Raw genomic sequence first — 115343 nt, 5'->3', positions numbered from 1 at the left:
CCAGCGCGTAAATAAGGCCTTTCGGCGGGTATTCGAATGATCGGCTCCCGCCGACCAGCCATCTTTAGCGGCTGGTGAACGGCAGGAGTGCCATCTCGCGGGCGTTCTTCACAGCGGTAGCGACCTGGCGCTGCTGCTGCGGAGTCAGACCGGTGACGCGGCGAGAACGAATCTTGCCACGGTCAGAGATGAACTGGCGGAGCAGGTTAATGTCCTTGTAATCAACCTTCTCAACGCCTGCGGCCTTGAGTGGGTTCTTCTTCGGGCGGCGGGACTGCTCCATCCGCGCCTTCTTGTTAGAGTGATTGCGCTTCATTGGTGCTCCTCGACTTACCAGCTGGACTTACGGACGCCCGGGAGTTCGCCACGGTGGGCCATCTCACGAACGCGGACACGGGACAGGCCGAACTTGCGGAGGTAGCCACGCGGGCGACCATCTGCAGCGTCACGGTTGCGAACGCGAATCGGGGACGCGTCACGCGGCTGACGGTTCAGCTCGTACTGTGCGTCCATGCGCTCTTCGTCAGTGGAGTGCGGGGACTTGATGATGCGCTTCAGTTCAGCGCGACGTTCTGCATAACGAGCGACGATTTCCTTGCGCTGCTCGTTCTTGGCAATCTTGGACTTCTTAGCCATGAATTAGCGCTCCTCGCGGAATTCGACGTGCTTGCGGACAACCGGATCGTACTTCTTAATGGTGATACGGTCCGGGGTATTGCGCTTGTTCTTACGGGTCACGTAGGTGTAACCGGTGCCCGCAGTGGACTTCAGCTTGATGATTGGACGAATGTCATTACGTGCCATTTTTAGATCTTCTCCCCACGTGCACGAATCTGAGCAACAACAGCTTCGATACCGTACTTGTCGATGGTCTTCAGACCCTTCGGGGACACATTCAGAGTGATGTGACGCCCCTCAGAGGCGAGGTAGAACTTCTTACGCTGCACGTTGGGGTTCCAACGGCGCGACGTGCGCCGGTGGGAGTGGGACACGGTCTTGCCGAAAGACGGCTTGCGTCCCGTAACCTGGCAAATCGCCGACATAGGGATTCCTTTGCTTCCTTGCCGCCCAATGCCGACATCACTGGTGCGCCACGCCGGATTATTGAGTAACCGAGGATTCCACCTGGCCTTTTCCGGGGCGCTGCCCATTGACACTCGACGCTGAGCGCGTAAACGAATAACTAGACAACAGCGAGAGAACAGTTTACACACGAGTTGCGGGATAACCTAATCGCTGTTCCACTGTGGTTTTCTTGGCGCAACTCTCTAATGTCGTCATAAAGTTCGTGCTTGTTGACGGGCGCCCGCCTGTCGACGGGCGTTAGCGCAGAGTCCTTTTTTAATTTTTGGGCTCGAGCCTGTAATATTCCATCGAGTGTCACATGCCGGTTTGTAGAAATATTGACCTGGTGCGTGTCATTGTAAGTCGTGTTCGTACCCAACTCAGGCACGATTCTCCCGCTGTTAGCTGGGTGAAAGCGACCTGAAGTTCAATCCTGAGGGAAACGAGAATTAATGAAGAAGGACATCCATCCTGATTACCACCCGGTGGTTTTCAAGGACGCAGGCACGGGTCACTCTTTCCTTACCCGTTCCACCGCCACCTCCGACCGCACTGTCGAGTGGGAAGACGGTAACGAGTACCCGCTGATCGTCGTTGACGTCACCAGCGAGTCGCACCCGTTCTGGACCGGTGCTCAGCGTGTCATGGACACCGCTGGTCGCGTCGAGAAGTTCCAGCGTCGTTACGGTAACCGCATTCGCCGCGCGAAGAAGAACTAAGAATAGGAGGGGAATAAGAAAATGGCAGTACCAAAGCGTCGCATGTCGCGAGCTAACACCCGCGCCCGCCGTTCCCAGTGGAAGAGCAACAACGTCGCTCTCCAGGAAGTCAAGGTAAACGGCCGCGTCTACAACGTTCCTCGTCGCATCGCCAAGGCTGTTCAGCTCGGCCTGGTTGACGTCGAGAAGTTCTAACGCGCATCTTTAAGGATGCTGACATCGTTCCTCGCTGAATCCCAGAGCGCTTTGAGCGTGCAGAGTGCGTTCAGTGCGTAAGGAACGGTTGATAAAGAGCTTTTAACCTCACCCCATCGCTTGTACTTGGCGATGGGGTGAGGTTTTTCAGTTGTATGGCCCAGTTTTTGCGAGCTCTCTCACGAAGAATCTGTGTCACATTTACACTCACCTTATATTTTCAAGGCACAATGGGCAGTATGAAGATTTTGGTAGTTGATGACGATCAAGCGGTACGCGAAGCGTTGCGGCGATCGTTGACTTTTAATGGCTACACGGTCGAGCTCGCTGAGGATGGCGCAGAGGCCTTGGAAAAGATCGCCAAGGATCGTCCGGATTTAGCCATTCTGGATGTCATGATGCCGAAGCTCGACGGCCTCGATGTTTGCCGTCGGCTTCGCAGCGAAGGCGATGATTTGCCGGTCATGATGTTGACTGCACGTGATTCGGTCTCCGAGCGCGTAGCTGGTCTTGATGCCGGCGCAGACGACTACCTGCCCAAGCCTTTCGCATTGGAAGAGCTGCTCGCTCGTGTGCGTTCACTCCTTCGTCGTTCTGCTCTGGAAGTGCCTGCGATGGAGGATGCCGCAACTCTGCAGTTTGAGGATCTCTCCTTGGACCCGGAAACTCGTGAGGTTTTCCGCGGTGAACGCCGCATTAGTCTCACTCGGACCGAGTTTGCACTGCTGGAGTTGCTGATGAGCAACCCGCGGCGTGTACTCTCCCGTACCGCCATTTTGGAGGACGTCTGGGGGTATGACTTCCCGACGTCCGGAAATGCGCTTGAGGTCTACATTGGCTACCTGCGTCGCAAGACTGAGGCAGAGGGAGAGCCGCGTCTGATTCACACTGTGCGTGGTGTCGGTTATGTGATGCGGGAGACCGCACCGTGATGTTGCGCCGTCGTCGTTTGACCGGCGGTGGCGTGCAATCAGATCAGCGTTCCGCCACCGAGGTCACCCCGGGACAAGGTGCCGGTGAAAAGCAAGAGAAGTCCGCGGATGCTGAGAGGACGGTAGGGGAGTCCCTCGTTGATCTGCCCCGGAGTTCGCGTATCCCTTCACTGCGTTGGCGGCTGACCATTTTGACGGCGCTCATTGTGGCGATGTCTGTGGGGCTGATGACGTTGGCTGCGTTTTTTACTGTGCAGGCAACGCTGTACCGCGAAGTGGATAGTAACCTCCGTAGCCAGGCGGAAAAACTGCTTATGTCCCCGTATGCGTCGGAGTTTGCCATTGGTCCCTCTTTTGAGGCGGACTCAAACAGGATTCTGAACCCCGATTTGGATGCGGTGTACTTTGCCCACGGCAGTGTGGCGGGTAAGGGCGGTGGCTCAATCTCTATTGGTGGTCCGGAACTCGCAGTGTTGCGAGGGAATCGCCAGGAATCGATTCGTACCGATGAGTACAACGGCCGTCGTGTATATGCCGTCCGCGCCGAAGATGGTGCGACGCTGATTCTCTCGCAGGACTTGAACTCGACGCAGTCGGTCTTGAAATCGCTCGGTGCAGTGCTGCTGAGTATTTCTGCAATCGGAATTCTCTTCGCCATCGGATCAGGTATTACGGTGGCAACAACGGGTCTGCGTCCGGTCACTCGGTTGCGCATTGCCGCGGAGCGAGTAACGGAGACCGATGAGCTGCGCCCAATCCCTGTGGAGGGCGACGATGAGCTTGCGCGCTTTACCCGCAGCTTCAATGAGATGTTGGCTGCACTTCAAGCGTCGCGCATTAAGCAGGCGGAGCTGGTTGCAGATGCTGGTCATGAGTTGAAGACCCCGCTGACGTCGTTACGCACAAATATTGAACTGCTGATGATGGCCTCCCGCTCGGGAGCGGCAATCTCGGATGCGGATCGCGCGGATCTGGAAGCTGACGTCATCGCACAGCTGGAAGAGTTGTCGACATTGGTTGGTGACCTCGTCGATTTGGCACGCGAAGATGGGCCGCAACAGGTTATTGAACATGTCGATGTCGATGAAATCATTTCCACGTCGTTAGCGCGTGTTGAACGTCGTCGGCCGGATATCACTTTCGACGTGCAGACCACTCCGTGGTATGTCTACGGGGATCCGGCGGGGCTTGGCCGGGCAGTTTTGAACTTGATGGACAACGCTGCAAAGTGGTCGCCAGAAAATGGCACCGTGCGGGTTCGTCTGACGCCACTCAGCGAGGTTGTCGCTGAATTCACGGTGGCGGACTCGGGGCCGGGTATCCCGAAGGAAGATCGTCACAAGGTCTTCGAGCGGTTCTACCGTTCCATTCAGTCACGGTCTATGCCTGGATCCGGCCTGGGGTTGGCCATTGTGAAGTCAGTCATCGTCCGCCACGGGGGCACGATTACTGCCGATGAATCCGACGATGGCGGTGCTTTGATGCGGGTGACGCTGCCGGGCAGCCCGTACAGCGGGAGAGATGAAGACTCCGATTCAGCTCAAGAGCCTAGCTAGAAACGCATATCCCCACGTCAAAGTCGATGTAATCCCCGCTGCGTGCGGCCTTTTAAGGAAGTGCGTGGCGGGGATTCGGTGTTTCATTCGGGGAATTTTCGGCGAGACTGCAGACTGCTCTCAGCCAATTGTTAGACAGACAGTGCAAGGTATTACGTATGAGCAACTCTTTCAACGATTCCTCGCGAGGAGATGAGCGGGGACACTACTCCTCGCAGTCTCACAACTTCAGCGAGAACCGTGCCATGGGGGATGCTGGTGAGACAAGCCAGTTTTCTGTCAATGAGCGCGGCTGGGAGAATTCCCACTACAACACCATCTCGTCTCAGCCGAACGGCGCTTACGGAGGCGGTTCAGAGTGGGACGTTCCGGCCAATCAGCAGAAGACCAAGGGTGCCCAGGGGGCTAAGGGCATGGGGGCGCTGGCAGTCGCTGCCCTGATGCTGTGCTCGGCCGGTATTGGTGGCGGTGTCGGCGCATGGGTAGTTCACAACTCGCAGTCGTCGGTCCCCGCGGACAACGCGCTGGATAAGCCTGCGGAAACCCGCCAGGTAGCAGCAGCTGAGGGGTCCGTGGAGAAGGTCGCGCAGAAGGTCCTTCCCAGTGTCGTCTCCATCACCACTGCCTCGGAGCGGGGCACGGCGTCGGGGTCAGGCTCCATTCTGTCGTCCGACGGTCTGGTCCTGACGAATAATCACGTCGTCGCAGGCGCGGGCCCGGACGCACAAATGGAAGTCTTGCTGGCCGACGGCACGACGCACCCGGCAACTCTGGTTGCAGGGGATGCAGCTACTGATATCGCCGTTATTCGAATTGAAGGTGTCAACGGGCTGCGCCCAATTTCACTGGGCAATTCCTCGCAGGTCCAGGTTGGCCAGGAAGTGGTGGCCGTTGGCTCGCCACTGGGACTGACCTCCACCGTTACGCAGGGCATTGTCTCCGCTAAGAATCGTCCGGTCACCGCCGCGGGTGAAGACGGTCAGTCCTCGGTCATTGATGCAATCCAGACCGACGCGGCGATTAATCCGGGTAACTCCGGTGGAGCGCTAGTGGATATGGAAGGCAACCTTATCGGTGTGCCCAGCGTGATTGCCTCTAACAGTGCGGGATCGGAGCAAGCGGGCAGCATTGGCCTTGGTTTCGCTATTCCGGTTAATCAGGCTCGTCGCATAGCGGAAGACCTGATTGATTCCGGTAAGGCCCGGATGCCTGTCATTGGTGCCCAGATTGATTCGCGTCCGATTGCACGTGGTGCACTGGTGCGGGAGGTAACGCCAGGCGGCCCAGCTGACAAAGCGGGACTGAAAGACGGTGACCTGATTACCAAGGTTGATGACCGCACACTTGACAATGGCGTTGCACTAATTGCGGCTATCCGCTCGCATCGGATCGGGGATTCTGTCACACTTACAGTTACAGATGAGCGAGGCGGCAACGAGCGAACAGTCGATGTCACCTTGGCAGAAGCCCAGGATTGATAAGCAGCGTGGTGGAGTAGTAGCTCACCATCTGTAAAAGATTTTCGAGTGAAACTTCGAGTGTAGAGCTGTGGGAGAAAGCGAGTTAGAGCAGATGAGTGAAACTGTGAGTACTGAGCCAAGTGACGTTAACCTCGCTGAGATGGAGCGTCTTATCAACGACGACGGCCAGGTCCGAAATGCGTTTGTAGTCCTCGTGGGCGATCATTTCGAGAACCCGGATGCTGCGGCTTCGCTCATGGTTGAGCTGTTGGAAGAAGACGGCTACTCGGTCGATGCTGTGGTCAGTACGGGTGCAGTGAAGCGTGAGATCCGGAAGGCGCTCGATACCGCTGTTGTTGGTGGCGCGGATTTGGTCGTCACGGTGGGAGGCGTTGGCGTTGGGCCTCGTGCGAAGACCCCGGATGCCACTCGCAAAGTTCTCGATGTACGACTGCAGGGCATTGAGCAGGCTATTCGTAACTCCGGTATGGGAGCCGGCGCCTTGGATGCGGGGCTGTCACGCGGGTTGGCTGGTGTGTCCGGTCAGACGGTGATTATCAATCTCGCGGAGTCGCGCGCTGCAGTGCGCGATGGCATGGCGACAATTCTCCCGCTGGTCTCTCATGTGCTTGATGATCTCTGCCGCTGGAGCGTCTAGGAATGGGCGACGCCAATCAGCCCAATCAGCCCGAGCAAGCTGCGCCGCGCAGTGGCAGTCGTAGGCAACGTCGTCGCGCAGGTGCACCGGCGAAAAACTTTGCCCAGTCGCGCAGTGCGAAAACCGCGCGCACAGTGCGCTATCACGATGAATCTCCGGAGGATGCTCGTGGTTTTGATGCGGACTACTGGACAAAACAGCGCCCACCCCATTGGGGATGAGCGCTGTGCAAAGGCGTTAGTTGGCTTCTTGTCGGAAGGTCTCAACTAACAGCTAGAGGCTAGTTCAGTTCCGACTTCGGCTTACCGTTCTGTTCTGCCAGCAGGTCACGAATCTCGGTCAGCAGGTCAGCCTCGGTGACCTCCGGCTCAGCGGAGGTCTCCAGGCGAGCCTCACGCATCGAGTTGAACTTGTTCATCGGAGCAACGATGACGAAGTAGACAACCGCTGCGACCAGCAGGAAGTTGATTACTGCGGTGATGACAGCTGCAAAGTCAAGGTAGGTCGACGGGTTGCCGCTGATGATCTCGAAGCCAAGGCCAGTAACCTCAGCGCCACCGATGGTGTTCAGCAGCGGCTCGAGCAGGCTTTCGGTGAAAGCGGTGACGATTGCGGTGAACGCAGCACCGATGACAACACCGACCGCCAGGTCGATGACGTTGCCGCGCATGATGAACTCTTTAAAGCCCTTAAGCATAGGAAATTTCCTTCTGTAGAAACGGAACAAACCAAACGAGACCTGTGAGTCATCGCGTTGCTCAATGCAGGCCCATACGATTTCAGAAACAGGGCAGTGCGCTGTCCGGCAGTGTCACTCTTCTTAGTTCTAATCGTAATTTTGAATTGCCGAGCCATTGTATCCCGACACCAAGTTATGGGACAAGTCAACTTTCTACGGAAAACGCTGTTCAGGGCCATGAAATCTTGTAATCAGTGAGACTTTGGTCACTAGCCCGAGAGTAACAGTGTGAGCGGGGACGTTAGCGATGTCGCTGCCACCACCTCCGCGGCACCAGTGGGCAGTGCAACCAAAACCACCTCTTCGTCGACGATGTTGACCACCTTTGCCCCGTGTGCAAGCGGCGCTGCCATCCCGCGCTCATCCGCGGTCGACACAATATCCACGCTGTCACCAGTGCGAAGAGCGGACACGATGCCCACATCAGTCAACGTGATGGCAATAATTTTGCTTTCCGACATCCCAGTCAACGACTTGGCTAGTGATGGGCCGACCATTCGCTGCTCTGTAAGTATCTCTCCTGGTGACATGCCGGTGGCCAGGGTGCGTCCCCGCACAGCAGCGATGTCCGTTACGGCCCCGCCAGGAACGAGATCCCGGGGAATGTCCTTGAAAGCCACATCTTGTTCTGCCACCGATGCGCCACCGGCAATGGATTTGGCGCTAATCATGACCCGGATATGGCCGCTGCGAGGTGTCAATGACTCCACCGCCGCCAGTCCGACGGCACATAGGAAAACTGTGACTGCAACTATTCGCCGAATAGTTGCGGGGCGGGGCTTTCGGAATGGACGCGGAAACCGGGACGAGTGTTTTGGGTTCATATTAAGTTAGGCGCGAAAAACCCGGAATCGGTTCCATTAAACCTGTGAAATCCCCGCTGGCGTGATCACATAATCGGCGGGAACGTCGTGCTCATCGTAGGCAAGCTCCGTGCGCAACTCGGTGTCGAAAACCGCAACAGCGATGACAGCAGCTCTCGCCCCATCCGTATCGCCGTCGCGTCGAGCGAAAACCAAGCTGCGATCGTAATAACCAGCGCCACGCCCTAACCGCATCCCAGTTTGGGGGTCGGCCGCAACTGCCGGCAGAATAATGGCGTCGGCAACACCTAGCTCCTTCGGGCCGGCGGCGCTTTCCATCGAAACAGGTTCCAAGAGTCCAAATCGCCCTTTGCTGAAGCCGTCGGTGTAGTAACCCCAGTGCAGCGGCTGTGGCGGACCGGGCGGGCAGACGGGAAGCAGAATTCGTGCTCCGGGAACCGCGTTGGCCAAAGCCTCCACAAAGCCCTGGCCGGGCTCACCATCAGTCGAACTAGAAACGCTTGCACCGGGCTCGTCGCCAGCGGGGACATAAGCGGCGATGACGGGTTTTGTGAGGTCACCGACGGTATTGGATAACCATTCTTGCAACCGCTGTACCAGTGCTTCGTCGTCAAGCATGCGCTCACGCTGCCCCTTGGCGGCGCGTGCGGCGAGTACCTCGTGCCGTGTGCGGGTTTTGAAATCGGACGTGGTTTCGGGAAGCGGAGCCATACCTGCAAACCTACTCTGTCAGGTAGGGGAGCGGCCTCGGTCGTCAGCGCAGGAGAAAATTTCTGATTAACGCGTTGAAAAAAGCGGGGTCAGCCTCCGAGCAAATGGAAGTTATATAGGTATCGTTGCCATTATGGTCTCATCGTCTAAAGAGTCTGGTTCGGACATGACTACTCCGGTTCGAACTGTCATCGTTCCTGCCGCGGGCATGGGTACGCGATTCTTGCCTGCCACCAAGACAGTGCCGAAAGAATTGCTGCCCGTGGTTGATACGCCGGGCATCGAGATGATTGCTGAAGAGGCCGCCGCCACTGGTGCGCAACGCCTGGCTATTGTCACGGCGCCGAGTAAGGATGGCGTGCTGGGACACTTCGACCCACGCCCGGATCTTGAGCAGACTCTCGCCGAGCGTGGCAAGGACAAAATTGCAGCGAAGGTACGCCGCGCCACCGAGGTCATTCGCGTGGAATCCGTTGTCCAAGATCGACCGCTGGGCCTGGGGCATGCGGTGTTGGTCGCAGAGCCGCTGCTCGAAGACGATGAGGACAGCGTTGCTGTCATGCTTCCCGACGATCTCGTGCTCCCAGTGGGCGTGATGGATCGCATGACGGAAGTGCGCGAGCGCTTTGGTGGCTCGGTGCTATGTGCGCTGGAAATTCCTCACGAAGAGGTCTACAACTACGGTGTCTTCGATATTGAGGACGCCACCCCGGCGGAGTCGGGTGAGCTCGGTGAGAACGCGGCTGATGCTGATGCTTGGGACGATGTGAAGCGAGTCAAGGGCATGGTGGAAAAGCCGGACCCTGCGGATGCTCCATCCAACTTCGTGGCAGTCGGACGTTACTTGCTCGATCGTGCCATCTTCGATGCGCTGCGCCGCATCCCGCGCGGTAAGGGCGGCGAATACCAGCTCACCGATGCAATTGAGCTGCTGATTCAAGAGGGGCATCCGGTTCATGTGGTCGTCCACAAGGGGTTCCGCCATGACCTGGGAAATCCTGGTGGCTTCATTCGCGCTTGCGTAGACTTTGGACTCAGGCATCCGGACTACGGCGAGGGGCTGCGCGAGTATATGCAGCAGCGTCTGGCGCAGGATGAACAGGCTTAAAGCCTTTTTATAGAGGCTGTACTTATCTAGAGGCTTGTACTGAGAAGCTGAATAGCCATAAAGCGCACCGCGGGTTGGTGCCGAGGAAGGTAAAACATGCGTTCTGTGGAAGAACAGTTGGCGGCAATCACCGCGCACGCTGTGATGCCTGATCCTGTGCGCGTTGCTATTTCGGAATCCCTCGGCATGCTGTGCGCTGAAGATGTCATCGCAGAGCAGCCGTTGCCGGGATTCGTGCAGTCAGCAATCGATGGTTATGCAGTGCGCGCTGTCGATATCGTCGGCGAATCTGGTTCTTTACCTCCGGATGCGCGTCAGAGTGATGTTGATTTTCGCGAGGTCGAGCTGCCTGTTGTCGGTGAGGTGACAGCCGGCTCTCACCACCCGATGCGTCTCCAGCCGAAGCAGGCCGTGCGCGTACAAACTGGTGCGCCGCTGCCATCGCTTGCCGACGCTGTTGTGCCCCTAAACTGGACCGACCGCGGTGGCCGTCGAGTTAATGTTCTCCATCCGGTCTACTCCGGTGACTTTGTGCGGAAGGTCGGCGACGACGTGCAGCCGGGTGACGTGGCGGTGTCTTTGGACTCGGTAATTTCGCCGTCGCAGGTTGGATTGTTGGCAGCAGTGGGGCGTTCGAAGGTTTTGGTGCACCCCAAGCCGCGTATGTCCGTGATTTCCATTGGTAATGAGTTGGTCGATGTTGACCGCACGCCAGGCCTCGGTCAGGTCTACGACGTCAACTCCTACGCGTTGGCAGCAGCCGGCCGCGATGCTGGGGCCGAGGTGCACCGAGTGGGTATTGCCACCGGTGAGCCCCGTCGCATCCGGGAAATCATCGAGGGCCAGCTCATTCGCAGTGAGCTCTTGGTCATCACGGGGGCTGTCGGCGGTGCCGCGGGTGAGCAGATTCGCCGTGTGCTGGCTGAATTGGGCGAGGTTGATGTTTCCCGCATCGCTATGCATCCTGGTTCGGTCCAGGGCTTTGGTCTGCTGGGAGATGACAAGATTCCAACGTTCCTGCTGCCGTCGAACCCGGTCGGCGCATTGGTCGTTTTTGAGGTTATGGTTCGTCCCCTCATTCGACTGGCCCTGGGTAAGCGCAATCCTCGCCGCCGCGCTGTCACAGCTCGTGCTGTCGGCCCGATCGAGTCGGCGGAGAAGCGTCGCGGGTATATCCGTGGTCAGCTCATGCGTGACCGTGAGACCGGCGAATACATGGTGCAGCCGCTGGGAGGTTCCGGCGGTGCGCAAGCCCACCTTCTGGCCGGCATGTCGGAAGCCAACAGTCTCATCGTGATTCCGGAAGACGTGCTACACGTGCGTCCTGGAGATGTCGTTGACGTGCTGTTCATGGCGCGCCAAGCCTAACCACACCCCACTACCGCGAGTATCGTTGCTGTGCGTACTTCCCGTCTAATAACCAGTGGCGGCCGAGTCCGCCTGCGTGTGCCAGAGCGAACTGATGCCTCTACATGGCGGGCACTGCGGCTGCGTGATGAGCCCATTTTGCGGCCTGTGGAGCCAACCCTCGACGACGACTGGGATAACGCCCACAAGGTTTCCGTTTTCCGCCGTAACCTTCGCAGTTGGCGTCGTTCAGAGGCGGCGGGGGAAATGTTTGTTTCCACCATTGAGGTAGACGGCCAGTTCGCCGGCATGCTCACGCTCGGAGGCATTACGCCTTTCCCCGTCGCTCACGCCTGGATTGGCTATTGGGTCGGCAGCAGCTTTACATGTGGAGGAGTCGCCACTGCTGCAGTGGCGTTGGCGTCGGATTATGCCAAGAAAGTTGGCGTCCACCGAATTGAAGCGACTGTGTTGGACAGCAATGTCCCGTCGATACGCGTGCTGGAAAACTGTGGGTTCGAGTATGAGGGCGTGGCGCGGGAAGCCTTCCATATGGATGGTGCGTGGCGCGATCATCTGACCTATGCGCGGGTGGGGGAGGACAGTGCAGTGGACCTCATCGTGGCGAGTGGTCGTGCGCAATATGAAGAGGCGGAGAAATACCCACCGCAACGGCGCGCCTGAGTAGTCTGAGCAGCGCACGCCGATAGGGTGATGACAACTCTACTATTGGGCGAGTTCGCTCTAGATACGCTGGCTGCCTTCGTAAATGCCTCTGTGGAAGGGCATGTGGGCGGTGTATTTGGGCCGGGGAGAGACGGCGAAACCCCGGGCGAAGTCGCAAGGAGACGCAGAATATGTCAACTTCTCTGTTGCTGATACTCATCGTTGTACTGTGGCTGTTTGTGCTGGCCCCGCTGGTGGTCAATACGCGCAAGCCGATTCGTCGTACATCCGATGCGCTAGGTAAGACCCGCGTGCTGCATCGTGGTGGCGAGGAGCTGGCCACGACGCGCCGCCGTCCGTCTTTTAAGGAGTCGGACGTGCGCGTGGCCGAAGAAGTCGACGATTCTCTCGAAACCGTTGACGCGCAGGTCGACGATGACTTCGATGTCAGCGACGTGCTTATCGACGACACCGTGGACGAGGCGGCCGACCCGGCCGTCGTCGACGGCGATATCGTCTACGAGCTGGAAGCAGCAGATGCAGAGGAGGAGGCCCCGCAGGCGGATGATTCCGCTACCGAGGAAGCCACTGCTGAGTCTTCTGACCGCTCTGACATGGACGTATCCGATGATGAATCTGCAGACCAGTCGCTACAGGCTGTCGTTGATGACGAGGATGCTGAATCTGACTCCGCCGTCGCCTCCGCCGAAGGTGACGTGGTTCGTGCAGATGAGTCTTCTTCCGATGTGAGCGTTGACGTTCGCCGTCAATTCGTCGACGCCGATGACTTGATGTTCGAAGATGCTGTTGAATCTGACGCTGATTCCGGTGCCGCGGCTGACGCTGAGCACGTTGACGCTGAGGCTCTCTCTGAGACTGAAGAGGAAGTAGACACCGTAGACGAGCAGGCAGAACTCGATGCGACCGTCGAGAACGACAGTGACCACGCTGTCGAGTCCAACGATGACGCAGTCGCTGTCGATGACACCTTGACCGAAGATGATTACGCGTTCGCTGAGAAGCGCCGTGGTCGCGGTGGGTTCGATCCGATTTCGGATGCCCAGTACGCTGAGACTCGCTTTGCTCGCCGCCGCCGTTCTGTTGCTGGGCTGGCAGCGTTTATCGCAGTCACGGTCATCATCGCTGCTTTCGCCGGTGGTTGGACCTGGTGGATTCCACTGGTCGGCGTCGGCTTGATGACCCTGTACCTGGTCAACCTGCGCCGCACCGTGCGTGCAGAGCAGGAACTGCGGGCTCGCCGAATTCGCCGTATGAAGATGGCCCGCCTCGGTGTGCGTAACCGCGAGGATGATGAGCTGGGAATTCCACAGCGACTGCGCCGTCCCGGCGCGGTAGTAGTCGAGCTTGATGATGAGGACCCGGATTTCGCAGATCTGGCCTACACTGACTACCGCTTTGATGACGACGATTACGACGAAATGCCGCAGGCTCGCGTGAGCTAGTCCTGTGAGCTGAGCCGTAGAACAACCTTAAAGTTGTCTGAGCACGTCAGCGCGATTTTTTGTTAGAAACTCGGCCTGTTACGATGTCACTACCTAAGACATGACACACCGGGTGTGTTTGGCGGAAGGCTTCTCCCGAGGGGTTGGGAGAAGCCTTTTTGCATGTTAAAGTCGCTGGCCTTTCGCTGCCGCAGTGCTACCGTGCTTTGACCGTGCCGTCGGGTAGCATGTCCCTCATGGATCGACCGGTAATGCGCGATATCGCGCTCGTGATTCTCCGCCTAATACTCGGAATTATCTTCATCTGCCATGGCTGGGACAAGATTTTTATCACCGGTATTGACAAGACGACCGGTTACTTTGTCGCTGCGAATATCCCGCAGGCGCACTTGACGGTCTGGGTTGTCGCTCTAGTCGAACTGGTCGGAGGCGCGTTGCTGATTCTGGGACTCTTGGCCCCGACGGTGGCGATGGTCTTCATCATTGAAATGATTGGTGCCTGGTGGTCGATGCACCTGGGCAATGGTCTGTTTATCCGTGACAACGGTGCGGAGCTCGTGATGTCACTCATCGGTGGGCTGGTGATGATTTTCGTTTTCGGAGCCGGCCGTTTCAGCTTGGACAGGCAATTCATCAGATAAGACCTCATTAGGTACAACCCCCTTAAGAGTTAAAAGCGGAGGAGATTCCCCGTGGAGTGCGAGGAAATTCGCGCAGCATTGTCAGCTCGCCTCGATGGCGAGCAGGCAAGTATTGCCGATGAAGTCATCGATGCCCATCTTGGGGCCTGCGAGGAGTGCCGAGCTTGGTACGAGCGAGCGGTGCGGCTGAACCGCGCCCTTACGGTTGGGCCTGCCGATGGTATGCCGGAGGTTTCCACGGATGATCTCTCGGAGCGCATTTTGGTCTCCATCGAACCGGAGCGCCGCCGGCGTGAGCGCGCATGGCTGCTCATAGCCGGCACCGCCCGCGGGGTGCTCATTGCGTTGGGACTTTGCTGGGCGGTCTGGGGGATTGCGACGCTGGTAGACGCCTCCGACATGATGACGCTTGGACTTTCCTCGACACAGCCGCAGGACGGTGCAGGAATCGCAACAAGCACGGGAGCGCCTATCGACGGTTCCACTGCCACCGTTGACCCAATGGAGCTCGGAGCACGCCTTGCCATTCAACTCGCGGCAATTCGGCTTGCATTGGCAGTGGGATTGTTCTGGGCTGCTTGGCGGCCGCGCGCTGCCATGGGCATGGCGCCGGTCTACGGTGCCGTCGCCACGTTCAGCATCGGTTTTGGTATTCGTGACATTCTCATCGGTGCCCAGGGAGCATCAGAGATCGCTGGCCTGGCATTGATGTTTGTCTCCGCTTTGACGCTGGCCGTTGTGTGGCTGGGCGGCTATACGCCGACGGCAATCGCACAGGCATGGCGGGCCGCCTCGGGGTTGCCGGTCACAGGCGTGCCACCACAGCGGGACTAGCTCCAAGATGGCAACCAGAACCGCCATTCAAAGTGGTTGAGAGGCAGCGGGTAGCCGGTCAAAATTGGCAGCCAGAACACAAACGCGGTCACCACTAGTGCGGCGTGCGTGCCAACGATTACCAACCCCACCGGCTTACCGCCGGGCCGCCAGTGTGAGAGATCGTCGGCAAGCAGAGCAAAGGCGATGAGTACGAATGGAATCAGCGCGGTGGCGTAGAAAAAGTACATCTGCCGGTCGTAGCCGATGACCCACGGCAGCCACGAGGCGAGGAAACCGATGACGGGCAGCGCGTAGCGGCCGTCGCGGCGGCCGAGCCAACGCCATGTGGCCCACAGGACCACGGGGACCAGCAACCACCAGATGGGCGGGGTGCCAAAGAGCATCATCCAGCCCTTGCACTCCTGGCCGCCACTGCAGGTGGTTTCGGTGGAGTAGTAGAGCATTGGCCGCCAACTGACCAGCCACTCCCAAGGCTTGGACTCCCAAGGGTGTTTGTGGCCATTAGAGGTGGTCAGCTCGGCGTGGAACTTCAGCACGCTGTTTTGGTAGTGCAGGTAGTTCTGCAGGGCCTCGGGAAGCCAGTCGGTGCCGGGGAGTCCCGTATCGCGGTCTTCGGGTGAGACATGGCGATAGACCGACGTTTCTTCGGCGAACCAGGAACGCCAACTTAAGAAGTAAACGCCCAGCGGGACTACCACCAGATCACGCAACGCCGGGGCGGTATCACGGGAGAGTGCGCCGAGCACGGGTTTGTGCGCACCGGCATTCTTGCGGGAGACCAGATCCGTGAAGACGGACCACAGACCGAATGCGGCCATGTAATACAGGCCAGACCACTTCACCCCGGTGGCAAGCCCCAGCATGATGCCGGCGAGCAGTCGCCACCAGCGATAACTGAGATAGGGGCCGAAACTACCTAGCTCCGTGGCGGATTCCAGGCGCTTGCGGGCATCGGCCTGGTCGATGAGAAGTGCCCACGCGGCCGCAGTGATGAAGAAGGTCTGAATCATGTCCAGCATGCCGACCCGGGAGGAGACAAACAGCACTCCGTCGGCAAGCGCATAGAGACCAGCGATACCCACTGCCAACCGCGAGCCGCGAGAGATGCGTCGGACGATGTCCATGAGCAGCAGTATGACCAGCGTGCCACACACCGCCGACATAAACCGCCAGCCCATTGGTGAGTAACCGAAGATCCATTCGCCCAAGGCGATGACCTGCTTGGCCACTGGCGGATGCACAATCAGACCGTAGCCGGGATTGTCCTCAATGCCAGACGAGATGGGGTCGCGGGTGGACTCCAGAATCTGCCATGCTTGCGGCACATAGTGCTTTTCATCGAAGAGCGGGGTGCCATTGTCGGTCTTGGCAGCAAGCCCGATGAAACGGGTTAGCGCTGCGACGATTCCGAGAACCACAAAAGTGGCGGTATCCCATTTGTCCCACCGCCGCAGTGGCGGCAGCGAGGGCACCGGGGGAATCGGGCGCAGGAAACGCTTTTTCGCGCGGCGCTCGGTTTCCGGTGGTGGGGTTAAAGCGGCATCGGTCACGAATGTCAGTTTAAGCTATGGAATCATGACGCATTCGGCATCGAACTTCCAACCGCACGAGAACGCGCCTCTTAGCGAGGCAATGACGCTGGCTCCTGGCATCACTCTGGTGGCAACGCCGCTGGGCAATATCGCCGATGCCTCCGACCGCTTGCGCGGTGCGCTTATCGACGCCGATATCATCGCCGCGGAAGACACCAGGCGGGCACGCAACCTGGCCACAGCGCTGGGCATTTCCCCCAAGGGGAAGTTTGTTTCGAACTTCGATCACAACGAAGAGAGCCGCACTGAGTCGCTGATTCAGGCGGCGAAGGCGGGACAGAAAGTCATTGTGGTGACCGATGCGGGGATGCCGGTGGTGTCGGATCCTGGCCTGGCTGTGGTGGCGGCTGCACATGATGCGGGCGTGCCGGTGTCCTGTGTACCAGGACCGAGCGCGGTGACTACCGCATTGGCTCTCAGTGGTTTGGGTGTCGGCCACTTTTGCTTCGATGGTTTTGCACCTCGTAAACAGGGGGCGCGCCGGGCATGGTTGGAATCACTGAAGACAGAGAAGCGGGCCTGTTGTTTCTTTGAGTCGCCGCATCGGTTGGCTGTTACGTTGGCCGATGCTGCGGAGATTTTGGGTGAGGAGCGGCGCGCGTCGGTAAGCCGTGAGTTGACCAAGCGTTTTGAAGAGACTCGCCGTGCGACGCTGGGGGAGTTGGCGGCGTGGGCGGAGGAAGGTGTCCGCGGCGAAATTACGGTGGTGATTGAAGGCGCGGGGCAGCAGGCAACGGAGGTATCCACGGAGGGCTTGGTTGACCGCGTGGAGGAGCTCGTGGCTGATGGCATGCGACTGAAGGATGCCGCGAAGCAGGTTGCAGCAGAGGCGGGAATGACGAAGCATCGAGATCTCTACCAGGCCGTTTTAGCAGCTCGGGACGAAAATCGTTAACTGATTGTTACTTTGTGGCGGAAAATGTTCAAGCGCACGCCAGTGAACAGGGTAAACTCCGTTATTGGAAGTTTTTTGCAACCCATAAAAAATGAGGAAAACCTGAGAGAATCCACATCCTGAGTTGAAATCCCAGGTCAATGGTGGACATGGTGGAGGAATGACGAATCCACCAGAGCATGAAATACAACAAGAAGTAGGGGAGTCAGTCGTCGGCGAAGTCAGGGCCGACGATTCTCACGCTCCCGTGAACCTCGGGGTTACCATCCCCGCCGTTGTCGCAATTCTGGCAATCATCGTCTGGGGCCTGGCGTGGCCGGATAGTTTCTCTACGTTCGCATCTAGCTCTCTGAACTGGGTCGTGGAGAACATCGGCTGGCTGTTTATCTTGGCCAGTACCGTCTTTGTCTTCTTCATTGTGTCCATCGCGATTTCCAAGTTCGGTCACATCCGCTTGGGCAAGGACAACGAGAAACCCGAGTTTTCCACGCCTAGCTGGATTGCCATGATGTTCGCCGCCGGTATGGGCATCGGTCTGATGTTCTACGGTGTCGCTGAGCCGCTGACCTTCTATCGCGATGGCGTGCCGGGCCACGAGCCGAAGGAAGTCGGTACCGCCATGGCTTCGACGATGTTCCACTGGACTCTGCACCCGTGGTCGCTCTACGCCATCGTCGGTCTCGCAATTGCTTACTCGACCTACCGCCTCGGCCGAAAGCAGCTGATTTCGGCGGCGTTCATCCCGCTCATCGGCGCACGTCGCGCTGAGGGATGGTTGGGCAAGCTTATCGACGCGCTTGCGATTTTTGCCACCGTCTTCGGTACGGCAGCTTCTCTCGGTGTTGGCGTACTTCAGATTTCCGCCGGTTTGGAAATCAACGGGTTCAACGCCATCAAGGGCGCACCTTTGTGGATTGGTCTTATTCTCGTTCTGGGCTGTGCCTTCTTGGCCTCTGCACTGTCGGGCGTGGGCAAGGGCATCCAGTACATCTCGAACTTCAACATGGTTGCCGCAGGTCTGCTGGCTCTGCTGGTGTTGGTCCTCGGCCCTACCGTGGTGATTCTGAACCTGATTCCGACCTCCATTGGCAGCTACCTGGATTCCTTCTTTGAGATGGCCTCCCGCTCCAGTGCTTCCGCTGACGGCACCGCCGGTGAATGGCTCTCTTCCTGGACAATCTTCTACTGGGCCTGGTGGATTTCCTGGTCGCCGTTTGTCGGTATGTTCATCGCACGTATTTCTCGCGGCCGTACTATCCGTGAGTTCGTCTTCACCGTCGTCGCAGTTCCGTCGATTGTCTCTGCAGTGTGGTTCTCCATCTTTGGTGGCACCGCCATTACCCACGAGCAGCAGGGTGCGTCCATCTACGGTGACGGTTCGGCCGAGAGTCAGCTGTTCAATCTGCTGGAATCCTTGCCGGGTGGCGCGATTACCTCGGCTATTGCAATGATTCTGCTGGCTACCTTCTTCATTACCTCGGCGGACTCCGCCTCCACCGTGATGGGCACCATGAGCCAGTTCGGTCGACTCACAGCGTCGCGCACGGTCACTGCTATGTGGGGTATCTTCACCGCTCTGATTGCCATCGTCCTATTGGTCACCGGTGGCAGCGATGCCCTGTCGAACCTGCAGAACATCACTATTTTGGCGGCAAGCCCGTTCGTCATTGTTATCTTGGCGCTGATGGTTGCGCTGGTTAAGGGGCTTTCCGACGATCCGATGTACCTCGATGACAAGGAACAGCGTCAGTTTGCCCTGCGCATGGCTCGTGAGCGCCGCTTGGCGGAAGCGGCCGAACAGCGCGAGCGCCGCCGTGCTCGTAAATTGCGCAATTAGCTTTCCAACAGCAGCGGTGCGGCCTTGGCCTCAATCTCGGCCCATTCGCCCTCGGGTGTAGACCCGATGGTGATGCCACCGCCGATGCCAGCTTCGACCCGAACTCTCCCCGAGTTCGGGTCTTTTGTGTACTCAGCGGTACGAATACCGACATTGAGCTCAAGTGCATCCCCATGGGCCGCACCAATCGCGCCGCAGTGAGCGCCACGGGGTTCGGGTTCCCATTCGCGCAGAAGCTCAATCGCTCGCAGCTTCGGTGTACCGGTGACTGAGGCCGGTGGGAAGCAGGCTTCGATGAGCTCAGCGTGGCTGAGCTGATCGGGAAGTTCCGCGGAAACTGTGGAAAAGAGGTGCCACACGCCCGGTGCCGGACGCACACTGAGCAGGTCTGTGACCTTCACGGTGCCGGTCTTGGCAACTTGACCGAGGTCATGGCGCACCAGGTCGACAATCATGATGTTCTCGGCGACATCCTTGTCGCTGCGCAATAACTCGTTCGGGGACCGGTCAGCGGGAATCGTGCCTTTGATGGGAGTTTCAGTCACGCTTGTGCCTGCGCGGATGAGGAACTCCTCAGGGCTCAGCGAGGCCAGGATTGGAATTCCAACGTCGAGATTGCCGGGCAAGAATGCTGCTCGAGCCGGTTGATACCGCGCCACGCGGGAGGAAAACCACGCGCCGGCGTGGGCTAGTGCAGAGTCGCTCGCTGCCAGCTCCGCGTGAAAGCGTGTGGAAATGCAGGTTTGATACACCTCGCCTGCGGCAATTGCCTCCTTACAGTTTGTCACCGCAAGCTGGTGGTGTTCTCGGTCGCCTTGATCCCACTCCAGTGGTGTGGCCGCGGGGAGCGCGTCGGCACGCGTGTCTTCGTGCGAGTAGTTGATGGCCTCCTGAAGGGCTTGGAAATCCGGATTGAAGGGGTCACCGGTGCCGGGGCCGTCGAAATGCCACGTGCCGTCGTCGGCAAGCAACGCGACGCAGGTAGCGACCCCGTGCGCGCTGGTGCCGGAGTAGGGGCGGAACCCAAAGATCCACGCATCGGGGTCGGGGCTGGTGAAAAGCGCTGCCGACTCGCAGGCAGTGAGCTCGACGTTGGCGGCGAGAACCGCGCGATAACCGAACCAGGAGCCGATGAGTGCGGCGGGACGATGACCGGCAGCGATAAGACGCGCCAGCGCAGTGGTCGCACGCGAAGTGAAGTCAGCAGCCGAGCCGGAGGAGGTAGACCGAGTGGACATAGAACATAAGCGTAGTGACTGCGCATGCGTGCGATGATGGTAGGGGACAGTTCATGTGGACTTCATGAGGACTCCGTAAGGGACACAGTTCATCGCGATGGCAGGTCATCTATTACCCTGTTAGATATGTCTCGCATTTTCACAGCAGTTGCGTGGCCGTACGCTAACGGTCCGCGACATATCGGCCATGTTGCAGGTTTCGGAGTCCCCTCGGACGTTTTCGCTCGCTACCAGCGAATGATTGGCAATGACGTGCTGATGGTCTCCGGTACTGATGAGCATGGCACGCCGCTGCTTGTGCAAGCAGAGAAGGAAGGCGTTTCTGTCCAGGAATTGGCCGACCGTTACAACCGCCAGATTGTGCAGGACCTCGCGGGTCTGGGGCTTTCCTACGACCTGTTTACGCGCACTACCACGCGCAACCACTACGCGATTGTCCAGGAGCTCTTCCGCGGGCTCTACGAAAACGGCTACATGGTCAAGCAGACCACGATGGGGGCGATTTCCCCGTCGACCGGGCGCACGCTGCCGGACCGTTACATCGAAGGTACCTGCCCAATTTGTGGCGCTTCCGGTGCCCGTGGCGACCAGTGTGACAACTGCGGTAACCAGCTTGACCCGGCCGATCTGATTGATCCGGTGTCGAAAATCAACGGCGAGACCCCGAAGTTCGTTGAAACTGAGCACTTCTTGCTCGACCTGCCAGCGCTGGCAGAGGCCTTGACCGAATGGCTTCAAGAGCGCAAGGACTGGCGCCCAAATGTGCTGAAATTCTCCCTGAACATCCTGAAGGACATCCGTCCGCGCGCAATGAGCCGCGACATTGACTGGGGTGTTCCGATTCCGCTGGAGGGCTGGTCGGAAAACGGAACCAAGAAACTCTACGTTTGGTTCGACGCTGTCGTCGGTTACCTATCCGCTTCCATCGAGTGGGCCTGGCGCATCGGTGACCCGGAAGCGTGGCGCAAGTGGTGGAATGACCCGGAGGCGCTGTCCTACTACTTCATGGGCAAGGACAACATCACCTTCCACTCCCAGATTTGGCCGGCTGAGCTGCTGGGCTACCGTGGCGAAGGTTCCCGCGGAGGCAAAGTCGGGGAGCTCGGTGAGTTGAACCTGCCGACGGAGGTCGTCTCCTCGGAGTACCTGACCATGTCGGGCTCGAAGTTCTCCTCTTCCAAGGGCGTTGTCATCTATGTGAAGGATTTCCTGGCGGAGTTCGGTCCGGATCCGCTGCGCTACTTCATCGCCATGGCTGGTCCGGAAAACCAGGACACCGACTTCACCTGGGATGAGTTTGTCCGCCGCGTGAATAACGAGCTGGCCAACTCCTGGGGAAACCTGGTCAACCGCACCGTGTCCATGGCTTTCAAGAACTTCGGTGAGGTGCCAACTCCGGGCGAGCTCACCGACGCTGACCGTGAACTGCTCGACCTGGCTGAGCGCTCCTTCGCCGAGGTGGGTGACGCACTTGCGCTATCCCGTTTCCGCGCTGGTATCACTGCCGCAATGCACCTGGTCGGGGAGGCGAACGCCTACATTGCTGCGCAGGAGCCGTGGAAGCTGGCGAAGGACGAGTCCCAGCGTGAGCGTCTCGCCACTGTGTTGTGGACAGCGCTGCAGGTAGTCAGCGACGCCAATGTCCTGCTGACCCCGTACCTGCCGGAAAGCGCGCAGAAGGTCTTCGAGACCCTGGGTGGCGAGGGCATCTGGGCCGCAATGCCAGAAGTCCAGGAAGTCCAGGACGACATGCCGGTCGAACCGGTCGGCGCAGACTTGCCGGCAGAGGGCAGGAGCTACCCAATCATCACTGGTGATTACGTCAATCAGAAGGCCGCCTGGCATCGCTTCGACATTGAGCCGGGTACGCAGCTTGCAAAGCCGAAGCCGATTTTCTCCAAGCTCGACTCGGAGTTGGCTGAGCACGGCCCTGAGTGGGCACAGGTGAAGTAGGGGCGCAGTAGAGGAATGGGAAAGCGCAAACGCAAAATTGCAGAACCCGCGGAGTATCTCACTCCGCTGTTTGACGCCCACACGCATCTCGCGTCCTGCGGGGCGCAAACTCCGGAGGAGATTGCGGCTCTCATGGACCGTGCCGCCGCAGCGGGCGTCGTCGGAGTTTGCACGGTCGGCGATGGCATGCCGGAAACCGAACTGGCCTTTACCGCCGCACACGCGCACCCCAACGTCTGGGCCGCCGCTGCCATCCATCCGACGCGCGCACACGAGCTTGACGACGACGCCAAGGCCCGTCTGACCGAAATGGCTGCCGACCCCAGGGTTGTGGCCGTGGGCGAGACGGGATTGGATTGGTACTGGTTGGATTCTCTCGACGGCTGCGCGTCGAAGAGCGAACAGCTGGCTGCGTTGCAGTGGCATATGGAGCTCGCAGCAACCGTCGGCAAGCCGTTGATGATTCATAACCGCGACGCCGATGAAGATCTGATGGCGGCGTTGGACGGCTATGAGAACACGGTCATCTTGCACTGCTTCTCCTCGCCCATTGAGGTTGCCCGCGAGGCCATTGCGCGCGGTTACCTGCTGAGTTTTACCGGAAACGTGACCTTCAAACGCAATGATTACCTGCGGCAGGCTGTGGCTGAGGCGCCGGCGGAGCAGCTGCTGGTGGAAACCGATGCCCCCTACATGACCGCGGAGCCGTTCCGAGGTGCGCGCAATGAGTCAACTTTTATCGGTCATCAGGCGCGTGCGATGGCTGCGGCCCGAGAAATCGGGGCGGAGGAGATGGCGCAGATTTTGACGGATAACGCACGTCGGGTGTACGGCATTTAAGCACGTGTCGGCGTATTGTCGCCCTGAGCTGTGGAAATGCAGCCGGGGCGGTTTGTTGTATTTCCCGTCACTTTTATCGATATATTTTAGACAACACTGAATCTTTACCGTACTGTTACAAACTGTATTTCTTTCATCTGATAGCTGCCCATCCTCCGAAAGGCTGTGACGAACCCCGTGAGTGCTGCGAAGAAGCGTCATCTCAATCGTGCTAACGACGGAGTCTCCACTTCGTCCAAGATCGCTGCTGGCGGTCTGGTCGCTGCTGTTGCTCTGGGTGGCACTGTCGCAGCATCCAACTACGACACCATCACCGTCGAAATTGACGGCAAGGTCGAGCAAATTGCAACCTGGTCCAAGGATGACAAGGCCATTTTGGAGAAGGCTGGTGTCGAAACCACCGGCGGAGACCTGGTTCAGCGTCAGGGCGACCTCACGGACGGCGGCAAGCTGGTCTACCGCTCTGCCAAGCCGGTCACGATGATTGTCGATGGCAAGCCGCAGGAGCACAAGACCAATGCCATCACTACCGATGAGCTGATTGAAGGTCTGAAGAAGCAGGGGCTCATCTCCGATAAGGACAAGGTCGAGGTCGAAAAGGGCGAGATTTCCGCTAAGGGGGTCGAACTCGACGTCGTTCGTGCCAAGAATATTGTGCTTCACGACGATGCCAAGGACATCGACCTGACCGTCCCGGCTATGACCGTCGGTGATGTACTGGCACAGCGTGGCATTGAGCTGCGTGAAGACGACACCGTTGAGCCGGGTCTGGATGCGCCGGTCACTGAAGGCATGCGCATCGCGCTGTCTCGTCTGATTGATAAGACCATCACCGAGACTGAGGAAATTCCAGCTCACGAGAACATCATTGAAGATGATTCGATGTTCGAAGACGAGCGCATCGTTGAGCAGGAGGGTGAGCCGGGCCAGGTAGAACGTCAGGTCAAGGTCACCTCTCGCGACGGCGAAGAGCTCGGACGCGAGGTCCTGGAAGAAAAGGAGCTAAAGGCTCCGGGTATCTCCACTATCCGCCAGGGCACTAAGTCTCGCATCGCAGCTCCGGCCGCTGGCTACGGTGTGTGGGATCAGCTGGCCCAGTGTGAGTCCGGCGGTGACTGGGCTATCGATACCGGTAACGGTTTCTCCGGTGGTCTACAGTTCACCGATTCCACCTGGGCAGCTTACGGCGGTACTGAGTACGCACCGCGCGCATCGCAGGCTTCCCGCGAGCAGCAGATTGCTGTCGCTGAGCGCGTCCAGGCTGGTCAGGGTTGGGGTGCATGGCCCGCTTGTACCGCTTCCATGGGGCTTCGTTAAAGCTAGTTCAGACTAGCCAAACGAGCTAAACCTATTTTTTCTTTTGACCCCGTAGTATCTAACTGTGACTAAAGCAGAAGTTTCTTTCCTGGGGCCGGTCGAAGTACGTGACCTGGCGGCGCAGTTGGATATTGTCCCGACGAAGAAATTGGGGCAGAACTTCGTCCACGACGCCAACACCGTGCGTCGAATTGTCGCTGCGGCGGACTTGCCGGAGGATTCCTACCCTGTTGAGGTCGGTCCCGGCTTGGGCTCGCTGACCCTGGGATTGCTCGAACACTGCGGCCGTGCCGCGGCTGTCGAAATCGATCCGCGGTTGGCGGAGCGTTTGCCCCAGACAGTCGCCGAGCGCGCCGAGGGCTGTGAACTCGAGCTCATTGAGAAAGATGCGCTGAAGGTCAGCCGCGAGGACTTTCAGACCTCGCCGGATGCACTGGTGGCTAACTTTCCGTACAACGTTTCGGTACCGGTACTGCTGCACATGCTTGCCGAGCTCCCCACCATCCGCCGCGTGCTCGTGATGGTGCAGTCTGAGGTCGCTGACCGGCTGGCGGCTCAGCCGGGCTCCAAGATTTACGGCGTCCCCAGCGTCAAGGCCGCCTACTACGGCACAGTGCGTCGCGCCGGTGCCATTGGTCCGCACGTCTTTTGGCCGGTCCCGAAGGTTGATTCCGGGCTCGTTCGCATTGACTGCTACGCCCGCTCCGACGCTCCTGAGAACTCCAATGCCGCCGATGCCCCCGAGGCTCCGTGGGAGATTTCGCCGCAATTTCGCGCGCGCCTTTTCCCGCTTATCGACGCTGCTTTTGCGCAACGCCGCAAGACCCTCCGTGCGGCCCTATCGGGGATTTACGGATCTGGTGCCGCAGCCGAAGAAGCGCTTATGGCAGCGGGGATTGACCCCAAGCAGCGAGGAGAGAAGCTCGAAATTGCCGATTTCGTTCGCCTCGCTGAGGTCTCACGAGACTAGCGCTTTTAATAAAGGACAGGCGATCTTTCCCCATGCACCGTGATGACACCCCCAGTAGGGCCGAGATCGGCCGGCGCGAACCGCGCAGCCTGGCTTGGACTAAGTTCTGGCCTGACGACGACGGCTGGGTGTGCAACTGCATAGTTTTCCGAGGTGACCGCTTGCTGCTTCTGCTGCGTGAATACGAGGGCTTCCTCGGGGGCCAGTGGGATTTGCCCGGTGGCAAGCTAGACGCGGGGGAGGAGCCCGTGGAGGCCGCTGTGCGCGAACTGCGTGAAGAGGCCGGCTTGCGCGCAGCGGAGGTCAGCGAATTTGCCCATTATTCCAATCCGGACTTGGGCGGGGAGAATTTCCGCTTCCACACGGTGACCTTTCTAGTACGCGAGGCCGACGACACGCAGAATGTCCAGCTCAGCGGCGAGCATCCGGAATTTAAATGGGTAACCCGAGAGCAGTTCGAGGAGCTGCCGGTGGCTTGGTATGTTCGGCGTGTGCTTGGCAACGTCGAATGGGGCACAATAAATACTCATCATGGCAAATCTGATTAATTGCGAGAATATTTCTAAGTCCTTCGGGCTCAAGACTCTGCTCGACGGCGTCAGCCTCGGCGTTCAAGAGGGCGACCGCATCGGCGTTGTCGGTTTGAACGGTGGCGGCAAGTCCACACTGCTGAAGATTCTGGCAGGCGTGGAGCCGGCGGACTCCGGACGTATCTCGCGAGCCAACGACATGGCCATGGCGCATGTCACCCAGGGCGCCGAGCTCGACCCGAATTCCACCGTGTTTGAGTGCGTCATTGCACCGCTGGGACTCGCTGAACACGAGTGGGCGGGTAACGCTTCCATCCGCGAGGTCCTCGATGGCATCGGTATCAATGACCTCGGTATGGATACCAAGGTCGCTAACCTCTCCGGTGGTGAGCGCCGTCGCGTTAACCTGGCGGCCGCACTGGTCCGAGATCTGGATCTGCTCATTCTCGATGAGCCAACGAACCACCTCGATATTGAGGGTGTGCAGTGGTTGGCCGATCATGTCCTTTCGCGCCGGGCAGCCCTGGTCGTCGTCACGCACGATCGTTGGTTCCTGGATACCGTTGCCACGAAGACGTGGGAAGTCCACGACGGCACCGTCGATTTTTACGATGGCGGTTACAACGACTGGACGTTCGCGCGTGCCGAGCGTGCGCGCCAAGCCGATGCCGCCGAGCAGCGTCGCCAGAACCTTGCGCGTAAGGAACTCGCGTGGTTGCGCCGGGGTGCGCCGGCCCGCACCTCGAAGCCTCGCTACCGCATCGAAGCAGCTGAGGCTCTCATCGCCGATGTCCCGGCGCCGCGTGATTCCGTGGAGTTGATGGCGTTTTCGCAGCGTCGACAGGGCAAGGTGGTCGTGGAGCTGGAGCATGCGTCCCTGGAAACGCCCGATGGTAGGGAATTGCTTAACGACGTCACGTGGCGTCTGGCCCCCGGCGAGCGCATTGGCCTGGTCGGTGTCAACGGCTCGGGTAAGACGACTTTGTTGCGCGCATTGGCGGGAGACTACCCCTTAAGCGATGGCAAGCGGATTGAGGGCAAGACGGTGCGCCTGGGTTGGCTGCGACAAGAGCTCGATGATTTGCCGCTGGATATGCGTGTGCTCGACGCTGTGGAGGACGTGGCGACCTACATTGACCTGGGCAAGAAGCAGATTAGCGCCTCGCAACTGGCGGAGCGACTGGGTTTTTCCCCGAAGCGGCAGCGCACCCCAATCGCAGACCTCTCCGGCGGTGAGCGCCGTCGCTTGCAACTCACACGCGTGTTGATGAGTGAGCCGAACTTCCTGCTGCTCGACGAGCCGACGAATGACCTGGATATTGACACGCTGCAGGAATTGGAAGACCTGCTGGACAATTGGCCGGGCACGTTGGTGGTCATCTCGCACGACCGCTACCTGATTGAGCGTATTGCCGACTCGACCTGGGCCCTCTTCGGCGATGGCGAGCTGACGAACTTGCCAGGCGGGATTAGTCAGTACCTCCAGCGTCGCGCACAGCTGGCTGACTCGGCCGCTAGTGGTGGTGCCTCTCAAGCAAATGCCGGTAGTCCGCAGACCCGTGGCGCAGCTTCAGAGGAGGATACCTCGAAGCTCTCGGCTGCGGAAGCTCATGCTGTCCAGAAGAAGATGAGTGCCCTGGAGCGGAAGATGGCGAAGCTCAGCCAGCAAGAAAGTGAACTGCATGCGCAGATGGCGGAAGCGAGTGCTGATGTAGCCAACTTGGACACACAAAAGCTGGCGGACCTCGATCGCCGTGCTGCGGAGGTGGCTGAGCAGAAGGCAGAGCTGGAGATGGAGTGGCTGGAGCTAGGCGAGCAGCTCGAGGGCTAGCACCTTACTTCAGCTACTAGCCGAACAAACTAGGTATGAGCCGGGTACTCGTGGTCAGCGTGCCCGGTTCTTTCAATCTGCACCGTGGCGTGTTCAATCCCGTGGACGTCGTGAAGCAGTGCCTGCGCGCGGTCGAGCAATGCGTGCTCGTCGCCGTTGGGGAGCGTGTCGCAGCGCACGAGATGGACAGAAGCCAACAGGTCATTGCCGTTGAGGGACCAGACGTGGAGATCGTGGACATCGACCACTCCGTCCAAGTCAGACAGGTCAGCAGTAATTTTCTCGGTGTCGACGCCCTTCGGGGTGTACTCCAGCAACACGTGGAGACAGTCGCGCACCAGAACGGCGGCTCGGGGGACGATGAAGAGCGCAATCACGATGGAGACCACCGAGTCGATGGCAGTCCAACCGGTGTATGCAATAGCGATAGCGGAGATAATGACGGCGACCGAACCAGCGGCGTCGACAAGCACATGGAGATATGCGCCGCGGACGTTGACGCTTTCCTTGGCAGCACCCGCGAGCAGAAACGCCGCAATAACGTTGGTCAGCAGGCCTATGACCGCGATGATGAGCATCGACATGGTCTGAATTTCAGATTGTTCCACTGACCCGAATCGCCGGATTGCGCCCCAGAGAATCACGGCGGCAATGATGAAAACTGTCAGACCGTTGACGAGAGCAGTCAGAACCTCAACACGACGGTACCCGTACGTCGCGCGGTGATTGGCTCCGCGCTGGGCGATAGCCAAACCGGCAACTGCCATAAGCAGGCCTGCGGAGTCCGTCACCATATGGCCGGCATCTGCCAGCAGCGCCAGTGAACCCGAGACCAAGCCGCCGATGAGCTCGGCGAGAAATACGACAAGAGTTAGACCCGCAGCTGCGAGCAGGCGACGGGCAGGAGTATTCGCGGGGTCAATATGAGCGTGGTCATGGCCGTGTGAATGACCGTGGCCGTGTGAGTGGCCAGAGTGTTCAGTTGTGTCCATAACCCCTAATGATAACAGGGCTATTCAGCCTCCGGAAGATAGCTATCCGCCCACGCATAAATCAGGTCAGCAGCGCGCGCGGCGGACTTAGCGCGAGTGAGCAAGTGGTCCGCGCGATCCAAACTCATCAGGGATTTTGGATAGCGAGAGACCTGGAAAATCTTCTGGGCGCTATCGATACCAACAGTCTGGTCGGTCGGGGAATGCAGAATAAGCAGCGGCTTGCGCAGCTGGCTGAGATAGACCTCCGGGTTGTAGTCCGCCAACACTTCCAGGAACTCACGGGAAATCGGAATGCCACGACCTTCAATCTGCAGAACCTGCGTGCCGTGCTCATCGACCGTCGAAATGTCACCGGCGATGCGCACAATCGAGTGTGCCGGATCGAAGGGTGCACCGATTGTCGCAACCGCCTTGACCTTCGGCATATCGTGGCCGGCGTTCAGCGCCGCTGCGCCACCGAGCGAGTGCCCAATCAGTAGCGAGGGGGCCTCGAATTCTGCCTCCATGAACTCGTAGGCGGCCTTAAGGTCATCAATGTTGGTCTGGAACGTCGTCTCGCCGAAATCGCCAGTGGACTGCCCAAGGCCAGTGAAGTCGAACCGGAACGCTGCAATGCCCTTCTTCGCCAGCGCCTTACAGGTGCGTGACGCGCCGGGCACCATCCGATTACACGTGAAGCAATGACCAAATAGCGCCCACGCGCGTGGCTTACCGTCCGGCAGATCAATCGATGCAGCTAGAGTCTCGCCTGTCGATCCCGTGAATTTTAGGTGCTTTGTTGGCATAGGTTATATCCGCGTCTCAGTGTGTGCTCAATGTGTGTACGTTTTCGCTTTACGACGCCCGTTGTGGTGGCGACCGTACGCAATATTAAGCCCGGGTGCCACAAATAAGTGAGGGATTGGGCGAAAAATTCGACCAATCCCTCAATCTCCTAGTGGCTGTGAGTTAACGCACCGGAACCCCTGGCCCCAGCGGAATGCCCGCGAGGTACCACACGACAAAGAATAGGAACCAGCCCACCATCATGCACAGCGAGTACGGGATAGCCAGCGACATCAGCGTGCCGACCCCCGCAGGCTTGTAGTACTTCTGCAGGAAGGTCAGTGCCAGCGCAAAGTACGGCGACATCGGTGTAATGATGTTGGTCGGGGAGTCACCAATACGGAATAGCTGCTGGGAGACCTCCGGGGAGACGTTGACGTACATCAGCATCGGCACTACGACCGGCGCCATCAACGCCCACTGTGCGGAGCCCGAGGTAATCAGCAGGTTGAGAACAGCCACCATCAGGACGAAGGCAGCAAAGAGCAACAGCGGCGGCAGATCCGCCTTGGTCAGGAATTCGGAGCCCTTGATAGCGGTCCACTGGCCGATATTGGACCACTTGAAGTAGGCCGTGAACTGCGAAACAGCGAAGAAGAGCACCATCATTGTGGTCAGTGTGCCCAGGCCACGTTCCATGAAGGCGGGCACATCTGCAGAGGAGGTGATGGTCTTGGCGCCGATGCCGTACGCAATACCGACCACGGCGAAGAAGAGGGCAATGGACACCACGACGTCGGTAAGCAGCACGGAATTCAAGATGCCGTCGCCTTCGCCGCGCAGAGGCGAACCCGGGATGAACAGAGCGGCGAACCACAGCGCAAGGAAGATAACAGCGGCGATGTTGCCGTAGCGCAGGCCATGGCGTTCGGAGTCGTTTAGAACGAGCTTATCGCGGCCGCTGTTGGAGCTGCTAGACGCGGTGTCCTGCTCCTTTTTCTTAGCGTTTTCCTCAGCAGCCTCCTCCGAAGCGCCCGGCTTAGTGAACTCGGCAGCTTCGTGGTCAATATGATCGTCGTGGATGGTCTTTGCCACGTGCTTGGTGATGAACAGCTCAGTAACAGCCGTAATAATCAGAGCCAGCACAATGGACGAAGCCATGGTGAAGAAGTAGTTGGCCAGAGGTGAAACCACGTATTCCGGATCCACGAAGTGCGCCGCATGCGTGGAGATACCCGCCAGCAGCACATCGGTGATGTTGAGCACCAGCGACGAATTGAACCCGGCTGACGAGGCGGCAAAGGCGACCATCGCACCGACAATGGGGTTACGACCAACTGCGGCGAATGAGGCGGCACCCAGCGGAATGAGAATCACGTAGACGGCATCAGAAGCGATCGAACCAGTCACGCCGGCCAGTGCGACAATGAATGTCAGCAGGACAGGGGAGTGCACCTTGGAAATTGCCGCGCGGATTGCCGAGCCGATGTAACCGGAGTACTCCGCAATTGCGACACCGAGCATGCACACCAGAATCAGGCCAACTGGTGCGAAGTCCGTGAAGTTCGTTACCGCCTCAGAAACCATCTTTTGCAGGTACTCTGCGGTAGCAAGGCTTTCCACCTCGATGATGTCACCCGACGCGGGATCCTTGGCCTGCATACCCGCAGCCTCACCGAGCCACGAAGAAACGATGACTACACCGGCAAGAATCACGAATAGCCAAAATGGATTTGGCAGTGCGTTGCCGATACGTTCCAGTGTTGCTAGGAACCCCTTTGGCTTCGGTGGCGCTTTGTCCGGTTCCAACGTTTTTGACTGTCCCATATATATAAAGATCCCTCTGTGTTAGACGTTGGTAAAAGGTTAGGGGAAAGTAAGTTGCGTCACAACGTAAAAGGCCAGAGGCATATGTATGTCGGGTGCGAGCAGGCGCATAAGGGAAAGTTAAGGGAATAGCTAGGGAATAGCTGTCGTGCACCTTCTTCGACTAGAGTTAAGCAGGTTATGGGCAAGAAGAAGTCGAAGAAAGAAAAGGTCAGCGCCAACAACGCGGTGGTGGCCACCAATCGTCGTGCCCGCCATGACTACAACATTCTGGACACCTACGAATGCGGTGTCGTTCTCGTGGGCACTGAGGTCAAGGCGCTGCGCGAGGGCAAAGCATCGCTTAACGACGCCTTCGCGACCATCGACGACGGCGAAGTGTGGCTCCGCGGGCTGCATATCCCGGAGTACTCCTACGGTTCGTGGACTAATCACTCACCGCGTCGCTCGCGCAAGCTGTTGTTGCACCGCAAGGAGATTGACACCCTGTGGGGCAAGGTCCGCGATGGCAACAACACGCTTGTGCCCCTGAAGCTGTATTTCACCGACGGCCGCTTGAAGGTCGAGCTCGCACTCGCCCGCGGTAAGCAGGACTATGACAAGCGCCAGGACATCAAGCGCCGCACGGAGGAGCGCGAAGCTACTCGTGCGCTGGGCCGCCGTGTAAAGGGCATCAAGGGGTAGAAGAGGCCTCTATTAGAAGGGGAACTCAGTCGCATCGACTGGGAGGATGAGCAGGCCAATGACATTTTCGTGACGGTCAAAGGCAACTCGAGCCATCCACTCGCCGGCCTCATGCTTGAGGGTGGTTATGACGAGGCTAGTGCCGAGAATCTTCGACAGTAGTTTCTGCGAGGTCGGTGCCTTAGTTCTGGTTCCCCCGAGGCTGGTGACTTGGGTGTCGTCGAAAGATTCGAACGCGCCAGTCTCGGTGAGAACATCTGTCCATGCAGAGTAGATGGTGGACCAGGGGAGGTCCTTTCGGAGCTTTGGCGAGATCATGTTGACGGTTTCTGTTTCTTCACCGTTGATGATGTGGCGAAGGAATTTTTCGCCGAGCTCGGCGATATGAGTAGTTTTTGTGGCAGTCATTAATTCTCCTGATACGGGGTCTGGGACACTTCCGAACCGCTTGAATGCCGCCTGCCGGGAGATATTGAGTGCATTTCCAATCTCTGCCCATGAGTGGCCCGCTGCGCGAGCCTGCGCCACGGCATCCTCAAGTTCTTGTTCGGCAATGTTCTTTGCTTGCAGTCGGTGACGGATTGTCGTCAATGGATCCATGACTACAGTCAACCATAGGTTGACGCCAGTGTCAACCCGGAGTTGACGACCGTATTGGGTTGCTGGCTTTTATGACGAGGTTTGTTGACTTTTCTCGTCGTAAAGCGTTATTCTTGAACATCCTTTGAGTGCTACGCACATTCCCGCGCTCGAAGGCGTTGTATGGGGCTGACATGGTTTCGACACCGTACAGTGAGCCAGGGGAAGCGTGCCGGTGCAGGCTAGAGACCACCGTTAAGCGTCGTAGCAACTGATTAAGCGCCGAGAACACTCAGCGCGACTACGCTCTCGCTGCCTAATTAAGCGACTAGCGTGTCTGTCAGGCCGGGCTTGCCCTTTGGCCCGGACCCTGGCATCGACTTAAAAGGGCTCGCCCGATGGGTGTGCCGTAAGGCTCATCGGGGATCTTCTTACTTGCGGCTGGGCCCGTCATTCGGACATGTTTGCCTGAGCCGAAGGGTCGAGTAGAGGCGATCGTGCGAACTGCGCACGGAGAAGCCCTGGCGAGTTGGCGGTGGACCCGAGTTCAATTCTCGGCAGCTCCACAGATTAAAATCCCCGGTCATTACGGCCGGGGATTTTGCTTTTATATTTTTTATATCGTGTAGTCGCTTTTCCCATCATCCGTCAATGGAACGCAGACAATTCGGATCCAAGCCTCCAAGTCGGCGGCAGATTCGCAGTACCAGAAGATTATTGCACTACTGCAGGAGGTTATCGACCTAGCAACAATTCTCTACGCCCTCCGCGCGCTGAAGGGAAGAGAACGCGTTAAGGTCACTGCAGAAGCGGACGTGGCGGAAGCGAAAGTGTAAAAACTGGAGCCCGCAGCGCAAGGGATAGCAAAACCCTCGACCACACTTTTCAAAGCGGGACCGAGGGTTTTTACATTCCAAAACGCCTGAGCGGCGTCGGGCAACCTTAGAAGGTGCTCTTGTAGACGTTGGCGATGGTGGTGCCAGTAACTGCCGAACCGTGGAAGGTCGGGTGGTTGGTCATGTTGTAGGAAGCAACGTCAGTATCCAGAATTGCCGAGACTTGACGCTCACCGTCCGGGCCGCACATTGCGACATCGATGTTGGCAATGTTCTTCATGTTGACGAAACCGATGCCGGACTCATTTGCAGCGCGCTCCTGACGGTTCTGCAGAGCCATCTCAAACTGGTGCATGCCGGCAGCCGGAATGTGCGGTGCAAAACCTGCGGCGTTGACCGGGCAGGCGTAGTGAGTCGGGTCATTCGAGGTGAAAGCTGGGTAGCCAATCAGCATGACGCGAGCAGTTGGGTTAGCGGCCTTGATTTTCTGCACCGCGGCAACAACGTTGGTGGTGTACAGGTCATCCTGAACCGGCATTGGCAGCACAGCGCCCTGCATTGCGTCATTGGCGCCAACGTAGATGGTCACCAGCTGGGTAGCCGGGCCGAGGGAGCCCTGAGCGATAGCGTTGTCAACCTGGCCCATCAGGGACTTCTGCGGCTGAGTCGGCATGAAAGCGGTAGTGCCGTTGCAGGAGTAGTCGTGCAGTTCAAGGCCAGTCTCGCGAGCAACGTGAGAGCCGATGTTCGAAACCGAAATTGGGCAGCCACCACGGCCCGGCACGGCCGGATCGGACTGGCCCGGGTTAGCAGCGAAGGAATCGCCGAAGGCAACGTAGTTACCAGTAGGAAGAGCGTTGGCAACACCACCAGTCAGGAGGGAGGCTGCCAGCGCAGAAGCTGCAGCTGCCGAGGCTGCTGCACGGCGAACAACGTTGTTCTTCATAATTAAAAACCTCTTAGTTGAAAACCAATAGAAGGAAAAACTCGCGCTACACTCGCGATTTCTTCGCCACATTCGCCCGTCCCTGGAAGAATCCGAGTCCAACAGAACCCAGTCCGACAGAACCCTGAGCGGATACTTAGAGACGCGCCTTTATCACTTTGTTATACAACTAGGTTCTAGTCCTGATGTCAACCGGAATCAGCTAGTTATAAGGATATTCGGCGCTCTTAATGTCTCTTGTCTGTCTCTTATCGCTGGTAGGTGGATTTATGAGTTACTTCCGAACGTGGAATACAGCGCAGCGATGACACCATCGGCTACCCCAGAACCATCCTTTAGTTCAATCTCATCTTCAGCGAAGGGACCACGCTCATCCAGCTCCGCTTCCGTGGGGCGTGGCTGAATCAGCGTTAGGTGTGGCCCCTCACTGATAACGCCACTGAAAAGACGTGCCTGACGAGCCGCCTCGCCATCCGCCTGTGCCCGCACCTCGTCTACGGATGCTCCCTCAAAACTGTCCGCCTGCTCCGGGGAAAGGACTATAATTTCCTGCGCTAACACGGCACCGACGACACCTGCCGGCCACGATGTTCGAGCGATAAAGTCCGCCAACTCAGGGCTACCACCTTCAATTCCCTCGGGGAGAGGCTCCTGCGCAACGACAGTCAGCGGGGCGCTGTCAATCAGCTCGTCGGCAAGCACGTCGGCAAGCGCGGCGGTGGGGACGAGGGCGAAGAGACTCGGAGCACGGTCCCAACCTTCGGCGTGGACGTATTCGACAGCCTCGCGCACGGCGCGATTGAGTGCCTGCTGGCTGAGATGAGTCTGTGTGCCGTTGTTTTCGCTCATGACGCTTGACGACGCCCCTTTCCTGGCAACGCTGTTTAAACAGCATCCTTAGTCAATTGTTAGGAACTTTATTTAGAGTAGATGACAGATAAGCGTACGTTCGACTTGCCAGCTCGCTGGTAAGTCAAGCTCAACTTGAACAGGAGAGACGTTGTCTCTAAACCAGACTCGACCGAGACGATCGGCGGGTGGCCGCCCGGGGTGGCTGGCAATTACCGTGTTGGTGATTGCCGCGCTGACCTTTGTTATTCCCATCGCCGTCAATTTTTATACGGACTTTCAGTGGTTCGGTGAAGTGGGCTATCGAGGGGTATTCGCCACCACGTGGCTCACTCGTATTGTCCTGTTTATCACCGTAGGCCTAATAACGGGTGCACTGACATTTCTATCTATGTGGTTGGCGTGGCGCTCGCGTCCCGTCGACCTCGGGCTGACGGATCCACGCAGCCCGCAGGCAGTGTACCGACGGATGGCTGAATCTGGTTCGAAGTCGATGTTCACCACGCTGCCCGTTGTATTCGGCGTACTCGGTGGCCTTGTGGGGCAGGGCAATTGGCAGACGGTGCAGCTGTTCTTAAACCGGCAGTCCTTCGGTGAGACTGACCCGCAGTACGGCAAGGACTTGGGCTTCTATGCATTCCAGTTGCCGCTGTGGTCGTACATCGTTTCGACGCTGGTTGTCCTGGTAGTTATTGCGTTCCTGCTGTCGCTGGTGACACATTACTTCCTTGGTGGCATCCGCCCAGGTAACCCGACTACAGGGGAGAAGACCCGCGTTTCCAATGCGGCTCGTGCGCAGTTGGCGTGCTGGGCCGGTGTTTTCATGCTGCTCAAGGCTGTGTCTTACTGGCTGGACCGCTATGAGCTGCTGAATAACAAGCAGAACACCTTCACCGGTGGTTCCTACACCGATATCAATGCGCTGCTGCCGGCAAAGATTACGCTGCTGGTCATCGCAATTGTCGTGGCCGCTGCATTCTTCGCTTCTATCTTCCTGCGCAACCTCTCCATTCCGGCGTTTGCCACAGTGCTGATGCTGGTCTCCGCGGGGCTGATCGGCGTGGCCTGGCCGATGGCAGTTGAGCAGTTCTCGGTTAACCCGAACCGCGCTTCCAAGGAACGTGAATACATTGCGCGCAACATTGAATCGACGCGCTACCACTACGGGCTTACCGACGACAAGGTGAAGGTCGAGCGCGACTGGGGCGTTCCGGCTGAAAAGGAAGGCGATAAGGAGGCGGCAAAGGAAGGTGCGGATTCGATTTCGCGCGATGCCGCGACATTGGCCAATATCCGAATCCTGGATCCGGAGGTCCTGCCGCGTACTTTCACTCAGCAACGTCAGCTGAAGAACTTCTACGGTTTCTCCGATCCGCTTGCCATTGACCGCTACCAGATTGATGGGGAGTCCCGTGACTTCATTGTCGCTGCTCGTGAGCTGAACCCGCAGACTCTGCAGGGCAACCAGACTGACTGGATTAACCGTCACACGGTCTACACTCACGGCAATGGTTTCGTTGCTGCGCCGGCTAATAAGGTTGACGAGGTTGCCTCCGAGTCCGGTTCCGCCCGCGGTGGTTACCCGCTGTACACCGTGGCTGACCTGTTCGAGTCCGAGGACCCGAACGGCATGAACCTGAACCTGAAGCAGCCGCGTATCTACTACGGTCCGGTTATCGCCAACAGCGATGCCGACTACGCGATTGTCGGTGGCAATGGTGACGGCAAGGACTACGAGTACGATGCTGACGGCCGAAACTTCACCTACGACGGTGAGGGCGGTGTTGGCGTTGGCGGACTTGCCAGCCGCATGATTTTCGCCACCCGTTACCAGGAACTCAACATCCTGCTGTCCGACCGCATTGGGTCGGACTCCAAGATTATCTACAACCGCGATCCGCGTGACCGTGTTCAGAAGGTCGCCCCATGGCTGACTACCGACACCAAGACGTACCCGGCTGTAGTCGATGGCCGTATGAAGTGGATCGTCGACGGCTACACCACGCTGGCCAAGATGCCGTACTCCCAGCGCATGAGCCTCCAGGAAACCACGCAGGACTCCATTAACCCGGATGGCACTCCACGCCCGCTGCCGAACAGCGAGGTCAGCTACATCCGCAACTCGGTCAAGGCAACCGTTGACGCCTACGATGGCACCGTTGAGCTCTACGAGTTCGATGAGAAGGATCCGGTGCTCAAGGCCTGGGAAGGCGTCTTCCCAGGTGTGGTGAAGCCGAAGTCGGAGATTTCCGAGGAACTGCAGGAGCACCTGCGTTACCCGGAGGACTTGTTTAAGGTTCAGCGCGAGCTGATGGCCAAGTACCACGTCAGCGATCCGGGCGTGTTCTTCGCCAATGACTCCTTCTGGTCTGTCCCGTCCGACCCGACCGCACCGGAAGACAAGAACCTCTCTCAGCCGCCGTACTATGTTGTCGCTTCCGATCCGGAGAGCGGCAAGCCGAGCTTCCAGCTGATCTCTGCATTCCGTGGACTGGAGCGTGAGTTCCTCTCCGCTCAGATGAGTGCTTCCTCCGAGCCGGAGACCTACGGCCAAATCACTATTCGTGCTCTGCCGACCAACACCCAGACCATGGGTCCGCGTCAGGCGCAGGACACGATGATGTCCGCAGATGAGGTCGCCCAGGACCGTACCCTGCTCGAGGGTACGAACGTGGTCACCAACGGTAACCTGCTGACGCTGCCGGTCGGCGATGGCGAGATTCTCTATGTCGAACCGGTCTACACCCAACGCAAGGGGCAGGAGACCGCATTCCCGAAGCTGTTGCGTATTCTCGTCGCTTACCGCGGTCAGGTGGGCTACGGCGCTACGGTCACTGAGGCTCTGAGCCAGGTTGGTATCGATGCTTCCGCCGTGACCAAGGTCCGCGGTGAGGAAGAGGCTGAGGAGCAGCCGTCGGATAAGGACAAGGACGCCGCCGACGCTGAGTCCGACGACGAGGCACCGAAGGAAGAGCGCAAGGTTGATGTCGCCGCGCGTGACGACGCCGCTCGCCGTATCTCCGACGCGCTAAAGAAGCTTAACGACGCCCAGAAGAACGGTGACTACGCAGCCCAGGGCCAGGCACTTGCCGAGCTCGACCGCGCTGCCGCTGACTACCAGAAGGCCAATGGTCAGTAACTAACCTAGAAGCATGGGTTCTAATAGTCCCCAGGTTGTAGCGAAACTGGCTATGACCTGGGGATTGGTCTTTGTTGGGGGTGCCGTGCTACAGTTACATCTCGTTGGCCGGAGAGGTCAGCACCCGCTGTGAGTGCTTGTAAAAGCCAGGACAGTTGACGCGGGGTGGAGCAGCTCGGTAGCTCGCTGGGCTCATAACCCAGAGGTCGTTGGTTCGAATCCAGCCCCCGCCACTAAGAAGAGACCCCTACCGGTGTAAACGCTGGTAGGGGTCTTCGTTATTCGGGGGTCAAATCACCGCTTGGGGCTTAAGCCGTTGGGCAGTCGTTGGGTCTGACGAACTCGCGCACTTCACAACCGGGCATTGAAGGACGGTCGTCAAAATGCAGCGTGAGGCGCTGCTCGATTAGTCGGCCTGAAGGTACTTAGCTTGAGGAGTTGCTGGGTTGATTCTGGCCGATTTGCCTCAGCTCATGTACGCGCTGCTAGCTTTCGGTTTCACATATCGATGAGTTATTCACTTATGGATACGCTGGAGCGCATCGATGGGTGAATCATGCATCGATAAGTGAGCGCAATACTGGCAAAACGGTGGGCAGACAGCTGACAGACAGCTGCCAGACAGGCTTGGACTCCCACGGTGGGCTCGAAATGTGGGCGGATGTGGAGTGACTCGTTCCTTTTTTTCGCCCCTTCATAAAGAATTCTACGAAGTCTTGGCTTTCGATTTCTTCAGCCAGATCATTGGCGGAATCAACAGAGCCAGGCCACCGATAAGTGCGACCTCACCGAATCGTCGATTCTTAGAAAAATTGGAATAAAACCATAGGATTATCTCACGATTGTACGTCAGTTACCGAGAGATTTTGTGGCTTCGGTCACTATTAAGTTCCTCGCATGCACGATAAAAGCCGCCTACCCAGTACTTTCCGGGGAGGCGGCTTGTGGTTGTGGTTAGACGGTTCTACTGTCGGCCATTCCTAATGCGCGACCAGGCTGCTGCGACAACCAGGCCAACGCACGCGATGGCGAGGTAACCCCACATGTGATCGGCGCTGGTCTGAATGGTCTTTGGCGGAGCAGGAGTGTTCTCCGCGGTCAGCACGCTTTCTGTGTCTCGGCCAGAGGTGATGTCATCGATCCAGTCAGCCGTGCCAGCGAGGGTAGTAATCGCTGCGCTGGGGGAGGGTAGGTCAGGGTCGCCATTGGAGGTTCCGGCGGTAGCGAGACCAGCGAGCTCTCCGTCAACGAAGAACGGGCCGCCGGAGTCGCCGCCCTGCATACCTGCGCCAGATACGGAATGTGCGTCCAGGATGGCGCTTTGAATCATTGGCATCATGGCAGCGTCGGCTGGGATGCTTTCCGTTCCTGCGGGGATCGACTCGGTTTTGGAGTCATCTGGCTTTACTGCATCCGGCTTAACTGCACCCGGCATTGCTCCGCCTGGCTGCATCTCCATTGATTCCATGGCATCGCCCGGAACAGCTTCGCCCGGAACAGATTCACCTGGAGTAGCTCCACCAGGCGCGACCTCACCTGGAGTTCCTTCAGTGGGGCCTCCGCCCAGCAGCTCATTGACAACCATCTTGGTCATCGGGAGCTGTCCAGATCGTGCCATGGACGAGCTGCTGCTCCAGCCGTAGAGAGTTCCCGTCTGCCCAGGTGTGGGGATATCGCGGGAGACCTTCGCAGGGGTTGCATCAGTGACCTTTTGGGTCAGGTGAAGCAATCCTGCATCAGACATTGGAGACAGCGCCCAGGAATCGGCATCGTAGACCTTCCCGCCGATACGGGCCTGGGTCCCTTCGTTGTTCACAGACTCCAGGCAGTGGCGTGCAGTGAGCACCCACTGCTCGGCAACCAGCGTTCCGGTGCAGTCACCGAAATTGCCAACTTTGCCAATCTTCAGCGCGGCCACAGAACTGCTTTCAGCATTTGCGGGTGCGGGTTCGCCGTTTTCCAATGCAAGAGCTGGAGTCGCAGATAGAAGCAGGGTGCTGCTAACAATTGCTGCGATGGAAAAAGATGTTTTCTTCACGGTTATTTCCCTTTCCCAGAAGGAACAATGGCCTTGATTGTGGTGGCAACGAGCTTTTCAGCAGGGCCCTGTCCCACAAACTTCTTCCAGAGACTTGCGATGACGAGGAAGAATACGATGAAACCTGCTGCGGACAACGTGGAATGCAATGCCACATTCTGCTGCCAATAAAACGCGGTGAGAACGTGCAGGATGTAGATAGTCAGTGACATTGTTCCCATAGCCGCGAATGGGTAAAACGCGGTCGGGAAGCGGTCGCCTACGAACAGGCACAAATGCAGCACAATGGCGGCGACGGCGACGGAGAGAATGATTTCTCCGAAAACGCCAGTGTGTCCGGTAAAGCGGAGCCAGCCAGCAATCTCAGGATCAAACCGGTAGTACATGCCGACGGCCGTGATGACAACACTGACAGCGGTGACGACCCAACTCAACCGAGCATTAGCGCTGGTCTCGGAGGTGGAAGTGCTTTGCAGGCGACCGCGTAAGTAGACGTCGTAAAGCAGCATGCCGCCGATGAAATATGCGATCCACGCCAGTAGCGGGTAAATCTGCGGCAGTGTCATGGGTGCGTACTTGATTGTGGCGGCGATGGTTGCGGCGGCGAAGAAGCCGGCCCGCCACCAGGTTCCGAGCGCTGGCATCCAGGAAACCAGCATCATGACCAGGCCCATGATGACGAGGACCACCTGAATTTCTCCACCGACCGGCAATAGTGCCAGGCCGATGAGAATAATCAGGGCGCCGCGAGTGATCAGACGCAAGAAAGTAGTGCTGCTGTAGTTACGGCCGATGATCATCATTGTGGCGCCGGCGATGATGGCGAACAGCGATGACGGTAGGCCAGAGAGCACAACCTTTGTACTCCAAAGTAGTGAGGCCATATGGACAATAATCATGCCGATGATGGCGAGTGAGCGCGCTATGTCTAGCCCCACAATTCGTGAAGGTTTATTCACCCCAGATTTCTCCTTTACTACTACTTATAGAGAAGCGCTCTTTGGTAAAAGCATTCTCTACAAACGGCGTATTGAAAACGACTTTCTAGTTGTAGCAGCTGAATCTGGCAATACATTAAGTGAGCATGTGTAAAACGCAGTGTTTCGTCTGTGTTTTTACTGGGAAACTAGCGCGCTCAAAAGCTAAGAGGCAGGCGTAGCCTGGTGGCATGACATCGATGCTGACGAGTTTCACCTGGGCTGAGGTGCCAGGAGTCTTCCTCGCGTACCTGTTGATTATTGCCATCCCCACCGCTCTCGCGTGGGTGGGTACCGCGTGGCTGGCCAAAAAGTCCGGCGAGCGCATCGCATATGGGCACACGGTTTTCGTCTTTGTCGCCGCATTCTTAATCTGCTTTTGTACGCTCGCATGGACGCTCGAGGGCGAATACGACTACTCGCCGTGGCAGGTCTTCTGCAGCGGCTTCGCGATGGTAGTCCTCACCGTCTCTGTCATGATGCGCGTACCCGCCCCAACTCTGAATCTATTACCCATCTGGTGGGCAGCTGTCGCTGGCTATGCCCTGTGCTGGAGCATCATCGCCGGCACTGACGACATCACCGGGCTTTGGGGAGTCGGTCTGATATTCCTGCTCCTCGGTCTCATCGCAGGCGTCGGCGCAGTCGTGTGGCTTACGCTGGCGATAAGGAGGCTTTTGTTGGATTCTGCCGCTTAGGAATTCTTAGTGGAACGGAGTTCGACAGCTAACTTGTCGATACGGCGCTCGAGGTCATCGCGAATCAGATTCATGCGCACTTCTCCTTCGATGCCTCGTTTTGAAGGCTCGTCAGTAAGCCAACGCTCGAGTGAGCCATGAGCGTCCGAGGGGAGCTCTACATGAGCGGCATCGCCGATGATGACAATACGATCTGCAGTTCGGAGAATCGTGGGGTCAATGGGTTTTGGTGATACACCGTCCATAGAGGCGCCGATTTTTGCAACTGATTTGGCTGCAAGCGCATTGGTAGTAGTTTTGGGGTTCGTTCCTGCTGAAAGGGCGATGAACTGCGTGGCATATTTTGCACGCGCAATGGCCTCGGCCATCTGGGATTTACCGGCATTTGCCACGCAGATGAAAAGTACCTTCGGGATTTTCTTCACTTCAGAGCCCTTTTTTCTATAGTCTGTCCGGTACGGAGAGGTCATTGGGGAAAAGGCGTGGACCAAGCCAGCGGGTGACGTAGACAAGTGCGACGAGCACGGGTACTTCAATGAGTGGTCCAATCGTTCCCGCAAGTGCCTGCTGGGATAATGGGCCGAAGGTGCCAATTGCAACCGCAATTGCCAACTCGAAGTTATTTCCGGCAGCCGTAAAGGCAATCGATGCGGAGGTTGCGTAGTTCATGCCCGCGGTCTTGGCCGAAGTGAGAGCGATTGCGAACATGGCGAGGAAGTAGATCACTAGTGGTAGCGCCACTTTTGCAACGGTCCAGGGATTCTCAAGAATCTGCTGTGACTGAAGCGCAAAGAGCAACACGATTGTGTATAGAAGGCCGGCAAGCGCCAATGGTGAGATTTTGGGCAAGTACTCATTTTCATACCAGTCGCGACCACGGGTGCGTTCACCAATTATGCGTGATGCTGCGCCAGCTAGAAGCGGAATACCGAGGAATACCACTACGGATAGTGCGATTGCCCAAAAAGAAAAGGTGGCGGAAGTGGTTTCCAGTCCCAACCAGGAGGGCAGAATCTGCAGGTAGAACCACCCTAGAGCGCCGAACATGAGAATTTGAAATAGCGAGTTTACGGCCACCAGTACGGCAGCGACTTCAGTATCGCCGCAAGATAGGTCGTTCCAGACCAAAACCATTGCAATGCAGCGGGCGAGACCGACGATGATCACGCCAGTGCGCAGTTCTGGACTATCACTGAGGAATATCCAGGCAAGGGTGAACATCAGTGCGGGGCCGAGAATCCAATTGAGGAAGACTGTGATGCCCATCAGCTTCCTGGATGTCAAAATTTTGCCCGTTTTGTCGTATCGAACCTTTGCGAGCGGTGGGTACATCATGACCAGCAAGCCGATGGCGATTGGTACGGAAATTGTCGCAATTTTTGCCTCTGCCAGCCAGTTCACAAGTGACGGTGCAATTTTGCCCAGAATGAGGCCAATTGCCATTGCAGCTGCAATCCATAGCGGCAAGAAGCGATCTAGGAAGCTGAGTGACTTTGTAGTCTGTGTCATAGTTTCCTGTGTAACCAATATATCGATGATTGTCAATATATTTAGAGGGGAGGCCGTGTAGCCTCAACAGGTATGGACGAAATCTCAGAATGCTGTGCACTTGGCGGTCGGCCTCTCGACGCGGCGGAAGCGCAGGCTGCGGCAACGCTCTTCAAAGCGCTGGCGCAACCGGCGCGCCTGCAAATTTTGTCTCAGCTCGCTGCCGCTGGCTGTAGCCCGATGACCGTGGGGGAGCTGGCCGCTGTTTCTGGGCTTAGTCAGCCTACGGTGTCGCATCATTTAAAGACCATGGCGGATGCCGGGCTGCTAACTAGATCTAAGAGTGGACGGGTAGTAACCCATGAGGTACGCCCTGAGGTATTTGCTGAGCTGCGACGTATCCTGGATATCGGTCACGCGGACGGGAGATAGTGAGCCGCTCGTCGCAAATTGCGATAGGTTGGAAAACCCTGCTTACCTATTCAGGCGCTTGACGACGGCGTCGTGAAGCAACCCATTCGTCGCAACCGCGTCCCCGCCGTGCGGCCCGTTGACACCCGCTAGAGAAGTGAAGCGGCCGCCAGCTTCCTCCACCAGAATCGCAAGAGCTGCCAGGTCCCACAGGGAAACTTCCGGCTCGGCGGCGACATCGACCGCACCCTCCGCTACCAGGCAGTAGGAGAAGAAGTCGCCATAGCCACGCAGGCGCCAGGCGTCATCGGTGAGACCGATGAAGTTGTCGCGCAAATCGCGCTCGGCCCAACCTGTGAGCGAAGAATTGGAGATTGAGCAGTCCGCGACATCTGCTACCTTCGAGACTTCAATGCAGCGCTCGGTGGCCTCCCGGCCGCCGACCTGCACGCGCTTGAATGCGCCGTCGCCCTTGGACGCCCACCAGCGACGTCCCAGCGCAGGGGCGGAAACCACGCCGACAACCGGCTTGCCGTCTTCCAACAGGGCAATCAAGGTGGCCCAGACCGGGACATTGCGCACGAAGTTCTTCGTGCCGTCGATGGGGTCGATGACCCACTGACGGCCCTCAAACACAGCTTCGCCACCGAATTCTTCGCCGAGGACCTCATCGCTCGGGCGCTTGTCCGACAGAATCTCGCGGAGCAGCTTTTCGCACGCGATGTCGGCATCGGAGACCGGTGTGAGGTCGGGCTTGGACTCGACGACTAGATTGGCCGCCTCGAAGCGGGACATCGTTAGGTCATCGGCTGCGTCGGCAAGCGAGAGTGCGAGGGCGAGATCTTCGGAGTAAGAGGTGGTCATGGCCGAAATTCTAGCGCAGAACCTCACGTAACTCTGCGACCTGGCCGCTTGAGCCCGCGAGCTTCCAGCGCCCCACCGACGTGCCTTCGCCGCCTGCGCCCGTAATAAGTGCATATCCAGGCAGCCAGTCCCAAGCCGCGACGTCGCGCTGGAACCATACGCCGATGCGACCGTCGGCCACGCCGGCCATATCTACTGACGCTGAGCCCAGAATGCGCCAGGTAGCGCTGCGGGACACTGCATCCAGCCAGGACTTTGTGGCTGTGACCTCGGATTCCCCGCTCGAGCTCACCACTGTGGTGTGGAGGTAGGTCGCTGCGCAGACTTCCGAAAGCGGGTGGTCAGTGACCCGGAGATCGTCAACAGTGCCGTCAATGTTGATACGAGTGGTCGGGAGACTGGGGCCACCAATCCAGCTTTCGCCCGTCGCCGGGCGGTGCACCGCGCCGAGGATGACCTCGTCCGGATCGTTCGCATCGCCCATAACCAGCGCCAATGCGCTGCACCAGTAGTCCGAACCAGTGGTGAAGTTGTAGGTGCCATCGACGGGATCAATCACCCACGTGCGACCCGATTGGGATTCCTTCGCCGACCCTTCCTCGCCAAGAATGCCGTCCTCCGGGCGGAGCGCGGCCAAGGCCTCGACGACGAACTTCTCCGCTGCGCGGTCGGCCGCGGTGACGACGTCGGAAATCGATGTCTTGTACTCCGTGACCAGGCCTTCGTCGCGCATGCGAGCAGCAATGGCAGCGGCACGCTTCACGATGGCAACCGCAACACTGGTATCCGATGCCACAATCGACTCGGAAACTTGGGAGAGAAAGAGTTCTAGGTCTTGGCTGGAATCTTGGTGCGGGTCTTGGCTGGAATCTTGGCTGGCGGTGGATTCAGACATACGTCCTATTGTGCACCGAAACAGGCGGTATAGCTAAGGTAGTACCCGTGAACCCGGATCTGAATGCTGACCTCAAAGAACTCGACGCGACGCTGACCACCATTGAGAAGGTGGTCGATGTCGACGAGCTTTCCGACCGGATCAGGGAGTTGGAAGCCCAGGCCGCGGACCCGTCGCTGTGGGACGACCCCGACCACGCGCAGCAGGTAACCAGCGCACTGTCGCAGGCACAGGCGAAGAAAAAAAAGATTGACTCCCTGCGTGGGCGACTCGATGATCTCTCCGTGATGTACGAACTCGCGGAAGAGGAGGGTGACCCTGATGCCGTTGAAATGGCCGATGCCGAACGCGCTGAGCTGCGTGCCGACATCGAGTCGCTCGAGGTCACGACCATGCTTTCGGGGCCTTACGACGAGCGCGAGGCGGTCATCAACATCCGCTCCGGTGCCGGTGGCGTAGATGCCGCCGACTGGGCCGAGATGCTCATGCGCATGTACCTGCGCTGGGCCGACAAGCATGGGCATAAGGTCGAGGTTTACGACATGTCCTACGCTGAAGAGGCCGGTATAAAGTCTGCTACTTTCGTCGTTCATGGCGAGTACATGTACGGCACCCTCTCGGTCGAGCAGGGCGCACACCGTCTGGTTCGCATCAGTCCTTTTGATAACCAGGGGCGCCGCCAGACTTCCTTCGCCGAGGTAGAGGTGCTGCCGGTCGTCGAGGAAACAGATCACATCGACATCCCCGAGTCAGATTTGCGTATCGACGTCTACCGCTCCTCCGGCCCAGGCGGACAGTCGGTGAACACCACGGACTCCGCGGTCCGGCTTACACACGTCCCAACCGGCATAGTGGTGACCTGTCAGAACGAGAAGTCGCAGCACCAAAACAAGGCATCTGCCATGCGCGTTCTGCAAGCGAAGTTGCTGGAGAAGAAGCGCCAGGAAGAGCGCGCGGAGCTGGACGCCCTTGGCGCCGGTGGTAATGCCTCGTGGGGTAACCAGATGCGCTCTTATGTGCTGCACCCGTACCAGATGGTGAAGGATCTGCGTACCGAATACGAAGTCAACAACCCACAGTCGGTCCTCGACGGGGACCTCGACGGGTTCATCGAGGCCGGTATTCGCTGGCGCATGGCCCAGCAGTCCGAAGGGGAGTAGTGCTAGAAGGGCGGTTCGTCTTCGGGCGCTTCCGGTGCCTTGGGTGTTTCCGGTGTGGTGGGCTCGTCGGCTTCTCCGTTTCTCTCGTTTTTGTTCATTCCCAGTTCTTCGCGAGCCTGATTTGTCAGCTCCTGTGATTCGCGGAGGTGTTCCAACCTCTGCTCGTTGTATTCCTTGAGTGTCTGTGCTTTCTTTGTCTTGCGCAGGTCGAAAGAGTAGCGACCGTGGCCGGAGAGCGGTCCTGTTTCTGTACTGATAAGCGCAGCTTTTTCGGTGCTTTGATCAGTGGCGGAGGTCCAGTACTCCACGCCGTCGATATCGCGCACGACATTCCAAAGACCGGCCGTTTTTAGATTGTGGTGCCGGCGGCATAGGCAATGGAGGTTGGGCGTTTCGGTTTGGCCACCTTCTTCGGGATTCTCGTGGTTATACGGCTGAATGTGGTCGATGTCGCACTTCGTTGCATCGACATCGCATCCGGGAAAGCGGCAGGTGCCGTCTCTACCTTGGACGTAAGTACGCTGTCGCTCTGTTGGCGAGTACTTTTCCGTTTTCTCGTCCGCTAGTAGCCGGATGCTAGTGACTCGATCGATCCAGGATTCAGTGGCGATTTTGTTGATCCACCCCAGACCGCCGATCCATGCCTCCTGTGGCTTGTCTTGAGTAAGTGGGCAGTACAGATTCAACGTGGCGGTGACCTGAGCAGTCCCGTGCAGAAGGTGTGAAAAAGCCTCGACGAAGTCGCAGTCCTGATCAGCGGTAATTTCTTCCAAGACCTTCTGAAACTCAATTGCCCGCTCAGGCATCAGTTCCATGGTGACTTCAGTGAGGTTGTCCTTTAACTCGAACTTTATAGATTCGCCAGCTTTTTGCTCGATGCCTTTTTGAAACGAAGTAATCGGCGGGTCGTACTCATTTTTAGGGCGCAATAGCGGGCTGACTTCATTAATAAATCGCTGAATATTCTGTTGAAGACTCCGAACCCCGCGAAGAACTTCACCATCGACTCGCGGCGTGATCAGTTCGAGGAGATGGTCTTCGAAATATTTCACAGTAGAGGCGTCATCCAAGGGGAGGAGGGCTGTGGCAATGACCCGCATGTGGGGAAGCGGTAGCTGTGCGCGTTTGAGCAGAAGCTCTTTCAACCGCGGGAGCCGCTCTAGCTGCATCCCGATATCGATGTACTGGAGTGTTCTCCCGCGCGACATGCCAAGAGCTGGAGCGATTTTGGCGATGTAATCTTCGACATCTTTTGTTGAAGAAGACGGAACACAAGCAAGGGCAAGCTGCAGATCAGCTCGATTACGGCCAATTCCAAGACGTGCTGGTGCTGTTTGAGAAATCTCATGGTGAAAGCGTGGCGCTGTTGCTTCCATCGCCGCAGCGTAAGTGCGTTTCCGTGGTATATGTTCCCCGCTGGCCATTGTTGAATCCCCCTGAAAGATAAGGCCTGGATGTTGAAATGTTGAAATAAGGAAGAGGTAGGGAAAATATTTTCGACTAACTCTGAGTGTCAGTTTTCCGAGCTTTAAGCAGCTCGGCGACGTTATTTGGTGTTTTTAATCCTCGCGTTTAATCTTTCATCGCTCATTTTAATCGAACATGTAGGCGAAGTAAAGGGGGGTAGAGATTCTTGAGAAAATTCTTTCGAATACTGTCGTAGCGTGCACTTCTGTGTGGTCGCGCGCTCTGGGGGGGGGCAATGTCACCTAGCTCCGCAGCCTCGCTATTCCGGCGCCCAATTCCACGCATTCCAGAGTGACTTGAGTGGCTTAAGTGATTAGAGTGTCTATCTATGATCACTTTCGACGGGGTTACCAAGTCCTACTCGACTTCTAGCCGACCAGCTCTCGACGATGTTTCAGTCCACATAGATAAAGGTGAGTTTGTCTTTCTTATTGGACCGTCGGGCTCTGGTAAGTCGACATTCCTGCGCCTTATGGTGCGTGAAGAGAAAGTGGATTCAGGAAAACTGACGGTTGCAGACCAGGATTTGACTAAGATCTCTCGCCGCAACATCCCGAAATTGCGTCAAAAGGTGGGGTACGTCTTCCAGGACTTCCGCCTGCTGCAAAAGAAGACCGTGTACGAAAATGTCGCGTTCGCATTGCAGGTTATTGGCAAGCCGAAGGCGAAAATCGACAAAGCTGTTCCGGAAACGCTTGAAATGGTCGGGCTCTCGGGCAAGGAAAATCGCTACCCGCACGAGTTGTCGGGTGGTGAGCAGCAGCGCGTTGCCATTGCTCGCGCCTTCGTCAACCGCCCGCTCATCTTGCTTGCCGACGAGCCCACCGGCAACCTCGACCCAAGCACTTCCGGTGACATCATGCTCTTGCTTGACCGCATCAATCGCATGGGGACGACCGTTATCGTGTCGACTCACGACAACGATGCCGTCGACTCCATGCGTCGCCGCGTGTTGGAGCTGGAGCTGGGGCGTCTCGTGCGTGACGACGCCACGGGTGTTTACGGCCTGAACAATTAACAGACAGTCCATCGGTAGAAGAACTCATTCGAAAGGTATTACTGACCTATGAAGACTCGCTTTGTCCTCGGTGAGGCTTTCTCCTCCTTGGGCCGAAACATCACGATGACCATCGCGATGATTATTACGACCGCGGTGTCGTTGGCGCTGCTTGCGACCGGCATCCTGGTTACTGAGCAGACCAGCCGCACGAAGGATCTCTATCTCGATCGCGTAGAAGTGCAGATCGAACTGAATGAACAAATCTCCGCCGAGGACCAAACTTGCTCCTCGCCGGAGTGTGCTGAGGTCGTCGGCAAGCTTGAAGAGACTGACGGCGTTGATTCGGTGACCTTCCGAAATCGTCAGCAAAACTTTGACCACTTCGTGGAGATGTTTAAGGATAGCGACCCCGTGCTCGTAGAAAATGCGACGCCGGAGTCGCTGCCTGCTGTCGTGATGGTGCGTCTGAGCGACCCGACCGATGTCAGCCCGCTGGATCCGATTCGGGAGCTGCCACAGGTCGACCACGTTACTGACCAGCATGAAGAGATCGGTACTGCAGCTCAGAACCTGGACTCGGTGCGAAATGCGACCTTCCTGCTGGCGGCGGTGCAGGCCGTTGCCGCTGTGTTCCTGATTGCGAACATGGTCCAGATTGCGGCGTTCTCGCGTCGTAAGGAAGTTGAGATTATGCGCATGGTCGGTGCCAGCCGCTGGTTCACACAGGCGCCGTTCGTCCTCGAGGCGGTGATTGCGTCGCTGATTGGTGGTCTGCTGGCCATCGGTGCGCTGTTCCTGGGTAAGGCGACGGTCATCGATCCGGCGCTGAGTAACCTGTACAAGGCACAGCTTCTGGCGCCGCTGACCAACGGCGATATTGGTGTGGTGGCGCCAATCGTGGTCATTATCGGCATGGTCTTTGCTGGGCTTGTTGCGCAGGTCACGCTGCGTTTTTACTCGCGTGACTAGGGCTCCAATTAGGTTTGCGATTAGACCCCTCGGTTAAACCCGGTGAATAGGGTCAGGGCAGGGTGCCAGGTAAGCTGAGGACTATGAATAATGACGACGTCCAGCGCCCACCGAAGCTCGACAAGAAGGCTTATGAGGCCGAGCTCAAAAAGCTCCAGGCAGAGCTCGTCGAAATGCAGCAGTGGGTGGTAGAAACCGGTGCCCGAATTGTCATCGTGATGGAGGGTCGTGACGCCGCCGGCAAGGGGTCGGCCATTAAGCGCATCACGCAGTACCTGAATCCCCGTACCTGTCGCATTGAGGCTCTGCCGGCTCCGACGAGCCGTGAGCAGGGTCAGTGGTACTTCCAGCGTTATGTCGAAAAGCTGCCGACTGCCGGCGAAATCGTGATTTTCGACCGCTCCTGGTACAACCGCGCCGGCGTTGAGCGCGTCATGGGCTTCTGTACCTCGCAGGAGTACCGTCGCTTCCTGCACCAGGCTCCAATCTTCGAGCGTCTGCTGGTTGAAGACGGCATTATCCTGCGCAAATACTGGTTCTCCGTGTCGGACGAGGAGCAGGTTGCTCGCTTCAAGTCCCGTCGTGAAGATCCGCTGCGCCGCTGGAAGCTCTCGCCGATGGACCTGGAGTCCATCACTCGCTGGGAGGACTACTCCCGCGCTAAGGATGAGATGTTCATCCACACTGATATCCCGTCCGCACCGTGGTTCACGGTTGAGTCCGAGGACAAGAAGCGCTCGCGTATCAATGTCATCAACCACCTGCTGACCACCATTCCGTACGAGCACATTCAGCGGGATGTTCCGGAAATTCCGGAGCGTCCGGAGTCTGAGGGGAGCTACGAGCGTCCGCCGCGTACTGAATTCCGCTATGTGCCGGACGTTGCCGCGAAGCTCGAAGCTGACCGTGTGAAGGGTGCAGGCAAGTCCGATAAGAAGGGCAAGAAGCACAAGAAGGGCAAGAAGAGCAAGAAGAAGTAGCTTCTTTGTTTAGGCAGTTCTCGCGGCCGTCAGTCGTTCCATCAAGCCAGAGCCTTTCCATAGATAGTTATCTGTGTCACACTGGGTGGCATGACTGCTACTGATAACGGTTCTGGCACGGCACGCACCGAGGTTGATGAGCCAAAGGTGCTGCGAGAAGTCCACGGGCGATCTGGTCACCTTCGGTTGAACAGGCCGAAGGCACTTAATTCACTCGATTTAGATATGGTCACCGAGGTCGTCGAGGGGCTCCGCGCATGGCGTGACGACGACTCGGTGGATCACATTGTTGTTTCATCCGGTCACCCCAAGGCGTTTTGTGCCGGTGGTGACGTGCGCGCAGTTCGGCAGGCTGTGCTCGATGGTGTTCCGGAGCAGGGGGAGAAGTTCTTCCGGGACGAGTACGAGATGAACGCGATGATTGCGGAATTTGCGCAGTCCAAACCATATATCGCGATTATTGATGGCATCGCTATGGGGGGTGGCCTGGGAGTTTCCATGCACGGCTCCCACCGAATCGTGACTGAGCGAGCCAGCGCCTCCATGCCAGAAATGGCAATCGGCTTTGTTCCCGATGTGGGCATTACCTATTTTTCGCAGCATGTGAACACTCAGTTGGGCGGACCCTCGCCCGCGATTGCTCGGTTTGCAGGACTGACCGGTTACCGCCTAACTGCGGCGGACATGCTGTGGGCTGGATGGGCAACGCATGCGGTGCCATCCGCGCAACTGGACGAGTTCGTCGCGGCACTGGACCGAGACGGAATTGATTCGGCGCTTGCGGAGTATGCGCTCGATGTGGACTCGGCTGAGGCTCGTGAGCTGCTCGGTGAGCCGCAGCTGGCCGAGTGGAGCGATTGCATCGAGGCCTGCTTCGGCGCTGATAGCTGGTTGGAGATTGAGCGTGCTCTCAACGAAGCCGCTGAGGCTGGCTCCTGTGCGTCGTCAACAGTGGAGACCTTCCGCGATCTGCTGGCACCCGCCAACCCGGAGAGTCTCGTGGCGGCAGCGGAGCTCTATGCAGCGAACGCGGGTCCGGGGGTTACGCTGCAGGAGGCTCTGAACCGGGAGATGAAGCTCGGCGCTTACATGCGTCAGCACCCCAATTTTGCCGAAGGCGTGCGGGCGGTTTTGGTGGACAAGGACCGCGACGCCACCTTCAAGCCCGCCTCCGTTCAGGAGGTCGATGTCGAGGGGATTCGTCAGCACCTGAGCTAAACAAAACTGTGACGGCCCGTAGTCGGCGCGAAGTCATCGGCAATCATGGCCGCCAATTCGAGATAGCTCTGGGTAGTGGCGGGCTGGAGATTGTCCAGCTCGATATTCGCGCCATTCGCAATGTGCGGGTCATAGGGGATGACCTGCACTGCGCGGCAGCGCTGGGCAAATAGTTCGTGCACGGTCTCTGTGGACAGCCCCTGTTTATTTAGCTCGTTGACCACCACGACAGTGGTAGAAACCAGCCGTTCGAAGCCGTGCGCTGAAAGCCAATCCAACGTCGTCCAGGCGCTTTTCACGCCGTCCAGTGCGGGCGTGGTGACCAGCACCAGGCAATTGGCCGCAGAAAGAATCGAAGCGGCGATGGGCTGCGTCAGGCCGGTACCACAATCAGTCAGGCTCACATTGTAATGACGCCGAAGGATGTCGAGGGCTGCGCAGTATTCACCGTCGGAAAGCGCGATCGTCGATGTCGGGTTTTGGTCGCTGCCGACAACCTCCAGGCGCGATGGAGTGTGAGATGTGTACGCGCGGACCTGCGCATATTTGTCCGTATCCGGGGCTCGGAGCAGATCGCGAATTGATGCGGGATTGGCCGCGGTGACGCGTGCGCCGAGGGTGCCAAAGTCCGGATTCGCGTCGATTGCGACGATTCGGTCACTGCGCAGGCTTGCAAGCGTGGCGCCCAGGCACATGGTTGTCGACGTCTTGCCGACGCCACCTTTCACGCTGACAACAGCGATGTTGTAGTCACCGTAGATAGGCTGTCGCACCCGCTCTATCAGCTCGCGTTGCTTGCGTGCCGACGATGATTCCCGCGGCGAAATTGCGCCCCAGGTAGCCTTATGAACCCAGCTGCGCCAGCCCGACTGTGGTGCCTGCCGCGAGTTCAGGCTAACCGCCAAGTCTGAGACGGAAACTGCGTGAGTGACTGCGTGTTTGGTGGAAGTCATAGACTTCGTCCCCTCCCCAAAATTCCCCAAAGTTTATCCCCGCCGTTGTTTTTACCATGCGGCCAGGACCACGGCGAGCCCAAAGACAGCATCGAGAATTCCGACCTGTTTGGGTGTCCACGGCTTAGCGCGGCGAGCACCGGAGATTGGCATGGCAAAAGACCTGATGAGAAGCCCAATGGTGACAATGGGCACACCGATGCTGATGAGATTCCGGTCGCGGAGCAGGATCCACCCGATGATGGCCGCAGCGGTAATGAGGGCGTGGTAGGTGACCGAGCCAATGAGCCACTGTCGGCTGCCGCGTTTGCGAATCATTGTTTTCACATAGGGCACGGTGCCGACGAAATATCCAGCGTAGATAGCCGCAATTGCCCAGGCTTTCGGGGTTGGCCCGGCGATAATGGGCACCATGAGGCTGGCGGCTAGAACAGTGGAGACACCAGAGAGAAGTGAGCGCGGTCGGCGCTGGTAGGTCTCCCAAATAGCGATAGCGGCAAGAGGGGCGATGAGGGCGACCCAGGTGAGAAGGGAAACGTCGGCAAGCAGAGTGATGCAGCCAGCGACGGCGGTGAGCGCGGTGTATGTGGCGGCGGGTGCCAGATGGCGGCGTTGGCGACGAGAGCGGAGCCAGACGCTGACGGCGAAAAATGCGAAGTAGCCGAGCAGCCACGTCGCGGTTACGGCAAGGCCTGTCCATGTGGGGTTGAGCGCGAGTGCAGTCAGCGGGGGAATGGTGACCATGAACCAAGCGCCGTGCTGGTCCGGAACCCAGCCAGCGGAGCGCTTGTGGTGGGAGCAGCGGGCGGGGCGGGAAGGACGTGGCTGGCGGGGCTTTTGGCTCATACTACGCATTATAGATTCGTAAATATGTCGGGACTGTATTAGATCCTCATTGAATAAAATGCACATGCGCACAAGGCGACAGTGCTAACGTTGAACTCGCATTCTCAGGGCGAGGTGAAATTCCTCACCGGTGGTGAAGCTGCGGCTGACGCAGACAAGTCCACGAGCGCCCTACCTGTGGCCAGAAGGGTCATCAGGTAGGGGACAAGCAGATTTCGGTTGGAATCCGAAACCGACGGTCATAGTCCGGATGAAAGAGAAGGAGTTGAATAATTCGTGGAATACGTGTCGGATTTTTTGGTGGGTTTCCTCACTGCACAGCTCAGTGTGGCGGGAGCACCAATCTTAATTCGAGAAATTGTTGGTAACCTCTTTGGCCTCGCGTGTGCCTTCCTAGGTATGAAACGCAAGGTATGGGCCTGGCCGGTCGGCATTATCGGAAATGCCTTGCTGTTTACCGTCTTCCTCGGCGGAGTTTTCCACACGCCGCAAAATCTTGATCTCTATGGCCAGGCTGGGCGTCAGGTCATGTTTATCGTCGTCAGTCTCTACGGGTGGTTCAGCTGGGTCAAGAGCCGCAATCAGAGCGGTGATGAGGTCGCAATTGAGCCGCGGTGGGCGACGGCAACGGAACGCATTGGGATGATTGCCGTGGCTATCTTCGCCACAGTGATCTGTGCCAATGTCTTTGAGATGCTGGGCTCGTGGGGGCCATGGGCCGATGCCTGGATTTTCGTCGGTTCGATGCTAGCGACCTGGGGCATGGCCCGCGGCTGGAACGAATTCTGGCTGATCTGGATTGCCGTTGACGCCGTGGGAGTGCCGTTGCTGCTCAAGGGTGGCTACTACCCGTCAGCAGCGCTGTACCTCTTCTACGGATGCTTCGTTATTTGGGGCTTTGTCTCCTGGGTTCGACTCGAGCACCAGCACGACAATAACCAGCAGAAGAGCTCCGAGACCGACCAAGTACCGGCTTTGGCAGCAGCCGAGCGGTAGGATAGTCCAGGTGAGCTTCCGACCAGATAACTCCCGTACCAACCGCGCCCATCAAGCCGAAGAGCGTGCCCGCAGTCTCGTGCAGGACGTCCTCGACCGCGAGGAGCGGGTACGCAACAATCTGGCCAGCGCTGATGTCGACCCGTGGACGATGCGTTTCGTCGTCGATGAGTCGATTTCTGAGGGCGCAATCATCACCTGGCGCAATGAGGCCACTCGTGCCCGCCGCATCATGCGCCGCTACGACATTCAACGGGGCTACCGCGAGAAGTTGCGCGAAGTTGAAAAGCGCATCGATGCCATGTTGCACCTCGCGGAGTCGCTGGAGGAATCGTGGGACGCCGCGGCACACGCTTCAAAGAGGCTTTCCGACGCGGAGGCCCGCGATGTCGCCGCCTTTGAGCGTGAGCGCGAGCGGCAAAATGACGCGGCAGAGACTAAGCGTCAGCGTGAGGAGAAGGTCCGCAAGTTCCGTCGGAAAGCGGAAAACATTGCTACCGACGCGTGGGACGCGGGCCGTGACGCGCTGGAGAAGCTGCCGCCACTGTCGTCTTCGTTGAAGGACATCGCGGCCAAGTTCCGTTCGCGGGGCTCGGAGGAGGAACCGCGCGAGGTACGCCGGGCAACCGCCCGCGACCTACGCAAGGAGCCTCCGCTGCCGGAGGACTAGTATTCCTCGGACTTAGCTGCCTGAACCACTTCGGCGAGCTTGGAAATCTCTTCGTGAGAAGGCCTAATATCTGGATGCGTACGGCAGTAGTCCAACAGCAAGTAACCGGCCGTGCGAATGCGACGATGCCCATCCCAGTGCGGAGCGGCGATTTTGGGGTCGTTGGTGGCCAGAGACGAGATGGCCTGGCGCTCGCTGAGCAGCTCGTACTGGAGATCGCGACGAATATCGAGTGCCTGATTCGGAGTGCCGGTTAGCAGCGCGCCGAGAAGAGCACCCATCTGTCGATAGCAGCGCGGAATATGACGCAGGTAGTGCTTCTCAATGCTCTCGGTCGGCCAGAAGTGCAGGACAGCGAGAGCCAGCGCGCAGGCGATACCGACTTCCAAAACACGATCGGTCACAATCGGTGCGAGCTCGCCAGCGACATTTCCGCCCAGCAGCAGCGCCAGCGGAGTGGTGACGATCGTCGTCAGCGCATAGTTCTTCACCACGAGAATCTCCGCGCCGAATTGGCAGGCTGCAAGCGCGATAAGTAGCGTCCAGCTGTCCAGGCCAAAGGAAAAGAGCAGCGCATAGAGGAAAATGCCGATAATCGAGCCCACCATGCGGTGAATTCCTCGAATCGAACCGGCGGTGCGGTCGGGGCCCCACTGTAGAGTCATCAATGCGCTGACCACCGCCCAGTCAGGCCGGTCAAGACCGACTAGCACGCTGATGAGACCAGCTAAGCCGCCAGTAATAGCCACCTTTGTCGCAGTCATCGACGCGTGAGAATAGCGCTCGAAAGAGCGGAAGACTCGGTAGCTTACGCTTGGCCGAGCGAGTGGAATGGTTGTCTGTGTCTCGTCGATAAGGTTAGGTGTGTCCACGATGTCCACAGCGCTGCCGTGCACGCCCAAGCGGCCGCGGATAGCAATCAGTCGCTGATGAGCAGCGATGACACGGTTGACCAGTTCCGTATGGGAGGGCTTGACGATTTTGCTGCCACGGATGATGCCTGCGTCGGCAAGCGATTCCCATGCGTCGGTGAGTGCAGTTTGCGCCTGGTGATGAACGGCGAACGATGTCGAGTCTGATTTTTCCATCGCCTCGATGGCTGATTCAAGGGATTGGACGGCCGCCATCTCGGGGCCGTGCGGATTCCACAACCGTGGTGCCATGCCGATGACTATCGCCGAAAGCACACCAACGGTAGCCCACATGGCGGTTTCAACCGGGTTGAAGCCAAGGCGGGCGACCATTGTGGTACCGCCTGAGACCATCACAATGAAGAATGAACCTGGTGGTGGCAGGCGCAGTGCGTTTTGGATAAAGGCGCCGGCGGTAGCCAGCGTCGTGGTAAAAAGCGCGATGAGCAGCAGCCATAGATTACTGTCGCCGGAAGCGATCTCACTGTGGACCACTGAGCCAACAAAACTGCCGGACATAACGCCGGCGACCAGGCATAGTCCGGCGATGGCCATCACGCGCAGGCGACTGCGGTAGGGGTGGCCTTCGCCATAGATGACCACGCAACCACCAGCGGCGATAAGGAGCATCTCCGAGCCATGGCCGGTGAGAAGTGCCACGGCACCCGGCAGGAATAGCGCGAGTGCTGCGCGGAGGGCACCTGGCCATCTCTGCGCACGGGAGTGGAAGGCAGTAAAAAGCTGCCATGCACTTGGTTGCGGAGGAAGCTCAACCGTTTGGCTCAATGTTGGTGAAATCTCCTTATCTCTATTGGGTTGTTATTGGCGCTGCCGCTGTGTGCAACCGAGAACTTTAGTCAGCGACCAGCGTCTCGAGCGTGAACTCCGGGTGCTCCTTCTCAATGAATGACAGCTTCCACTTGTCGCCGAAGAGGGCGATGAGGGCGCCGTCGGAACGCGTGAAGATCTCCACGCCGCGTTGCTTTGCAAGCTCCGGCGCGGTCTCTTCGTCCGTGCGGCGGGCGACGGAGTAGGGGATGGGATCTGCGATGGTCTCGACGTTGTACTCGTTTTCCATGCGCGCCATCATCACCTCGAACTGCATCGGTCCGACCGCGGCCATGACCGGGGCGGCATCGCCGCGGGCATCGTTGCGCAGAATCTGCACCACGCCCTCGGCATCGAGCTGGTCGACAGCCTTGCGGAACTGCTTGTACTTGCCCAGGCTCTTGGCGCGCAGGGTGCGGAAGTGCTCCGGCGCGAATTGAGGCATTGGCTTGAATTGAACCTTGCGGCCCTCGTAAATGGTGTCACCCGGCGCCAGCGAACCCGCATTGACCAGGCCGACAATGTCGCCCGGGTAGGCCGTCTCCACGGTCGAACGCGTCCGACCGAACACTGTCAGGGCGTACTTTGTAGAAAAACTGCGTCCCGACTGCGCATGCGTGACCTGCATGCCGCGGTCAAACTCACCAGAGACAACGCGCATGAACGCCAGCTTGTCGCGGTGGTGCGTATCCATACCCGCCTGCACCTTGAACACGACGCCCGAAAAATCATCCGTCGGTTCGCGCTTTTCGACGATAGCTCCCTGGCCGCCAGCCGCAGCAGCGGCAACGGCAGCCGGGTCGGACTCGCGGGCGCCAGGTGCCGGAGCCAGTTCGCAGAGAGTGTCCAGGATCTGGTGGACACCCCAATTCAGCATGGCCGAGGCGAAAATCACCGGAGAGGTGTCACCAGCGAGGTACATCTCCTGGTCGTGGTCAGCGCTATCGGCGGAGAGCAGTTCGGACTCCTCGGCTGCCGTCTCCCAGGCATCGCCCTGTTCCGCGGCGGCCTCATCTGGGGTGAGGTGCCGCTCGGCGGCAATGGTGGCACCACCGGCAGTGCGCTCGAAGCCGATGAACTGCTTGGCCTCACCGTCCTCGCCACGCTCCAGTAGACCGCGGAAGTCACCCGCCTCGCCGACTGGCCAGTACAGCGGTGTCGGCTGCAGGCCAATCTCCGCAACAATCTCATCCATCAATTCCAGGGGAGCCTTACCCGGGCGGTCCCACTTGTTGATGACCGTGACGATGGGAATTCCGTTGGACTTACAAACCCGGAACAGCTTCAACGTCTGAGGCTCGAGACCCTTGGCGCCGTCGACAAGCATGACAGCGGCGTCGACAGCCGTGAGCACACGGTAGGTGTCTTCGGAGAAGTCGGCGTGACCAGGTGTATCGACGAGATTGATCATGTATGGTTCGCCGTCGTGCCCCTCTGGTTGGTACTCGAACTGCAGCGCGGAAGAGGCAATCGAGATGCCGCGATCTTTCTCCATGTCCATCCAGTCGGACACAGTCGACTTGCGGCCGGCCTTGCCGTGGACAGCACCGGCTTCGTTAATGACATGAGCATGCAGTGCCAGCGCCTCGGTGAGCGTGGACTTACCGGCATCCGGGTGTGCGATGACGGCAAATGTGCGGCGGCGTGCTGCTTCTTCGGCGAGAGTTGTCACAGGGAGACTACGCTTTCCTTAAAAAGAAAATCGGAATAAGGGAATCGGGTTCAACCTTTCTAACTTACCGCTCCAGTGGGGTAAGGGGTCAATTACGTTGGGGCGACGTTAGAGGTTGAACAGTTCGCGCAGCGTCGTGATGACGCCTTCCTCCGCGTTCGACGGTGCGATGTCGGTGGCGCGGCGTTTGATTTCCGGGTGACCGTTGGACATGGCAAACGAACGGCTTGCGTGGTCGATGAGCTCGAGGTCATTCAGGTAGTCAACAAAGCAGACAGTTTCGGCAGGAGAGACACCGAGGGCCTCCTGCAGGGCGGCGAGTGCCGTGCCCTTGTTGGTGTTGGCGTCGATGAGGTCGACCCAATGTGCACCGGAGACTACCGCGCGCAGGTGCGGGCTCTGGGAACGCAAGTAATCGGCGGATTCGTCTTCGACGGAGTAAGGATCAAAGGCGGCAATTTTGACGATGCCGTCCTCGGCGGCGGCGACGATGACATCATCGACCTTCTGCAGCTTCAAGTAGTACTTGGCGGCCTCGTTGAATTGCAGCTGCTGAACTTCCTCCGAAATATTGAAATGCGGCGGGAAAAACTCCACGTATGCGCTGGCAGCGCCGCAGATGATAACCGATAGAGGAGTGCGCCCCGCTGCCACACGGTTGTCGTTGAACTGGCGGATCGCGTGTACCAACTGGGTGACGATGTCGTGGTCGATACTGGTAACCGAGACCACCTCGCCCGCATCCGCGACATAGTTGCCGTTTTCCGCAATGATTGGGATGCGGTGTGCAATGGGGGCGAACTGGTCGGCCAGAGTGGCGTACTGGCGGCCCGATGCGGGAGCGAAGTGGACACCGCAGTCGAGCAGTTCAGTGACTACCGGCCAAAAGGAATCCGGGATTTCCTTGTCTTCATTTAATAGAGTCCCGTCCATATCCGTGACTACAAGGCGGTATGGCGGCTGGGCGGGAGATTGCTGCTGGATATCCAGGGGTTCCGTCATGGCTTTAATTCTAACGGGTAAGTAGGGTTCACTTTTCTTCCTCAGGTCGCCTCCCAATGCCTCCCCCGATTGGGTGAAAGCTGGGCCACAATACGGGGTACCCAGTTGAGGGCGATAGCCGGTGAACGGCGTGTGCGGGGTATTTTGAGGGGGAACTCATATTCATTTAAGCCAGGAGGATTTATGTCGGATTCGGCCCCCATCAAGCGCAATGACTGGAATGAGCGCATCAGCCTTGCAGAGCAGATGATCCCCCTCCTGGGACAGCTGCGGCGCAACAACGATGTCGTGACTTCAATCTTCGGCCGCCGACTGGAAAACGTCACCGAGACCGGCATCATTAAGTCGCACCGCTACGCCCGTCGCATTACCTCGCAGGAGCTGCCTCTGAGCCAGACTCTGCCGATTCTGCAGGAACTGGTGAAGATGGATCTCGGCACCGCCTCCATCGACCTGGGCGCCCTGGCTACCAGCTTCGAAGAGGAAGGCGGCGACCTGCGCGCATTCCTCGAGCGGGAGCTTGCCGAGGTTATCGGTGCCGGGACTCACACCCCGAAGACCGACATTGTCCTCTACGGTTTCGGACGCATCGGTCGTCTGCTGGCCCGCATTCTGCTTGCTCGTGAGGCACTGTTCAACGGCCCGCGCCTGCGCGCGATTGTGGTTCGCCAGAATGGTGAGGACGACATCGTCAAGCGTGCTTCGCTGCTGCGCCGTGACTCCGTCCACGGTGCATTCGACGGCACCATCTCGGTTGACCGCGAAAACAACATTATTTGGGCAAACGGCACCCCGATCCAGGTCATTTACTCCAACGACCCGGCAACTGTTGACTACACCGCCTACGACATTAACGATGCGATTGTCATTGACAACACCGGTCGTTGGCGTGACCGTGAGGGACTGTCGCAGCACCTTCAGTCCAAGGGGGTTTCCAAGGTTCTGCTCACCGCGCCGGGCAAGGGCGATGTAAAGAACATCGTCTACGGAATTAACCACAGCATCATCGAGGACTCTGACAACATTTTGTCGGCAGCCTCCTGTACTACCAACGGCATCACCCCGGTGCTGAAGGTCGTCAATGACAAGTGGGGCGTCGAGTTCGGTCACGTCGAGACCGTCCACTCCTTCACCAATGACCAGAACCTGATTGACAACTTCCACAAGGGTTCCCGCCGTGGTCGCGCAGCCACCCTGAACATGGTTCTCACTGAGACTGGTGCCGCAAAGGCCGTCGCCAAGGCTCTGCCGGAGTTTGAGGGCAAGCTGACCGGTAACGCGATCCGCGTTCCCACCCCGGACGTTTCCATGGCGGTGCTGAACCTGACTCTGGACACTGAGGTCGACCGCGACGAGGTTAACAACTACCTGCGCGAAGTTTCCCTGAAGTCCGTCCTGCGCCAGCAGATTGACTACATCCACTCACCAGAAGTGGTCTCCACCGACTTCGTTGGTTCCACCCACGCTGGCATCGTCGATGGTCTGGCTACCATCGCCAACGGTAAGCACCTAGTGCTCTACGTCTGGTACGACAACGAGTTCGGTTACTCCAACCAGGTCGTTCGCATCGCTGAGGAGATTGCCGGTGCTCGCCCGCGCGTCTACCCGAAGCGCAAGCACATCGACGAGCTGTAAGTCGGCGGTCCTGGGCTTGAGCTGTTGAGCCCTCGAACGCCCTCTTCCCCCTCCTAAACCATGGGGTTTGAGGCGATGGGGAGGGCAGGGGAGGGGACGGAGCTTTCGGTGCGGGAGGCCGCTATCGCCTACCGCTGGTGGACGTGGTTCTGCGCGGCTTCGGCGCGGATGCATGGGCCGAGTCAACAGGGCATAGATGACGTTGCAGCGGCTCCGGACAAGCCACATCACCGCGGCATTGTGCTTCTGTCCTTCAGCCCGTTTACGCAGGTAGTAGTCGCACGATGCGGGATGGCAGTTCGACGCGATCCACGCCGATCGAAACATCGCGTTTTTTCAACTGCTTATTGCCGGCCCTGGTAGGAAACTCGCCGCGGACCGACGTACCCGACTGCCGGGTGGTCGGCGCGATGCCGGCGTAAGCGGCCAAGTGCGCGGCGCCGGCGAAGTCCTGGCAATCGCCGATGGACCACAAGATGTTAGAGGCGGTCTTGATACCTACGCCGGGCATCGACATCAAGACCTGGGCAAGAGGAAAACGATTCGCACATCTCCTCGACTTGTCCGGCGATCGTGTCGCGCTGTGCTTGAAGCGCTTTGATGTTCGCCGCCAGCTGCGGGATGACCAATTCTGCTGCTGCAGTGCCGGATACCGTGACAGTTTGCTCGGCAAGGGCGGCGAAAATTGCGTCAACCAGGGCAGCAGGGTCCTTCTTGGCGCGGTTGCGCATCCACTTCAGGACCCGGCCTCGACCTGCGGCGGTCAGTTTTGTCGGACCTTCGTAGTGGATGAGCGAGTCCAGCACCAGCGTGCGCGAGAGAATCTCGCCTGCAAAGACGCGCTCGAGTGCGGGGTGAATCTGTGTGAGCACGCTGCGAAGGCGGTTTTTCGTTCGGGTGGCGTCTTTGGCGATCTCGTCGTCGAATCCGGCGAGCATCTTCAGCGCTGCTAGTGCCTCGTCGTCGCGGTCGACTGCCCGCAGTGTGTGCGGCATGGTGCGGGCGGTGTCGGCGATGATGAATGCATCCCGGCGAACGGTTTTTGATCGTCCAGGGTAGAAATCGGCTGCTTATCGCATGGCTAGGTCGGGGAGGTCTCCGACCGTGCAACCACAGTCGCGGGCCACGGCGATGGGCAGGGTGCCAATCGTGTTGGGTTGATCGACAACCATGACAACGCTGCCGTGGGCCTGCATGGACGCGAAGATTTCGCGCCGTGCGGCTTCGTCTTGGGGCAGTGGTTTGTCGTAAATTCTCTCGCCGGTGTTGGTCAGCGCGCAGGCATGGTGGCCAGTTTTGCCGACGTCGAGGCCGATGATGATTTCGGGTGTTGTGGACGGTTCCATGGTGGTGTCCTTCTGTTGCGGCTGGTCACAGGTGTCTTGGACATCCGTTGCAGGCACCCACGTTACGACGAGACCTCTGTTTGGTCCGTGTCCCTATTAGCTGTCAGCGGTTGTCCCCGGTGCCCGGTGGCAACACCCCCGGATTATGGAAATATCCACGCAGATAAGTCATGCCGGGCCTGGTGGCCGCGCCCCGTGAGGGGGGTGGCACCATCACGGTAACGGGGGGGGGGAGCGGGGGTAAGGTAAGTAAATTGAGCCTGGCGTAATGCGATAAGCATTGCCTAACCTGAGACTGTTTCAGGTGGTGTTCCCGATCGGGAACCGGCAACGGAAGCGAGGCGGCGACGATGAACGGAAAACGTGGATCGACCGGAGAGCCCCTCTCCGGAGGGGGAGCCGGGGACGCGGTGGCGTCGCAGACGGATGACGGGCGGTTGGTGCACGTCGCACCGGTCGCAGCGGGTGGCCGACCATCCACCCGCGACATGCTCGTCGCCGCCGCAATCGGCGTCGCGGGGTCTCTCATCATCGTGCCCCTGACCTACCTGCAGGTGTTCGCCGGCATCGCCCACGTTTATCTCGTCGCGGCGACGCTCGGGTTGTGGTTCCTGCAGTGCGTTGTTCCCCTCATCGTCGTCCGCAAGCTTGGCGCGAGCCTCATCGCGTGCCTTGCCATGGGCGTCGTGTCCGCGGCGACCACCCCGTTCGGCATCGCCGCAATCGGGGCGCTGATTATGGAAGGATTGCTCATCGAGCTTCCGTTCATGGTCACCCTGTACCGGCGGTGGACGCGTCCCCAGTTCGTGGCGTCGGCGATGTTGTTCTCCGCGCTGATGGGACCGATGGCCCCGCGCGCAGTCGGCGTCGACTCGCCGACCACTCCCATGACCCTGATCAGCTTCGCCGTAGCCTTGGCATCGAGCTTGGTGTTTTTGGTCCTGGGCTTTGCCGTCGCAAAGGGGCTTCGCAGCCGCGGGGTCACCCGGTGACCGGCGGAGCACCCGCGTGCGCCGGTGCGACACGCGGGACGGCCCCGGCCCGGTTACGGGTTAGGGGCGCGGGCGTGCGGCACGCCGATGGGCGATGGGCACCCGACATGGTGGATCTCTCCTTCGATTTCGGCACGATCAACGCCATCACGGGACCCGTGGGATGCGGAAAGACGAGCCTGGCCCACCTCATCGCTGGACTGATTCCCTCGCACATCCCCATCGACCATGCCGGATTCGTGCACATCGTCGATGCCGACGGCACCGAACGCCCCGTGGACGGGGACCTGGTCACCTTCGTCGGGCAAGACCCGGCGACGCAGGTGCTCACGCTCCGAGTCGTCGATGACGTGGCCATGGCCCTCGAGTTTTCCCTCGTGGAAGCCGGTATCGTCGCCAAGCGATCAGCCGAGGCTCTATCGGAGCTCGGCCTGTCAGAGCTCGCGGAGAAGGATCCGTGGGCTTTGTCGGGCGGGCAACGCCAGCGGATGGCCATCGCCGGTGCGGTGGCCAGGGCGCCGGAGGTCATGATCTTCGACGAGCCCGCGGCCCACGTCGACGAGGACGGTCGCCGGTCGCTGTTCGCCGCCATCCGTGATTTGCGGGCCCCGGGGCGCGTCATCCTGCTCATCGAGCACGACCTCCGCCCGTTCGACGGGTGGGTCGACACGGTGACGATCCTCGATGCGGACGGGAGCGTCGCCGCCCACGGAGCGCCGGATGGCATCGCGGTGAAGGGCATTGCGACGACGGCCGCGACCGCCGGAACGCCGGACGCCAGTACGCCGGGCACGGGGGTGCCGGACCGTCCCAATCCGGAATCGGAGGCGGATGCCGTTCCACTGCTGGCCTTGACCGGAACCCACGTGACCCGAGGCGGGGAGAGGATCCTGAACGGGGCCGATCTGACACTGGAACGGGGCGAGATTCATGCCCTAGTCGGTGCCAACGGAGCCGGTAAGTCCACCTTGCTGGCGGTGCTGTCGGGCCAGATGAAGGCGGGAGTGGACCTCCGGATTGACGGCGCGTCTGCCCGGCGCGTCCCCGACGCCTTCGCGTCGTTGGCGTTCCAGAACCCCGAGCACCAGTTCACCCGCGCGACCGTCGCCGCGGAAATCGACTCCGCGCTGGCCGGCACGGACCCGCACGGGCCACTCGGCGCCGATGAGCTGCGGAAACTGCGGGAAGCCCTGTGCCCCCGGGCACTTGACCCCGTCTCGCCGTTCGTCCTGTCGGGCGGACAGAAAAGACGGTTGGGCATCTTCCTGGCGGTGGCGGCCAATCGCCGTTTGCTGCTTCTCGACGAACCGTTGGCGCACCTGGATTCGCCGAGCTCGCGCATCGTACTGGATGCCCTAGCGGAATACGCCGGGGCCGGCGGAACCGTTGTGTTCACGTGCCACGACCGCCGTGCCGCGCGAACGTGGGCGGATCGGGCGAGCATCGTCACCGAAGGGAAGGTCGCCTGGTCCGGTCCCGCGGCCGACGTGCCGGCTGCCCCGGAGTCGTCCCGGCGGGATCGCGCACTGCCCGCGGCCGGCGTACGGACGTCCGGGGACGAAAGCCCCTGGACCGGTGAATCCGCCGCTCGGAGGCGCGCGGGGTTGAACACCATCACGATTGTCGCGGCGGTGATGCTCGTCCTCGTCGCCGGGCTGCTCTCCGGCGAAGATGCCGTTCTCGCGCTGACGGGGGTCGCGTTCCTCGCACTCGCTGCGATCGCGGAACGCGACGTTCGGGCGACGGCGGGGAAGGTCCTCCTCGTCCTGTTGATCGGGGTGTTCTTCGGCCTGCTTGGGTGGCGCTCCGAGTTCTACGGCGGTGGGGATCCGGCGGAGGCCGTCCGCCACGGCATCCATCACGGACTGCTGCTGACGGCCGTGTTCGCGGGGACGGTCCTGGTCTCCGCGTGCATGCGCGTCGAGGAGCTTTTCGACGCCATGGTGCAACGCCTCCGGGTGCCCTACACATGGTGCACCATAGCGATTTCCGGGGTGAGCATCGCGGCGTTCCTGCGCAGCGAAATCCCCCATCTGACATGGGCGATTAGATTGCGCTCGATGCGACCGGGGCAGTCTTTCCGCTCCGGCTTCATTCGCGCGACGACGCCCGCGTGCATCGCCTTTCCCTTGTTCGTCAGCGCCGTGCGCTGCGCCGAAAAGCTGTCCCTGACCCTGGCGATGCGCAACTTCGGCCGCCATCCGCGGCGCACCTTCCGCACCGATCACCCCTGGCGAGTGCGTGACGGGTTCGTGGCCGCAGCGTCCGCCGCGGCCTTCGTCGTCGCCCTGGTGTCCGCAGTGACTTGACGGGCACCCGGAACCGGCGGGTCCCGGGCCCGCGAGCGTTTCCGAGCTTGTGCGGAGACGCGCCCCACCCAGTTGCTTCACCCTTTCAACCCTTCAGACACATCCTCCGGGTCACGCCATGCGGGCCCGGTCCGCCCGGCACCAGCATGGCGCCGACAACCGAAAGAGGTACCAATGAACACGATCCGGACCATCAGCGACGTGCTTCGGGACAAGGCCGATGAGACGAAAAAGGGGATCACCTTCGTCGAGAATCGGCGGGACGTCTTCGTCCCGTATGGCCGGGTCCATGCGGAGGCGGTGGCGGCTGCGACTCGGTTGGCCGAAGCCGGCATCGGCCCCGGCGATCGCGTGATCTTCCAGGTTTCGGAGAACCGCGGGCTCATCCGGGCGTTCTGGGGCTGCGTCTACGCCGGCGCGGTTCCGGCGCTTGCGCCGCCGGTGTCGGGCCCGGTTGACGTCGACAGGGTGCGGACGCTCTCGGACATGATGCCCGGGGCCCCGATCCTGGTCGACGAACGCAGTCACACGCTGCTCACCGGCGCAAACGGCGCCGTGGTCGTGGGCGAGGACCGGCTGCTCGACGTGTCCATCGTCAATGACGCTGCCGCGGAACCGGGTGCGGCGATGCCGGGTGATGCTGAATCGGACTTCTCTCAGGCGGGGGACGTGGATTCCGGGGATGGCGCCGGGGCGGTCCCCGCGTTCCCGGTGCGAGGTGGGACGGCCGGCGAAGCCCTCATCCAGTTTTCGTCCGGCTCCACGGGATCGCCAAAAGGCGTCATCGTAACCAACGAGTCCGTGCTGAACGGTCTGCGCGCGACGATCCCACGCCACGCGCACCGGTACGAGAACAAGATGCTCACGTGGCTACCTTTGACCCACAACCTTTCGCTGATCGGCTTCCACGTCTACGCCCTTTTTCGTGGGTACGACCAGGTGTTGCTGCCGGTTTCCGAGGTGGTCGCCGATCCCCCGAGGTGGTTCGAGGCCGTGACCAGGCACCGGCCGACGGTGACAGTGTGCCCGAACTTCGCGTTCAAGCATTTCCTGCGCTATCTCGAGCGCCGGCCCCTCGGGGATGACCACGGTTACGACTTCTCCAACGTCCAGAAGCTGATGAGCGGTTCTGAACCCATCGACGCTCCATTGGCCCGGAAGTTCCTCGCGGCGATGTCCGCCATGGGCCTCCGGGAGGATGCCCTGACCTCCGCCTACGGAATGTCCGAAGCTTGCCTCCTGGTTACGACCCGGGACATCTACTCGGGTCTGTCCACGGTGCGACTTGACCGGACGGGCATCGCCACGGGGCAGCGTTTCGAGGACATCGAGAGCGAGTCCGGAGCTGAGTTCGTCGCCTTGGGCAAGGCCGTCCCGGGGATCTCGTTGACCATCCGCGATGACGGGGGCGGGGTCCTCGGCGACGGCACCGTCGGTGAAATCCACATCGCCGGCGCTCCGATGACCCGCGCCGCGATCACAGCAGAGGGGATCGTGGAGCACGAGCTCACCGATGACGGGGCGTTCGCAACGGGGGACATGGGCATTCTCCGCGACGGCGAGTTGTTCGTCCTCGGCCGGAAGAAGGACATCATCTTCGTCAACGGCCGGAATTACTATTCGGCTGATTTGGAAGCCGTGCTGGAGAATGTGCTTGACCGCGATGTTGCCGTTCTCGGCCGGAGCAACCCAGCCACGGGCGAAGAGGAGATCGCCGTGTTCTTGGCCAGGCGGACCCCGACCGATCGTAAGGCCGACGATGCGACCGGTGCCGGGCAATCGGACGGGGATGAACCTCCGATTGATGAACAGGCGGTGACCCGGTCCGCGACGACCGAGCTGATGCGCGTCGCCGGGGTGCCCGTCTCCCGGGTTCTGTGGGTCGACGAGCTGCCCGTCGCGTCGAACGGCAAGAAGCTCCGCCGCAAGCTCGAGGCTCTGCTCTGAGGCGATGACGATGACCAATGAAACGATCGCGCCGGCCGTCGCATCTACCGCCGTGGGAGAAGCCCGCACCGGGGCCCGAGTCGCCCCCGAAAGGCTGTCGGAGTCCATCGCCGACGCCATCGGCGTGCACCTGGATTCGGCGGACGTGAAACTCCGCGACCACATCCCGAACTCCCTGACTTTCCTCCAGATGCTGCTGGCGCTGGAGGACGAGTACGGGGTCACCATCGATTACGGGGCGATGGACCCCGGGGTCACGGTCGCTGATTTGGCGGCCGTCATCGACGCCGCCCGGGGTGGCGCTGATGCCGGATCTGCCGCAGGCGCCGCTGCCGGGGCCGACCCCGCTGTAGCGACGGGTGAGTCGGATGACGGCTGTGCCGGCAAAAATGGGGCCGGTCCCGCGGATGCGGTCCCGCTCAATCCAATCCAGACCGCCTACCTGCTCGGCGCGGACGAGGACATCGAGCTTGGCGGCCAAGCGACGTACATTTACGCGGAATCCCGGCACGACTATTCGTTGCCGCAGGTGGAGGAGGCCGTGCGGACGGTCTTCGGGCGTCACGACGTGCTGTTCCATCGGCTCGATGTCGATGCCGGGGTCTTGAGCCCGACCGGCGCGTGCCTCGCCACCGTCGAGGTAGTCGGGTCCGGCGACGATGTCGACGCGGCGGTGGGGGAGATCCGTCGGGACATGCGAACCGCGGCGCGATCGTCGAACGAGGACGGTCCCATGGTCGCCGCGAGGCTGCTCGCAGATGCGGGCGGGTGCAGGATGTTCATCTACTTCAACATGATCGTCATGGATGCGGGTTCGGTGTACCTGTTCTTCGACGAGCTCGAATCCCTGCTGGCCGGGGAGCCGCCGGCTCCGGCTTCCAGATATGGGGATGCCCTGGCGGCAATCTCTGCGCGCCGGCGCGACGGGAAACGAGCCGAGGACCTCGCCTATTGGGAGAAGAAGGCCGCAGATCTGCCGCGGCGCCCGGAGTTCCCGGCGGCCGTGAGGGGTGACGACGATTGGTCGACCCGGCGCTTGGGCACGGTGCTCGACGCGGAGATCACCGCCAAGCTCGGCGAACGGGCCCGCCGCATTGGAGTTACCCTGTCGTCGCTGGTAATGGCCGTCAACGCCGCCGTCGTCTGCAGGTGGCTGCCCGAATCGGCGTTGACGGTCAACGTGACTGTCAGCGAACGCAGCGGCCTCGCCGCGGGCACGAGGGTGATGGGAGATTTCACTTCATCGATGCTCGTCGGCGTCGACGCCGGGAGAGCCGCGACCATCGACGGGTTGGCGGAGGCGATCGACCTGGACATTCGCGAAGGGCTGTCCCACCGCGGCGTTTCCGGTGTGGAGGTGCTACAGCGATTCCTCCGGGACGCGGCCAATCAGACCCAGGCCACTGCTCCGGTGGTGTTCACCAGCTACCTCGGCGGCGAGCGGGGCAGCGGGCGCAGCCCAGTCATCGAACGCATCTACACGCAAACCGCGCAGGTGTGCCTCGACATCCAAGTGATGCCGGCATCGGGCGGGATGACGTTGTCGTGGGACGTGGTCGACGATTACTTCCCCGCGGTAGATGCGATGTTCGGGGCCGTTGCGGAGGCCCTGGACGTGGTGGCGGAGGGGGGAGAGGCTCTGCCCATCCGTCATGCGGAGACGGAGGGGGCCGTCGCCCGCTACAACGACGCTGCGGGCCCGATCCACGATGACACCCTGGTTTCGCTTGTCGAAGCCGCATACGCGGCGACTCCGGACGCGCCGGCCGTGCGCCTCGCCGCCCGGGGCATCTCGTACACCTACGCCGAGGTCTGGGCCCGGGCCGGACGCATCGCCCGCCATCTCTCAGATTCCGGCGTCGGGGCGGGGGACGCGGTGATCGTGCGCTACACCAAGCATCCCGACGACATCGTCAACATGGTCGGCGCATTGCGTGCGGGAGCCGCATTCGTGCCCGTCGACGCGGGCATGCCGGCCCAGCGACAGGAATACGTCGTGGAAGCCTCAGGTGCGTCGGGCCCGATTCTGGACACCGGCGTGATCGATGAACTGGACCAAAGCGGAGTGGCGGGCGTCGGCAAGCCCGCAGCCGCGGAAGTCTGCGACCGCGCGGGCAGCGCGGGTGCGCACCCTTCGCTTGGCACTGCCCCTGACGACCTTGCCTACGTCATCTTCACCTCGGGGACGACGGGCCGGCCAAAGGGTGTGCGGATCAGTCACCGCAACTGCATCAACACCATCCTCGACGTGAACCGGCGGTATGGGGTCACCTCCGCCGATTGCATCATCGGATTGTCGTCGCTGGGATTCGACCTGTCGGTCTACGACGTGTTCGGGGCGTTTGCGGCAGGCGCGACGGTGACGATGGTCGGAGACGAGCGCGACGCCGATGAAATCCTCGACGTCTTGCGGGAAGAGCGGGTCACGCTGTGGAACTCCGCGCCCGCCCTTTTGGAGCTCGCCCTGGTCCGGGCGTCGGACGACGACGTGTTCCCGGATGTGCGCACCGTATTGCTTAGCGGCGATCGCATCGCAGCGGGGCTTCCGGCGCGCGCCATGGACATGTTCCCGAACGCGTCGATCAATAGCCTCGGCGGTGCGACCGAAGGAAGCATTTGGTCCATCTACTGCCCGCTGCAACGCGACAGCCTGGAAAACCGCATTCCCTACGGGTACCCGCTGGCGAACCAGGGCATTCACGTGCTCGCGCCCGACGGGGTGCATTGCCCCGTCGGCGTGCCGGGGGAAATCCACATCAGCGGTCTCGGCGTCGCGCAGGGGTATGCGGCCGATCCAGAGCGGACCGCTGCCGCCTTCGTGGATGTCCCAGGCATCGGGCGCTGCTACCGGACCGGAGACGTGGGCATCTTCAACGCGGAGGGTTTCGTGGAATTTCTCGGCCGCCGCGATCGTCAGGTGAAAATCGCGGGCTTCCGCGTCGAACTCGGAGAAATCGAATCGGTCCTCGAGCGGTCCGGCCTGGTGACCGCGTCGATGGCGGCGGTCGTCGAATCGGGCGGTCGGGGACTCCTGGCGTGCCTTTACGTTCCGGCGGACGACATGACCGGCTCGCGGGATGTCGTCCGGGCCGAGCTCGCCCGCTGCTTGCCAGCGTACATGGTACCGACGGTCCTGCTGCCCGTGGCGCACCTGCCCGTCACCGTCAACGGGAAACTGGATCAGGAGGAAATTCGTAGGCACGTCGGCGCCGCGGGCGGCGGGGCAACGGCCGATGGCGAGGTCGCCGGGGCGGAGGCCGGAGCCGCGGGCGCGGATGGTTCCGTCGCCGTCCCCGGGGCGATCGAGTTGGTGTCCGGAGTCTTCGACGAGATCCTCGGGGAAGCCCCGTCGACGAGTGCGGCGGATCCGGCGTGCGGCGCGGGAGAGTCCTTCTTCCGCCGCGGCGGCGATTCCCTGCAATTCCAGGTTATGATGCGCGCGATCCGGCAGAAGACGGGCGTCCGGCTCCGTTTCCGCGACGTCATCGCCGACCCGACCATCGCGCACATCGCCGGCCTTGTCTCGGAGGCCATGCGGGAGTCCGGTGCCGAGTCTGAAGCCGTCGCCGAGGCAGTGTCTTCCCTCGATTGTGCCGGCGGTGCCGGTTCAGTCGCAGGAGGCGTCCGAGAATCCTCCGCGAGTGCCCACGGGAAGGATCCGGTGGAACAATTCGGGGACGACCCCCACGCGCCGTTCCCCCTGACCGACATGCAGAAGGCCTACTACGTCGGCCGGAACTCCGGGTTCGAGCTGGGCGGCGTCACCGAGCACTACTACATCGAATCCGTCACCGAACCCGGTACCGACATCGACCGCCTGGAGGACGCCCTCGACAACCTCATCCGCAGGCATCCGATGCTGCGCGTCGTGTTCACCGCACAAGCCACGCAGCGGATCCTGCCGGAGGTTCCGCGCTACCGCATTGCCGTCGCCGACTACCGGGCCGCCGATGAGGCGACCGTGGTCGAGGCGGTGCGGCGCAAGCGCGATGAGTTGAGCCACCAGGTATTCGATTTGGGCAGCTGGCCCTTGTTCCATCTGTCGGCGTTCGCGCTCCCGGACGGGCGGCACCGCCTGTTCTTCAGCGTGGACATGATCATCGGAGACGGGGCGAGCCAACGGATTTTCATCGACGACCTGGACAAGCTGTACCGGGGAACGGAGCTTCCGCCCGTCACCGGCGACTACCGCACGTACGTCTTGGAGATGAAGCGCCGGGAGGCTTCGGCGGTCGGGCGTGGCGATGAGACGTTGACTCGGACAGTGGTCGAGGACTTCCCGCCCGGCAACACCCTTCCATCAATCGGTGCGGCCGTGGACGTGGATGTGCCGCGGATGCGTCGCCTGTCGCACACGTTCACCGCTGAGGAAACCGCACTGTTGCGGGAACAGGCCAGCGCCGCCGACGGCAGCGTGTCCGCACTGCTTCTCGCCTGCTATGCGACGAGCCTGTCGCTGTGGTCGAGGGGGGATTCGGTCGGCATCAACATCACCACGTACAACCGTGATCCCGAAATCGCCGACTTCGCCGGCGTCTTCGGTGATTTCACCGGCGTCATTCTGATGCCGGTGAAAGCGGCCGCCGACTATGACCTCCGTTGGTGGACGGCGGAACTGCGCGACCGGCTGCTCGGGCACATGGCGGCCGGGTACTCCGGGGTGTCGTTGCTCGGCGCCATCGCGCGCCACCGGGGTCTGCCCGTCGGACAGGCCATCGCGCCGTTCGTGTACACCTCGTTGCTGTTCGGCGAGGGTTCCGCGGCAGGCGATGGCTCGGGCAGGGGCGCCCACGTCCTGGGTGACGTCGATTACGCCATCTCCCAGACCCCGCAGGTGCTGTTGGACAACCAAGTGATGGAAGTTGGCGGGCGTATCAACGTCGCCTGGGATTTCGTCGAGCAGATCCTGGAACCGGAACTGGTGGAGGACATCTTCGACCACTACATCAGGTCGGTGTCGGGCTTCGCCGGGGGCTGCCCCGAAGCGGCGCCGCTGAGCGTCGGCCAGGTTCGGCGCCTGCGTCTGGCGGTCGGGGGCACTTCTTCCAGCGGTGGGGCGATCGGCGACGGCGTCGCGGGCGCGTCATCGGCGGAGCGCGACAGGTCGGGCGCGATCTCGAGGATCGCATCCGGGGACCTGATGGGCCGAGTTCGCGAATACCTGACGGTCATCACCGGGATGGTCCGGGCCGACCTAGGCGGCGCCGAAGCCGGCGCGGACGACGACCTGTTCCTCCTCGGCTACGACTCCCTGGGATTCGTGAATCTGATGCAGCGGATCCAGGACATCACCGGGGCATCGGTGCCGCTCGCGGAAGCGCTGGCCAAGCCGACGCCACGTGGCGTGGCCGAGCTCGTCGGCCAGTCGACGGCCACGCCGACCGACCGGCGGGACGCGGATGATCCCGGCGCGTCGGCCGCGGACCGTTCGCTGGTCCTATTGCGCAGCGGCGATGAGGCGCACCCGATCTTCCTCGTCCACGGCGGATTCGGCACCGTCGACATCTACCGAGACCTGGCCCTCGCGATCCCCGGTGGCGGGCAGGTGTGGGGCGTCGGCTTCGCGGAGTTCGAGAGACCATTCCCCCACGCCATCGGCATCGGCGACATCGCGGCCCACTACTCGGGCCGGGTCCGCGAGGTGCTCGTCGACGGTGCCGCCCCGGCGATCGTCGGATGGAGCCTCGGCGGCACCATCGCGGCCGAGATGGTGCTCCGTTTGGCCGATCTTGATCCCGCGCTGGTGTTTCTCGACAGCCTGGCTCCGGGGATCGCGGTCGACGTCGGGGATTTCGGCGCGGAATCCGAAAAGGGGCTGCTGTCCCGGGTGGTGCCCTCGATCGCCGATCTCCCGCACGGAACGCCGGTTGCCCGCCTCTGGGCGGAGTTCGGCGGGGTCGATGAGACCGACGAGGAACGGGGGGCCCGTCTGCGTGCCCTGGCCGCAGCAGTCGCACCGACGCTCCTGGAGGACCTTGGGCTTTCCGGCGACCGGGTGACGGCGACGGAGTTCAACTCGCTGCGCTCGCTCATCGATGCCCGCACCCGGTACCGGCCCGAGGGTCGGGTGAGGGAGGCGCTGTTCGTTCTCCCCGATGACGGCGAGGCTCACAACCACGACCAGTGGCGGGACCACCTCGTCGATGACCTCTGCGTCGCCAGCGTCGCGGGAAACCACTATTCGTTCGTCCTCGGAGAGGATGCCGCGCTGACCGGGGCCCTCATCGGGGAGTACATCGAACGCCGGCGCCGAGCGCCGGAAACGGACGACAGGGCAGCGGACCCGTCGTCCGAAGGAATCGACCGGTCGCGGGACCGGGGAAACGAGATGGAAAATGACTGACCGACGAAACGGCGGGGAAGCACGGGACCGCGACGCGGGCGAACCCGTGAAAGTGCTGGTGGCCGGAGGTACCGGCGTCACCGGACGGCTCGTCCGGGGGATGCTCGGCGTCGTCGACGGGATTGAGCTGGCCTACACTTCCCGGCAGAAGCCAGACGATGGCCCGGGGCGGCACTTCCCGCTGAGGATCGCCGCCGGCCACAACGAGATCTGCAGGGTCTTCCGCAAACACGATTGGGTGGTCAACTGCACCGGCCCGTTCGAGGTGCACGCAGACTCACTCGCCCGTGCTTGCATCGACTCAGGCACCGGGTACATCGACGTCAACGATTCGATCGACGCCCGCCGCGCGATCATGGCCCTCGACGGGGATGCCCGGCGGGAGGGGGTTCCCGTGCTCACCGGGTTCGGTCTGTGCCCGGGCTTGTCGACGGCCCTGTTGGTGCTCGGGGCCCGCGCCGCGGGCGCCGAAGAGGTCCGCGATGTGCGGGTCGATCTGCGAATCGGCGCCGACCAGGAATCCGGGGCCGCGGCGGTCGAGTCAATGTTCCGGACTATCCGCGGCGGATACCGCACGATGCTCGGCGGCACCATCGTCGAGGTGCGGCGCAACCCGGTGTCGTCGCAAAGCGGAATCAGCTACGAATGCCCGGACATCGACGTCGTACGCGAGGTGTGCCCCTCGATCCGTGGATATTCCTACCACGTCGCCTTCGATGCCCTCCCCGATGAGTCGGTGGAGAAAATCCGCACGTCGAGACTGTACTCGATGCCCGTTGTCTCCGGTCTGCTCGCCCGTCTCGGGGCGGCCGTGACATCGCGGAAGGCGCGGGCGAAGGGCACTCCGCAACCCGCCGAGCTGGTCGTCGCACTGTCGTCCGCCGGCGCGGGCGATGCGGGCCCGGCGGCCGAGACGACCGTCGTCCGGGCGACCGGCCCGGGTTCCTACAAAATGACCGCGGCGATTGCTGCCGCCACCGTTGTGGCGGTCGCGGGGAAGCCGGTCGCGCCGGGGTGCCGGGATCTCGTCGGCCACCCCCGGCTCCTCGAACCGGTCCTCGCCTTCGCCCGCGATGCGGGCATCCATATCGAGGTGCCGCATGACAACCCGACCACGGGGCCGCTGCCGACAGCGGCCCACTGCGATACCAAAGAAAAGGGGAAACGATGACGGATCAAGCTGAACGAGGTGCGGCGATCGTCGTACGCGACCTCACGAAGAGCTACCCGATTGCGGGCAAAGCGGGCACCCCGCCCGAAGGCGGGCGCAAGGGAAAGCGCGGTGCCCGGATGCGCAAGCATGTGCTCGACGGCGTGAGTTTCACCGTGCCCGCCGGGGCGATCGTGTCGTTCCTCGGTCACAACGGCGCAGGCAAGACCACCCTCATCCGAATCCTGTCGACGCTCATCACCGCCGACTCCGGCGAGGTGAGCATCTTCTCGCGCGATGTGAAAGAGAACCCGGCGGGCGTGCGCGCTGACATTGCCACCACCGGCCAATTCGCGGCGATCGACGAGAACCTCACCGGCCGGGAGAACCTGGAGTTCTTCGGGCGGCTGCGCGGACTCGACCGCGCCGCCGCGGCCGCCCGCGCGACGGAACTGCTCGCGCAATTCTCGCTCGCAGACAGTGCCTCGACGCTGGCGTCGGCCTATTCGGGTGGCATGCGGCGCCGCCTCGACATCGCCGCGTCGCTGTGCGTCGTGCCCAGGCTGCTGTTCCTCGACGAACCCACGACGGGGCTGGATCCGGTCAGCCGCGAAGAGCTGTGGGGCTTCATCCGGCAGCTGCGAGACGACGGAATGACCCTGGTGCTGACCACCCAGTACCTGGAAGAGGCGGAGGCGCTGGCCGACCACGTCCATCTGCTCAAGGATCGCCGCATCGTCGCCAGCGGAACGCCGGAGGAATTGCGCCGCGACTTCGGGTCGCACGTGCTCCGCGTGTCCTTTGCCACCACCGCCGAGGCGGAGGCGTTCGCCCGCTGCCTCGGAGGAACGTGCCTGGACGGCGCCCGCGTCGCGGGGAAGTCGGTGTCCCTCGACGTCGACCCCGGACCGCGGGTCCTCGAGGCGGTGGCGCAGGCGATGGAGGCCTCGGAAGCGTTGCCGGATTCGCTGAGCGTGTCGCCGCCCACCCTCAACGAGGTATTCATATCGATGAACGCAGGGGGTGCGGCGCGATGAGTGCGACGTCGGTCGCGGCGTTTCTCCGTCGGGATCTGCTACTGTTGCGACGCAACACCGCGTCGCTGATTTCCATGTTCGTAGTTCCGCCCCTCTTTCTGCTGTGCCTGTACGCGGTGTTTGGGTACTCGGCGGGGCAATCCGGCTTCGGGTACCTGCGTTTCGTGCTCGGCGGCTGCCTGTTCCAGGCGGCGATGTTCACCGCCGCGGCGTCGGCGATGGCGGTGGGACAGGACGTCGAATCCGGGCTCGTTGACCGCGTGCGCGTGTTGCCCGGGGCCACAGGCGGCTATGTCGCCGGCAGGCTCGTCACCGATGTGCTGCGGATGTCCGCGTCGATCGCGGCGCTGCTGGTCGTCGCGTGGGCCTGCGGCCTCGACATGGCTGTCGGTGACGTCGCGTGGACTGTCCTGTGGTCGCTGTTCGCCGCGGCGGTCCTGTCCCTGGTCACGGACGGGGTGATCCTGATGGTGCCCGCCCCGGTGTCGACGGCCTCATCGATCCAGGCGCTGGAAATGCTGCTGCTCATGTTCTCCACTGCGTTCATTCCGGCGACCGCTTTGGACGGCTCCCTGCGCGACGTCGTACGTCACATGCCGTTTTCGCCGATCATCGAGGTGATCAGGGCGGCGTCCCCGGATGCCTTCCCGGATAGTGCCGGGGAAGAGGCAGCCCTGTGGCTCGGTGTCGCGGCGGTCGCCGGAATCGTCCTGTTCATCCGCCGGTTCACCTCGAGGAGCGAATCATGATCGGCCCCATCTTCGTGCATCTGCGGCGCATTGCCCACATTTGGCTGCGGCGCCCCGACTTCTGGTTCATGACGTTCATTGCTCCGCTCGTGTACCTGTTCATCGTCAACCGCATGTTCGGTGGCCTGGTCAGGCAGCTCACCGGAGAGTTCGAACTCCCGAACGCGGTCATCCTGGTCGTGACGACGTGGGCGTTCATCTTGGCCATCACGGGATCGTCCACTGTGTTCGTTGAACGCAGCAATGGCCTCCACGAGCGGTTGATCACCATGCCGGCGCCGTACGCGGCCGTGCCGGCCGCACGGATCATCGCCGAGTTCATCCGGATCATGGCGATGTCGGTCGTCGTCGTGGCGGTGGCCGCCTTGCTTTCCGACAGCCCCCCTGAGGCGTCCTGGTGGTGGAGGATCGCGGTGACCGGCGCGATGGTTGCCGCGGCGGCCGCATGCACCGGCACGTACATCGCGTTCTCCATCACCAGCCCCCAGGGCTCCGTGGCCCTCATCCCGTTAATCATCGTTGCGATGTTCGTCAACACGGTGCTCATGCCCGCCGACCACTTCCGTCCTCTCCTGCGCGGAATCGCCGGGCACACCCCCGTATCCGCGGCCGGCGAGGCCGTCAACGGCAACGGGGCTGCGGGTCTGGTGGTCTGCGCGGCCTGGTTCTTAGGCATCGCCGTGCTTGCGGCGTGGGGCATCGCCGTGAAAACGAGGCCGGGGGAGTCTGCATGACGGGCACGTCCACGGGGGCATCGCCGCCGACGATGGCCCGCGAACCCGAGCACCTAACCCGAAACCGCCGCGTGGACGCGGCCCACACACCCCGGAGACAGAACCAGATGAAGTCGATTGCCCAGATCGTCCAGAACAACCGCAGACTCCTCGCGGCCTACGAGGACAAGGTCCAGCCGAGGTTCCTCAGCCGCTATGCGCGTGAACCGATGGACGCCGCCGCCGTGTATCGGAAGCTCCGTGCGCTGGATCCCGGGCCGGATGCACCGGCCCGGGTTCTCGACCTCGGTTGCGGAACCGGGTGGCTCGCCCGCATGCTCGCCGCCGAGCCTCGCTATCGCAGGGCGAACATCGTCGGCTACGACCTGTCGCCCAATGCGATTCGCATCGCCCGCGAACGCGCCGCCGTCGAAGGGCTCGGAGCCCGGACGGAATTCCACGTCGCCGACGTCCTTGCGCCGCTCGCGGGAGAGCCCGGCAGGACCGATGAAATCTGGGTGTGCGGCGCGCTCCACCAAATGAAGGATGCGGGTGCCGCGCTCGGCAGGGTCGCCGGGCTGCTCGCCGACGGCGGCATCGCTTACGTGCAGACGTTCGCCGAGGATCCCGACGTGAACGAGCGGGTCGACATGGCCGTCATGGCGAAGATGGGCCACCGGGTGTTCCGGGGCAGCGAGCTCGAGGACCTCGCCGAAGCCAACGGGCTGAAGCTGGGCGGAGCCTCACACGCCGGCATGGTGTACTTCTGCACTCTCACGAAGAAAAGCGCGATCGGGGAGGCGGGCAAGTGAGCGCCGTGGACGGGACCGTAGGCCCGTGGTCGCTGCTCGCCCCGATCCGGACTCGGATGCGTGCGGTGGTCGCGTTATCCGTCCTGTCGTCGGTGGCTACCGTTGCTTCGCTGGTCGGCATCATCGACATCGCGATGACGTACCCGGAGGCCCCGGAGCATCGGACGTGGTTGGCCGTGGCTGTCATCGTCGTCGCCGCAACGGTGCGCATGGCCGCGGACGGCGCCGCCGGCATGCTCTCGCACCGGGCGGATAACGACCTGCAGCTCCACCTCCGGCGCCGGCTGGTCGCCCAAATCCGGAAGTTGCCGCTGGGCTGGCTGGACGCCCGGCGCTCGTCGGGAATCATCGGGTCGGTTGAGAAGGACGTCGCGGCTGTCCACCAGCTCATGGGCCACACCGTCGGTGAGACCGTGGTGGCGGTGCTGGTTCCCCTGCTTTCCCTCATCGCGCTCGTCGCGGTGGATTGGCGGATTGCGGCGGTGGCGGTCGTCCCGGTGCTGGTCACCTTCGCCCTGATGGGCGTAATGATGTCGCGTGGCGCCGGCCTTCAGCGCGACTACGAGCGAGCCTCCGAAGGAGTGACGGCCGCGGTCATCGAGTTGGTGCGCGGCATCCCGGTGATGAAGTCCTTCGGACGCGCCAACCAGGGCTCGGGCCGCTACGATGCCGCGGCGTCGTCGTTCGTCCGCGCGTGGTCCGCCTGGTCTCGGCAGTCGAACGTCTATCTTGGGCTCATCGACGTGGTGACGTCTCCGATCACGGTCCTCGCAGTGGTGTGCGGCGCCGGCCTCGCTCTGAGGGACGCCGCGGGCGGCACACCGGAGGGCCTCGTCGCCGGGCTGGTTCTCGGCCTTGGATTCTCCGCGGCGATCGTGCGGGTGGCCATGAACTCCGAACCCATCATCGCGGGGATCGCGGCCCTGAAATCCATCGCGGAGGTGCTGGGCACGCCGCCGATCGCCGAGCCCGCCGATCCGGTGCCCGTGCGCGGGGGCGCGCTCGAGGTCCGGAACCTGGTCTTCTCCTACGGGGATGGGCCGCGGGTCCTCGATGGGATGTCCGCGACGTTCGAACCGGGGACCCTCACGGCGTTGGTGGGGTCCTCCGGTTCCGGAAAGTCCACCGTCGCCCGGTTGTTGGCGCGTTTCCACGACCCCGTCGAAGGCTCGGTGCTGCTGGGCGGCGTCGATCTCCGCGACATCGCCGTGCGCGACGTGCACCGCTCGGTGTCGGTGGTGTTCCAAGATCCGCAGTTGCTCACGCTGCCGTTGCGGGAGAACATCCGGCTGGCCAAGAGAGACGCCACCGACGGCGACATCATGGCGGCCGCGAAGCTCGCGAACCTCGATGCGATCATCGAGGCGCTGCCGAAGCGCCTGGATTCGGTGGTCAACGTCGACGTGACCTTTTCCGGTGGCGAGGCGCAGCGCGTGGCCATCGCGAGGTCGATCGTCACGGACGCGCCGGTGCTCATCTTCGACGAGGCAACCGCTTACGCGGATCCGGCTTCCGAGGCCCTCATCCAGTCCGCAATCGAGCGTTTGGCCCGTTCGCGGACGGTGATTGTGATCGCGCACAGGTTGAGCACGATCCGCAACGCCGACCGCATCCTCGTTCTCGATGGGGGAGCGGTCGCGGAGGCGGGTACCCACGACGAGTTGCTTGCGCGCGGTGGCCGCTACCGGGATTTGTGGCGCGCGTTCGCGCTCGACGACGAACCATCCGCCCCGCGGGGCATTGAATCAGACGATGAAAAGGCGGGGAACCGATGATTCGGGACTTGTGGTCGATGACGGATCGGCGCTCGAGAATGACGCTGGCGTGGCTCATTGCGTTGGCCGCGCTTGCCGCGCTGGCCCAGGGAGCGGCGTTCGTCGCGCTGCTGCCGCTGCTGTCGGCTCTGGCCGAGGGAGATGATGCGACGGCGTGGCGTTTCACCGGCGTCATCGCCGGCCTCGCGGCCGCCCATGCGGTGCTGTCTCTCGCCGCGGGGACGGTCGGCAGGGCGAATTCCGCAGCGGTGCTGTCGTCCCTGCTGCGTTCCCTGGGCGAACGCGTGCTGACGTTGCCACTCGGGTACGTCACCAAGTCCACGGCCGGCCGCTTTTCGGAGATGGCGTCGTCGGGTATCGCGTTTGCGGCGTCCGTGCCGCACGTGATCCTGCGGCCCGTCATCGCCGCGGTGGTTGCGCCGACCGTCATCGCCTTCGGAATTCTGGCGGTGGATTGGCGCGTCGGTTTGGTTCTCGTCGCGTCGGCGCCGGTGATCTTCTTCGCCTACCGGGCCATTGGCCGGGTCGGCGGGGAGTCGGACGAAGCGCATGCTGACGCCGTCGCTGCCGTCTCCGGCAGGCTGATCGAGTTCACCCGCTGCCAGCAGGCGATTCGCGCCGCGAGCGACGGTTCGGCGGCGGACGCGATGGTGGATGAGGCGATCCGGGCCCAACACGATGCGTTCGCGAAGGCGACGTCGACGCAGGGGGCGGCCATCGGACGGTTGAGTTCGGTCGTCCATGCGGTGTTCACGGCGGCGGTAATCGTCGCCGTGGCAGTCGCCGCGACGGGCGGGATGGCGCCGGCGCATTTGGCGCCAATGCTCATCGTGGTCGTCCAGTTCACCGGACCGATCACCACGGCGGGAGCGTTGTCCGGCGGTTTCGGTGCGGGCCGCAACACGTTGGCTGCGTTGCGTGATCTGCGGGCAATCCCCGCCCTTCCCGAACCTGCCGCACCGGAGCCGCCCGACGGGCATGACGTGGAGTTCCGCGGCGTGAGCTTCGGGTACGGGGATAAGAAGGTTCTCGACGGCGTCAGCTTCCGTGCACCTCAGGGAGCGCTGGTTGCCGTAGTGGGACCGTCGGGGGCGGGCAAGACGACGGTCATGCGGCTGCTGTCGCGTTTTCATGATCCGGACTCGGGGGAGATCCTCATCGGCGGGGTGCCCTTGCCTCGAATCGGCACCGACGGCGTGAACTCGCTGGTGACCCCGGTGTTCCAGGAGACGTTCCTTTTCGACGCGTCCGTGCGGGACAACGTGGTCTTCGCCGACCCCGAATTCGGTTCCGGGCCCGGTGACGGGGACCGCTTGCGCGAGGCCGCCCGGCGTTCCGGGGTGGACCGCATCGTGGAGCTGCTGCCTTCCGGGTGGGATACCCCGGTGGGGGAGGAGGGGACGCTGCTGTCGGGAGGCGAGCGGCAGCGCCTCGCCATCGCCCGGGCGCTTCTGAAGGATTCCCCGGTGGTGCTTCTCGACGAGCCGACGTCCTCGCTGGATGCGGCCACTGAGCGGGCGATCGTCGGCACGATGGAGGCGTTGCGCGGCGATCACACCGTGATCGTCGTCGCCCATCGCCTGCACACCGTCCGCGATGCCGACCTCATCGTCGTGCTTTCAGAGGACGGGACGGTCGCAGAACGGGGTACGCACGATGAATTGCTGGCGAAGGGCGGTCGCTACGCCGAGTCGTGGGCGTGCCGGACGGGGAGCTCCCCGGGCGCCTGATCCTCATCACCTGGTCGATGCCCTCACGGGCGCCCTGCCGCAGCTTCCCGAATCCCACCGCCAGACGCTCGGTGGACAGAGCGAAACCGCCGACGAAAACGCCGAGCAGCACGAACACCGACGAGCTGTAAAGACTGAAGCTCCCGGGAACGCGAAAATAGCCCCCTTTTCTCATCCCAGTGAAAGTTGGGAGGGAAGGGGGGCTCGTTGCTGCCATTTGCCTCTATCTGCTACCGCCCGTGCACCTGGTTCTGAGCAATTTCCAGCCCGTGGCTGGCGATTAGCTCCACTGCCTCCGCCGCGGTGGGCAGGGTGAAAGCGAGTTCCTCGCGCTCCTTGGCATTGAAGTTGTGCAGCACATAATCAGCTGGATCCTGGCGGCCCGAAGGACGACCAATGCCAATGCGCACGCGCATGTAGTCCTTCGTGCCCAATGACTTCGAGGTCGAACGCAGCCCATTGTGGCCATTCTCGCCACCGCCACGTTTGAGGCGGACCACGCCCGGGTCCAGATCTAGCTCATCGTGGACCACCACGACGTCGGTAGGTGCGATGCTGAAGAACTTCGCCAGCGCCGCGACCGGCCCGCCCGACAGATTCATGTACGTCCGGGGTTTAGCCAGAATCACCTGTCGCTCGCCACCATCGGAGGTTTTAAACCGAGTCTGCACAATCTCAGCGTTGGACTTCTTGTGCACGCTAAACGACGACGGCATCGGAGAAGTGCGGCTAGCTAGTTCATCTAGCACCAGATGTCCGACGTTATGGCGGGTGAGTTCATATTTGGGCCCAGGGTTGCCGAGGCCCACGACAAGTAGAGGCGTGGTGGAGGCGTTCATGAGTTCAATCTTGGCACACGGTAAGCAATCTTTTGGTTTTGGGGAGTGCAAAAAAGGGACGGACAAGAGCGTCCGTCCCTTTTTTGTTAGCTAAGCGTGAAAGCCTGTATTGGCTCAGTCAGCTAGAGCTATTCAGCGCTTAAATTACTCAGCGGATTCCTCAGCTGGCTCATCCGGGGTCTCAGCCTCGCCCATGCCCTCGATGTCGGCATCGACGTCACCAGCCGGCTCCTCCTCCGGCTCGACGATGTTGAAGATGAGCAGGTCAGCGTCGTCGGTGAGGACCAGGCCCTCTGGCAGGGTAACGTCGCCGGCGTGAACCATGGTGCCGACCTCTGCACCCTCGACGGAGACCTCAATCTCTTCCGGAATAGCCAGAACCGGTGCGTTGACCAGAATGGTCTCGGCATCCTGCATGAGCAGGGCACCCGGAGCGAGCTCGCCAGTCGGAACGACCGGAACCTCAACCTCAACCTTCTCGTCACGGTGAATGGCGAGCAGGTCAGCGTGGTCGATGTCGAGAGTCAGCGGGTTCTGGTCAACAGCCTTAACCATGGACAGCTGGGACTCGCCCTCGATGTTGACGTCCAGAACAGCGTTGACACCGTGGTTACGGATGACAGCGTGGAAATCCAGAGTGTCAACGAGGATGTGCTTCGGAGCATCCAGGTCAGCGCCGTAGATGACAACCGGGATGTCGCCAGCAACGCGGGCACGGCGAGCGGCACCCTTGCCGAACTCGGTGCGGTTACGAGCATCAATCTTGATGATGTTGGGCTTTGCCATGAAAATGGACTCCTAAACGATTCGATACTGAGTCGTCGAGTCGAGCACGTGCCGCATCCATGCCTCTGTGGGGCGCAAAAGTTGGGCTGCGAGCGTCGCGTCGATAACGGCAACCAGCTACTGTGGTCGCCCTCGCCGAGACTTACCGGAAAAATTGTAGTGGACTAACAGGTCAAACAGCAAACCCCGCCACCACCAGCAAAACTAGGTTGCTGGTCGCAGCGGGGTGCCCGTCGGCAAGCGGAAAGAGCTTATGCCTGGCCCTCGAAGAGAGTGGTGACGGAACCGTTTTCGAAGATCTCGTGGATCGTCTTAGCCAGCAGCGGCGCAATTGGCAGGACGGTCAGGTTGTCCCAGCCCTCGGTGGACTGCGGCAGAGTATCGGTGGTGATGACCTCGCGGGCACCGCACTTCGACAGGCGCTCGCGAGCTGGGTCAGAGAAGACACCGTGCGTGGTAGCGATGATGACATCCTCAGCGCCAGCCTCACGCAGCACCTTGACAGCGCCGGCGATGGTGCCGCCGGTGTCAATCATGTCGTCGATGAGCAGACAGGTCTTACCGGAGACCTCGCCGACCACGCGGTTGGCGACAACCTGGTTTGCGACATCGACGGAACGGGTCTTGTGAATGAAGGCCAGCGGGGCGTCGCCCAGGGTGTTGGCCCACTTCTCGGAAACCTTCACACGGCCGGCGTCAGGGGAGACCACGACCAGGTTGTCCAGGGAGTAGTTCTTCTTGATGTACTCCGACAGAATCGGCATGGCGTGCATGTGATCGACCGGGCCGTCGAAGAAGCCCTGAATCTGGTCGGTGTGGAGATCCACGGAGACGATGCGGTCAGCGCCTGCGGTCTTGAGCAGATCAGCGACCAGGCGAGCGGAAATCGGCTCACGGCCACGGTGCTTCTTGTCCTGGCGGGCGTATGGGAAGAACGGCAGGATAGCGGTGATGCGCTTGGCCGAACCGCGCTTGAGCGCGTCAATCATAATCAGCTGCTCGATGAGCCACTTGTTCAGCGGTGCCGGGTGCGCCTGCAGTACGAAGGCATCGGAACCGCGGACGGATTCCTCGTAGCGCACGAAGATTTCACCGTTGGCAAAATCACGAGCGGTCATCGGAGTCAGCTCTGTGCCGAGCTCCTTGGCAACTGCCTCGCCCAATTCCGGGTGTGCCCTTCCGGAGAAGAGCATGAGGTTCTTTTGGTTATCGATCCACTGGCCGGTCATCTGCCGTCTAGCCTTCCTGGTCTTCCTTGTTGTTGTCAGCGTTGTCAGCTACCTGCGCCGCCTGCGCTGCCTCAGCAGCAGCGGTACCTGGACGCTTCCGCTCGACCCATCCCTCGATGTTGCGCTGACGGCCACCACTGACCGCCAATGCTCCCGGAGGAACGTCGTCCTTAATAACAGTACCTGCACCTGAGTACGCACCATCACCCACGGTCACCGGAGCGATGAACATGGTGTCGGAGCCGGTGCGAACATGCGAGCCGATAACAGTGCGGTGCTTGTTGACACCGTCGTAGTTCACGAACACGCTGGAGGCACCAATGTTGGAGTGCTCGCCAATCTCCGCATCGCCGACGTAGGTCAGGTGCGGAACCTTCGAACCGTTTCCGATCTGCGCGTTCTTCGCTTCTACGAAGCCGCCGAGCTTCGCGCCGACACCGAGTTTGGTGTTCGGGCGAATGTAGGTGAACGGTCCGACCGTCGCATCCTCGCCGATCTCCGAATCGGAACCGTGTGTACGTACGACGCTGGCGCGCTTGCCGACGACCATGTTGGTCAGTGTCGTGTCCGGTCCCACGGTGGCCCCGTCGCCAATCACGGTCTTGCCGTGCAGCTGCGTGCCCGGCAGAATCGTGACGTCGCGGCCGACTTCCACCTCAACGTCAATCCACGTGGTGTCCGGGTCGACGATAGTGGCGCCCCCGCGCATAGCTGCCTCGCAGGTGCGACGGTTGAGTTCGCGGCCAAGGGTAGCCAGCTGGACGCGGTCATTGACACCGGCGACGACGGTGGCATCGGCGAGGCGGTGACCGCGTACTGAGCGGTCGGCCTCACGGGCGATGCCGATGACATCGGTGAGGTAGAGCTCGCCCTGGGCATTGTTGGTGTCCAGCTGCTTGAGAGCGTTTGCCAGGGTCTCGGCATCAAATGCGTAGACACCGGAGTTGACCTCGGTAATCTCGCGTTCCTCGTCGGAGGCATCCTTTTCCTCCACGATGCGCAGAACTTCGCCGTCGGCGTTGCGAACGATGCGGCCGTAGCCGTGCGGGTTGTCAGCAGTGGAGGTCAGCACAGTCACGGCAGCGCGTGGCTTGCGGTTGTGCTCTTCGAGCAGTGCCTGGAGCGCTTCGGAATCCAGCAGCGGAACATCGGAAGTGGTTACCAGGATGGTGCCATCGAAGTTCTGCAGCTCGGGGTGCTCCAGCGCGCACTGAACAGCGTGGCCTGTACCGTTTTGCTCGTCCTGGTGGGCAATGACGACACCGTTGGAGTGCTCGGTATCCGAAGCCCAAGTCCCGATGGCGTCGATTACCTTTTCGCGCTGGTGGCCAACGACAACAGCAATCTCATCCGGATTAATGCCCTTGGCGGCATAGAGCGCGTGCTCCAACATGGTACGACCGCCGATAGCGTGCAGCATTTTCGGCGTATCGGATTTCATTCGGGTGCCTTGACCCGCGGCGAGAATGACCACAGCGGTGGCCGAACCGTTTGACATGAAACTTGCTACTCCTCGGTCAGGGTGCATCACGGTCACGGCGGGGCGAAAAGTCACTTCTTAATTAAGGGGCCGGCCCCCCGCTTGCTCTCCCACCAGGACTCGAACCTAGAATGCCGGTACCAAAAACCGGAGTGTTGCCATTACACCATGGGAGAATGGGGCAAACGCGAAAAATTGCATGGCTGATTCGACGCTGATTCGACTCAGCCAACTCGCTTGCGCCTGCGATATACGATAGCAAGACTTTAGCCACTAATCTAAAAGCATGGCCTCCAATTCTCCGAGACGACGTATGACCGGTCCACAGCGCAAAGCTCAGCTGACAGAAGTCAGCCGTGGAATCTTTGCCGCCAAGGGGCTTGATGCCGCCTCAATGGAGGAGATCGCTGCCGCAGCTGGGGTATCAAAGCCGGTTGTCTACGAGCATTTCGGTACCAAAGAGCGGCTCTACCAGGCAGTCGTCGACCAGGAGATGAAGACCCTGGAGGCCACGATTAGGGAAGCGTTGTCCCTGGGACGCTCGCGTTACCGCATCGAACAGGCGGTGTTGGCACTGCTGACTTATGTGGAGGAAAACCCGGAGGGATTCTCCATTATTTCTCGCGACCCCGGCGTGGCGGGTGGCTATGAGACGCTGCTGAATAATGCCACTGAGTCGATTACGCCTATCCTTGCCGAGGCTTTCAAACGCGCCGGCTTCGACCCGGCCATGTCGGTGCTCTACGGAAACTGCATGGTCGGTATGGTTTCGCAGACCGCTCGCTGGTGGATGGAGAAGCGCAGTCCGGATAAGGAGACAGTGGCGGCGCACATCGTGAACCTGTGTTGGAACGGGCTGGCCGGCATGGAGGGTTCTCCGACTCTGCATGGCTCCGCTGATGTGCCAGCGGCCGCTGAGGGCGCGAAGTTCGGCGCAGGTGCCGCAGCAGACCCGATGCAGGTGGCGGAGAACGGCTAACCAGCACGCAGGGTGGATCCGGGGTGCATGGTTATATTGGGGCTATGCCAACTTCTGCGTCTTCCTCGGCGAAAGCCACACCCAGCATTCTGCCGAACCCGCTGTCGGGGCTGGAAAGCCTCGTTGTCACGGATCCTCAATTTGTCGGCGTGCTCGGGCGCATCGGCGAAGACGAGCTGGCGCTCACGGGTGCGGACGCGGTGCGTTCGCACCTTATTTACGCCATGTCTACGAAGGTGCCGGTGCTGGTCATCACGGCTACCGGCCGTGAGGCGGAGGACCTGACTGCCGAGGTCAAGTCGATGATCGGCGACCGTGTAGCTATGTTCCCCTCGTGGGAGACGCTCCCGCATGAGAAGCTTTCGCCAGCGGTGGATACCGTGGCGCAGCGTCGTAAGGCGCTTTACGACGTTCGCCGGGGCAAAGTCGACGTTCTGATTGCGGCGGCGCGCTCGTTGGTGCAGCCGATTGTGGACGACCTCGAGGCTGAAGCCAGCGCCCCCATTCACGTCCAACTGGACCGGGACTGCGAGAACCTGGTTGAGCGGCTGGTGCATCACGGCTATTCGCATGTGGACATGGTCGGCAGGCGTGGCCAGTTTGCCGTGCGTGGCGGCATCGTCGATGTTTTCCCTGCGACCGAAGAGCTGCCGGTACGTATCGAGCTCTGGGGTGATGAGGTCACCGACCTGCGCGCCTTTTCCGTCGCTGACCAGCGCACGATCTCTGAGGTAGAGGTCGACCAGCTGGATATCTTCCCGTGTCGTGCACTGCTTATCGACGACGACGTTAAGGCCGCCGCGGAGAAACTCGCCACCACGCGCTCGGGTCAGGTCCAAGAAATGCTCACCCGCATCGGCGACGGCCAGTGGGTGGAGGGCATGGAATCGCTGATTCCACTGATTAGTCAGCATCCGATGAAGATGCTCACCGAGGTCATGCCGGAGAAAACTCATGTGCTCATGTGCGGGCCGGAGCGCATTCGCTCTCGCGCACAGGACCTTATCAGTGCAGGCGAGGAGTTTATGGCCGCAGCGTGGGAAACTGCTGCGATGGGTGGCTCGGCGCCAATCGCCACGGATGGGCTGGAGCCCAGCGCGTACCGCAGCTTGGCCTCTATCCCGATGCCCACTTCGTGGCATATTTCCCCGCCCGGCATGTTGGAGGCGGGAGTCACCGAAGATGATGTGCTGCCGCTGACCTTTGAGCCTGGGCCCGCGCCACGCGGCGACTTAAAGGAAATTGGTCACCTGATGAAGCAGCTGCGCGATGCCACGGTCGCGGGGGAGCGAGTGGCGTACGTGGCGGCGACGCCCGCGGGGGCGCGTCGGCAAGCGGAAAAGTTTAGGGAAGCCGGAATTGCGACGCGCATGGCGGCGGGCCCGGAGTATCCCGAGTCCGGAAGAATTACCGTCTACCAGGGTGTTTTGCACGGTGGCCTGGTGTTCCCGCGAATCCCCGGTGGCGCGCTGACTCTGATTACCGAGCAGGACATCACAGGTAACCGCATCGCGGAAGGCGCGCTTGGTGGGCGCCGCAAGCCGGCGAAGCGCCGTGGTCGGGTGGACCCGCTGGCGCTGAAGGCCGGTGACTATGTCGTGCACGACACGCATGGCATTGGTCGGTTTGTGAAGCTCACTGAGCGCACCATCGGCACGGGCGAGGATCAGGCACGCCGCGAGTACGTGGTGCTCGAGTACGCACCGAGCAAGCGCGGAGGTCCCTCGGACCAGCTCTACGTGCCGATGGAGAGCTTGGATTTGCTGTCGCGCTATGTCGGCGGCGAAAAGCCCACCCTGTCGAAGATGGGCGGGTCGGACTGGAAGTCCACCAAGCGCAAGGCCCGTGGTGCCGTCCGCGAGATTGCGGAAGAGCTGGTCAAGCTCTACGCCGAGCGCCAAGCCGCGCCGGGCCACGCGTTCGCGCCGGATACGCCATGGCAGCAGGAGATGGAGGATAACTTCCCCTTCACCGAGACCGAAGATCAACTGCAGGCCATCGACGAAATTAAGTCCGACATGGAAAAGCCGGTGCCGATGGATCGCGTGCTCATCGGCGATGTCGGCTACGGCAAGACCGAGGTGGCACTGCGTGCTGCCTTCAAGGCTGTTCAAGATGGCCGTCAGGTGGCAGTGTTGGTGCCGACCACACTTCTGGCGCAGCAGCACTTGACCACTTTCACCCAACGTATGGAGGGCTTCCCGGTCACCATCCGTGGACTGTCCCGCTTCACCTCGCCGAAGGACTCCAAGGAGGTCCTCGAAGGGTTGAAGAACGGGACGGTCGACATTGTTATCGGCACGCATCGTCTCCTGCAGACCGGCGTGCAGTGGAAAGAACTCGGCCTGGTCATCGTTGACGAGGAGCAGCGTTTCGGCGTCGAACACAAGGAACACATCAAGGCGCTACGGCACCACGTCGACGTACTCACCATGTCCGCAACGCCAATTCCGCGCACGCTCGAAATGTCGATTGCTGGCATCCGCGAGATGAGCCAGATTCTCACCCCGCCGCAGGACCGTCACCCGGTGCTGACATACGTCGGCGCGCAGTCCGACAAGCAGGTCGCCGCTGCTATCAGGCGAGAGCTGCTTCGCGACGGCCAGGTGTTCTACCTGCATAATAAGGTGGAAACCATTGACAAAGTCGCCCAGACTATCCGCAATTTGGTGCCCGAGGCCCGCGTGGTAGTGGCCCACGGTCAGATGGGGGAGGAGCAGCTGGAGCGCACGGTCGATGGCTTCTGGCAGCGCGAGTACGACGTGCTGGTGTGTACCACCATCGTGGAGACCGGCCTGGATATTGCCAACGCCAATACGTTGATTGTGGAAAACGCGCACCATATGGGCCTTTCCCAGCTGCACCAGCTGCGTGGTCGTGTGGGCCGTTCCCGTGAGCGCGCCTATGCCTACTTCCTCTACCCGGAAAATCAGACGCTGACGGAGACTTCCTACGACCGTCTGTCCACGATCGCGCAGAACAATGACTTGGGTGCCGGTATGGCTGTGGCCATGAAGGACCTGGAAATGCGCGGTGCCGGAAATATCCTCGGTGCGGAGCAGTCCGGTCACATTGCCGGTGTCGGCTTCGATATGTACGTCCGACTGGTTGGCGAGGCCGTGGCCGCGCTGAAGGCAGTGGCCGATGGTGAAACTCCGGATGCTTCCGATAACGAACCGAAGGAAGTGCGGATCGATTTGCCGGTCGATGCGAATATTCCGGCCGAATATGTGTCGTCGGAACGCCTACGTCTAGAGGCGTACCGCAAATTTGCTGCCGCCAGTGCGCTGGACGATATCAACGTAGTGCTCGAAGAGCTTGTTGACCGTTACGGAACCCCACCCATTGAGGTGGAGAGACTGGCGGTTATTTCACGACTTCGAATTATTTGCCGGGAATTCGGCGTGCATGAAGTTCAAGCCATGGGTGCGCACATTAGAATAACCCCTATGGAGCTTGCTGACTCCAAGCAGGTGCGTCTCAAGCGCCTGTATCCACAGGCGACCTATCGTGCGGCAACGCGCACGGTTTCCGTCGGAATGCCGAAGGAAGGGCGAGGGTTGCGGGCAAAACCTGTCCGCGATATTGCATTGGTGCAGTGGGTAGCAGACTTCTTGACATCGATGGCGGGAATTCCACGTATGGATATCTCGCACATGGGAAAGGACTAGAAACCGTATGACTATCATCAAGCTCGATAGCCGCTTTCCAACAGCGATTCCGCTGGAAGCCGCTAGCCTGCTGACCGGTGAAGTCAGCTACACCGAAGAAGTCCCGATCCGTGTGCGCTGGGCAATCGCCGACGCCGGTGGGCACTCGGTGTCCCAGGCGGAGATTCTGGTCACCACCGATATGGAAAACGACGAGGTACTCGATCGCCTCGATGCGGGCGAGAAGGTCTACTCGGTCGAGCTGGATGATGCGCAGGACCCAGCAGCTCCGGCAGCTCAGGTTGCGGCGGCTCCCCAGCAGGACTCGGTGAAAGAACCTGAGTCAGAACCGGTTGCAGAGCCAGGGGCAGAGCCTGTTGCAGAACCGCTGACTCCGCAGGAACAGCTTGCCGCAGCTCGTCTGCCCCACGTCGTCGAGGCCGTGGACATCATGGCGGCAGCACGGCGCACGGGGCAGTGGGAAGCTCGCCAGACGCACAAGAGCCTGCTGCCGTATCTCATTGAAGAGACCTACGAGTTTGTCGACGCAGTCAACGAGGGCGGTGACATTCGTAGCGAGCTGTCAGATCTGCTGCTGCAGATCCTCTTCCACGCTGAAATCGCGGAGGACTTCGACTTCGACGATGTGGCGACCGACTTTATTTTGAAGATGCGCGCTCGTCAGCCGTACCTCTTCGACGGCACTGTGGCCGAGGGAGAGATGGTGTCGGAGGAAGAACAGGAGCGACTGTGGGCTTACGGCCGCGGACGTCCGCGCTCGAACCCGGCCACACAGCTGCCAGCTCTGACTTTGGCTGAGGAAGCCATCCGCCGCGCACGTGCACTGGGACTGTCCGATGCAGACATTCCAGTGGAGATTCTGGTCCCGACCCCGGGGCTGGAGACTGAGTCCGGTGCGGAAGAACGGACCCGACAGGCTTCACGCGCATTCCTGACTGAGCTGGCCCAGATGGAGAATCAGCAGGCCGGCAGTGCTGAGCAGTGGGCAGCGGGCAGCGAAGATAACGAAGAGGCTGAGGACTTCGGCCCGTCGGAAAGCGACAGCTAGTTTCCAGCAAAAGTGATTTCTGTCCTCGAGTTTGAGTGATTTTTACGGTCTACCCCGTAGAGTAATTCCCCATGCCTTCTAATTCTCCCTTTGATGAATACGCGCACCCCGCACCCCGCGGGGCGAAGCCGCGTGGCCGCAGTAAGGGGAAAAAGAAGTCCTCGAGAGGCTGTGGCTGCCTCGGTCTAACCTCCCTGGCGGTGCTGATCATCATTGGCACGGTTGGGGCGTTGGCTATGTTCACTGGACCCGTAATCCCGTCGTTGACCAAGAAGCCGATTCCGGATAATGTGCCGCCTGCTGCGGCTGAGCCACCGCCGATGATTGATGTCAACGCGCCCGGGCGCACCTCGGAACAGCTCCGACAGTGGGCGCAGCAGATTTCCCCGAAGACGGGTATTTCTGAGGACGCTCTCCGCGCCTACGGCAACGCATATGTGATTGCGGCAGAACAGTTCCCGAACTGCCACCTGGAGTGGAACACGCTTGCAGGACTGGGCAAAGTGGAGACTAATCACGGCACGTACTCGGGCAATTGGCTCAAGCCGGCTCATATCGGCGCCGATGGGGTAGTCAGTCCGACGATTATCGGTCCGCCGCTGGACGGCACGAGTGGGTTTGCTGAGGTTCTCGATACTGACAACGGCGAACTCGACGGTGACACAGAGTATGACCGCGCTGTGGGGCCGATGCAGTTTATTCCCGAGACCTGGCATCGTTTTGCGATGGATGCTTCTGGTGATGGCGTCGCCGACCCCAACAACATCGACGACGCAACTGCGACCACCGCACGGATGCTCTGCAGTGGGGAACGCGACCTCGCCACCCCGGAAGGGTGGGCATCTGCAATTCGCTCATATAACCAGTCTGAGCAGTATCTTCGCGATGTTCGGGACGCTGCGGCGAACTATGCGCTGAATCAGCCCGCATAGGGTGAAAAGGATTTAAGGCGAAGGTCGGCAAACCGTGCCACAATTGGAGTCATGTGCCGGAACGGTTCCGGCGGAAAGGTGACCTATGGCTGCAATCATCGAGTTGAACGCACGCGAAATTCTGGACTCCCGTGGTAACCCGACCGTTGAGGTCGAGGTGCTGTTGGAAGACGGCGCTGTGGGCCGCGCTGCGGTTCCGTCCGGTGCCTCCACCGGCGTTCATGAGGCACACGAGCTCCGCGATGGCGGAGACCGTTACCTGGGCAAGGGGGTCGAGAAGGCTGTCCGCGCTGTGCTCGAGGAGATTGAGGACGCAATTATTGGCCTCGAGGCTGAGGACCAGCGTCTGGTTGACAAGACCATGATTGAGCTGGACGGCACCGACAACAAGTCCCGCCTGGGTGCTAACGCAATCCTGGGTGTTTCCATGGCTGTTGCCAAGGCTGCTGCTGAGTCCGCTGGCCTGGATCTGTTCCGCTACGTCGGCGGCCCGAACGGTCACGTTCTGCCGGTTCCGATGATGAACATCCTCAACGGTGGCGCACACGCTGACTCCGGCGTTGACGTCCAGGAGTTCATGATTGCTCCGATTGGCGCCCCGACCTTCAAGGAAGCACTGCGCGTCGGTGCTGAGGTCTACCACGCACTCAAGAAGGTCATTAAGGACAAGGGCCTGTCCACTGGCCTCGGCGATGAGGGTGGCTTCGCTCCGTCGGTTGACTCCACCAAGGCTGCACTGGACCTGATTGTTGAGGCAATTGAGGCTGCAGGCTACAAACTGGGCGACGATGTCGCTCTGGCTCTCGACGTCGCTTCTTCCGAGTTCTTCAAGGACGGCAAGTACCACTTCGAGGGCGGCGAGCACACCGCTGAGGAGATGGCAGCTGTCTACGCTGACCTGGTTGAGAACTACGCCATCGTCTCCATCGAGGATCCGCTGCAGGAAGATGACTGGGAGGGCTACACCACCCTGACCGCTCAGCTTGGTGACAAGGTCCAGATTGTCGGCGACGACTTCTTCGTCACCAACCCGAAGCGTCTGGCAGAGGGCATTGAGAAGAAGGCCGCTAATGCTCTGCTGGTCAAGGTCAACCAGATTGGTACCCTGTCCGAGACCTTCGAGGCCGTCGCAATGGCTCACAACGCCGGCTACAAGTCCATGATGTCCCACCGCTCTGGTGAGACCGAGGACACTACCATCGCTGACCTGGCTGTCGGCCTGAACTGTGGCCAGATCAAGACCGGTGCTCCGGCTCGCTCCGAGCGCGTTGCTAAGTACAACCAGCTGCTGCGCATCGAGGAGTACCTGGGTGACGCCGCAGTCTACGCTGGTCGCAGCGCATTCCCGCGTTTCAAGTAAAGAGCTGAGGCGCTGCGAAAGCTGCGTCTAGCACTGCCCGTCCGCACCACGCACGTGGTTGTGGGCGGGTTTTTGTTATTTCATCGGCTGGCGGTCGGGTAGAGTGTGGGGCATGAGTGCATCGGACCGATCTCGCCGCGGAACACAGTCGCGCCCTGCAGGGGCGGGGCAGCGTTCGGCAGCGGCAATCGCATCGGGAATGCGCTCGCTGAGCACAGCACAGAAGATCGGCATTGGTCTGCTGGTGCTTTTCTTAGTATCTGTTCTCGCAATTCCGCTGCGGACTTTTGCACAACAACAGGCGGATGTCGCCGCCACGCAGGACAATATTGCTCGCATGGAACAGCGAATTAAGCAGTTAGAGGATGAAAAGGAGCTTTACTCCAACCCCGCCTACGTTAAGGAGCAGGCACGTCTGCGCCTGGGGCTGGTAGAGCCGGGGGAGACCCCATTCCGTATCCTCGATCCGGCCGTGGGCGAACAGCCTGTGACGCAGCCGGAGGAAATTCCGCAGCACCAGGCTAAGAAGTGGTACGAGACGCTGTGGGATTCCATTTCCATCCCGCCCGAACCCGAAGAGACTCGCCCGAATCCGGGGCGCGATCAGGCAACGAGGCCAGAGAGCTTGCCGACGGTACCGGAGTCCTAAACCTCCATACGGCTACCTGAGCCTCTCGGTGAGGTTGCATGCGCGGCGGAGTGTGCCGTCGTAAAGCGAAACAACGCGCTTGTAAGGCGACTGTGAGATTATGTGTCAGTAAAACGGAAGCAAAAGGAGTGTGACCGATGTCTGTGGATACCGCAGATTTGGAAGTGATAGCGGAGCAGCTCGGACGTGAACCACGGGGTGTAGTGGACATCTCTTACCGCAGCCCCGACGGCACTCCTGGTGTGGTCAAGACGAAGCCTCGTTTGGACGATGGCACTCCGTTTCCCACGCTCTTTTACCTGACTGATCCGCGTTTGACAGCGGAGGCCTCCCGGTTGGAGACGACCGGCGTGATGAAGGAAATGACCGCGCGTCTGGAAAGCGACGAAGAGCTCGCGGCCGATTACCAGCGCGCGCACGAGGCATTTCTGGCGGAGCGCAATGAGATGGAAGACCTGGGCACGGACTTCTCCGGTGGCGGCATGCCTACGCGCGTGAAGTGCCTGCACGTCCTTATTGCCTACGCGCTGGCCAAGGGGCCGGATCACTTCCGACTGGGTACTGAGTCGGTGGCGCTGGCGGCGGAGAACGAGAAGCTGCGCGGCACTGCGATTCCCGCAGATTGGCCCACGATTGCCGAGCTCGGTATTGCGTACCCGGGGGTGGAGGGATAAATGACGACCCTCGCTGCCGTCGACTGCGGCACTAACTCGCTTCGCCTGCTTATCAGCCGGATCGAGGTCGTCGATGGAGTTCTCGAAATCACAGAACTGCACCGACTGATGGAAATCGTCCGCCTTGGCCAGGGCGTGGATGCCACTGGCATGCTGGCTCCAGAGGCGCTGGAGCGCGTGCGGGAGGCTCTGACGAAGTATGCGGAGCTTATGCAGGTCGAAAAAGTGCAAGCAGTCCGAATGGTGGCGACATCGGCGACACGCGACGCAAGCAACCGCGACGATTTCTTCGCCATGACCCGCGAGATTCTCGCTCCGTGGGGTGCAGAGGCCGAGGTCATTTCCGGCGACGAGGAAGCCGCGCTGTCCTTCCGCGGGGCAGTCGATGACTTGGAGCCCGAGCTCGGTCCGTATTGCGTCATTGACGTCGGCGGTGGCTCCACCGAGGTTATTGTCGGTGACCACGATGGTACGGTAGCCGGTTCTGATTCCGTGGCTATGGGCAGTGTGCGCTTGACCGAACGGTTCCTGCAGGCCTCGCCACCGACGGCGGAACAGGTCCAGGAGGCGCGTTCGTATGTTGCGGAGCTGGCCGACGAGATTGTTGCGAAGGTGCCTGTCGACAAGGCTCGCACCATCGTCGGCTGCGCCGGGACCTTCACCACGCTGTCGGCGCTGGCACAGGGGCTAGAAACCTACGACCCGGAGGCAATCCACCTGTCGCAGCTGCGCTTTGCGGCGTTGCGTGCGCTGACCGCGTCCGTGATTGAGACCGACGCGGAGTCCCTCGCTGCCAATCCCGTGATGCATCCGAAGCGCGCGGATGTCTTCGCCGGCGGTTCCATCATTGTGGACGGTCTGATGGACATGTTTGAGGCGCTGCCGCTTTCCGAGGCAGCGAAGGAAGAGCAGCGCTTTTTCTACATCAGCGAGAAGGATATCCTCGACGGAATTGTGGCGAGTTTGGTAGACACCCATATCGCCCATTAATCTTTCTTAGGGGCCCCTATAGCCCAATTGGCAGAGGCAGAGGACTTAAAATCCTTTCAGTGTGGGTTCGAGTCCCACTGGGGGCACCAAAAGGCCAGGTCAGAGAGTTTTCTGACCTGGCCTTTTGCTATTTGTGCGCGCTACATGCGGATTACGGCAGGACGTTGAACTTCTTGCCGAGGACAAGTGCCGTGTTGAACACCTTCGAGTACAGCTCACGCGGCATCTGCGGCATCGACACCGGGGAAAGACGCTGCACGGTCACTGTCTGCTCATCGGTGTACTTCAGCAGGCCGCCCGCTGCTTGACGACGGCCCACACCCGAATCCTTGAAACCACCCATCGGGGCATCGACAGACGCGAAGGCCGCAGCAAAACCATCGTTGACATTGACAGTGCCGGCCTCAAGCTGTGGAGCCAGCTCCTTTGCGCGACGCGGGGAGGTCCACAGCGAAGCGTTGAGGCCATAACGGGAATCGTTGGACTTGGCGATAGCCTCGTGGACATCCGAGACACGCTGGAGGACTACCACCGGGCCGAATACCTCTTCGGTCAGCAGGGCGACGCCCTCCGGGACGTCGGTAAGCACGGTCGGTTCGTAGAACAGCGGTCCCAGATCCGGGCGAGGACGACCGCCGGCCAGCACGGTGGCGCCGGCCTCGATGGCCTCGTCGACCATGGACTTGACGGTGTCGAACTGGCCCTGCGACTGCAGACAGCCCATCTCGGTTTCCCACTCGTAGCCAGCGCCGATGGACATTGCCTTCACGCGGTCGGTGAATGCCGGGACGAACTCGTCCCAGACGGAGTCCACGACATAGATTCGCTCAATGGACACGCACAGGTGACCGGAGTTGGTGAAGCAGCCAATGCGTGCGCCCTCGACCGCGCGGTTGATGTTGGCATCTTCAGCGACAATCAGCGGGTTCTTGCCGCCGAGCTCCGCGGAGAAACTGATCAGGCGCTCGCCGCACTGCTGTGCCAGCGAGCGGCCGGTCTCGGAGGAGCCGGTGAACATCAGGAAGTCACACTGGCCGACAATGCCCTGGCCGACAACGCGACCTGGGCCTGGGATGACCTGGAAGAGATCCTCCGGAAGGCCAGCGCGGTAGAGCAAATCGACAGCGAAGAGAGCGGTAAACGGAGTGGTGCTGTCCGGCTTGAGCACGATGGCGTTACCGGCCATCAGTGCAGCCAGCGCATCGGAAACCGCGAGGGTCAGCGGGTAGTTCCACGGAGCAATAACACCGACGACGCCCTTTGGGTGGTGGTAGACGGTGGTCTTGGAAAGTACCGGGACCGCGCCGTGCGCTCGCTTCGGCTCAAGCAGTTTCGGGCCCTGATTGCCGTAGTAGCGGGCGGTGATAGCGGTGTGTACGAGCTCCTCGTGGGCACTGGCGCGGTTTTTACCGGTCTCGGCCTGCAGCAGGTCCAGCACCTGGTCGCAGTGGGTAAAGAGCAGGTCGTGGAAGTGGTGCAGCACTTCGCCGCGCTTTTCCGGCGCCATGCGGGCCCACTTCTTCTGCGCGGCACGGGCACGCTTGAAGGCCTCGTCGACATCGGCCTGGGTACCGACAGGAATCTGCGCCAGCTCCTGGCCGGTAAATGGTGCCGAGATAGTGGCGGTCTTCGACTTATCAGCTACCGTGACGCGCTGAAGAAGGCGGGCAACGAGCTCGTCGTTAAGCGGATTGCGGATGGTAGTTCGGTTTGTCGTAGCAGTAGATGCTGTCATGGCACAGATACTACTGTTGCGCGGCGCCCCGAGATAGTAAATTTGGCAAAACTACAAAAACTTAGAAAACTTTAGTAAGTAGTCCAGCCCATCCGACGGTTGCGGTCCGGGTCGCGCGGGCCATCGTTGCCGAACTCGAACGGTTCGTGGCCGTCGACATCGCCGTAGCGCATCTCCGGGTCATCATCCAGATCGTCGTCGACGTCGATGTCCGGCTTTTCCTCGGCCAACCGCTTGCCGAGGGTGTCATGCGGAGAAGCGCCCCGCCAGCGGTCCGGCGGATCCATTACATAATTCTCGCCATCACCGGTGAGGAAGTCGCCATCGAGCCCTTCCGAGCCATCGAGCGTGGTCTCGTCGAAATCACCAGTGGTATCCGGATCGTAGTCAAGGCCATCAGACATCTTGACCAACCTCCTGTTTCATAATCACTCAAGTGGTGCCCACGCCTGGCGACTGTGAGTGTTTCCGCGATTACAAAATCACCGCCAGCAGGCGAGGAATTACCTTGATACTAACTGTTTTTCAGGGTTGGGAACAATACCTTTACATCGCCCGTTGTAGAAAATGCAGGCAAACGTACGCGCGTGTGCCTGAATACAAAACGTAAGAAAAACTGAGAAAAGAAAGAAGGACGACGTGCGCGAAAGCAGCAATCCTGCATTCAGTTCACTTACTAAGACCGTCGCCCGCGGACAGGCGGGCGCACATCACTACGGCCAAGGTCAGATGGGCGCTGGCTACGGGGATAACCCGTACCAGTCGCAGGTTGCCGCCGACTACCGTCCGATGACGGTCGACGATGTCGTTTCCAAGACCGGCATCACGCTGGCAACCATCATTGTTCTGGCTGCAGTCAACTTCTTCATTGCCGTCAGTGTCTCCACCAGCCTGGCCATGATTCTGACCATTGTCGGCGCCATCGGTGGTCTGATTACTGTTTTGGTGTCCACCTTCGGCAAGAAGTACGGCTCCGCGCCGGTTACCCTCACCTACGCGGCCTTCGAGGGGCTCTTCGTCGGTGGCATCAGCTTCATGTTCACCGCTCCAATTCAGGGCGTTGCCGCTGGTGCGCTGATTATGCAGGCCGTGCTGGCTACCCTGGGTGTCTTCATCGGTATGCTCTTCGTCTACAAGTCGGGCGCTATCCGCGTGACCCCGAAGTTCACCCGTTTCATGAGTGCGGCTCTGATTGGTGTCCTGGTCCTCATGCTGGGCAACCTGGTGCTCTCCCTGTTCGGCCTGGGCTTCCCGCTGCGTGACGGCGGCATGCTGTCGATCATCTTCTCTCTGGTCTGCATCGGCCTGGCAGCCTTCAGCTTCCTGATTGACTTCGATCAGGCTGATCGCCTGGTTCGCGCTGGCGCTCCGGCTCAGTACGCCTGGGGTGTCGCCCTCGGTCTGGCTGTGACCCTGGTCTGGCTCTACACCGAGATTCTGCGTCTGCTGTCCTACTTCAGGGACTAAACGCTAGAAAACTAACTAACGCACAAGCGCCGCTTAGCCCGTTTTACGGGTTGGCCGGCGCTTTGCTCTTATCTGATGAGCTGCTTTCTCGATTCGCATTAAACACGGACGCGCGGTGGGCCAATCGACCGGCAGTCGACATATTGACCGATCGGGCTGTGCAGTGTGACGTCGTAAAGCGCGATATTGAAGCGGGAGAGGGTACAAAAAATGGACCGATAGGCCATATGGGCTTCTATCGGTCCAAGAATCGGGCGCTGTGGCCCGAGATCGCCGCCTGGGTTGAGGCGGTCTAGCGCCGGGGGGGGAAGTAACCTCGGCGTTTAGGCGTCCATATCCGGGTCGTACGGCTCAGCCTTAACTACGGTGACAGACACTTCGTCGCCGCTCGGGGAAGCGTAAGTGCGGGTCTCGCCCTCCTTAGCGCCGACCAGAGCCTTACCCAGCGGGGAATCGGTGGAGTAGGTCTCCAGGTTCGGGTTGGAGGAGTCAGCGCCACGGGTACCGATGAGGAAGGTCTCGGTGTCGTCCTCGTCGCCGTCGTAGTAGACGTGGACCACGGTGCCGACCAGAGCCACACCGGACTCCTGCGGAATCTCGCCGACAGTGGCGCGCTGGAGCAGGTCTTCGAGGTAGCGGATGCGTGCCTCTTCCTGTCCCTGCTGCTCGCGGGCGGCATCGTAGCCGGCGTTTTCCTTCAAGTCGCCCTCTTCGCGGCGCTCGTTAATCTCGGCGGCGATGACCGGGCGGTTTTCATATAGCGCCTCAAGCTCGGCCTTGAGCTTGTCGTAGGACTCCTGGGTGAGCCATGGGCTATTGTTCTTTGCCTCAGTCATGGTTCCTCCTGTGTTTTTGGCTATTTAATACAAAAGCGGCCCCGCGTGGGGCCGTCGGCTGCGTCACAGGATAGCACTGTCACGCCACATGGCAATAACAGGCGCGTCGGAGTGTTGTCGCGCACGCTTTACGACGTGCCCCCGCAGCGCATGATCCTCAGTCGCGAAGGGAGATTACTTCGCAGGTGCGAGGAACTCCGGAATGTCGGTGGAGCAGCCATAGACATCGCCTGCGACGGCCAGCTCGCGGGTGGCAATGGGGACGTCCATCCGCACGGTAGCGGGGCCGCCGCCCGGGATGAATACGTCGCGACGGCCGACCTCTGCCACGTCATAGTTCAGCGCATAGATAATGCAGTAGCTATCCAGCTCCGGCTTTTCGCGGGTGACATCCAGTGTGAAGATGAACTGCTCATCTTCCTTACCTGGAGTGCGGCTCCAGCCCGCTTGCGTTGCAGAGACATCCGGGGCGGAGACGCGGTTCATCTGAACGAAGATGTATGCGCCGGCGATGACGAGCATGCCAACAATAGCGATGACAACCAATTTTGCGGGGAGAGTGCGACTGTTGTCCCCATAGCGCTCGCGCTGCTCGTTAGGCGCTGCGGTATTTCGGGTGTTTCGCTCCGAACTTTCAGCCATGCTTTTTAGCCTATCGGAGTTCTCGGTCGACGTGGTAAAATGTTGACAGTTAAACAATCTTTCTGGTGTGGCGCGGTGTCCTGCTGCTATGTCGTTCCGCCGAGTAGCGATGCTGCGTGGTCATATGATGGTGCAGCGCTATAGTGGGGCGGTATTGAAACGGTGCTGTAGTAGCATCGTTGCGGTCGAAGGGCTCCGGCCTTGGCCAGAAAACATGGACTGAGATAGTAGCGGGAGTGACTTCAATTGACACTTCGTCTGATGGCAATTCACGCTCATCCTGATGACGAATCGAGCAAGGGCGCCGCAACAATGGCCCGATATGCGGCGGAAGGGCATCGCGTCAAAGTGGTGACCTGCACCGGCGGTGAGGCCGGTAGCATTCTCAACCCTGCGATGGATCGACCGGAGGTGCGCGAGAATATCGCCGCGGTGCGCGTTCACGAAATGGCTGCAGCCGCTGAGACTCTCGGCGTTGAACATGAGTGGCTCGGCTTTACCGACTCCGGTCTGCCTGCGGGTAACCCGGTGCCGGTGCTGTCGCACGGTGTGTTTGCTCGCCAATCGGTCGAGGATGCGACCAAGCCTCTCATCCGAGCTATCCGTGAGTTCCGTCCGCACGTCATCATTACGTACGACGAAAACGGTGGCTACCCGCACCCGGACCACATCATGACCCATATCGTGTCCATGCGCGCTTGGCTGGAGTCTGGAACGGATAAGTACCCCGAGCTCGGTGAACCATGGGAAATTTCCAAACTCTACTACACCCACGGTTTCATCAAGGCGCGTCTCATCGCGCTAGACAACTACTACCGCGACAACGGCTTGGAAAGCCCGCTGGCCGAGTCCTTCCGCCGTTGGACTAAGACCCCCGGCGACATCATGACCCGCGTGACCACGCAGGTTGAGTGCGGCGATTACTTCCAGCAGCGGGATCAGGCGCTGCTGGCGCACGCTACGCAGATCGATCCGAACGGGCCATTCTTCGCCGTGCCGGTAGACATTCAGCAGCGCGTTTGGCCGACCGAAGAGTTTGAGCTTGCCCGCACTCGAGTGCAGACCGAGCTGCCAGAGACCGATCTCTTCGCCGGTATCGACCCCGACGCGGAATAGTCCGGAATTAACGCTAAGCTGGAACTCATGATTGAAAGCTTCGATGCCTTGGCGGCTCGCACGACAATTTTCCTGGCGCAGAACCCCACTGGTCCGCGGGGTGCTGACTTCGGAAAGGCCTCTCCTGTTGGCCTGCTCATCATTGTCGTTTTGCTCATCGTCATCCTGGCTCTCGGCTGGGATCTCTCGCGACGCGCGAAGCGCATGGCCGCTCGCCGGAAGTTCGCCGAGGCGCACGGCATGGATCCCTTCGATTCCGAGGCTGTGGATAAGGCGATGGCTGCAGCGGAGCAGCGTCGTGAAGCGGAGTAGTTAACGCCAAGGCGTGTGCGCGCCGCTTGGCGACGGGCGATGCGTGCGTGCCCCTTATTGCGTCCCACAGGATGGGATTCGGAGTTCGAATTGCGGGATTCTAGGCGGTGCGCTACAGTCGAGCACATGCGTATGTGGCGATTTTATTTTTCGAAGGCTCCGGAGGCAGTGACGACCTAGTCACAGCCGGCGGCTAATCGTCACGTCGCCACCAACCGGAGCCAAAGGCAGCAGCCCCAAACTAATTAGGGGCGCTGCCTTTTGTCGTATCTACAGCCAATTACATGCGTAACTAATCCCCCAGAGAAAAGAGACCCCCGATGCCCCCCCCCACACCCCTCGAAGCCCCCGCCTCTACCGCGAACCGCCGTGTCGTAGCCTTCCACGACCTGCCCTCCCCAGAAGAGGTCATGGCCAAACAGCCATTGTCCCCGAACCTGGTTAACGAAGTGGAGCAGTCGCGACTCGACATCGCCCGCGTCATCGCCCGCGAGGACGATCGCCTGCTGGTCGTTGTCGGCCCGTGCTCCATTCACGACCCCGAGGCCGCCATCGACTACGCCCGCCGCCTGAAGGCCACCGCCGATGAGCTCGACGAGGACCTGCTGGTCGTCATGCGCGTCTACTTCGAAAAGCCGCGCACCACCGTCGGCTGGAAGGGACTCATCAACGACCCCGACCTGGATAGCTCCTTCAAAATCAACAAGGGCCTGCACATGGCCCGCGAAGTGCTCATCGAGGTCCTGCGCACCGGCCTGCCCGTCGGCGCTGAATTCCTCGAGCCCAACAGCCCGCAGTACATCGCCGACGCCGTCTCCTGGGGTGCGATTGGTGCGCGCACCACGGAGTCGCAGGTCCACCGCCAGCTCGCTTCCGGACTTTCCATGCCCATCGGCTTCAAAAACGGTACCGACGGCAACGTCCAGGTCGCCGTGGACTCGCTGGTCTCTGCAGCAAACCCGCACTTCTTCTTCGGCATGAACGACCAGGGCCGCGCCGCCGTCGTCGAAACCGCCGGCAACCACAATTGCCACCTCATTCTCCGCGGCGGCACCTCCGGCCCGAACTGGGACGAGGCATCGCTTAACGACGCCGAAGCCCGCCTGAACAAGGCCGAGCAAACCATCAGCATCATGGTGGACGCCTCTCACGCCAATTCCGGAAAATCCGAGGTGCGCCAGGCCGAGGTCGTTGAGGAGCTCGGCAAGCTCATCGGTGCCGGCGACGAGCGCATCACCGGCATCATGATGGAGTCCTTCCTCGAAGCCGGTGCGCAAAAAATTACCGATGGGCGTAATGGCCTCGTATACGGCAAGTCCGTCACCGATGCCTGCATGGATTGGGAAACCACCGACCGGCTGCTGCGTACGCTTGCGGCAGAAGTCCGGAAGCGTCGGCAGGCACGTGACTAAGCACAAAGTGGCCGTGCCCATTGGGTAGAGTTACATATGTGAAAGAAAACCAGCCGTCCTCACTCCGGCGGATTGCGTATCCGCTCTACGAGCGCAAACTAGCCCAAGAGCTAGAAGGAAAACCTCGCCCCAAGCACGTTGCCATCATGGCCGATGGCAACCGCCGCTGGGCGAGGGAGGCTGGCTTCACCGACGTAAGCCACGGCCACCGCGTCGGCTCCCGCAAAATCGCAGAATTCGTCGGCTGGTGCGCCGAGCAGGAAATCGAGCTGGTCACCATCTACCTGCTCTCCACCGAAAACCTCGGGCGCGACCCCGAAGAGCTGGAGTTACTGTTCGACATCATCGCCGACGTCGTCGACGAATTGGCGCAATCGCCTAACGACGTGCGCCTGCGCATGGTCGGCCACCTCGAGCTCCTTCCGGAAAGAATGACCGCCCGGCTGCGCCACGACGAAGAAGTCACCGCGAACAACACCGGCATCCAGGTCAACATCGCCGTTGGCTACGGTGGTCGGCAGGAAATCGTCGACGCGGTGCGCAGAATCATCCGGGAATCAGTCGCCGAAGGAATTGATGCTTCCGAGCTCGAGGAGAGCATCACCACCGACGCCATTTCTCGCCGCCTCTATACATCCGGACAACCGGACCCCGATCTAGTCATCCGCACTTCCGGAGAACAGCGGCTCAGCGGCTTCCTTCTCTGGCAAACCGCCTACTCCGAGATTTGGTTCACCGATACCTACTGGCCCGAGTTCCGCCGCATCGACTTCCTCCGCGCACTTCGAGACTTTTCGCAGCGCTCACGCCGCTTCGGCAAATAACCTCCCTACATCCGGAAAAATTTCCGGATGTTAGAGTTTGCGCATCCGGACCCTCGAAACCTTGTGGTCCCGAGACTTCGTAAGAACTAATGACGCCCGCACTCGAGTGGGCAAAATATTTTCCGTCAGGTTCGGCAAGTTCACCTGCTGCCAAATGCGTCGGGCCACCTCGGCCGCAGCTTCGTCGTCAAGTGTTGCATAGTCCGCGAAGTGCGCGCCCGGAGCGCGAAACGCCGTCTGGCGGAGACTGAGGAAACGATTAATGTACCAACGCTCGATGTCCGCGCGCGGGGCATCGACGTAGACACTGAAATCGAAAAGATCGGAAATCATCAGCGTCGGGCCCGTCTGCAAAACGTTGAGCCCCTCGAGAATGAGAATGTCCGGACGATCGACATCGACGAACTCATCCGGCACCCGGTCATAGAGCGTGTGCGAATACACCGGCGCCTTCACATGCCGCGCCCCCGACTTCACCGCCGTGACAAACCGCATCAACGCACGCTGATCATACGACTCCGGATACCCCTTGCGCTGCATAATCCCACGGCGATTCAATTCCTCAGAAGGGTAGAGGAAGCCATCAGTAGTAACCAAGTCCACCCGCGGATTAGTCTCCCAGCGCTCGAGCAGTACCTGCAGCAAACGCGCCGTCGTTGACTTGCCGACCGCCACCGAACCCGCGACGCCGATAATAAACGGCACCGACGCCCCCTTCGAAGGATTTTCCCCAAGGAAGTTCGACGTTACAGCGTTCAGCTCCCGATGCGCCGCCACACGCATGTGAATCAGGCGAGAAAGCGGAAGATAGACCTCGGCGACTTCGTCCAGGTCGATGTTTTCACCGATACCGGAAAGTCGTTCAGCTTCCTCTTCCGTCAGCACCAGAGGCATATTCTTGCGCATTTCGCGCCACTGCTCGCGTTTGAACTCGACGTACGGGCTGGGGGATGTTGCGCGCGTCATATCTCCAATTGTGCCAAGGGGGGCCTAAAACCGGAAAACGGATCAACAAAGGGGGCATGCTGGAATGGTGCTGCTTTCGTGGTTTGCCCCATAAAGGGCTAGCATGGCCTGTGGCATTGAAGTTTTATTGAAAGGTCGAAAACCTACTCATGACCGGGTCTAACAATAACGATGTCCGCTACCAATCGCTGCGTGAACTCGATCCCGACCTCGCAGAGGCGATGGCAGGGGAGCTCTCTCGTCAGCGTGACATGCTCGAAATGATTGCTAGTGAGAACTTTGTTCCACGTGCAGTGCTGCAGGCTCAGGGCTCGGTTCTGACCAACAAGTACGCCGAAGGATACCCGGGTCGTCGTTACTACGGCGGCTGCGAATACGTCGACATCGTCGAGGACATGGCACGCAACCGCGCCAAGGAGCTCTTCGGCGCTGAGTTCGCCAACGTTCAGCCGCACGCAGGCGCGCAGGCCAACGCTGCCGTTCTGCATGCGCTAATCAACGCCGGTGACAAGATTATGGGCCTCGACCTGGCACACGGCGGTCACCTGACCCACGGCATGAAGCTGAACTTCTCCGGCAAGCTCTACCACGTCGCCGCATACGGTGTGGATAAGGACACCATGCGGATCGATATGGACAAGGTGCGTGAGCAGGCGCTCGCAGAAAAGCCGGATGTCCTCATCGCAGGTTGGTCGGCGTACCCGCGCCACCTCGACTTCGAAGCTTTCCGCTCCATCGCCGATGAGGTCGGCGCGAAGCTGTGGACGGACATGGCGCACTTCGCAGGTTTGGTTGCCGCCGGTCTGCACCCGTCGCCGGTTCCGCATTCTGACGTTGTGTCGACCACCGTTCACAAGACTCTCGGTGGCCCTCGTTCGGGCATGATTTTGGCCAAGCAGGAGTACGCCAAGAAGCTGAACTCCGCTGTTTTCCCGGGGCAGCAGGGTGGCCCGCTGATGCACGCTATCGCCGGCAAGGCCGTGGCGCTGAAGATTGCTGGTACCGAGGAGTTCAAGGAGCGCCAGCAGCGCACTCTCGCCGGTGCCCGCATCCTGGCTGAGCGTCTCACCGCTGCCGACTGCGCCGAGGCTGGCGTCGATGTTCTCACTGGCGGCACCGATGTCCACCTGGTTCTGGCGGATTTGCGCAATTCGGAGATGAACGGCCAGGAGGCCGAGGATCTACTCCATGCTGTTGGTATCACTGTCAACCGGAATGCTGTTCCGTTTGACCCGCGTCCTCCGATGGTTACATCTGGACTTCGTATCGGTACTCCGGCGCTGGCCACCCGCGGTCTCGACGAGAAGGCCTTCACCGAGGTCGCCGATGTCATCGGTACTGCTCTCGCCGCCGGCAAGAATGCGGATGTCGACTCCCTGCGTGCTCGTGTTTCGAAGATCGCTCAGGAATTCCCGCTTTACGACGGCATCGAGGACTGGAACCTCATCTAATTCTGCGTTTTTGCAGCGCAAGTACCCGTTCTAGCAGTGCGCTAGGACGGGTTTTCCCGTACATCCGGGTTTTATTCCGGAGGTGGTGGCTCCGGCCCGAGCTGTCTCGTCGTACCCGCTCGATACCCCGCGTAGGACCTCCCGGACATTGATGTCACAAATGAGTTGCTAAACAGAGGCGGTCGAGTTTTGTCCGGCGGGCGCCATCGAATATGTCCGGATGTGGGGATGCGTTCGAGGTAGCCGTTGCGTCCTTCCCGGTCGTCGTCGTTAAGCCCGTTGTGTTCTCGGCAGACCATGGTGAGGTTGTCCAGCGTGGTTGTGCCGCCGTTTTTGTGGGCGACTAGGTGGTGCGCTTGTCCGCTATAGGCGGGGCGTTCACAGCCGGGCCAGGCGCAGATGGGGTTGTCGATGAGCATCGCGATGCGCTGCTCTTCAGTCGCCAGACGTGGGTTGCCGATGGGAAATAAGTCCGTAATGGCGCTGTGTTCGTCGTAAAGCACGGCCCACCCGGTGTCGGCGAGTAGGGCGTTGAGGAAGACGTCGGGCGCGAGCGCGGAGCCGTTGGTGGTGGCGGCGAAGCGCGGGCTGTAGTCGACGATGTCTTGCGCGGTGATGATGATGGCGGGTTGGTAGCGCATTTCATCGAGCTTGTCGACGGGCATTGCGGCATCGGCATGCTCGAGGCGTTCGGCAAGCGCCTGACCGACGCATCGGTCGTGGGAAAACTCCGGATGGGACTTCCGGATTTCTGCGGCGCGGATGGTAAGCGGCGACAGGAGATTGTCGAGCATATCCGAGGGGCCGGAGATGTGGAAGTGCTTCATTCCCCGGATGTCTACCTTCCGGGAAAACCGGGCGCGCAGGTGCTGGGGTGGTTCGTCTTCGGTGTTGAGCTCGGTGAGAGTTTCCCGCATGTAGAGGTCCAGTTCTTCGAAGCCGAGACGCTCGGCCGCCGCGACGAATGTGAGCCGCAGGTTGTCGTGGAGTTCTGCGTTGTTGGCTTGGCGGCTGCGCTTGTCGATAAGCACGCAGGTGTCCAGGCTGAGCCCGAGTCGGCGGGCCAGAGCTGCTGCGTCTTCGCGGGCTTTGGTGTTTTCCTCGGTGTCAGCGGGTTGGAGATAGTGGGCGGCGACGCGTAGCAACAGCCGAAGGCGCGCCGGGTCAAGGCCGAGGGTTGCCGCCAGGTGGGAGGTGGCGGCGTGGCCGTCGGGACGCGCGGCGTGGAGTTCCGCCAGCGTGTCCATTCCGCGCGAGGCCAGTGCGGCGAGCGTCCCAAGAACTGTCATGCCTTTGAAGGTAAAAGTCCGGATGTAGGGGGACAACGCCCATGAGGGCAGGCTGTGGATAAGTCAGCCGGTTTAGCAGTTATCCACATCCGGACTTTTCTGTTGCCGCATTACCCTGCAAACGCAGCGCAGCTGAACCTTCACACCGCCGCACAGCAGCATCTCCGCTTTCTACGCCCCGAAGTCGCTTAGGGCATCGCCGGTGAGGCGGAAGGTCTCCCATTCGTCCATGGGGAAGGCACCGAGGGAGCGGTAGAAGTCGATGGAGGGCTGGTTCCATTTCAGGACGCACCATTCGACCCGCGAGTATCCGCGTTCCACGGCAATCCGCGCGAGGTTTTGCAGCAGCGCCTTGCCCTTGCCAGTGCCGCGCGACTCAGGACGGACGTAAAGGTCTTCGAGGTAGATGCCGTGGGTGCCTTCCCAGGTGGAGTAGTTCAGGAACCACAGTGCAATGCCGTCGAAGCGAGGGCCGCCACCAACACCGCCACTACTAACAACACTGCCACTACTAACACCGGCGCCGTTATCGTCGCAATCGTCCAAATTTCCGGATGTGGAGTCGACGACGTGGCAGAAAATCGCGGGGTTGTCCCCGAAGAGCTGTTCGCGCAGGCGCTCGGGGGTCAGTCGGACGGCGTCGGGTTCTTTTTCGTAGGCTGCCAGGTCTTTGATGAGGTCGACGATCTCGTGGACGTCGTCAGGCGTGGCGGGGCGTGGAAGTGTCATGTGTCCCTTGTTACTCGCGGCGGGTGATTTGGTGCAAAAGTGCGTCCGAGGCGGGGGAGATTGCGATAACCTGCGAGGTTATGAGCAACGTTACTCAAGACTTTTCCGACGGCATTCTAGCCATCACCATCGACCGCCCGGATGCATACAACTCCCTGGATAAGAATCTCCGGTTGGAGCTAAAAGCCGCTTTTGAGCGTGCGCAAGAGCCGGACGTGCGCGCTGTTATCCTGCTCGGCGGGCCGAAGGCGTTTTGCACGGGCCAGGATTTGAAGGAGCACATCTCTGACCTGCAGTCGGGCGCTGGCATGGGCAAGGTTGTCGAGGAGTACAACCCGATGGTTGCGGAGCTGACCGCGATTAACGTTCCGGTTACTGCCGCTATCGAAGGTGCTGCGGCGGGTGCCGGTTGGTCGCTGGCGCTGCACTGTGATTTCCGTATCGCTGGCCCGAAGGCGTCGTTCAAAGCGGCGTTCCCGTCGATTGGCCTGGCCACGGACTGTGGCATGTCGGCGCTGCTGCCGCGCATGGTCAGCGACGCGAAGGCGCGTGAGCTGTTGTTCTTCGATAAAAAGGTGCTTGCCGACGAGGCCCTGAGCCTCGGCCTGGTTACTGAAGTGGTAGACGATCCAGCGGCTCGGGCACGTGAGTTGGCAGCTCAGTTTGCCGCGGGCCCGACGGCCGCGCTGAAGGAGATTAAGGCTCTGCTGCGCCGGGACACTCTGGCCGCTGCGGCGGCGGAGGCGGATGCGCAGGCACGCCTGGCGGTCTCGGCCGACCATAAGGAAGCGGTGGCCGCTTTCTTGGAGAAGCGACCACCGCGTTTCGTAGGTGAGTAAGTCAGATACCTGGAGTGGCTGGGGAGAGGTAGTAGTGAAGAACTACTGCTCTTCCTGCGCTCCTAGTACTTCGCTGGTGAGTTCTGGGTGATCTCCCAGCTCACCGGAAACCTCGTCAGGGTGCTTGGATAGGCTGACCAGCGCGACCGCCAGGCCGCCCCAGATGACGATGATGAACAGTGCCATCATGACAATTGCGATACCGGACATTTGGCTTAAACCTCCTGATTTTCCGGAGTGTGCTTGCGTGGCAGGTGTGAGGTCCGCTTGAAATCTGGCGTCACGCCGAAGTCCGAGCCCGGAGGGCCGTCGAGACGGTGTTGGCCGCGCCAAGGCAGGATGGCCATAATCAGAGCGCCGATGAGAATCACGCCGATGACGCCCCAACCAAAGATGTCGATTTGGGTGTCGGAGTAGCCTTCGTAGTTTTCCTGGAAAAGTCCGATGAGCTCCTGGAACAGGATGACGGCGAGAATGACCGGCGTGATGTTTCCGACGAAGATCTGCCACATGGTGCCGACCTTGAACGAGGACACGGCGTTGAGGTGCATGGCGAATTCGTTGGTGCGGCGCAGGATCCAGTCGATTGCGATGATGGTCAGCAGCGCAACCAGGACGATACCGACGTTGTTGGTGAACTTATCGACGATGTCGAGGGTTACCAGACCTGAGGTGGTCGGGAAGGCCAGCAGCGAGATGACGGCCATGGAGCCACCGACGGTGAGAGTGGCCTGGACGCGGCCGAGGTTCAGCTTGTCCTTGACTGCGGAGACGACGACCTCGAGTAGCGACATCAGGGAGGTCACACCGGCGATTGCCAGGGAGAGGAAGAATAGCAGGCCGAAGACCGAACCGATGAAGTTTGGCATCTCAGAGATGACCGTCGGGAAGGCGATAAAGGCAAGGCCGATACCGGAGGTTGCGACCTCGTCGACAGCCTGGCCCGACTGCGTTGCCATGAAGCCCAGGGTGGCGAAGACACCGATACCGGCGAGAACTTCGAAGGAAGAGTTCGCGAACGCGGTGACCAGACCGGAGCCGGTGAGGTTAGTGCGTGGCTTCAGGTAGGAGGCGTAAGTCAGCATAATGCCGAAGGCCACGGACAGGGAGAAGAAAATCTGGCCGTAGGCGGCAATCCACACGCTGGAGTCAGAGAGTGCAGACCAGTCTGGAGTGAAGAATGCGTCCAAGCCCTGTGCAGCGCCATCCAGAGTCAGGGAGTAGATGACCACTGCGACGAAGAGAACGGTCAGCAGCGGGATGAAGATGACGGAGACCTTACCGATGCCCTTGTCCACGCCAGCGGCCAGAATGCCGATGACGAGAACCCAGACAATCAGCAGGACGATGGAGATTGATGGGACGAAGTCCAGCGAGAAGACACTTTCGGTGTCGGCTTGGAGGAAGTCCTTCATGAAGTGGGTCTCGGCATTTGGACCCCAGCTCTTGCGGATGGACTTCCAGGCGTAGATGAAGGACCACGCGATAATAACGGCGTAGTAGACGGTAATGAAGAAGGCGATACCGACCTGAATCCAGCCAATTGGTTCAGCCCAGGGCTTGATGCGACGCATCGACTTCGGTGCTGACCCGCGGAAGCGGTGGCCGATGGCGAAGTCGAGGAAGAGTAGTGGGATACCTGCGGTCAAAAGCGCGACCAGGTAGGGGATAAGGAAGGCGCCACCGCCGGAGTCGTATGCGACATAGGGGAAACGCCAGATGTTTCCGAGCCCGACTGCCGAGCCGATGGCGGCGAAAATGAAGGCTGCTCGGGTGGAAAACACCTCCCTTCGCTGAGGGGTAGCGGTCGAGTTGGTTGTGCTCATACCTCTGGAACTCCAATCCTTCATCTTCGGTCACGCGCCCCGCGTGGCCGAGGGGAAAATTGGTGAAGTGCATCACCATTACCTAATGGAATCTTAGTATATGAGATAGGTATCTCATTGTATAGTTTCAGTTTTGTAGGGGGTAATGGTTTTGGTGAGGACTGTGGCACAGGGGGGGGCAGCTCCAATCAAGCCTCGTAAATAATCACCAGCCATCCACTTTGAGGTATGCAAAACCCCGCCAGGAAAACCTGACGGGGTTTGTGTCGAATCAGCTAGGCCGACGTGCGCTATTTACTCTGCGCCGCCCTTGGCGATGCGACGGAAGATGATTTCCTTCATGATCTCGTTGGTGCCACCGTAAATGGTCTGGACCTTGGAGTCGAGGTAGTGAGTGGAAATCGGGTACTCGAGCATGAAGCCGTAGCCACCGAACATCTGCAGGCAGCGGGTAACGATGTCCTGCTGCTCCTCGGTAGTCCAGTACTTGGCCATGGAAGCGCCGGTCTCGTCCAGCTTGCCTGCGTTGTGAGCCATAACAGCCTGGTCAACGAAAGCCTGCAGGGCGGTGACGCGGGTAGCGATGTCGGCCAGGTAGTGGCCGTGGACCTGGTGCTGGATGATCGGGCGGCCGAATGCCTCGCGCTCCTGGGCGTACTTGTAAGCCAGAGTCCAAGCGCGGCGGGAAGTTGCGACAGAGCCGCAAGCCAGGGTCAGGCGCTCGTGCGCGAGGTTGGTGCGCAGGTAGCCGAAGGCAGCGCCCTCTTCGCCGAGTAGGTTCTCGGCCGGAACGCGGACGTTGTCGAAGTTGAGCTCAGCGGTGTCCTGGGCCTTCAGGCCGACCTTCTGCAGCGGGCCAGCCTTGGTGAAGCCCTCGAGGTCGGCGTCGACGATGAACATGGAGACACCAGCGCGGCCCTTGGATGGGTCGGTGATAGCTGCAACGAGAGCGAAGTCGGCCATCATGCCGTTGGAGATGAAGATCTTGGTGCCGTTGAGGACGTAGTGGTCGCCGTCCTTCTTGGCGAAGGTGCGCATACCTGCCAGGTCGGAACCTGCGCCCGGTTCGGTCATGGCGAGGCAGCCGATGGTGTCGCCGGCGTTCATGGAAGCCAGGTACTTCTGCTTCTGCTCTTCGTTGCCGAACTTAGCCAGGTACGGAGCGACCAGGTCGTTGAGAACGCCGAAGGAAACGACGATGGAGCCACAGTCAGCGTTGGAGAGCTCCTCGTTCAGGACCTGGTTGTAGCGGAAGTCCATCTCTCCGCCGCCGCCGTATGCCTCCGGAGTGGACATACCAATCAGGCCGAGCTCACCGGCCTTCTTGAAGACCTCGCGGTCCGGCTGACCTTCCTTGTGCCAGCGCTCTACGTTCGGGGTGATTTCCTTCTCGACGAAGCCGCGAACCATGTCGCGGAACATGTTGTGCTCTTCTTCGAAGTGAGTACGGGGCAGAAAGTCCTTCATGACATGCTCCTAGAAATATTGTCGTGGAATTTTTGTCTTAAGGCCTTTTCGTACGTCGCAGATAAACGCTGCAGATAAACGCGATGGCCTCGGTTCATCGTCATAGTGACTATGACTGTTGTACCCCATTATGCATGAGTGTGATGAGAGACACTTGTTTTTTTAAAAGTTTTTTCCCGATTGGTGATGTGGAATCGCTTGACGACGGATATTGCGCTCAGCCCTCCCGGAAAACTACCCCCGTTGCGGTTGGGGGTTGCTATTGAATTTGGGCTATCAGCGACGGTCGGCAATGTTAGGTAATGCTAACCTACAAAGCCAGGTGAATGGCTATTTTTGTCATGTTTGCTAGTTGGGCCGCTGGGGCTTTGGGGTGCGGGGGTTATGTGTGTGAGGTAGTCGCCGTGGGGGTGATTAACGAAACATTCTCATTTTCTTATTCCCATTAGTGCTGGTGGTCGTTAGTATGAGCATCAGGTGGAGACCGGTTCCCTTGATTATCCGAGCTTCTTCCACTGCAGTCATAGCAACCTCCAATTGCACTCGAAAAAATGACGCGACCCGTGCGCCGTCCCTGTGGAATGGACAGCGAGCAGGTCGCGTCATTTTTTTTATTGCTGCGATTAGGCGCTAGTCGGGGGTTAAGTAAAGAAAAGTGTGTCTTTTCCGG

Annotated in this window: 100 protein-coding genes, 3 tRNA genes, 1 other RNA gene, 1 pseudogene and 1 riboswitch; of the genes and pseudogenes, 62 read left to right on the top strand and 43 right to left on the bottom strand. The window is 60.4% G+C overall.

Annotated elements, in window-relative coordinates; translation table 11 throughout:
- Positions 1-64: 64 nt before the first annotated feature.
- From rpsR to rpmB, 4 genes are read right to left on the bottom strand one after another with little or no spacing between them, the layout of a single operon-like run.
- Positions 65-316: a 30S ribosomal protein S18 gene (rpsR, locus tag HMPREF2651_RS01465; protein ID WP_005511410.1), complete on the bottom strand. Its 252-nt coding sequence runs from the start codon at positions 314-316 to the stop codon at positions 65-67.
- Between the two features lie 14 nt (positions 317-330).
- Positions 331-636, bottom strand: a complete 306-nt coding sequence (gene rpsN, locus HMPREF2651_RS01460) for a 30S ribosomal protein S14 (protein ID WP_005511414.1) — start codon at positions 634-636, stop codon at positions 331-333.
- Between the two features lie 3 nt (positions 637-639).
- Entirely contained in the window at positions 640-804 is a 165-nt protein-coding gene (gene rpmG, locus HMPREF2651_RS01455; RefSeq protein WP_005511413.1) for a 50S ribosomal protein L33, read from the bottom strand.
- Between the two features lie 2 nt (positions 805-806).
- Complete coding sequence (gene rpmB, locus HMPREF2651_RS01450; RefSeq protein ID WP_016423274.1) at positions 807-1043, bottom strand: 50S ribosomal protein L28; 237 nt, start codon at positions 1041-1043, stop codon at positions 807-809.
- Between the two features lie 474 nt (positions 1044-1517).
- Here rpmB and HMPREF2651_RS01445 point away from each other — a divergent pair, with 474 nt between their 5' ends.
- The 6 genes from HMPREF2651_RS01445 (at position 1518) to HMPREF2651_RS01420 (ending at position 6585) form a co-directional block, all read left to right on the top strand.
- The gene (locus HMPREF2651_RS01445; protein WP_005511390.1) at positions 1518-1784 is read left to right on the top strand and encodes a type B 50S ribosomal protein L31; all 267 of its coding nucleotides are present in this window, start codon (positions 1518-1520) and stop codon (positions 1782-1784) included.
- Between the two features lie 21 nt (positions 1785-1805).
- Positions 1806-1979: a 50S ribosomal protein L32 gene (gene rpmF / locus HMPREF2651_RS01440; RefSeq protein WP_005511439.1), complete on the top strand. Its 174-nt coding sequence runs from the start codon at positions 1806-1808 to the stop codon at positions 1977-1979.
- A gap of 239 nt (positions 1980-2218) precedes the next feature.
- On the top strand, positions 2219-2911 hold the full coding sequence (locus HMPREF2651_RS01435) for a response regulator transcription factor (protein ID WP_005511429.1): 693 nt from the start codon (positions 2219-2221) through the stop codon (positions 2909-2911).
- On the top strand, positions 2911-4467 hold the full coding sequence (locus tag HMPREF2651_RS01430; protein ID WP_038626342.1) for a HAMP domain-containing sensor histidine kinase: 1557 nt from the start codon (positions 2911-2913) through the stop codon (positions 4465-4467). Before HMPREF2651_RS01435 ends, HMPREF2651_RS01430 begins: the two co-directional genes overlap by 1 nt.
- A gap of 158 nt (positions 4468-4625) precedes the next feature.
- Positions 4626-5945, top strand: coding sequence for a S1C family serine protease (locus HMPREF2651_RS01425; protein WP_049180917.1), 1320 nt, complete (start codon positions 4626-4628; stop codon positions 5943-5945).
- A gap of 142 nt (positions 5946-6087) precedes the next feature.
- Positions 6088-6585, top strand: coding sequence for a MogA/MoaB family molybdenum cofactor biosynthesis protein (locus HMPREF2651_RS01420; RefSeq protein ID WP_224786613.1), 498 nt, complete (start codon positions 6088-6090; stop codon positions 6583-6585).
- 280 nt (positions 6586-6865) lie between these two features.
- Here HMPREF2651_RS01420 and mscL read toward each other — a convergent pair whose 3' ends face one another.
- The 3 genes from mscL to HMPREF2651_RS01405 all read right to left on the bottom strand — a co-directional run bounded on the left by mscL (position 6866) and on the right by HMPREF2651_RS01405 (position 8859).
- On the bottom strand, positions 6866-7282 hold the full coding sequence (gene mscL, locus HMPREF2651_RS01415; protein WP_038626335.1) for a large-conductance mechanosensitive channel protein MscL: 417 nt from the start codon (positions 7280-7282) through the stop codon (positions 6866-6868).
- A gap of 251 nt (positions 7283-7533) precedes the next feature.
- Entirely contained in the window at positions 7534-7995 is a 462-nt protein-coding gene (locus HMPREF2651_RS01410) for an SAF domain-containing protein (protein WP_224786612.1), read from the bottom strand.
- Between the two features lie 189 nt (positions 7996-8184).
- Positions 8185-8859 (bottom strand): 5-formyltetrahydrofolate cyclo-ligase, encoded by a 675-nt coding sequence (locus HMPREF2651_RS01405; protein ID WP_038626331.1) that lies wholly within the window; start codon positions 8857-8859, stop codon positions 8185-8187.
- A gap of 133 nt (positions 8860-8992) precedes the next feature.
- Between HMPREF2651_RS01405 and HMPREF2651_RS01400 the strand changes: the two genes are divergently transcribed.
- The 6 genes from HMPREF2651_RS01400 to HMPREF2651_RS01375 all read left to right on the top strand — a co-directional run bounded on the left by HMPREF2651_RS01400 (position 8993) and on the right by HMPREF2651_RS01375 (position 14918).
- Positions 8993-9967: a UTP--glucose-1-phosphate uridylyltransferase gene (locus HMPREF2651_RS01400; RefSeq protein ID WP_038626329.1), complete on the top strand. Its 975-nt coding sequence runs from the start codon at positions 8993-8995 to the stop codon at positions 9965-9967.
- Positions 9968-10063: 96 nt separating this feature from the next.
- Positions 10064-11335: a molybdotransferase-like divisome protein Glp gene (gene glp, locus HMPREF2651_RS01395; protein WP_005511382.1), complete on the top strand. Its 1272-nt coding sequence runs from the start codon at positions 10064-10066 to the stop codon at positions 11333-11335.
- A gap of 30 nt (positions 11336-11365) precedes the next feature.
- Entirely contained in the window at positions 11366-11998 is a 633-nt protein-coding gene (locus HMPREF2651_RS01390) for a GNAT family N-acetyltransferase (RefSeq protein ID WP_038626327.1), read from the top strand.
- A 173-nt stretch (positions 11999-12171) separates the two neighbouring features.
- A complete protein-coding gene (gene glpR, locus HMPREF2651_RS01385; protein ID WP_038626325.1) occupies positions 12172-13443 on the top strand; it encodes a divisome protein SepX/GlpR in 1272 nt (423 codons plus the stop codon).
- Positions 13444-13679: 236 nt separating this feature from the next.
- Positions 13680-14084 carry a DoxX family protein gene (locus HMPREF2651_RS01380; protein ID WP_038629133.1) on the top strand — a complete coding sequence of 135 codons (405 nt, stop codon included), beginning with the start codon at positions 13680-13682 and terminating at the stop codon, positions 14082-14084.
- A gap of 51 nt (positions 14085-14135) precedes the next feature.
- Complete coding sequence (locus HMPREF2651_RS01375) at positions 14136-14918, top strand: zf-HC2 domain-containing protein (RefSeq protein WP_038626324.1); 783 nt, start codon at positions 14136-14138, stop codon at positions 14916-14918.
- Here the strand turns inward: HMPREF2651_RS01375 and HMPREF2651_RS01370 are convergent.
- A complete protein-coding gene (locus HMPREF2651_RS01370) occupies positions 14915-16471 on the bottom strand; it encodes a dolichyl-phosphate-mannose--protein mannosyltransferase (RefSeq protein ID WP_038626322.1) in 1557 nt (518 codons plus the stop codon). The two genes, HMPREF2651_RS01375 and HMPREF2651_RS01370, sit on opposite strands and share 4 nt — an antisense overlap.
- A gap of 82 nt (positions 16472-16553) precedes the next feature.
- Between HMPREF2651_RS01370 and rsmI the strand changes: the two genes are divergently transcribed.
- Together rsmI and HMPREF2651_RS01360 are read left to right on the top strand one after the other, a co-directional pair.
- Positions 16554-17408 carry a 16S rRNA (cytidine(1402)-2'-O)-methyltransferase gene (gene rsmI, locus HMPREF2651_RS01365; RefSeq protein WP_187401012.1) on the top strand — a complete coding sequence of 285 codons (855 nt, stop codon included), beginning with the start codon at positions 16554-16556 and terminating at the stop codon, positions 17406-17408.
- Positions 17409-17568: 160 nt separating this feature from the next.
- Positions 17569-19245 carry a BCCT family transporter gene (locus tag HMPREF2651_RS01360; RefSeq protein ID WP_038626318.1) on the top strand — a complete coding sequence of 559 codons (1677 nt, stop codon included), beginning with the start codon at positions 17569-17571 and terminating at the stop codon, positions 19243-19245.
- Here HMPREF2651_RS01360 and HMPREF2651_RS01355 read toward each other — a convergent pair.
- Positions 19242-20483, bottom strand: coding sequence for an aminodeoxychorismate synthase component I (locus HMPREF2651_RS01355; RefSeq protein ID WP_038626316.1), 1242 nt, complete (start codon positions 20481-20483; stop codon positions 19242-19244). The genes HMPREF2651_RS01360 and HMPREF2651_RS01355 overlap by 4 nt on opposite strands.
- Before the next feature lie 126 nt (positions 20484-20609).
- Between HMPREF2651_RS01355 and metG the strand changes: the two genes are divergently transcribed.
- The 6 genes from metG (at position 20610) to HMPREF2651_RS01325 (ending at position 27924) form a co-directional block, all read left to right on the top strand.
- Positions 20610-22436: a methionine--tRNA ligase gene (metG, locus tag HMPREF2651_RS01350; RefSeq protein WP_038626314.1), complete on the top strand. Its 1827-nt coding sequence runs from the start codon at positions 20610-20612 to the stop codon at positions 22434-22436.
- Positions 22437-22451: 15 nt separating this feature from the next.
- Positions 22452-23276 (top strand): TatD family hydrolase, encoded by an 825-nt coding sequence (locus HMPREF2651_RS01345; protein WP_038626313.1) that lies wholly within the window; start codon positions 22452-22454, stop codon positions 23274-23276.
- Positions 23277-23453: 177 nt separating this feature from the next.
- Positions 23454-24593 (top strand): resuscitation-promoting factor, encoded by a 1140-nt coding sequence (locus HMPREF2651_RS11185; protein ID WP_038626312.1) that lies wholly within the window; start codon positions 23454-23456, stop codon positions 24591-24593.
- Between the two features lie 64 nt (positions 24594-24657).
- On the top strand, positions 24658-25563 hold the full coding sequence (gene rsmA / locus HMPREF2651_RS01335; protein ID WP_038626310.1) for a 16S rRNA (adenine(1518)-N(6)/adenine(1519)-N(6))-dimethyltransferase RsmA: 906 nt from the start codon (positions 24658-24660) through the stop codon (positions 25561-25563).
- Between the two features lie 32 nt (positions 25564-25595).
- The gene (locus HMPREF2651_RS01330) at positions 25596-26111 is read left to right on the top strand and encodes an NUDIX hydrolase (protein WP_038626308.1); all 516 of its coding nucleotides are present in this window, start codon (positions 25596-25598) and stop codon (positions 26109-26111) included.
- Positions 26095-27924: an ABC-F family ATP-binding cassette domain-containing protein gene (locus HMPREF2651_RS01325; protein ID WP_038626306.1), complete on the top strand. Its 1830-nt coding sequence runs from the start codon at positions 26095-26097 to the stop codon at positions 27922-27924. Before HMPREF2651_RS01330 ends, HMPREF2651_RS01325 begins: the two co-directional genes overlap by 17 nt.
- A gap of 29 nt (positions 27925-27953) precedes the next feature.
- On the opposite strand, the gene HMPREF2651_RS01320 is transcribed toward HMPREF2651_RS01325, so the two are convergent.
- The 3 genes from HMPREF2651_RS01320 to HMPREF2651_RS01310 form a co-directional block, all read right to left on the bottom strand.
- Entirely contained in the window at positions 27954-28916 is a 963-nt protein-coding gene (locus HMPREF2651_RS01320) for a cation diffusion facilitator family transporter (RefSeq protein ID WP_038626304.1), read from the bottom strand.
- Positions 28917-28936: 20 nt separating this feature from the next.
- A complete protein-coding gene (locus tag HMPREF2651_RS01315) occupies positions 28937-29704 on the bottom strand; it encodes an alpha/beta hydrolase family protein (protein ID WP_038626302.1) in 768 nt (255 codons plus the stop codon).
- Between the two features lie 163 nt (positions 29705-29867).
- Positions 29868-31511, bottom strand: a complete 1644-nt coding sequence (locus tag HMPREF2651_RS01310) for an AbgT family transporter (protein WP_080972824.1) — start codon at positions 31509-31511, stop codon at positions 29868-29870.
- A gap of 180 nt (positions 31512-31691) precedes the next feature.
- Here HMPREF2651_RS01310 and smpB point away from each other — a divergent pair, with 180 nt between their 5' ends.
- Positions 31692-32195, top strand: a complete 504-nt coding sequence (gene smpB, locus HMPREF2651_RS01305) for an SsrA-binding protein SmpB (protein ID WP_038626299.1) — start codon at positions 31692-31694, stop codon at positions 32193-32195.
- A gap of 12 nt (positions 32196-32207) precedes the next feature.
- Here the strand turns inward: smpB and HMPREF2651_RS01300 are convergent, their stop codons facing one another.
- Complete coding sequence (locus tag HMPREF2651_RS01300; protein ID WP_070560134.1) at positions 32208-32795, bottom strand: DUF3887 domain-containing protein; 588 nt, start codon at positions 32793-32795, stop codon at positions 32208-32210.
- Positions 32796-32959: 164 nt separating this feature from the next.
- Here HMPREF2651_RS01300 and ssrA point away from each other — a divergent pair.
- Positions 32960-33343, top strand: a transfer-messenger RNA (tmRNA) gene (gene ssrA, locus HMPREF2651_RS01295).
- Positions 33344-33716: 373 nt separating this feature from the next.
- Here ssrA and HMPREF2651_RS01290 read toward each other — a convergent pair.
- A complete protein-coding gene (locus tag HMPREF2651_RS01290; RefSeq protein ID WP_038626297.1) occupies positions 33717-34556 on the bottom strand; it encodes a GDSL-type esterase/lipase family protein in 840 nt (279 codons plus the stop codon).
- Between the two features lie 267 nt (positions 34557-34823).
- On the bottom strand, positions 34824-35405 hold the full coding sequence (locus HMPREF2651_RS01285; RefSeq protein WP_049180920.1) for a PPA1309 family protein: 582 nt from the start codon (positions 35403-35405) through the stop codon (positions 34824-34826).
- 151 nt (positions 35406-35556) lie between these two features.
- Between HMPREF2651_RS01285 and HMPREF2651_RS01280 the strand changes: the two genes are divergently transcribed.
- Positions 35557-38544, top strand: coding sequence for a UPF0182 family protein (locus HMPREF2651_RS01280; protein WP_070585950.1), 2988 nt, complete (start codon positions 35557-35559; stop codon positions 38542-38544).
- 159 nt (positions 38545-38703) lie between these two features.
- Positions 38704-38777 (top strand) — tRNA-Met (locus HMPREF2651_RS01275).
- Between the two features lie 731 nt (positions 38778-39508).
- Here the strand turns inward: HMPREF2651_RS01275 and HMPREF2651_RS01270 are convergent.
- Together HMPREF2651_RS01270 and HMPREF2651_RS01265 are read right to left on the bottom strand one after the other, a co-directional pair.
- Positions 39509-40582, bottom strand: a complete 1074-nt coding sequence (locus tag HMPREF2651_RS01270) for a trypsin-like serine protease (protein ID WP_049181374.1) — start codon at positions 40580-40582, stop codon at positions 39509-39511.
- 2 nt (positions 40583-40584) lie between these two features.
- Entirely contained in the window at positions 40585-41541 is a 957-nt protein-coding gene (locus HMPREF2651_RS01265; RefSeq protein ID WP_049181373.1) for a DUF418 domain-containing protein, read from the bottom strand.
- A 209-nt stretch (positions 41542-41750) separates the two neighbouring features.
- Between HMPREF2651_RS01265 and HMPREF2651_RS01260 the strand changes: the two genes are divergently transcribed.
- Positions 41751-42257 carry a hypothetical protein gene (locus HMPREF2651_RS01260; RefSeq protein WP_049181372.1) on the top strand — a complete coding sequence of 169 codons (507 nt, stop codon included), beginning with the start codon at positions 41751-41753 and terminating at the stop codon, positions 42255-42257.
- Here HMPREF2651_RS01260 and HMPREF2651_RS01255 read toward each other — a convergent pair.
- Both HMPREF2651_RS01255 and arsB read right to left on the bottom strand, forming a co-directional pair.
- Positions 42254-42682, bottom strand: coding sequence for an arsenate-mycothiol transferase ArsC (locus tag HMPREF2651_RS01255; protein ID WP_049181370.1), 429 nt, complete (start codon positions 42680-42682; stop codon positions 42254-42256). The genes HMPREF2651_RS01260 and HMPREF2651_RS01255 overlap by 4 nt on opposite strands.
- Before the next feature lie 16 nt (positions 42683-42698).
- Positions 42699-43766, bottom strand: a complete 1068-nt coding sequence (gene arsB / locus HMPREF2651_RS01250) for an ACR3 family arsenite efflux transporter (RefSeq protein WP_049181369.1) — start codon at positions 43764-43766, stop codon at positions 42699-42701.
- A 72-nt stretch (positions 43767-43838) separates the two neighbouring features.
- On the opposite strand from arsB, the gene HMPREF2651_RS01245 reads away from it, so the two are divergent.
- Positions 43839-44177 carry an ArsR/SmtB family transcription factor gene (locus tag HMPREF2651_RS01245; protein WP_016423238.1) on the top strand — a complete coding sequence of 113 codons (339 nt, stop codon included), beginning with the start codon at positions 43839-43841 and terminating at the stop codon, positions 44175-44177.
- A gap of 42 nt (positions 44178-44219) precedes the next feature.
- On the opposite strand, the gene hisN is transcribed toward HMPREF2651_RS01245, so the two are convergent.
- Positions 44220-45020 (bottom strand): histidinol-phosphatase, encoded by an 801-nt coding sequence (gene hisN, locus HMPREF2651_RS01240; RefSeq protein ID WP_049181368.1) that lies wholly within the window; start codon positions 45018-45020, stop codon positions 44220-44222.
- Between the two features lie 10 nt (positions 45021-45030).
- Positions 45031-45915: an inositol monophosphatase family protein gene (locus HMPREF2651_RS01235; protein WP_049181367.1), complete on the bottom strand. Its 885-nt coding sequence runs from the start codon at positions 45913-45915 to the stop codon at positions 45031-45033.
- A 47-nt stretch (positions 45916-45962) separates the two neighbouring features.
- Between HMPREF2651_RS01235 and prfB the strand changes: the two genes are divergently transcribed.
- The gene (prfB, locus tag HMPREF2651_RS01230; RefSeq protein WP_049181365.1) at positions 45963-47075 is read left to right on the top strand and encodes a peptide chain release factor 2; all 1113 of its coding nucleotides are present in this window, start codon (positions 45963-45965) and stop codon (positions 47073-47075) included.
- Positions 47076-47077: 2 nt separating this feature from the next.
- On the opposite strand, the gene HMPREF2651_RS01225 is transcribed toward prfB, so the two are convergent.
- Positions 47078-48451, bottom strand: a complete 1374-nt coding sequence (locus HMPREF2651_RS01225) for an HNH endonuclease signature motif containing protein (protein ID WP_239393075.1) — start codon at positions 48449-48451, stop codon at positions 47078-47080.
- A gap of 419 nt (positions 48452-48870) precedes the next feature.
- Here HMPREF2651_RS01225 and ftsE point away from each other — a divergent pair, with 419 nt between their 5' ends.
- From ftsE to HMPREF2651_RS01205, 4 genes are all read left to right on the top strand, one after another.
- Complete coding sequence (gene ftsE / locus HMPREF2651_RS01220) at positions 48871-49560, top strand: cell division ATP-binding protein FtsE (protein ID WP_038626265.1); 690 nt, start codon at positions 48871-48873, stop codon at positions 49558-49560.
- 48 nt (positions 49561-49608) lie between these two features.
- Positions 49609-50511 carry a permease-like cell division protein FtsX gene (gene ftsX / locus HMPREF2651_RS01215; RefSeq protein WP_038626263.1) on the top strand — a complete coding sequence of 301 codons (903 nt, stop codon included), beginning with the start codon at positions 49609-49611 and terminating at the stop codon, positions 50509-50511.
- A gap of 83 nt (positions 50512-50594) precedes the next feature.
- The gene (gene ppk2, locus HMPREF2651_RS01210) at positions 50595-51491 is read left to right on the top strand and encodes a polyphosphate kinase 2 (RefSeq protein ID WP_049181362.1); all 897 of its coding nucleotides are present in this window, start codon (positions 50595-50597) and stop codon (positions 51489-51491) included.
- A 90-nt stretch (positions 51492-51581) separates the two neighbouring features.
- Complete coding sequence (locus tag HMPREF2651_RS01205) at positions 51582-52709, top strand: 3-hydroxyisobutyryl-CoA hydrolase (protein ID WP_049181361.1); 1128 nt, start codon at positions 51582-51584, stop codon at positions 52707-52709.
- Here HMPREF2651_RS01205 and HMPREF2651_RS01200 read toward each other — a convergent pair.
- On the bottom strand, positions 52706-53662 hold the full coding sequence (locus tag HMPREF2651_RS01200; protein ID WP_049181359.1) for a MinD/ParA family ATP-binding protein: 957 nt from the start codon (positions 53660-53662) through the stop codon (positions 52706-52708). The two genes, HMPREF2651_RS01205 and HMPREF2651_RS01200, sit on opposite strands and share 4 nt — an antisense overlap.
- A gap of 51 nt (positions 53663-53713) precedes the next feature.
- Positions 53714-54508 carry a YwiC-like family protein gene (locus HMPREF2651_RS01195; protein ID WP_065422984.1) on the bottom strand — a complete coding sequence of 265 codons (795 nt, stop codon included), beginning with the start codon at positions 54506-54508 and terminating at the stop codon, positions 53714-53716.
- A 96-nt stretch (positions 54509-54604) separates the two neighbouring features.
- Positions 54605-54774: riboswitch (FMN riboswitch) on the top strand.
- 10 nt (positions 54775-54784) lie between these two features.
- Here HMPREF2651_RS01195 and pnuC point away from each other — a divergent pair.
- Positions 54785-55504, top strand: coding sequence for a nicotinamide riboside transporter PnuC (gene pnuC / locus HMPREF2651_RS01190; protein ID WP_049181354.1), 720 nt, complete (start codon positions 54785-54787; stop codon positions 55502-55504).
- A 10-nt stretch (positions 55505-55514) separates the two neighbouring features.
- A complete protein-coding gene (locus HMPREF2651_RS01185) occupies positions 55515-56174 on the top strand; it encodes a hypothetical protein (RefSeq protein ID WP_016423226.1) in 660 nt (219 codons plus the stop codon).
- Here HMPREF2651_RS01185 and HMPREF2651_RS01180 read toward each other — a convergent pair.
- The 3 genes from HMPREF2651_RS01180 to HMPREF2651_RS01170 all read right to left on the bottom strand — a co-directional run bounded on the left by HMPREF2651_RS01180 (position 56171) and on the right by HMPREF2651_RS01170 (position 60587).
- Entirely contained in the window at positions 56171-57871 is a 1701-nt protein-coding gene (locus HMPREF2651_RS01180) for an FUSC family protein (protein ID WP_038626251.1), read from the bottom strand. The two genes, HMPREF2651_RS01185 and HMPREF2651_RS01180, sit on opposite strands and share 4 nt — an antisense overlap.
- 67 nt (positions 57872-57938) lie before the next feature.
- Complete coding sequence (locus tag HMPREF2651_RS01175) at positions 57939-59585, bottom strand: peptide chain release factor 3 (protein WP_038626248.1); 1647 nt, start codon at positions 59583-59585, stop codon at positions 57939-57941.
- A gap of 108 nt (positions 59586-59693) precedes the next feature.
- A complete protein-coding gene (locus HMPREF2651_RS01170) occupies positions 59694-60587 on the bottom strand; it encodes a Cof-type HAD-IIB family hydrolase (RefSeq protein WP_038626246.1) in 894 nt (297 codons plus the stop codon).
- Positions 60588-60770: 183 nt separating this feature from the next.
- Between HMPREF2651_RS01170 and HMPREF2651_RS01165 the strand changes: the two genes are divergently transcribed.
- Entirely contained in the window at positions 60771-62222 is a 1452-nt protein-coding gene (locus HMPREF2651_RS01165) for a glyceraldehyde-3-phosphate dehydrogenase (RefSeq protein ID WP_038626244.1), read from the top strand.
- Positions 62223-62405: 183 nt separating this feature from the next.
- Here the strand turns inward: HMPREF2651_RS01165 and HMPREF2651_RS10730 are convergent.
- A pseudogene (locus tag HMPREF2651_RS10730) lies at positions 62406-63568 on the bottom strand (IS110 family transposase); the annotation flags it as partial.
- A gap of 410 nt (positions 63569-63978) precedes the next feature.
- On the opposite strand from HMPREF2651_RS10730, the gene HMPREF2651_RS01150 reads away from it, so the two are divergent.
- From HMPREF2651_RS01150 to HMPREF2651_RS01100, 11 genes are all read left to right on the top strand, one after another.
- Entirely contained in the window at positions 63979-64560 is a 582-nt protein-coding gene (locus HMPREF2651_RS01150; RefSeq protein ID WP_235191264.1) for an ECF transporter S component, read from the top strand.
- A gap of 74 nt (positions 64561-64634) precedes the next feature.
- The gene (locus HMPREF2651_RS01145; protein ID WP_235191263.1) at positions 64635-66869 is read left to right on the top strand and encodes an ATP-binding cassette domain-containing protein; all 2235 of its coding nucleotides are present in this window, start codon (positions 64635-64637) and stop codon (positions 66867-66869) included.
- A gap of 174 nt (positions 66870-67043) precedes the next feature.
- A complete protein-coding gene (locus tag HMPREF2651_RS01140) occupies positions 67044-68816 on the top strand; it encodes an AMP-binding protein (protein WP_038626238.1) in 1773 nt (590 codons plus the stop codon).
- Between the two features lie 10 nt (positions 68817-68826).
- A complete protein-coding gene (locus HMPREF2651_RS01135; protein ID WP_070585954.1) occupies positions 68827-75159 on the top strand; it encodes a non-ribosomal peptide synthetase in 6333 nt (2110 codons plus the stop codon).
- Positions 75152-76330 (top strand): saccharopine dehydrogenase family protein, encoded by a 1179-nt coding sequence (locus HMPREF2651_RS01130; RefSeq protein WP_038626236.1) that lies wholly within the window; start codon positions 75152-75154, stop codon positions 76328-76330. Before HMPREF2651_RS01135 ends, HMPREF2651_RS01130 begins: the two co-directional genes overlap by 8 nt.
- Entirely contained in the window at positions 76327-77346 is a 1020-nt protein-coding gene (locus tag HMPREF2651_RS01125; protein WP_038626234.1) for an ABC transporter ATP-binding protein, read from the top strand. Before HMPREF2651_RS01130 ends, HMPREF2651_RS01125 begins: the two co-directional genes overlap by 4 nt.
- Positions 77343-78095: an ABC transporter permease gene (locus tag HMPREF2651_RS01120; RefSeq protein WP_038626232.1), complete on the top strand. Its 753-nt coding sequence runs from the start codon at positions 77343-77345 to the stop codon at positions 78093-78095. Before HMPREF2651_RS01125 ends, HMPREF2651_RS01120 begins: the two co-directional genes overlap by 4 nt.
- On the top strand, positions 78092-78829 hold the full coding sequence (locus tag HMPREF2651_RS01115; RefSeq protein ID WP_038626230.1) for an ABC transporter permease: 738 nt from the start codon (positions 78092-78094) through the stop codon (positions 78827-78829). The genes HMPREF2651_RS01120 and HMPREF2651_RS01115 overlap by 4 nt, the downstream gene beginning before the upstream one ends.
- Positions 78830-78936: 107 nt before the next feature.
- A complete protein-coding gene (locus HMPREF2651_RS01110; protein ID WP_038629122.1) occupies positions 78937-79620 on the top strand; it encodes an SAM-dependent methyltransferase in 684 nt (227 codons plus the stop codon).
- The gene (locus tag HMPREF2651_RS01105; protein ID WP_038626228.1) at positions 79617-81395 is read left to right on the top strand and encodes an ABC transporter ATP-binding protein; all 1779 of its coding nucleotides are present in this window, start codon (positions 79617-79619) and stop codon (positions 81393-81395) included. The genes HMPREF2651_RS01110 and HMPREF2651_RS01105 overlap by 4 nt, the downstream gene beginning before the upstream one ends.
- Entirely contained in the window at positions 81392-83125 is a 1734-nt protein-coding gene (locus tag HMPREF2651_RS01100; RefSeq protein WP_038626225.1) for an ABC transporter ATP-binding protein, read from the top strand. Before HMPREF2651_RS01105 ends, HMPREF2651_RS01100 begins: the two co-directional genes overlap by 4 nt.
- Before the next feature lie 230 nt (positions 83126-83355).
- On the opposite strand, the gene pth is transcribed toward HMPREF2651_RS01100, so the two are convergent.
- From pth to HMPREF2651_RS01075, 5 genes are all read right to left on the bottom strand, one after another.
- Positions 83356-83964 carry an aminoacyl-tRNA hydrolase gene (gene pth / locus HMPREF2651_RS01095; protein WP_049182375.1) on the bottom strand — a complete coding sequence of 203 codons (609 nt, stop codon included), beginning with the start codon at positions 83962-83964 and terminating at the stop codon, positions 83356-83358.
- A gap of 144 nt (positions 83965-84108) precedes the next feature.
- Positions 84109-84750 (bottom strand): 50S ribosomal protein L25/general stress protein Ctc, encoded by a 642-nt coding sequence (locus HMPREF2651_RS01090; protein ID WP_038626221.1) that lies wholly within the window; start codon positions 84748-84750, stop codon positions 84109-84111.
- Between the two features lie 251 nt (positions 84751-85001).
- Positions 85002-85979 (bottom strand): ribose-phosphate diphosphokinase, encoded by a 978-nt coding sequence (locus HMPREF2651_RS01085; RefSeq protein ID WP_016423206.1) that lies wholly within the window; start codon positions 85977-85979, stop codon positions 85002-85004.
- 7 nt (positions 85980-85986) lie between these two features.
- Entirely contained in the window at positions 85987-87477 is a 1491-nt protein-coding gene (gene glmU, locus HMPREF2651_RS01080) for a bifunctional UDP-N-acetylglucosamine diphosphorylase/glucosamine-1-phosphate N-acetyltransferase GlmU (protein WP_048733948.1), read from the bottom strand.
- Positions 87478-87564: 87 nt separating this feature from the next.
- Positions 87565-87635, bottom strand: a tRNA-Gln gene (locus tag HMPREF2651_RS01075).
- A 110-nt stretch (positions 87636-87745) separates the two neighbouring features.
- Here HMPREF2651_RS01075 and HMPREF2651_RS01070 point away from each other — a divergent pair.
- The 9 genes from HMPREF2651_RS01070 to HMPREF2651_RS01030 all read left to right on the top strand — a co-directional run bounded on the left by HMPREF2651_RS01070 (position 87746) and on the right by HMPREF2651_RS01030 (position 97851).
- Positions 87746-88438 carry a TetR/AcrR family transcriptional regulator gene (locus HMPREF2651_RS01070; protein WP_101687444.1) on the top strand — a complete coding sequence of 231 codons (693 nt, stop codon included), beginning with the start codon at positions 87746-87748 and terminating at the stop codon, positions 88436-88438.
- Positions 88439-88482: 44 nt separating this feature from the next.
- The gene (mfd, locus tag HMPREF2651_RS01065) at positions 88483-92109 is read left to right on the top strand and encodes a transcription-repair coupling factor (protein WP_049182371.1); all 3627 of its coding nucleotides are present in this window, start codon (positions 88483-88485) and stop codon (positions 92107-92109) included.
- Between the two features lie 7 nt (positions 92110-92116).
- Positions 92117-93157 carry a MazG nucleotide pyrophosphohydrolase domain-containing protein gene (locus HMPREF2651_RS01060; RefSeq protein WP_049182369.1) on the top strand — a complete coding sequence of 347 codons (1041 nt, stop codon included), beginning with the start codon at positions 92117-92119 and terminating at the stop codon, positions 93155-93157.
- Between the two features lie 71 nt (positions 93158-93228).
- Positions 93229-94089 (top strand): lytic transglycosylase domain-containing protein, encoded by an 861-nt coding sequence (locus tag HMPREF2651_RS01055; RefSeq protein WP_049172246.1) that lies wholly within the window; start codon positions 93229-93231, stop codon positions 94087-94089.
- 85 nt (positions 94090-94174) lie between these two features.
- Positions 94175-95449, top strand: coding sequence for a phosphopyruvate hydratase (gene eno / locus HMPREF2651_RS01050; RefSeq protein ID WP_048733955.1), 1275 nt, complete (start codon positions 94175-94177; stop codon positions 95447-95449).
- A 112-nt stretch (positions 95450-95561) separates the two neighbouring features.
- Positions 95562-96098 carry an FtsB family cell division protein gene (locus HMPREF2651_RS01045; protein WP_048733957.1) on the top strand — a complete coding sequence of 179 codons (537 nt, stop codon included), beginning with the start codon at positions 95562-95564 and terminating at the stop codon, positions 96096-96098.
- Positions 96099-96235: 137 nt separating this feature from the next.
- Positions 96236-96772 (top strand): DUF501 domain-containing protein, encoded by a 537-nt coding sequence (locus HMPREF2651_RS01040; protein WP_049182367.1) that lies wholly within the window; start codon positions 96236-96238, stop codon positions 96770-96772.
- A complete protein-coding gene (locus HMPREF2651_RS01035) occupies positions 96773-97762 on the top strand; it encodes a Ppx/GppA phosphatase family protein (RefSeq protein WP_070585948.1) in 990 nt (329 codons plus the stop codon).
- Positions 97763-97774: 12 nt separating this feature from the next.
- Positions 97775-97851: transfer RNA gene (locus HMPREF2651_RS01030), tRNA-Leu, on the top strand.
- Positions 97852-97913: 62 nt separating this feature from the next.
- Here the strand turns inward: HMPREF2651_RS01030 and HMPREF2651_RS01025 are convergent.
- A complete protein-coding gene (locus tag HMPREF2651_RS01025) occupies positions 97914-99497 on the bottom strand; it encodes a succinic semialdehyde dehydrogenase (protein WP_049172253.1) in 1584 nt (527 codons plus the stop codon).
- Between the two features lie 71 nt (positions 99498-99568).
- Entirely contained in the window at positions 99569-99901 is a 333-nt protein-coding gene (locus HMPREF2651_RS01020; protein ID WP_048733964.1) for a hypothetical protein, read from the bottom strand.
- Positions 99902-100136: 235 nt separating this feature from the next.
- Between HMPREF2651_RS01020 and HMPREF2651_RS01015 the strand changes: the two genes are divergently transcribed.
- Positions 100137-100964 carry a Bax inhibitor-1/YccA family protein gene (locus tag HMPREF2651_RS01015; protein ID WP_048733966.1) on the top strand — a complete coding sequence of 276 codons (828 nt, stop codon included), beginning with the start codon at positions 100137-100139 and terminating at the stop codon, positions 100962-100964.
- A gap of 323 nt (positions 100965-101287) precedes the next feature.
- On the opposite strand, the gene greA is transcribed toward HMPREF2651_RS01015, so the two are convergent.
- Together greA and HMPREF2651_RS01005 are read right to left on the bottom strand one after the other, a co-directional pair.
- Positions 101288-101800 carry a transcription elongation factor GreA gene (gene greA, locus HMPREF2651_RS01010; protein ID WP_038626190.1) on the bottom strand — a complete coding sequence of 171 codons (513 nt, stop codon included), beginning with the start codon at positions 101798-101800 and terminating at the stop codon, positions 101288-101290.
- 174 nt (positions 101801-101974) lie between these two features.
- Complete coding sequence (locus tag HMPREF2651_RS01005; RefSeq protein ID WP_038626188.1) at positions 101975-102442, bottom strand: DUF4307 domain-containing protein; 468 nt, start codon at positions 102440-102442, stop codon at positions 101975-101977.
- Positions 102443-102703: 261 nt separating this feature from the next.
- Here HMPREF2651_RS01005 and mca point away from each other — a divergent pair, with 261 nt between their 5' ends.
- From mca to HMPREF2651_RS00985, 4 genes are all read left to right on the top strand, one after another.
- The gene (mca, locus tag HMPREF2651_RS01000) at positions 102704-103558 is read left to right on the top strand and encodes a mycothiol conjugate amidase Mca (RefSeq protein WP_038626186.1); all 855 of its coding nucleotides are present in this window, start codon (positions 102704-102706) and stop codon (positions 103556-103558) included.
- Between the two features lie 27 nt (positions 103559-103585).
- On the top strand, positions 103586-103870 hold the full coding sequence (locus tag HMPREF2651_RS00995) for a hypothetical protein (RefSeq protein WP_038626184.1): 285 nt from the start codon (positions 103586-103588) through the stop codon (positions 103868-103870).
- 320 nt (positions 103871-104190) lie between these two features.
- The gene (locus HMPREF2651_RS00990) at positions 104191-105282 is read left to right on the top strand and encodes a 3-deoxy-7-phosphoheptulonate synthase (RefSeq protein WP_070585947.1); all 1092 of its coding nucleotides are present in this window, start codon (positions 104191-104193) and stop codon (positions 105280-105282) included.
- 38 nt (positions 105283-105320) lie between these two features.
- Entirely contained in the window at positions 105321-106106 is a 786-nt protein-coding gene (locus HMPREF2651_RS00985) for an isoprenyl transferase (protein ID WP_038626180.1), read from the top strand.
- A gap of 30 nt (positions 106107-106136) precedes the next feature.
- Here the strand turns inward: HMPREF2651_RS00985 and coaA are convergent, their stop codons facing one another.
- Complete coding sequence (coaA, locus tag HMPREF2651_RS00980) at positions 106137-107072, bottom strand: type I pantothenate kinase (protein ID WP_038626177.1); 936 nt, start codon at positions 107070-107072, stop codon at positions 106137-106139.
- A 149-nt stretch (positions 107073-107221) separates the two neighbouring features.
- Here coaA and glyA point away from each other — a divergent pair, with 149 nt between their 5' ends.
- Positions 107222-108523: a serine hydroxymethyltransferase gene (glyA, locus tag HMPREF2651_RS00975; protein ID WP_038626166.1), complete on the top strand. Its 1302-nt coding sequence runs from the start codon at positions 107222-107224 to the stop codon at positions 108521-108523.
- A gap of 71 nt (positions 108524-108594) precedes the next feature.
- On the opposite strand, the gene HMPREF2651_RS11035 is transcribed toward glyA, so the two are convergent.
- Positions 108595-109350, bottom strand: a complete 756-nt coding sequence (locus HMPREF2651_RS11035) for an HNH endonuclease signature motif containing protein (protein ID WP_224792213.1) — start codon at positions 109348-109350, stop codon at positions 108595-108597.
- Between HMPREF2651_RS11035 and HMPREF2651_RS11025 the strand changes: the two genes are divergently transcribed.
- On the top strand, positions 109336-109665 hold the full coding sequence (locus tag HMPREF2651_RS11025) for a hypothetical protein (protein ID WP_224786637.1): 330 nt from the start codon (positions 109336-109338) through the stop codon (positions 109663-109665). The genes HMPREF2651_RS11035 and HMPREF2651_RS11025 overlap by 15 nt on opposite strands.
- A 318-nt stretch (positions 109666-109983) precedes the next feature.
- On the opposite strand, the gene HMPREF2651_RS00965 is transcribed toward HMPREF2651_RS11025, so the two are convergent.
- On the bottom strand, positions 109984-110541 hold the full coding sequence (locus HMPREF2651_RS00965) for a GNAT family N-acetyltransferase (protein ID WP_049182363.1): 558 nt from the start codon (positions 110539-110541) through the stop codon (positions 109984-109986).
- 80 nt (positions 110542-110621) lie between these two features.
- On the opposite strand from HMPREF2651_RS00965, the gene HMPREF2651_RS00960 reads away from it, so the two are divergent.
- A complete protein-coding gene (locus tag HMPREF2651_RS00960) occupies positions 110622-111380 on the top strand; it encodes an enoyl-CoA hydratase-related protein (protein ID WP_049182362.1) in 759 nt (252 codons plus the stop codon).
- Between the two features lie 42 nt (positions 111381-111422).
- Here HMPREF2651_RS00960 and metS read toward each other — a convergent pair whose 3' ends face one another.
- From metS to HMPREF2651_RS00945, 3 genes are all read right to left on the bottom strand, one after another.
- Positions 111423-111590, bottom strand: a complete 168-nt coding sequence (gene metS / locus HMPREF2651_RS00955; RefSeq protein ID WP_038626160.1) for a methionine/alanine import NSS transporter subunit MetS — start codon at positions 111588-111590, stop codon at positions 111423-111425.
- A 5-nt stretch (positions 111591-111595) separates the two neighbouring features.
- The gene (locus HMPREF2651_RS00950) at positions 111596-113206 is read right to left on the bottom strand and encodes a sodium-dependent transporter (RefSeq protein WP_049182360.1); all 1611 of its coding nucleotides are present in this window, start codon (positions 113204-113206) and stop codon (positions 111596-111598) included.
- Positions 113207-113500: 294 nt separating this feature from the next.
- Entirely contained in the window at positions 113501-114673 is a 1173-nt protein-coding gene (locus tag HMPREF2651_RS00945; RefSeq protein ID WP_038626156.1) for an acyl-CoA dehydrogenase family protein, read from the bottom strand.
- Positions 114674-115343 lie beyond the last annotated feature (670 nt).

The organism is Corynebacterium sp. HMSC063A05, assembly GCF_001809695.1.
GTDB classification, from domain to species: domain Bacteria; phylum Actinomycetota; class Actinomycetes; order Mycobacteriales; family Mycobacteriaceae; genus Corynebacterium; species Corynebacterium amycolatum.
The sequence above is the reverse complement of the archived record's forward strand: the minus strand, read 5'-3'. Positions and strand labels throughout refer to the sequence as shown.

What these genes read in the sequence shown, in the direction of transcription:
- coaA (WP_038626177.1), bottom strand. Translation starts at nt 107,072, where the DNA reads ATGACGCGCGCAACATCCCCCAGCCCGTACGTCGAGTTCAAACGCGAG.
- mfd (WP_049182371.1), top strand. Translation starts at nt 88,483, where the DNA reads ATGCCAACTTCTGCGTCTTCCTCGGCGAAAGCCACACCCAGCATTCTG.
- HMPREF2651_RS00965 (WP_049182363.1), bottom strand. Translation starts at nt 110,541, where the DNA reads ATGACACTTCCACGCCCCGCCACGCCTGACGACGTCCACGAGATCGTC.
- HMPREF2651_RS01085 (WP_016423206.1), bottom strand. Translation starts at nt 85,979, where the DNA reads ATGACCGGCCAGTGGATCGATAACCAAAAGAACCTCATGCTCTTCTCC.
- HMPREF2651_RS01195 (WP_065422984.1), bottom strand. Translation starts at nt 54,508, where the DNA reads ATGAGCCAAAAGCCCCGCCAGCCACGTCCTTCCCGCCCCGCCCGCTGC.
- rpsR (WP_005511410.1), bottom strand. Translation starts at nt 316, where the DNA reads ATGAAGCGCAATCACTCTAACAAGAAGGCGCGGATGGAGCAGTCCCGC.
- HMPREF2651_RS11035 (WP_224792213.1), bottom strand. Translation starts at nt 109,350, where the DNA reads ATGAAGCACTTCCACATCTCCGGCCCCTCGGATATGCTCGACAATCTC.
- HMPREF2651_RS01170 (WP_038626246.1), bottom strand. Translation starts at nt 60,587, where the DNA reads ATGACGGAACCCCTGGATATCCAGCAGCAATCTCCCGCCCAGCCGCCA.
- ftsE (WP_038626265.1), top strand. Translation starts at nt 48,871, where the DNA reads ATGATCACTTTCGACGGGGTTACCAAGTCCTACTCGACTTCTAGCCGA.
- rsmI (WP_187401012.1), top strand. Translation starts at nt 16,554, where the DNA reads ATGACGCTGGCTCCTGGCATCACTCTGGTGGCAACGCCGCTGGGCAAT.
- HMPREF2651_RS01325 (WP_038626306.1), top strand. Translation starts at nt 26,095, where the DNA reads ATGGCAAATCTGATTAATTGCGAGAATATTTCTAAGTCCTTCGGGCTC.
- HMPREF2651_RS01400 (WP_038626329.1), top strand. Translation starts at nt 8,993, where the DNA reads ATGGTCTCATCGTCTAAAGAGTCTGGTTCGGACATGACTACTCCGGTT.
- HMPREF2651_RS01005 (WP_038626188.1), bottom strand. Translation starts at nt 102,442, where the DNA reads ATGGCTGAAAGTTCGGAGCGAAACACCCGAAATACCGCAGCGCCTAAC.
- metS (WP_038626160.1), bottom strand. Translation starts at nt 111,590, where the DNA reads ATGTCCGGTATCGCAATTGTCATGATGGCACTGTTCATCATCGTCATC.
- HMPREF2651_RS01285 (WP_049180920.1), bottom strand. Translation starts at nt 35,405, where the DNA reads ATGAGCGAAAACAACGGCACACAGACTCATCTCAGCCAGCAGGCACTC.
- HMPREF2651_RS01140 (WP_038626238.1), top strand. Translation starts at nt 67,044, where the DNA reads ATGAACACGATCCGGACCATCAGCGACGTGCTTCGGGACAAGGCCGAT.
- arsB (WP_049181369.1), bottom strand. Translation starts at nt 43,766, where the DNA reads ATGACACAGACTACAAAGTCACTCAGCTTCCTAGATCGCTTCTTGCCG.
- HMPREF2651_RS00995 (WP_038626184.1), top strand. Translation starts at nt 103,586, where the DNA reads ATGATTGAAAGCTTCGATGCCTTGGCGGCTCGCACGACAATTTTCCTG.
- glmU (WP_048733948.1), bottom strand. Translation starts at nt 87,477, where the DNA reads ATGTCAAACGGTTCGGCCACCGCTGTGGTCATTCTCGCCGCGGGTCAA.
- HMPREF2651_RS01045 (WP_048733957.1), top strand. Translation starts at nt 95,562, where the DNA reads ATGAGTGCATCGGACCGATCTCGCCGCGGAACACAGTCGCGCCCTGCA.
- smpB (WP_038626299.1), top strand. Translation starts at nt 31,692, where the DNA reads ATGGGCAAGAAGAAGTCGAAGAAAGAAAAGGTCAGCGCCAACAACGCG.
- HMPREF2651_RS01330 (WP_038626308.1), top strand. Translation starts at nt 25,596, where the DNA reads ATGCACCGTGATGACACCCCCAGTAGGGCCGAGATCGGCCGGCGCGAA.
- hisN (WP_049181368.1), bottom strand. Translation starts at nt 45,020, where the DNA reads ATGACCACCTCTTACTCCGAAGATCTCGCCCTCGCACTCTCGCTTGCC.
- HMPREF2651_RS01430 (WP_038626342.1), top strand. Translation starts at nt 2,911, where the DNA reads ATGTTGCGCCGTCGTCGTTTGACCGGCGGTGGCGTGCAATCAGATCAG.
- greA (WP_038626190.1), bottom strand. Translation starts at nt 101,800, where the DNA reads ATGACTGAGGCAAAGAACAATAGCCCATGGCTCACCCAGGAGTCCTAC.
- HMPREF2651_RS01100 (WP_038626225.1), top strand. Translation starts at nt 81,392, where the DNA reads ATGATTCGGGACTTGTGGTCGATGACGGATCGGCGCTCGAGAATGACG.
- eno (WP_048733955.1), top strand. Translation starts at nt 94,175, where the DNA reads ATGGCTGCAATCATCGAGTTGAACGCACGCGAAATTCTGGACTCCCGT.
- glpR (WP_038626325.1), top strand. Translation starts at nt 12,172, where the DNA reads ATGTCAACTTCTCTGTTGCTGATACTCATCGTTGTACTGTGGCTGTTT.
- HMPREF2651_RS00960 (WP_049182362.1), top strand. Translation starts at nt 110,622, where the DNA reads ATGAGCAACGTTACTCAAGACTTTTCCGACGGCATTCTAGCCATCACC.
- HMPREF2651_RS01425 (WP_049180917.1), top strand. Translation starts at nt 4,626, where the DNA reads ATGAGCAACTCTTTCAACGATTCCTCGCGAGGAGATGAGCGGGGACAC.
- HMPREF2651_RS01235 (WP_049181367.1), bottom strand. Translation starts at nt 45,915, where the DNA reads ATGTCTGAATCCACCGCCAGCCAAGATTCCAGCCAAGACCCGCACCAA.
- ftsX (WP_038626263.1), top strand. Translation starts at nt 49,609, where the DNA reads ATGAAGACTCGCTTTGTCCTCGGTGAGGCTTTCTCCTCCTTGGGCCGA.
- HMPREF2651_RS01070 (WP_101687444.1), top strand. Translation starts at nt 87,746, where the DNA reads ATGGCCTCCAATTCTCCGAGACGACGTATGACCGGTCCACAGCGCAAA.
- HMPREF2651_RS01200 (WP_049181359.1), bottom strand. Translation starts at nt 53,662, where the DNA reads ATGACTTCCACCAAACACGCAGTCACTCACGCAGTTTCCGTCTCAGAC.
- HMPREF2651_RS01115 (WP_038626230.1), top strand. Translation starts at nt 78,092, where the DNA reads ATGATCGGCCCCATCTTCGTGCATCTGCGGCGCATTGCCCACATTTGG.
- HMPREF2651_RS01125 (WP_038626234.1), top strand. Translation starts at nt 76,327, where the DNA reads ATGACGGATCAAGCTGAACGAGGTGCGGCGATCGTCGTACGCGACCTC.
- HMPREF2651_RS01445 (WP_005511390.1), top strand. Translation starts at nt 1,518, where the DNA reads ATGAAGAAGGACATCCATCCTGATTACCACCCGGTGGTTTTCAAGGAC.
- HMPREF2651_RS01315 (WP_038626302.1), bottom strand. Translation starts at nt 29,704, where the DNA reads ATGCCAACAAAGCACCTAAAATTCACGGGATCGACAGGCGAGACTCTA.
- HMPREF2651_RS01360 (WP_038626318.1), top strand. Translation starts at nt 17,569, where the DNA reads ATGACGAATCCACCAGAGCATGAAATACAACAAGAAGTAGGGGAGTCA.
- HMPREF2651_RS01435 (WP_005511429.1), top strand. Translation starts at nt 2,219, where the DNA reads ATGAAGATTTTGGTAGTTGATGACGATCAAGCGGTACGCGAAGCGTTG.
- HMPREF2651_RS01260 (WP_049181372.1), top strand. Translation starts at nt 41,751, where the DNA reads ATGACATCGATGCTGACGAGTTTCACCTGGGCTGAGGTGCCAGGAGTC.
- HMPREF2651_RS01380 (WP_038629133.1), top strand. Translation starts at nt 13,680, where the DNA reads ATGGATCGACCGGTAATGCGCGATATCGCGCTCGTGATTCTCCGCCTA.
- glyA (WP_038626166.1), top strand. Translation starts at nt 107,222, where the DNA reads ATGACCGGGTCTAACAATAACGATGTCCGCTACCAATCGCTGCGTGAA.
- HMPREF2651_RS01225 (WP_239393075.1), bottom strand. Translation starts at nt 48,451, where the DNA reads ATGGAAGCAACAGCGCCACGCTTTCACCATGAGATTTCTCAAACAGCA.
- ppk2 (WP_049181362.1), top strand. Translation starts at nt 50,595, where the DNA reads ATGAATAATGACGACGTCCAGCGCCCACCGAAGCTCGACAAGAAGGCT.
- HMPREF2651_RS00945 (WP_038626156.1), bottom strand. Translation starts at nt 114,673, where the DNA reads ATGAAGGACTTTCTGCCCCGTACTCACTTCGAAGAAGAGCACAACATG.
- HMPREF2651_RS01405 (WP_038626331.1), bottom strand. Translation starts at nt 8,859, where the DNA reads ATGGCTCCGCTTCCCGAAACCACGTCCGATTTCAAAACCCGCACACGG.
- HMPREF2651_RS01245 (WP_016423238.1), top strand. Translation starts at nt 43,839, where the DNA reads ATGGACGAAATCTCAGAATGCTGTGCACTTGGCGGTCGGCCTCTCGAC.
- HMPREF2651_RS01355 (WP_038626316.1), bottom strand. Translation starts at nt 20,483, where the DNA reads ATGTCCACTCGGTCTACCTCCTCCGGCTCGGCTGCTGACTTCACTTCG.
- HMPREF2651_RS01320 (WP_038626304.1), bottom strand. Translation starts at nt 28,916, where the DNA reads ATGGACACAACTGAACACTCTGGCCACTCACACGGCCACGGTCATTCA.
- mca (WP_038626186.1), top strand. Translation starts at nt 102,704, where the DNA reads ATGGCAATTCACGCTCATCCTGATGACGAATCGAGCAAGGGCGCCGCA.
- HMPREF2651_RS00990 (WP_070585947.1), top strand. Translation starts at nt 104,191, where the DNA reads ATGCCCCCCCCCACACCCCTCGAAGCCCCCGCCTCTACCGCGAACCGC.
- HMPREF2651_RS01035 (WP_070585948.1), top strand. Translation starts at nt 96,773, where the DNA reads ATGACGACCCTCGCTGCCGTCGACTGCGGCACTAACTCGCTTCGCCTG.
- HMPREF2651_RS01135 (WP_070585954.1), top strand. Translation starts at nt 68,827, where the DNA reads ATGACCAATGAAACGATCGCGCCGGCCGTCGCATCTACCGCCGTGGGA.
- HMPREF2651_RS01205 (WP_049181361.1), top strand. Translation starts at nt 51,582, where the DNA reads ATGACTGCTACTGATAACGGTTCTGGCACGGCACGCACCGAGGTTGAT.
- HMPREF2651_RS01040 (WP_049182367.1), top strand. Translation starts at nt 96,236, where the DNA reads ATGTCTGTGGATACCGCAGATTTGGAAGTGATAGCGGAGCAGCTCGGA.
- mscL (WP_038626335.1), bottom strand. Translation starts at nt 7,282, where the DNA reads ATGCTTAAGGGCTTTAAAGAGTTCATCATGCGCGGCAACGTCATCGAC.
- HMPREF2651_RS01290 (WP_038626297.1), bottom strand. Translation starts at nt 34,556, where the DNA reads ATGAAGAACAACGTTGTTCGCCGTGCAGCAGCCTCGGCAGCTGCAGCT.
- rpmB (WP_016423274.1), bottom strand. Translation starts at nt 1,043, where the DNA reads ATGTCGGCGATTTGCCAGGTTACGGGACGCAAGCCGTCTTTCGGCAAG.
- glp (WP_005511382.1), top strand. Translation starts at nt 10,064, where the DNA reads ATGCGTTCTGTGGAAGAACAGTTGGCGGCAATCACCGCGCACGCTGTG.
- rpmG (WP_005511413.1), bottom strand. Translation starts at nt 804, where the DNA reads ATGGCACGTAATGACATTCGTCCAATCATCAAGCTGAAGTCCACTGCG.
- HMPREF2651_RS01300 (WP_070560134.1), bottom strand. Translation starts at nt 32,795, where the DNA reads ATGGATCCATTGACGACAATCCGTCACCGACTGCAAGCAAAGAACATT.
- HMPREF2651_RS01420 (WP_224786613.1), top strand. Translation starts at nt 6,088, where the DNA reads ATGGAGCGTCTTATCAACGACGACGGCCAGGTCCGAAATGCGTTTGTA.
- rpsN (WP_005511414.1), bottom strand. Translation starts at nt 636, where the DNA reads ATGGCTAAGAAGTCCAAGATTGCCAAGAACGAGCAGCGCAAGGAAATC.
- rpmF (WP_005511439.1), top strand. Translation starts at nt 1,806, where the DNA reads ATGGCAGTACCAAAGCGTCGCATGTCGCGAGCTAACACCCGCGCCCGC.
- metG (WP_038626314.1), top strand. Translation starts at nt 20,610, where the DNA reads ATGTCTCGCATTTTCACAGCAGTTGCGTGGCCGTACGCTAACGGTCCG.
- HMPREF2651_RS00950 (WP_049182360.1), bottom strand. Translation starts at nt 113,206, where the DNA reads ATGAGCACAACCAACTCGACCGCTACCCCTCAGCGAAGGGAGGTGTTT.
- HMPREF2651_RS01310 (WP_080972824.1), bottom strand. Translation starts at nt 31,511, where the DNA reads ATGGGACAGTCAAAAACGTTGGAACCGGACAAAGCGCCACCGAAGCCA.
- HMPREF2651_RS01110 (WP_038629122.1), top strand. Translation starts at nt 78,937, where the DNA reads ATGAAGTCGATTGCCCAGATCGTCCAGAACAACCGCAGACTCCTCGCG.
- HMPREF2651_RS01120 (WP_038626232.1), top strand. Translation starts at nt 77,343, where the DNA reads ATGAGTGCGACGTCGGTCGCGGCGTTTCTCCGTCGGGATCTGCTACTG.
- HMPREF2651_RS01060 (WP_049182369.1), top strand. Translation starts at nt 92,117, where the DNA reads ATGACTATCATCAAGCTCGATAGCCGCTTTCCAACAGCGATTCCGCTG.
- HMPREF2651_RS01090 (WP_038626221.1), bottom strand. Translation starts at nt 84,750, where the DNA reads ATGGCAAAGCCCAACATCATCAAGATTGATGCTCGTAACCGCACCGAG.
- HMPREF2651_RS01410 (WP_224786612.1), bottom strand. Translation starts at nt 7,995, where the DNA reads ATGATTAGCGCCAAATCCATTGCCGGTGGCGCATCGGTGGCAGAACAA.
- pth (WP_049182375.1), bottom strand. Translation starts at nt 83,964, where the DNA reads ATGAACGCCTCCACCACGCCTCTACTTGTCGTGGGCCTCGGCAACCCT.
- HMPREF2651_RS01130 (WP_038626236.1), top strand. Translation starts at nt 75,152, where the DNA reads ATGACTGACCGACGAAACGGCGGGGAAGCACGGGACCGCGACGCGGGC.
- HMPREF2651_RS01055 (WP_049172246.1), top strand. Translation starts at nt 93,229, where the DNA reads ATGCCTTCTAATTCTCCCTTTGATGAATACGCGCACCCCGCACCCCGC.
- HMPREF2651_RS01025 (WP_049172253.1), bottom strand. Translation starts at nt 99,497, where the DNA reads ATGACAGCATCTACTGCTACGACAAACCGAACTACCATCCGCAATCCG.
- HMPREF2651_RS01165 (WP_038626244.1), top strand. Translation starts at nt 60,771, where the DNA reads ATGTCGGATTCGGCCCCCATCAAGCGCAATGACTGGAATGAGCGCATC.
- HMPREF2651_RS01020 (WP_048733964.1), bottom strand. Translation starts at nt 99,901, where the DNA reads ATGTCTGATGGCCTTGACTACGATCCGGATACCACTGGTGATTTCGAC.
- HMPREF2651_RS01345 (WP_038626313.1), top strand. Translation starts at nt 22,452, where the DNA reads ATGGGAAAGCGCAAACGCAAAATTGCAGAACCCGCGGAGTATCTCACT.